The sequence below is a fragment of the Reyranella sp. genome, assembly GCF_050185545.1.
GTDB lineage: Bacteria > Pseudomonadota > Alphaproteobacteria > Reyranellales > Reyranellaceae > Reyranella.
In genome coordinates, this window is record NZ_JBFWZI010000008.1 from 1 (window position 1) to 89,414 (window position 89,414).

The 89,414-nt window shown below is 66.7% G+C and carries 81 protein-coding genes, 1 tRNA gene, 1 other RNA gene and 1 pseudogene; 31 read left to right on the forward strand and 53 right to left on the reverse strand.

Features of this window, described 5'->3' with window-relative positions:
- The 16 genes from AB7O82_RS03575 to AB7O82_RS03650 form a co-directional block, all read left to right on the forward strand.
- The coding region (locus AB7O82_RS03575; protein WP_428618657.1) for a hydantoinase B/oxoprolinase family protein at window positions 1–491 on the forward strand (491 nt) is incomplete at its 5' end.
- A gap of 226 nt (window positions 492–717) precedes the next feature.
- A complete protein-coding gene (locus AB7O82_RS03580; RefSeq protein ID WP_428618659.1) occupies window positions 718–1,737 on the forward strand; it encodes a TRAP transporter substrate-binding protein in 1,020 nt (339 codons plus the stop codon).
- 7 nt (window positions 1,738–1,744) lie between these two features.
- Entirely contained in the window at window positions 1,745–2,290 is a 546-nt protein-coding gene (locus AB7O82_RS03585; RefSeq protein ID WP_428552789.1) for a TRAP transporter small permease, read from the forward strand.
- A 10-nt stretch (window positions 2,291–2,300) separates the two neighbouring features.
- Window positions 2,301–3,605 (forward strand): TRAP transporter large permease, encoded by a 1,305-nt coding sequence (locus AB7O82_RS03590; protein WP_428552786.1) that lies wholly within the window; start codon window positions 2,301–2,303, stop codon window positions 3,603–3,605.
- Window positions 3,606–3,701: 96 nt separating this feature from the next.
- The gene (locus AB7O82_RS03595; RefSeq protein ID WP_428552783.1) at window positions 3,702–5,183 is read left to right on the forward strand and encodes a hypothetical protein; all 1,482 of its coding nucleotides are present in this window, start codon (window positions 3,702–3,704) and stop codon (window positions 5,181–5,183) included.
- 21 nt (window positions 5,184–5,204) lie between these two features.
- On the forward strand, window positions 5,205–5,963 hold the full coding sequence (locus AB7O82_RS03600; RefSeq protein WP_428552780.1) for an SDR family NAD(P)-dependent oxidoreductase: 759 nt from the start codon (window positions 5,205–5,207) through the stop codon (window positions 5,961–5,963).
- 113 nt (window positions 5,964–6,076) lie between these two features.
- The gene (locus tag AB7O82_RS03605) at window positions 6,077–6,328 is read left to right on the forward strand and encodes a hypothetical protein (RefSeq protein WP_428552778.1); all 252 of its coding nucleotides are present in this window, start codon (window positions 6,077–6,079) and stop codon (window positions 6,326–6,328) included.
- Window positions 6,329–6,412: 84 nt separating this feature from the next.
- Window positions 6,413–7,738 (forward strand): LLM class flavin-dependent oxidoreductase, encoded by a 1,326-nt coding sequence (locus tag AB7O82_RS03610; protein WP_428552775.1) that lies wholly within the window; start codon window positions 6,413–6,415, stop codon window positions 7,736–7,738.
- A gap of 139 nt (window positions 7,739–7,877) precedes the next feature.
- Window positions 7,878–7,972, forward strand: an RNA gene (ffs, locus tag AB7O82_RS03615) — signal recognition particle sRNA small type.
- 97 nt (window positions 7,973–8,069) lie between these two features.
- Entirely contained in the window at window positions 8,070–9,845 is a 1,776-nt protein-coding gene (locus AB7O82_RS03620; RefSeq protein ID WP_428552772.1) for a DNA polymerase III subunit gamma/tau, read from the forward strand.
- 11 nt (window positions 9,846–9,856) lie between these two features.
- A complete protein-coding gene (locus AB7O82_RS03625; RefSeq protein ID WP_428552792.1) occupies window positions 9,857–10,174 on the forward strand; it encodes a YbaB/EbfC family nucleoid-associated protein in 318 nt (105 codons plus the stop codon).
- A 275-nt stretch (window positions 10,175–10,449) separates the two neighbouring features.
- Window positions 10,450–11,043 carry a recombination mediator RecR gene (gene recR, locus AB7O82_RS03630; protein WP_428553395.1) on the forward strand — a complete coding sequence of 198 codons (594 nt, stop codon included), beginning with the start codon at window positions 10,450–10,452 and terminating at the stop codon, window positions 11,041–11,043.
- A gap of 25 nt (window positions 11,044–11,068) precedes the next feature.
- Window positions 11,069–11,671, forward strand: a complete 603-nt coding sequence (locus tag AB7O82_RS03635; RefSeq protein ID WP_428553398.1) for a DUF4126 domain-containing protein — start codon at window positions 11,069–11,071, stop codon at window positions 11,669–11,671.
- 97 nt (window positions 11,672–11,768) lie between these two features.
- The gene (locus AB7O82_RS03640; RefSeq protein ID WP_428553401.1) at window positions 11,769–12,503 is read left to right on the forward strand and encodes an arginyltransferase; all 735 of its coding nucleotides are present in this window, start codon (window positions 11,769–11,771) and stop codon (window positions 12,501–12,503) included.
- 171 nt (window positions 12,504–12,674) lie between these two features.
- Complete coding sequence (locus AB7O82_RS03645) at window positions 12,675–13,220, forward strand: TRAP transporter small permease subunit (RefSeq protein ID WP_428553404.1); 546 nt, start codon at window positions 12,675–12,677, stop codon at window positions 13,218–13,220.
- Window positions 13,217–14,821: a TRAP transporter large permease gene (locus AB7O82_RS03650; protein ID WP_428553407.1), complete on the forward strand. Its 1,605-nt coding sequence runs from the start codon at window positions 13,217–13,219 to the stop codon at window positions 14,819–14,821. Before AB7O82_RS03645 ends, AB7O82_RS03650 begins: the two co-directional genes overlap by 4 nt.
- A gap of 254 nt (window positions 14,822–15,075) precedes the next feature.
- On the opposite strand, the gene AB7O82_RS03655 is transcribed toward AB7O82_RS03650, so the two are convergent.
- From AB7O82_RS03655 to recO, 8 genes are all read right to left on the reverse strand, one after another.
- Entirely contained in the window at window positions 15,076–16,179 is a 1,104-nt protein-coding gene (locus tag AB7O82_RS03655) for a TRAP transporter substrate-binding protein (protein ID WP_428553411.1), read from the reverse strand.
- Window positions 16,180–16,372: 193 nt separating this feature from the next.
- A complete protein-coding gene (locus AB7O82_RS03660) occupies window positions 16,373–17,467 on the reverse strand; it encodes a TRAP transporter substrate-binding protein (RefSeq protein ID WP_428553414.1) in 1,095 nt (364 codons plus the stop codon).
- 139 nt (window positions 17,468–17,606) lie between these two features.
- Complete coding sequence (locus tag AB7O82_RS03665; RefSeq protein WP_428618661.1) at window positions 17,607–18,698, reverse strand: TRAP transporter substrate-binding protein; 1,092 nt, start codon at window positions 18,696–18,698, stop codon at window positions 17,607–17,609.
- Window positions 18,699–18,853: 155 nt separating this feature from the next.
- On the reverse strand, window positions 18,854–19,963 hold the full coding sequence (locus AB7O82_RS03670) for a TRAP transporter substrate-binding protein (protein ID WP_428544124.1): 1,110 nt from the start codon (window positions 19,961–19,963) through the stop codon (window positions 18,854–18,856).
- Window positions 19,964–20,256: 293 nt separating this feature from the next.
- Window positions 20,257–21,363 carry a TRAP transporter substrate-binding protein gene (locus AB7O82_RS03675; RefSeq protein ID WP_428544122.1) on the reverse strand — a complete coding sequence of 369 codons (1,107 nt, stop codon included), beginning with the start codon at window positions 21,361–21,363 and terminating at the stop codon, window positions 20,257–20,259.
- 111 nt (window positions 21,364–21,474) lie between these two features.
- Complete coding sequence (locus AB7O82_RS03680) at window positions 21,475–22,281, reverse strand: undecaprenyl-diphosphate phosphatase (protein ID WP_428544120.1); 807 nt, start codon at window positions 22,279–22,281, stop codon at window positions 21,475–21,477.
- Between the two features lie 3 nt (window positions 22,282–22,284).
- Window positions 22,285–24,525 (reverse strand): DNA topoisomerase IV subunit A, encoded by a 2,241-nt coding sequence (parC, locus tag AB7O82_RS03685; RefSeq protein WP_428544118.1) that lies wholly within the window; start codon window positions 24,523–24,525, stop codon window positions 22,285–22,287.
- Window positions 24,526–24,576: 51 nt separating this feature from the next.
- A complete protein-coding gene (gene recO, locus AB7O82_RS03690; protein ID WP_428544116.1) occupies window positions 24,577–25,293 on the reverse strand; it encodes a DNA repair protein RecO in 717 nt (238 codons plus the stop codon).
- A 44-nt stretch (window positions 25,294–25,337) separates the two neighbouring features.
- Between recO and AB7O82_RS03695 the strand changes: the two genes are divergently transcribed.
- Complete coding sequence (locus tag AB7O82_RS03695; protein WP_428544114.1) at window positions 25,338–26,888, forward strand: alkaline phosphatase D family protein; 1,551 nt, start codon at window positions 25,338–25,340, stop codon at window positions 26,886–26,888.
- Window positions 26,889–27,078: 190 nt separating this feature from the next.
- On the opposite strand, the gene era is transcribed toward AB7O82_RS03695, so the two are convergent.
- The 8 genes from era to folK all read right to left on the reverse strand — a co-directional run bounded on the left by era (window position 27,079) and on the right by folK (window position 34,329).
- A complete protein-coding gene (gene era / locus AB7O82_RS03700; RefSeq protein ID WP_428544112.1) occupies window positions 27,079–27,999 on the reverse strand; it encodes a GTPase Era in 921 nt (306 codons plus the stop codon).
- On the reverse strand, window positions 27,996–28,736 hold the full coding sequence (gene rnc, locus AB7O82_RS03705) for a ribonuclease III (RefSeq protein WP_428544110.1): 741 nt from the start codon (window positions 28,734–28,736) through the stop codon (window positions 27,996–27,998). The genes era and rnc overlap by 4 nt, the downstream gene beginning before the upstream one ends.
- Window positions 28,688–29,509: a signal peptidase I gene (gene lepB / locus AB7O82_RS03710; protein WP_428544108.1), complete on the reverse strand. Its 822-nt coding sequence runs from the start codon at window positions 29,507–29,509 to the stop codon at window positions 28,688–28,690. Before lepB ends, rnc begins: the two co-directional genes overlap by 49 nt.
- A gap of 216 nt (window positions 29,510–29,725) precedes the next feature.
- Window positions 29,726–30,127, reverse strand: coding sequence for a holo-ACP synthase (gene acpS / locus AB7O82_RS03715; RefSeq protein WP_428544106.1), 402 nt, complete (start codon window positions 30,125–30,127; stop codon window positions 29,726–29,728).
- Window positions 30,124–30,897, reverse strand: a complete 774-nt coding sequence (locus AB7O82_RS03720; RefSeq protein WP_428544104.1) for a pyridoxine 5'-phosphate synthase — start codon at window positions 30,895–30,897, stop codon at window positions 30,124–30,126. The genes acpS and AB7O82_RS03720 overlap by 4 nt, the downstream gene beginning before the upstream one ends.
- Window positions 30,898–30,929: 32 nt before the next feature.
- On the reverse strand, window positions 30,930–33,110 hold the full coding sequence (locus tag AB7O82_RS03725) for a RelA/SpoT family protein (RefSeq protein WP_428544102.1): 2,181 nt from the start codon (window positions 33,108–33,110) through the stop codon (window positions 30,930–30,932).
- A 103-nt stretch (window positions 33,111–33,213) separates the two neighbouring features.
- Window positions 33,214–33,576, reverse strand: a complete 363-nt coding sequence (gene rpoZ, locus AB7O82_RS03730; RefSeq protein ID WP_428544100.1) for a DNA-directed RNA polymerase subunit omega — start codon at window positions 33,574–33,576, stop codon at window positions 33,214–33,216.
- Window positions 33,577–33,816: 240 nt separating this feature from the next.
- Window positions 33,817–34,329: a 2-amino-4-hydroxy-6-hydroxymethyldihydropteridine diphosphokinase gene (folK, locus tag AB7O82_RS03735; protein WP_428618663.1), complete on the reverse strand. Its 513-nt coding sequence runs from the start codon at window positions 34,327–34,329 to the stop codon at window positions 33,817–33,819.
- 145 nt (window positions 34,330–34,474) lie between these two features.
- Between folK and AB7O82_RS03740 the strand changes: the two genes are divergently transcribed.
- Both AB7O82_RS03740 and AB7O82_RS03745 read left to right on the forward strand, forming a co-directional pair.
- Window positions 34,475–35,113 (forward strand): NYN domain-containing protein, encoded by a 639-nt coding sequence (locus tag AB7O82_RS03740; protein ID WP_428544096.1) that lies wholly within the window; start codon window positions 34,475–34,477, stop codon window positions 35,111–35,113.
- A 26-nt stretch (window positions 35,114–35,139) separates the two neighbouring features.
- Window positions 35,140–35,790, forward strand: a complete 651-nt coding sequence (locus tag AB7O82_RS03745) for a uracil-DNA glycosylase (RefSeq protein ID WP_428544094.1) — start codon at window positions 35,140–35,142, stop codon at window positions 35,788–35,790.
- A 243-nt stretch (window positions 35,791–36,033) separates the two neighbouring features.
- Here the strand turns inward: AB7O82_RS03745 and AB7O82_RS03750 are convergent, their stop codons facing one another.
- The 7 genes from AB7O82_RS03750 to AB7O82_RS03780 all read right to left on the reverse strand — a co-directional run bounded on the left by AB7O82_RS03750 (window position 36,034) and on the right by AB7O82_RS03780 (window position 41,986).
- Window positions 36,034–36,510, reverse strand: coding sequence for a glutathione peroxidase (locus AB7O82_RS03750; protein ID WP_428544092.1), 477 nt, complete (start codon window positions 36,508–36,510; stop codon window positions 36,034–36,036).
- 1 nt (window position 36,511) lies between these two features.
- Entirely contained in the window at window positions 36,512–37,183 is a 672-nt protein-coding gene (locus AB7O82_RS03755) for a sulfite oxidase-like oxidoreductase (protein WP_428544090.1), read from the reverse strand.
- Window positions 37,184–37,192: 9 nt separating this feature from the next.
- On the reverse strand, window positions 37,193–38,728 hold the full coding sequence (locus tag AB7O82_RS03760; RefSeq protein ID WP_428544088.1) for an acyl-CoA synthetase: 1,536 nt from the start codon (window positions 38,726–38,728) through the stop codon (window positions 37,193–37,195).
- A 115-nt stretch (window positions 38,729–38,843) separates the two neighbouring features.
- The gene (locus AB7O82_RS03765) at window positions 38,844–39,449 is read right to left on the reverse strand and encodes a TetR/AcrR family transcriptional regulator (protein ID WP_428544086.1); all 606 of its coding nucleotides are present in this window, start codon (window positions 39,447–39,449) and stop codon (window positions 38,844–38,846) included.
- A gap of 52 nt (window positions 39,450–39,501) precedes the next feature.
- Window positions 39,502–40,674 (reverse strand): isovaleryl-CoA dehydrogenase, encoded by a 1,173-nt coding sequence (locus AB7O82_RS03770; protein ID WP_428544084.1) that lies wholly within the window; start codon window positions 40,672–40,674, stop codon window positions 39,502–39,504.
- Between the two features lie 31 nt (window positions 40,675–40,705).
- A complete protein-coding gene (locus tag AB7O82_RS03775) occupies window positions 40,706–41,146 on the reverse strand; it encodes a hypothetical protein (RefSeq protein ID WP_428544082.1) in 441 nt (146 codons plus the stop codon).
- A gap of 54 nt (window positions 41,147–41,200) precedes the next feature.
- The gene (locus tag AB7O82_RS03780) at window positions 41,201–41,986 is read right to left on the reverse strand and encodes an enoyl-CoA hydratase/isomerase family protein (RefSeq protein WP_428544080.1); all 786 of its coding nucleotides are present in this window, start codon (window positions 41,984–41,986) and stop codon (window positions 41,201–41,203) included.
- A 74-nt stretch (window positions 41,987–42,060) separates the two neighbouring features.
- Here AB7O82_RS03780 and AB7O82_RS03785 point away from each other — a divergent pair, with 74 nt between their 5' ends.
- On the forward strand, window positions 42,061–42,936 hold the full coding sequence (locus AB7O82_RS03785) for a LysR family transcriptional regulator (RefSeq protein ID WP_428544078.1): 876 nt from the start codon (window positions 42,061–42,063) through the stop codon (window positions 42,934–42,936).
- A gap of 168 nt (window positions 42,937–43,104) precedes the next feature.
- Here AB7O82_RS03785 and mgtE read toward each other — a convergent pair whose 3' ends face one another.
- The 3 genes from mgtE to AB7O82_RS03800 form a co-directional block, all read right to left on the reverse strand.
- The gene (gene mgtE / locus AB7O82_RS03790; protein ID WP_428544076.1) at window positions 43,105–44,466 is read right to left on the reverse strand and encodes a magnesium transporter; all 1,362 of its coding nucleotides are present in this window, start codon (window positions 44,464–44,466) and stop codon (window positions 43,105–43,107) included.
- Window positions 44,463–46,745 (reverse strand): NADP-dependent malic enzyme, encoded by a 2,283-nt coding sequence (locus tag AB7O82_RS03795; protein ID WP_428544074.1) that lies wholly within the window; start codon window positions 46,743–46,745, stop codon window positions 44,463–44,465. The genes mgtE and AB7O82_RS03795 overlap by 4 nt, the downstream gene beginning before the upstream one ends.
- 94 nt (window positions 46,746–46,839) lie before the next feature.
- A tRNA-Leu gene (locus tag AB7O82_RS03800) sits at window positions 46,840–46,924 on the reverse strand.
- A 9-nt stretch (window positions 46,925–46,933) separates the two neighbouring features.
- Between AB7O82_RS03800 and lipB the strand changes: the two genes are divergently transcribed.
- Window positions 46,934–47,710 (forward strand): lipoyl(octanoyl) transferase LipB, encoded by a 777-nt coding sequence (gene lipB, locus AB7O82_RS03805; protein ID WP_428544072.1) that lies wholly within the window; start codon window positions 46,934–46,936, stop codon window positions 47,708–47,710.
- On the opposite strand, the gene AB7O82_RS03810 is transcribed toward lipB, so the two are convergent.
- On the reverse strand, window positions 47,688–47,951 hold the full coding sequence (locus AB7O82_RS03810; protein ID WP_428544070.1) for an acylphosphatase: 264 nt from the start codon (window positions 47,949–47,951) through the stop codon (window positions 47,688–47,690). The genes lipB and AB7O82_RS03810 overlap by 23 nt on opposite strands.
- Before the next feature lie 133 nt (window positions 47,952–48,084).
- Between AB7O82_RS03810 and AB7O82_RS03815 the strand changes: the two genes are divergently transcribed.
- On the forward strand, window positions 48,085–50,991 hold the full coding sequence (locus tag AB7O82_RS03815) for a DUF4114 domain-containing protein (RefSeq protein WP_428618665.1): 2,907 nt from the start codon (window positions 48,085–48,087) through the stop codon (window positions 50,989–50,991).
- A gap of 245 nt (window positions 50,992–51,236) precedes the next feature.
- On the opposite strand, the gene AB7O82_RS03820 is transcribed toward AB7O82_RS03815, so the two are convergent.
- From AB7O82_RS03820 to AB7O82_RS03845, 6 genes are all read right to left on the reverse strand, one after another.
- Window positions 51,237–53,207 carry an acetyl-CoA carboxylase biotin carboxylase subunit gene (locus AB7O82_RS03820; protein WP_428618667.1) on the reverse strand — a complete coding sequence of 657 codons (1,971 nt, stop codon included), beginning with the start codon at window positions 53,205–53,207 and terminating at the stop codon, window positions 51,237–51,239.
- A gap of 2 nt (window positions 53,208–53,209) precedes the next feature.
- A complete protein-coding gene (locus AB7O82_RS03825; RefSeq protein ID WP_428547152.1) occupies window positions 53,210–53,428 on the reverse strand; it encodes a 2TM domain-containing protein in 219 nt (72 codons plus the stop codon).
- A 186-nt stretch (window positions 53,429–53,614) separates the two neighbouring features.
- Complete coding sequence (locus AB7O82_RS03830) at window positions 53,615–55,147, reverse strand: acyl-CoA carboxylase subunit beta (RefSeq protein ID WP_428547149.1); 1,533 nt, start codon at window positions 55,145–55,147, stop codon at window positions 53,615–53,617.
- Between the two features lie 131 nt (window positions 55,148–55,278).
- A complete protein-coding gene (locus AB7O82_RS03835) occupies window positions 55,279–56,151 on the reverse strand; it encodes a phosphonopyruvate hydrolase (protein ID WP_428618669.1) in 873 nt (290 codons plus the stop codon).
- Between the two features lie 2 nt (window positions 56,152–56,153).
- Window positions 56,154–56,870, reverse strand: coding sequence for an ATP12 family chaperone protein (locus AB7O82_RS03840; protein ID WP_428547143.1), 717 nt, complete (start codon window positions 56,868–56,870; stop codon window positions 56,154–56,156).
- The gene (locus tag AB7O82_RS03845; protein ID WP_428547140.1) at window positions 56,867–57,610 is read right to left on the reverse strand and encodes a glutathione S-transferase family protein; all 744 of its coding nucleotides are present in this window, start codon (window positions 57,608–57,610) and stop codon (window positions 56,867–56,869) included. The genes AB7O82_RS03840 and AB7O82_RS03845 overlap by 4 nt, the downstream gene beginning before the upstream one ends.
- A gap of 224 nt (window positions 57,611–57,834) precedes the next feature.
- On the opposite strand from AB7O82_RS03845, the gene AB7O82_RS03850 reads away from it, so the two are divergent.
- Window positions 57,835–58,482, forward strand: coding sequence for a 2OG-Fe(II) oxygenase family protein (locus AB7O82_RS03850; protein WP_428547137.1), 648 nt, complete (start codon window positions 57,835–57,837; stop codon window positions 58,480–58,482).
- A 106-nt stretch (window positions 58,483–58,588) separates the two neighbouring features.
- Here AB7O82_RS03850 and AB7O82_RS03855 read toward each other — a convergent pair whose 3' ends face one another.
- The 6 genes from AB7O82_RS03855 to AB7O82_RS03880 form a co-directional block, all read right to left on the reverse strand.
- The gene (locus AB7O82_RS03855; RefSeq protein ID WP_428547134.1) at window positions 58,589–59,362 is read right to left on the reverse strand and encodes a 2-keto-4-pentenoate hydratase; all 774 of its coding nucleotides are present in this window, start codon (window positions 59,360–59,362) and stop codon (window positions 58,589–58,591) included.
- Window positions 59,359–59,856 (reverse strand): TRAP transporter large permease subunit, encoded by a 498-nt coding sequence (locus AB7O82_RS03860; RefSeq protein ID WP_428618680.1) that lies wholly within the window; start codon window positions 59,854–59,856, stop codon window positions 59,359–59,361. The genes AB7O82_RS03855 and AB7O82_RS03860 overlap by 4 nt, the downstream gene beginning before the upstream one ends.
- 31 nt (window positions 59,857–59,887) lie before the next feature.
- A complete protein-coding gene (locus AB7O82_RS03865; RefSeq protein WP_428547131.1) occupies window positions 59,888–60,958 on the reverse strand; it encodes a hypothetical protein in 1,071 nt (356 codons plus the stop codon).
- Window positions 60,959–61,028: 70 nt separating this feature from the next.
- Window positions 61,029–61,601: an STM3941 family protein gene (locus tag AB7O82_RS03870; protein WP_428547128.1), complete on the reverse strand. Its 573-nt coding sequence runs from the start codon at window positions 61,599–61,601 to the stop codon at window positions 61,029–61,031.
- The gene (locus AB7O82_RS03875) at window positions 61,598–63,619 is read right to left on the reverse strand and encodes an AsmA family protein (RefSeq protein ID WP_428547125.1); all 2,022 of its coding nucleotides are present in this window, start codon (window positions 63,617–63,619) and stop codon (window positions 61,598–61,600) included. The genes AB7O82_RS03870 and AB7O82_RS03875 overlap by 4 nt, the downstream gene beginning before the upstream one ends.
- 16 nt (window positions 63,620–63,635) lie before the next feature.
- Window positions 63,636–64,577 (reverse strand): RluA family pseudouridine synthase, encoded by a 942-nt coding sequence (locus AB7O82_RS03880; RefSeq protein ID WP_428547121.1) that lies wholly within the window; start codon window positions 64,575–64,577, stop codon window positions 63,636–63,638.
- Between the two features lie 353 nt (window positions 64,578–64,930).
- Between AB7O82_RS03880 and AB7O82_RS03885 the strand changes: the two genes are divergently transcribed.
- A complete protein-coding gene (locus AB7O82_RS03885) occupies window positions 64,931–65,866 on the forward strand; it encodes a dienelactone hydrolase family protein (RefSeq protein WP_428547118.1) in 936 nt (311 codons plus the stop codon).
- On the forward strand, window positions 65,863–67,356 hold the full coding sequence (locus AB7O82_RS03890; protein ID WP_428618672.1) for a L,D-transpeptidase family protein: 1,494 nt from the start codon (window positions 65,863–65,865) through the stop codon (window positions 67,354–67,356). Before AB7O82_RS03885 ends, AB7O82_RS03890 begins: the two co-directional genes overlap by 4 nt.
- Window positions 67,357–67,590: 234 nt before the next feature.
- Here the strand turns inward: AB7O82_RS03890 and AB7O82_RS03895 are convergent, their stop codons facing one another.
- The 4 genes from AB7O82_RS03895 to AB7O82_RS03910 form a co-directional block, all read right to left on the reverse strand.
- Window positions 67,591–68,880 carry a replication-associated recombination protein A gene (locus AB7O82_RS03895; RefSeq protein ID WP_428547112.1) on the reverse strand — a complete coding sequence of 430 codons (1,290 nt, stop codon included), beginning with the start codon at window positions 68,878–68,880 and terminating at the stop codon, window positions 67,591–67,593.
- Window positions 68,881–68,901: 21 nt separating this feature from the next.
- Window positions 68,902–70,272, reverse strand: a complete 1,371-nt coding sequence (locus tag AB7O82_RS03900; protein ID WP_428547109.1) for a trypsin-like peptidase domain-containing protein — start codon at window positions 70,270–70,272, stop codon at window positions 68,902–68,904.
- A 370-nt stretch (window positions 70,273–70,642) separates the two neighbouring features.
- Entirely contained in the window at window positions 70,643–72,940 is a 2,298-nt protein-coding gene (locus AB7O82_RS03905) for an adenosylcobalamin-dependent ribonucleoside-diphosphate reductase (RefSeq protein WP_428547106.1), read from the reverse strand.
- 8 nt (window positions 72,941–72,948) lie between these two features.
- On the reverse strand, window positions 72,949–73,725 hold the full coding sequence (locus tag AB7O82_RS03910; protein ID WP_428547103.1) for a lysophospholipid acyltransferase family protein: 777 nt from the start codon (window positions 73,723–73,725) through the stop codon (window positions 72,949–72,951).
- 71 nt (window positions 73,726–73,796) lie between these two features.
- On the opposite strand from AB7O82_RS03910, the pseudogene AB7O82_RS03915 reads away from it, so the two are divergent.
- From AB7O82_RS03915 to hpt, 3 genes and pseudogenes are all read left to right on the forward strand, one after another.
- A pseudogene (locus AB7O82_RS03915) lies at window positions 73,797–73,892 on the forward strand (MJ0042-type zinc finger domain-containing protein); the annotation flags it as partial.
- Between the two features lie 75 nt (window positions 73,893–73,967).
- Complete coding sequence (locus tag AB7O82_RS03920; RefSeq protein ID WP_428618682.1) at window positions 73,968–74,324, forward strand: hypothetical protein; 357 nt, start codon at window positions 73,968–73,970, stop codon at window positions 74,322–74,324.
- An 8-nt stretch (window positions 74,325–74,332) separates the two neighbouring features.
- Window positions 74,333–74,893 (forward strand): hypoxanthine phosphoribosyltransferase, encoded by a 561-nt coding sequence (gene hpt, locus AB7O82_RS03925; protein ID WP_428553551.1) that lies wholly within the window; start codon window positions 74,333–74,335, stop codon window positions 74,891–74,893.
- A gap of 194 nt (window positions 74,894–75,087) precedes the next feature.
- Here the strand turns inward: hpt and AB7O82_RS03930 are convergent, their stop codons facing one another.
- The 3 genes from AB7O82_RS03930 to argH are packed head-to-tail and all read right to left on the reverse strand — an operon-like array spanning window position 75,088 to window position 80,444.
- Complete coding sequence (locus AB7O82_RS03930; protein WP_428553554.1) at window positions 75,088–77,670, reverse strand: TIGR02302 family protein; 2,583 nt, start codon at window positions 77,668–77,670, stop codon at window positions 75,088–75,090.
- A gap of 60 nt (window positions 77,671–77,730) precedes the next feature.
- Window positions 77,731–79,002, reverse strand: coding sequence for a diaminopimelate decarboxylase (gene lysA / locus AB7O82_RS03935; RefSeq protein WP_428553557.1), 1,272 nt, complete (start codon window positions 79,000–79,002; stop codon window positions 77,731–77,733).
- Complete coding sequence (gene argH / locus AB7O82_RS03940; protein ID WP_428553560.1) at window positions 78,999–80,444, reverse strand: argininosuccinate lyase; 1,446 nt, start codon at window positions 80,442–80,444, stop codon at window positions 78,999–79,001. The genes lysA and argH overlap by 4 nt, the downstream gene beginning before the upstream one ends.
- Before the next feature lie 35 nt (window positions 80,445–80,479).
- Here argH and AB7O82_RS03945 point away from each other — a divergent pair, with 35 nt between their 5' ends.
- Window positions 80,480–81,073, forward strand: coding sequence for a TlpA family protein disulfide reductase (locus AB7O82_RS03945; protein ID WP_428553563.1), 594 nt, complete (start codon window positions 80,480–80,482; stop codon window positions 81,071–81,073).
- Window positions 81,074–81,844: 771 nt separating this feature from the next.
- On the opposite strand, the gene AB7O82_RS03950 is transcribed toward AB7O82_RS03945, so the two are convergent.
- Window positions 81,845–83,329 (reverse strand): M81 family metallopeptidase, encoded by a 1,485-nt coding sequence (locus AB7O82_RS03950; RefSeq protein WP_428618674.1) that lies wholly within the window; start codon window positions 83,327–83,329, stop codon window positions 81,845–81,847.
- Between the two features lie 64 nt (window positions 83,330–83,393).
- On the opposite strand from AB7O82_RS03950, the gene AB7O82_RS03955 reads away from it, so the two are divergent.
- Window positions 83,394–84,500 (forward strand): amidohydrolase family protein, encoded by a 1,107-nt coding sequence (locus tag AB7O82_RS03955; protein ID WP_428618676.1) that lies wholly within the window; start codon window positions 83,394–83,396, stop codon window positions 84,498–84,500.
- Window positions 84,501–84,827: 327 nt separating this feature from the next.
- Here AB7O82_RS03955 and AB7O82_RS03960 read toward each other — a convergent pair whose 3' ends face one another.
- Window positions 84,828–85,700, reverse strand: a complete 873-nt coding sequence (locus tag AB7O82_RS03960) for a DUF817 domain-containing protein (RefSeq protein ID WP_428552332.1) — start codon at window positions 85,698–85,700, stop codon at window positions 84,828–84,830.
- A gap of 9 nt (window positions 85,701–85,709) precedes the next feature.
- A complete protein-coding gene (locus AB7O82_RS03965; RefSeq protein WP_428552335.1) occupies window positions 85,710–86,186 on the reverse strand; it encodes a hypothetical protein in 477 nt (158 codons plus the stop codon).
- 162 nt (window positions 86,187–86,348) lie between these two features.
- On the opposite strand from AB7O82_RS03965, the gene AB7O82_RS03970 reads away from it, so the two are divergent.
- Entirely contained in the window at window positions 86,349–86,639 is a 291-nt protein-coding gene (locus AB7O82_RS03970; RefSeq protein WP_428552338.1) for a nucleotidyltransferase family protein, read from the forward strand.
- 211 nt (window positions 86,640–86,850) lie between these two features.
- Here the strand turns inward: AB7O82_RS03970 and AB7O82_RS03975 are convergent, their stop codons facing one another.
- From AB7O82_RS03975 to AB7O82_RS03990, 4 genes are all read right to left on the reverse strand, one after another.
- Window positions 86,851–87,069, reverse strand: a complete 219-nt coding sequence (locus AB7O82_RS03975; protein WP_428552341.1) for an antitoxin MazE family protein — start codon at window positions 87,067–87,069, stop codon at window positions 86,851–86,853.
- 46 nt (window positions 87,070–87,115) lie between these two features.
- Window positions 87,116–87,988 carry a 3-hydroxybutyryl-CoA dehydrogenase gene (locus AB7O82_RS03980; protein ID WP_428552344.1) on the reverse strand — a complete coding sequence of 291 codons (873 nt, stop codon included), beginning with the start codon at window positions 87,986–87,988 and terminating at the stop codon, window positions 87,116–87,118.
- A 16-nt stretch (window positions 87,989–88,004) separates the two neighbouring features.
- Entirely contained in the window at window positions 88,005–88,940 is a 936-nt protein-coding gene (locus AB7O82_RS03985) for an electron transfer flavoprotein subunit alpha/FixB family protein (protein WP_428552347.1), read from the reverse strand.
- Window position 88,941: 1 nt separating this feature from the next.
- On the reverse strand, window positions 88,942–89,414 hold a 473-nt coding region (locus AB7O82_RS03990), incomplete at its 5' end, for an electron transfer flavoprotein subunit beta/FixA family protein (RefSeq protein WP_428618678.1).

The window sequence follows — 89,414 nt, forward strand, 5'->3', positions numbered from 1 at the left end:
GCAACAACCCGATCGAGGACATCGAGACCCACCTGCCGCTGCGCGTCCTGCGCTACGAGCTGCGCGAGGACGTGGCCGGCGCCGGCAAATGGCGCGGCGGTCTGGGCTCGGTGCGCGAGTTCGCCTTTTTGAGCGACGGCGGCGCCTCCGTGGAGGGCGAGGGTCACCGCTACCGTCCGTGGGGCTTCCTGGGCGGCGCCGAGGGCATGCCCGCCAAGCTCGACCTGGTGGCCGACGGCAAGACGCGCGCCCTGCCCTCCAAGGTGCCGCACATGAACGTCGCTGCGGGCGGCCGCTTCGTCTGCTACGGCCCGGCCGGCGGCGGCTACGGCAACCCGCTGGAGCGCGATCCGGCCAAGGTCGCCGACGACGTGCTGGACGGCGTCATCTCGGTCAGGACGGCGAAGCGGGACTACGGCGTGGTCGTGTCGGCCAAGGGCGTCGTGAATGCCAAGGCGACGGCAAAGATGCGCGCCGAGCAAGTGAGGTAGGTGCCCAGGCACGCTCCAACTTGTTCCGTTGCTCAGTCCGTCGCCCGGCCACGCAGAATGCATTCGTAATCCCGGCCACCGTAGAACACGCGGAGGATGACATCGGAAGGGCTCCAGGATCGGAAGCACGCCGCCCGTTGCCCGTCCGCTGCATCCGCGATACCGTGACACCTCCGGACGACGAGCCGAACAAGGCGCGCACTGGTGTTCCAGGGAGGAACTCATCATGCATCGGAAATCTGCGTTGCTCGCGTTGGCCGCCGGAGTGTTGGTTGCATTCGGCGCCGGTTCCGCATTTGCCCAGAAGCAGACCCTGAAGATGGCGTACTGGGCCGGGCCGAGCCATCACATGGTGCAGACCCAGGAGGCCTGGGCGAAGACGGTTCTCGAGGCCTCTGGCGGCAACCTCGTGATCGAGATCGACAAGGCCCCGCTGGCCAAGCCCGACGGCCAGTACGATGTCGTCAAGAACGGCGTGCGCGACCTCGCCTGGCACGTCCCGGGCTACACCGCCGGCCGCTTCGACCTGTTCCAGGGGCCGGAGCTGCCGTTCCTGTGCCCGAACTCGACCGTGTGCAGCTCGGTGCTGTGGAAGTGGTATGCCAAGCACAACCTGGCAGCCAAGGAATTCACCGACGCCACACTGGTGACGGCCTTCACCACCGGGCCGTTCGGCGTCCATCTCGCCAAGCCGGCGCGGACGCTGGAGGAGATCCGGGCGCTCAAGATGCGCGTCGCTGGTGCCAGTGTGCCGGTCGCCAAGGCGCTCGGCTGGTCGGTCGCCACCCTCCCCGCAACCGAGGCCTACGAATCGCTGCAGCGCGGCGTGGTTGACGGCACCGTGTTTCCCTGGGAGGCGATCAACAGCTTCCGCCTCAACGAGCTCGCCAAGTTCCACCTGGAAATTCCCGGCGGCTTGCTCACGGCGACCTTCATGATCGTCGGCAACACGAAGGCGATCGACAAGCTCACGCCGGAAAACAAGGCGGCGCTCATGAAGGCGAGCGGCGCGACCGGCTCGGCCCTCTTCGGCAAGTATTGGGATGCCGCGGACGAGCGCGGCAGGGCCGACGCGAAGAAGCGCAACCACGCCATCGAGACCATCGTGCCGGCCGAGCTCGACAAGTGGCGGCCGCTCCTGCAGGTGACCACCGACGAGTGGATCAAGAAGGCCAAGGCGAAGGGCGAAGACGGCCAAAAGCTTCTCGACGACCTGAAGCAGATGATCAAGGCCGCCTCGAACTGAGGCGGTCGTGACCGATGTGCTGACCAGCCGCGTCGCGCGGCTCAACGGGCTGGTCACGGCCTGGCTCGCCCGTATCGCCGCGGTCGTGCTGGCGCTGATCGCGGTCGTCACCTTCCTGGACGTGATCGCGCGCAAGGTCTTCAACGCGGGCTTCACCTTCACGGTCGAGATAACCGAGATGGCAATGGCCCTGATCGTGTTCCTGGGGGTCGGCCTGGTCACCCATCAGCGCGGGCACATCATGGTCGACGTCGTCACGCTGCGGCTGTCGGAGCGCGCTTGCATCTGGCTCGGCCTCGTCACCAACATCCTGTCGCTTGGCTTCGTCTCGATCATGGTCTGGCGGCTGTGGCTGCAGGCGGCATTCATCGCGTCGAAGGGCGATTCCACACCGATCTGGAACTTCCCCCTGTGGCCGATCGCCTACGTGATCGCCGCCGGGGGCCTGTTCCTGGTCACCGGACTGATCCTGCAAGCAATCGACTCGGCCGACCGCGCGGCGCACCCCGGCAAGTCGGCTCCCGCGGCAGCCGAGCGTCCATTCCAGGATTAGCGCTTCCCGCATGCCGCCGTCGCTCATCGCCATCCTGATCCTCGCCCTGCTGTTCGTGCTGCTGGTTGGCGGCATGCCGCTCGGCTTCGCCATGGGCCTGAGCGGGTTCATCGGAACGCTGCTGCTCATAGACTTGAGCGCAGCGCTCGCCCTGCTCGGACAGACGGCCTACGAGACCGGGCTCGCCTACAACCTTTCCGTGATCCCCATGTTCGTGCTGATGGGCTACATCGCAAGCGAGGCGGGGCTCAGCGAGTCGCTCTATCGCGCCTGCCACGCTTGGCTCGGTCATCGCCGCGGCGGACTGGCGCTCGCGACGATCGGCGCCTGCGGCGCCTTCGCGGCGATCTGCGGCTCGAGCCTCGCGACGGCGGCGACCATGGCACAGATCGCGCTGCCGGAAATGCGCAAGTACAAGTACGCAGACAAGCTGGCCACCGGCGCGGTGGCGGCCGGCGGCACGATCGGCATCCTGATCCCGCCCAGCGTCGTCATGGTGATCTATGGCCTGTTGACCGAGACCAGCATCTCGGCGCTGTTCCTGGCCGGTTTCGTCCCGGGCATCCTGACGGTATTGGGCTTCATGGCGGCAATCGCCATCTCGACGCGCATCGATCCGACCCTCGGCCCGCCGGCGGAGCGCACACCGATGCCGGAGCGGTTCAAGGTTCTGGGAAGCGTCTGGGGCACGGCTGTCCTTTTCCTGGTCGTGATCGGCGGGCTTTATGTCGGCCTGTTCTCGCCGACCGAGGCCGCCAGCGTGGGCGCGTGCGGCGCCTTCGTGCTCGGCCTGATCAACCGCAAGACACCAGCCCAGCTCCTGCGGACATCGCTGATCGACACAGTCAAGACCACGGCGATGATCTTCACGGTGCTGATCGGCGCCATCCTGTTCAACAACCTCCTGATCCTGGCCTCGGTACCGACCCTGGTCAGCGACTGGATCTCCGGCCTGCCGCTTGGTCCGACGGCCGTGCTCCTGGTCATCATCGCGATGTATTTCGTGCTCGGCTGCCTGCTCGACTCGCTGGCAATGATCCTGCTGACCATCCCGATCGTGTTCCCGATCGTCAAGGCGCTGGGTTACGATCCCGTCTGGTTCGGAATCATCATCGTTATGGTGGTCGAGCTCGGCCTGATCACGCCGCCGATCGGCATGAACGTGTTCGTGATCAAGGGCATGGCCCAGGACGTACCCCTGGAAACGATCTTCCGCGGGGTCACACCGTTCATCGTCGCGCAGGTCATCCTGATCCTGGTCCTGATCGCCTTTCCGCAGATCGCGTTGTGGCTGCCGGAGTCGGTGTCCCGCTAGAATGGCCGCGCGCCACTGGTGCGCTTGACTCGGCCTCCCCGGCCCGTCACTAGGCACTGCCAGAATGCCAGCCCTGCCACACGAAGGATCCGGTCGATGAGCTTCACCTCCAAGGTGTTCGAAACCCGCGTCGTCAAGATGGCCGACCGCGAGGAGACCATCGTCGCCGGCGGCCGCCATTTGTTCCCCCTCCTGCCCAAAGCCTTCGACGGCATCAAGCAGATTGGCGTCATCGGCTGGTCCTCCCAGGGTCCGGCCCAGGCCCAGAACCTGCGCGAATCTCTCGAAGGGTCGGGGATCCGCGTCAAAGTCGGCCTGCGCGAGGGATCGTCCTCCATGAAGGAAGCCGCGGCCGTCGGATTCACCAAGGAAAACGGCACGCTGGGCGAAATGTACGACGTGATCCGCGAGAGCGACATGTCGCTGCTGCTGATCTCCGATGCCGCTTTCGCGGAGAACTACAAGAAGATCTTCGCCGCCTTCCGGCCGGCCACGACGCTCGGCCTCAGCCACGGCTTCCTGCTGTCGCATCTGCAGGCGCAGGGCGAGGACTTCCCCAAGAACATCAACGTCATCGCCGTCTGCCCCAAGGGCATGGGCCCGTCCGTCCGCCGCCTCTACGAGCAGGGCCGCGAGGTCAACGGCGCCGGCATCAATGCGAGCTTCGCGGTCCAGCAGGACGTCAATGGCAAGGCCACCGACTATGCGCTCGGCTGGTCGGTTGCGCTGGGCTCCCCCTACACGTTCGAGACCACGCTCGAATCGGAATACCGCTCCGACATCTTCGGCGAACGCGGCATCCTGCTCGGCGCCGTGCACGGCATCGCCGAAAGCCTCTATGCACGCTATGTCGGCAACGGCATGGCCAAGGACGATGCCTATCTCAATACCTCCGAGTCGATCACCGGCCCGATCAGCAAGACGATCTCGCGGTCCGGCCTGAAGGCCGTCTACGAGCAGCTCGACGACAAGGAGAAGGCGGCTTTCCGCAAGGCGTTCAACGCCGCCTACCATCCCTCGCGCGAGATCCTCGAGGAAATCTACGACGACGTCGCCTCGGGCAACGAGGTGCGCAGCGTCATCCAGGCGACACGGCGACACGGCACCTACCCCATGGGCAAGATCGACAGCACCGACATGTGGGTGGTCGGCGAGAAGGTGCGCGCCAACGCCCAGCGCAACTACGCGCCGATCAATCCCGAGACCGCAGGCGTCTACATGGCGTGCATGATGGCCCAGGTCGATCTCCTGAAGGACCGCGGCCATCCCTACTCGGAGATCGCCAACGAATCGATCATCGAGGCGGTCGATTCGCTCAATCCCTACATGGACTACAAGGGCGTGTCCTACATGGTCGACAACTGCTCCACCACGGCCCGACTGGGGGCCCGCAAATGGGCATCGCGCTTCGACTACATCCTGAAGCAGCAGGCCTTCCCGGCGATTGACCAGAGCTCGGCCAAGGACGAGACGCCGTTCGACAAGTTCATGAACAGCAATATCCACGAAGTCCTGAAGGTGTGCGCCGAGCTGCGCCCCTCGGTCGACATCGCCGTGGTGCCGACGCGCGGCGGCTGAGTACGGTCTACGCGGGACGCAATGGATTTCGAGCTGACCGGCCGGACGTGCCTAGTCACGGGTGCGAGCGCCGGCATCGGCGCCGGCGTCGTGCAGTTGCTGGCCCGGCAAGGCGTGAAGGTCGCCGCCACGGCACGGCGCATCGAGAACATCGAGCGTCTCGGAGCGTCTCTGGCTGGCGAAGGATATTCTCGCCCCGTGGCGATCGCCGGCGACATCACCGATGCAGCAGCGGTCGCGCAGATCGGCACCGCGGCGACGTCGGCGCTCGGTCAGGTCGACATCCTGGTCAATTGCGCCGGCGGCTCCCGGCCGACCACGGTGGATGCCGGCGAGAAGTTCTGGGAGGAGGCCTTCGCCTTGAACTTCGCTTCGGCGCGCCGACTGGCGACAGCCCTGCTGCCGGGCATGCGCACGCGCGGATGGGGACGCATCATCAACATCAGCGGCACCATGGAGCCGCGCGGCCTCAATGCGGCAGTCACCGCCAAAGCAGCCCTGCATCCATGGGCCAAGGGTCTCGCCTGCGAGGTCGCGGTCGAAGGCGTGACCGTCAACACCATTCAGCCTGGTCGCATCAATAGCGAGCAGATCCTGGAAAAGCTGCATCCGACGGAAGAATCGCGCCGCAGCTTCATCGAGCGGAACATCCCGATCGGCTATTTCGGCGAGCCGGCGGACATCGCCCACCTGGTGGCTTTCCTGGCCTCGCCGCTCGCCCGCTACATCACGGGTACCGTCATTCCAGTCGATGGCGGCATGCGCTACTCGGCGCATTGAGGCTTCTTGAGGCCCCGGCCCGCCAAGGGCAATTCAAGCACAAAAACCGACGCAAAGCCGTGCGTGCGGCAACTGCCCGGCTATAGTTGGATTTGGCCAAGCCGAGAACCACCATGTCCGACAAGCAGGTCTTAGTCGCCAGGATACATGCGCTTCCGGCCGAGCGTATTGCCGAGGTCGAGGATTTCGTCGACCTCGTCGCCACCAAGGCGCGCCGCTTGAGCGCGCTGGAGAGGCTGCTCGCTGTCGCACCGGCGCTGGAAGCGGCAGGTGCCCCGCGGTTGACGGAGGAGAAGATCGACGCGGAGGTGAAAGCGGTGCGTGCCGCACGTCGCGCCCCAGGCAGCGATGCGGATTGTTCTTGATACCAACGTCGTGGTCTCTGCACTGCTGTGGCACGGGACGGCCCATGCGCTGTTGCAGCGCATCGTCAGAGGCGAAGATGATCCATGAATCAGAGTTACGTTCCCCAACGACCGCACCAGATGCGCCTCGGCGTCTTCGTGCAGACTCCCGGCCACCATGTTGCCGGCTGGCGTCATCCGGATGCGGTCGCGAGCGGGCCGAATCTCGCCCTGATGAAGCACATCGCCGCGTCGGCCGAGCGCGGCAAGTTCGACATGTTCTTCCTGGGCGACGGCTTCGCCACCGGCTACGGCGAGCATCCGTCGACGATCGGCAAGTTCGAGCCGCTGACGCTCCTGTCGGCGCTGGCGATGGGCACCAGCCGGCTCGGCCTCGCGGCAACGGCCTCCACGACCTACGCCGAGCCCTATCACGTCGCCCGCGGCTTCGCCTCGCTCGATCACCTGTCCGCGGGCCGCGCGGCGTGGAACGTCGTGACGACTGCCTACGCCAAGTCGGCCGCGGTGTTCGGTCGCCAGCATCCACCGCACGCGGAACGCTATGCGATGGCCGAGGAGTTCGTCGAAGCCTGCCGCATCCTGTGGGACAGCTGGGACGACGATGCCTTCATCGCCGACAAGGCGAGCGGGCGATTCGTGCGGCCGGGTAGCCTCCACGTCCCGCACTTCAAGGGCAAGTACTTCGGCGTCGATGGCGGCCTCAACGTGCCGCGGCCACCGCAGGGCCATCCAGTGCTGATCCAGGCGGGCTCGTCCGGTCCCGGCCAGGCGCTCGCCGCGCGCATCGCCGACGTCGTGTTCACCGCACAAAACGATCTCGACGAGGCGCGCGCCTTCTACAATGGCCTCAAGTCCCAGGTTGCAGCCTGCGGCCGCCGGCCGGAGAGCGCCCTGGTCATGCCCGGCGTTTTCCCCGTGGTGGGACGAACCGACGCCGAGGCGCAGGCGATCTTCGCCGAGCTCAACCGCAACATCGAGATGACGACGGCCTTCACGGTGCTGTCGGAACGGTTGGGCACGGACATGTCGGTCCATCCCCTGGACGAGCCGGTGCCCGACCTGCCGGAGACCGAGCATCTCAAGAGCCGCGCCGCCTTGCTGCTGGAAATGGCCCGCCGCGACAAGCTCACGGTGCGGCAGCTCTTCTACCGGGTCGCGGCGGCGCGCGGCCATCTTCTGCTGGTCGCCGCGCCCGTCCGGATCGCCGACGTGTTGGAGACCTGGTTCCGTTCCGGCGCGGCCGACGGGTTCAATGTCATGCCGCCCTTCTTCCCCGGCCAGTTCGATGCCTTCGTCGACCTGGTGGTGCCGATCCTCCAGGAGCGCGGCCTGTTCCGGACCGACTACAGCGGAACGACGCTGCGCGACCATCTTGGCCTGGAACGGCCCGCCGACGGGCACGCCGCCTGATTCTGGCAGGACATCCAATTGCCTGAGTTCGTTGCGTTTTCTGCCACACGCGCTCCAAACGCGCCAAATGAGGCGGGTTCTGGAAAATGCCCACATCCGCCCTTGCACCAGCCGGCCAGACTCCTGATATAACCGCCTCGAGGGGTCGGTGCGGGCGGAGCAGTCGCCAACCCGGTCAGATCCGGAAGGAAGCAGCCGTAACGAATTCGCTTCGGGTCGCGCCGATCCCTCACCTGTCCTGCCTTGCGCGCCGCCGCGGCGGACGGGCGGCTCGCGCGCGACGACCGCCGGGCCCATCGGGCCGCGGCGCGTCAGCCGGTAGGACGCCGCCATGCCGGAAGCCAAAGATATGCTTCCCTACCGGGTACTGGCCCGCAAATACCGACCCGTCGATTTCACCACCTTGATCGGCCAGGAGGCGATGGTGCGCACGCTGCGCAATGCCATCGCGACCGGCCGCATCGCCCATGCCTTCATGCTCACCGGCGTCCGCGGCGTCGGCAAGACGACGACGGCGCGCATCATCGCCAGGGCGCTGAACTGTGTCGGCCCCGACGGGACGGGAGGGCCGACCGTCGACCCCTGCGGCGTCTGCGACAATTGCAAGGCGATCACCGAGGACCGCCATGTCGACGTCATCGAGATGGACGCCGCTTCGCGCACCGGCATCGACGACGTCCGCGAGCTGATCGAGGGCGTGCGCTATCGTCCGGTCTCGGCGCGCTACAAGGTCTACATCATCGACGAAGTCCACATGCTATCGGACAAGGCGTTCAACGCCCTGCTCAAGACGCTGGAAGAACCGCCGCCGCACGTCAAGTTCCTGTTCGCCACCACGGAGATTCGCAAGGTCCCGGTGACCGTGCTGAGCCGGTGCCAGCGCTTCGACCTCAAGCGCGTGCCGCAGGACACGCTGATCGAGCATTTCGGGCGGATCTCCGCCACCGAGAAGATCGAGATTTCACCCGAAGCTCTGGCGCTGCTGGCGCGTGCCGCCGATGGCTCGGTGCGCGACGGGCTGTCGATGCTGGACCAGGCGATCGCCCATGGCGGCGGCGTGGTCGACGCGGCCCAGGTGCGCGACATGCTGGGCCTGGCCGACCGCAGCCGGGTGCTCGACCTGTTCGAGAAGACGATGCGCGGCGATGCGCCGGCAGTGGTCGCGGCGCTGTCGGAGATGCACGAGTCGGGCGCCGATCCCGCGGTGATCATCGAGGATCTGCTCGAGCTCACCCATTGGGTGACCCGGCTCAAGGTGGCGCCGGACGCGGCCGCTTCGGTGGCCGACAGCGAACGCGCACACGGCCTTGCTCTCGCGGCCAAGCTCTCCATGGCGACGCTGACCCGGGCGTGGAGTCTCCTGCTCAAGGGATTGCGCGAAACACTCGATGCCCCCTCGCCGTTGCGTGCCGCCGAGATGGTGCTGATCCGCCTGTGCTATGCGGCCGACCTGCCCTCGCCTGCCGACGTCATCAAGGCGCTGCAGAACGGCGCCGCGGCAGCGCCGCCTGTGGCGCCGGCACCGGTGTCCCCGACCGCGACGCCGCCGCCCCGTGGCGGTGGAAATGGCGGTGGCGGCGCCCGCCTCGCCACCCAGCCGGTCACGACGGCGCTCGCCCAGCCGGCCGCCGACGCCGCCGCGCCCCCCAATCCGCGCAGCTTCACCGAGATCGTTGCCCTGTTCGAGGCCAAGCGTGAGGCGCGGCTGGTGCACCACCTGATGCATCACGTCCACGAGGTGCGGTGCGAGCCCGGCCTGATCGAATTCCGCCCCGAGCCCAAGGCGCCGGTCGACCTGGCCGCCCGGCTGAGCGACCTGCTCAGCCAGTGGACCGGCCGACGCTGGATCGCGTCGGTCTCGTCCGCCCCCGGCAAGCCCACCCTGGTCGAGCAGAAGGCGGTCCAGGGCGACCAGCTACGCAGCCGGGCCGAAGCCGACCCGCTGGTCCAGGCCATCCTCAAGACCTTTCCCGGCGCCAAGCTCGATACGGTCCGGCGCAAAGGCGAGCAGACGTCCCTTGTTGCGGGGCTGATGCCTGCGGCTGACGAGCCTCCCGCGATGGACGACTATCCGGCGGACGACGACATTCCCGAAAGCGAGTTCTGATGTTCGACAAACTGAAGGATCTGGGTGGCCTGATGCAGCAGGCCCAGGCGATGCAGCAGAAGATGCAGGACCTGCAGGCCCAGCTCGAACGCCTGGAAATCGTCGGCAGCTCGGGCGCCGGCCTGGTCAAGGTCACAGTCAACGGCAAGAACGAGACCCGCCGCGTCGAGATCGACGCCTCGCTGTTCGTGCCGGCCGACAAAGGCGTGGTCGAGGACCTCATCGTCGCCGCGGCCAACGATGCCCGGGCCAAGGTCGAGCAGACGGTGCAGGAGCAGATGCGCACCATCACCGGCGGCCTCCCCCTGCCCCCGGGCTTCAAGCTTTGATGCCGCTCCCATGAAGATGCGAAGGGAGCGCGCCACTCCGTGTAGGAGCGCGCTCTTCTCATTCTCCTCCCCAGCTTGCTGGGGAGGTGCCCCGTCATACGGGGCGGAGGGGTCATGAGTCATGGCGGGGAGCGCGCCACTCCGTGGCGCTCATATTCTTCTCATGCACGGCACGCCATGAGCGCCACGGACTGGCGCGCTCCCGGCCATGACCCCTCCGTCGCCGTCAGACGGCGACACCGCCCCAGCGAAGCTGGGGAGGAAAAGGAAGAACCATGAACGGCCCCGAGATCGAGCGACTGATCCAGCTGCTCGGCCGATTGCCCGGGCTCGGGCCGCGCTCGGCACGCCGCGTCGCCCTCCATCTCCTGAAGAAGCGGGAAAGCCTGATGCAGCCGCTCGCGGCGGCGCTTGCCGATGCGGCGCGCGCCATCCGCCCCTGCACGGCCTGCGGCAATCTCGACACGATCGACCCGTGCTCGATCTGCGCCGACCCGCGGCGCGATCAGGGCCTGATCTGCGTCGTCGAGGATGTCGGTGACCTGTGGGCCATGGAGCGGGCCAGGATCTTCTCCGGCCGCTACCATGTGCTGGGCGGCTCGCTGTCGGCGCTCGACGGCATCGGTCCTGACGAGCTCAATATCGGCGGCCTGGTCAAGCGCGTAACGGCCGGTGGCATCCGCGAAGTGATCGTGGCGACGAACGCCACCGTGGACGGCCAGACCACGGCCCATTACTTGGCCGAACGCCTGGCCGACACGGCCGTGCCACTGACGCGCCTGGCGCACGGCGTGCCGGTCGGCGGCGAGCTCGACTGGCTGGACGACGGCACGCTCGCCACCGCGCTCAAGGCGCGGCGAGCTCTGTGAGGCGGCGCCCAGTGAGGAGTCGGGCATGAGCGCCGAAACGCTGGCCGCCATCGCCGTCGCGCTCGGCGCCGGCTGGGCGAGCGGACTCAACACCTATGCCTCGGTGCTGGTCCTGGGCGGCGTCCAGCGGCTGGGTCTAGTCACCTTGCCGGCGGACCTGCACGTCCTCGCTTCGCCGTGGGTGCTAGGCGTGGCAGCGCTCCTGTTCGCCCTCAACTTCCTGGCCGACAAGATCCCCTACGTCGACAGCGTCAACGACCTGCTGCACACCTTCGTCCGCGTGCCGGCCGGCGCCCTGTTGGCCTATGGCGCGGCGGCGGGCCTCAGCCAGGAGGTCGCGGTGATCGCCGGCCTGCTCGGCGGTACGCTGGCCGCAGGCACGCACGTCGCCAAGACCGGCTCGCGCGCCCTGATCAACACCTCGCCCGAGCCGTTCAGCAACATCGCCGCCTCGCTGGTCGAGGATGTGAGTGTGTTCGGCGGCCTGGCGCTCGCACTCTCCCATCCGATCACTTTTTTGTGCCTGCTGGCGGTCTTCGTCGGGTTGCTCGTCTGGTTGCTGCCCAAGCTGCTGCGGCTGGCAGCGAAACCGGTAAGGCATCTGGCGCGCCGCCGACAAGGAACTTGACGCCGCTTGGGAACTTGACCGGGTCGCGATCCATCGACCTAGGTCGAAGCGAGGAATGCTTTTCTTCGTCCGTGGCCGCGCTACACTGTCGCTTCCTATGTTCATTCGTCAGAACATCCAGACCCTGCGATTTTTTCGCACGACGCCGGCGATGCGCTGCCCGTACCTGCCGCACCGGCTGGAGACCAAGCTCGTCACCGAGCTGAGCGGACCTGACGCCGTGTCGCAGCACGACACCTTGACCGACGCGGGTTTTCGACGTTCCCATCATTTCGTCTACAAGCCGCTGTGCGACGGCTGCCGCGCATGCGTGCCGGTCAGGATCCGCGTGCGCGACTTCGAGCCGAGCCGCGCCCAGCGACGAATCCTGCGGCGCAACGAACGCGTCCACGCCACGGAGGTCCAGCCGCTGGCGACCGGCGAGCAGTTCTCGCTTTTCTCACGCTATGTGCTGACCCGCCATCGCGACGGCGACATGGCCGACATGGATTTCGACGACTATCGCGCCATGGTCGAGGAAAGCCCGGTCGAGACTGCCATTATCGAATTCCGGGACAATTCCACTGAAGGCCGGCTTGTTGGCGCTTGCCTGGTCGACTGGCTGTCGAGCGGCGTTTCGGCCGTTTACAGTTTCTATGATCCCCAGGATCCGCGGCGCGGGTTGGGCACGCACATGATCCTGTGGCTGGCGGAAAATGCCGCCAAGCGCGGCCTGCCCTACGTCTACCTCGGCTACTGGATCGCCGATTCGAGCAAGATGGCCTACAAGAGCGCGTTTCGGCCGCTGGAGTTCTTCGGTCCGGAGGGGTGGATGGAACTGCCGGCCGTCTAGGCGCCTATGGTATGAGCAGTCGCAACGGGGTGGAGCGACTTGACGCAGGTTCACAGCGGTCGAAACCGTTGCGGGAGGTGGCGCCCATGGTTGCGCCGCGTTATGACGCGGTGTGGGCGGCCCCCGTCGGCGAGGTGGGGTAAACAACAAGAACTCGCGCAGGGGTGATGAATGCGATTATTGCTGGCTTTCAGCACACTCGTCGACACGGTCAACGAAAAGCTGGGACTTATCTGCGACTGGCTGGTCTTGCTGGCCTGCCTGGTCAGCGGCGGCAATGCGATGATCCGCTATGCCTACGACACCAGCTCGAACGCCTGGCTGGAAGTGCAGTGGTACATGTTCGCCGTCATGGTCATGTTCGGCGCGTCCTACACGCTGAAGCGCAACGAGCATGTTCGGGTCGACCTGTTCTACATGACCTTGAGCCGCCGCGGGCAGCTCTGGGTCGATATCCTTGGCACCCTGGTCTTCCTGCTCCCGACCTGTGCCATCCTGGCTTGGCTGAGTTGGCCGTTCTTCATGCAGGCCTTCGTCGTCAACGAGCATTCCTCGAATGCCGGAGGCCTGCTCCGCTGGCCGATCAAGCTGGTCCTGCCGGTCGGTTTCACGCTGGTCGCTCTGCAGGGCCTCTCCGAGCTCATCAAACGTGTGGCCTTCCTGAACGGGATCCCCGTCGAAAGCCTCGAAGCGCACTACGAGAGGCCGACGCAATGATCCCTCTGGAGTGGATGCCGCCCCTGATGTTCGCCGGGCTGGTGGTCTTCATGATCATCGGCTACCCGGTGGCATTCTCGCTGGCGGCCGTCGGTTTCTTCTTCGGCTTCCTGTCGATCGAGATGGGCTACTTCACGATGGCCTTCATGCAGGCCATCCCGGGCCGCGTGTTCGGCAGCATCCTGTCGAACGAGCTGCTGCTCGCCATCCCATTCTTCACGTTCATGGGCGCCATCCTCGAGAAATGCGGCCTAGCCGAGGACATGCTCGAATCGATGGGTCAGCTGTTCGGGCCGATCAAGGGCGGCCTGGGATATTCGACCATCATTGTCGGATTCATCCTGGGTGCGATCACCGGCACGGTGGCGGCCCAGGTCATTGCCATGGCGCTGATCACCCTGCCGGTGATGATGCGGTACAAGTACGACATGCGCTACGCCACCGGCGTGCTGGCGGCATCGGGCACGATCACCCAGCTGGTGCCGCCCTCCCTGGTGCTGGTCGTGCTGGCCGATCAGCTCGGCCGCTCGGTGGGCGACATGTACCTTGGTGCCTGGGGACCGTCGCTGCTGCAGATCGCGATGTTCGCCGCCTATACGTTCTATCTGACGCTGGTCAAGCCGAACGCCCTGCCGCCTGTGCCGCGCACCCTGTTCGGCCGGGCGCTGCTGGTCAAGTGTGCCTGGGGCATCATCCCGGCCGCGGTGCTGATCTTCCTCGTACTGGGCACGATCATGATGGGCCTGGCGACCCCCACCGAGGCAGGCGCCATGGGGACCATCGGTGCCATCGTGCTCGCGGTCGTGCGCAATGCGCCGCTGACCAAATTCGACCGTATCATGTTCGGCGCCGGCTGTGCGTCGGCCGTCATCGGTGCGTTGATCGGAATCGTCGCGTTCAAGTCGGTCCCGTTCAAGATCGCCTTCACGATCATGTTCGCCGGCGTCGTATGGCTGTGCTGGCGTGCCTGGCAGGTGACCGAATTGCGCGACCTCATCGTCCAGGCCTTCCAGGCGACGATGCGCATCACCGCCATGGTCGCCTTCATCCTGGTCGGCGCGACCTGCTTCTCGATCACCTTCCAGGGTGTCGACGGCAACCAGTGGGTCGAGCATCTGATGTCGAGCCTGCCGGGCGGCGTCTGGGGTTTCCTGATCGTCGTCAACCTGTTCGTCTTCTTCCTGGCCTTCTTCCTCGACTTCTTCGAGATCGCCTTCATCATCGTGCCGATGCTGTCGCCGGTGGCCCAGAAGCTCCTCTCACCCGTGGTCGGCGCCGACGCCGCCCTGATCTGGTTCGGCGTCATGCTCTGCGTGAACGTCCAGACCTCGTTCATGCATCCCCCGTTCGGATTCGCGCTGTTCTACTTGCGCAGCGTCGCCCCCAAGGAGGTGAAGAGTTCCGACATCTACTGGGGGTCGATTCCCTGGGTGCTGCTGCAGCTGATCATGGTCGCGATCGTGATCGCCGTGCCGCAATCCGTCACCTACTTCCTCGACAAGCCGTCTGGCATCGATCCGAGCAAGGTCAAGATCGAGATCCAGGCACCGCCGAGCGATGACGCCCCACCGCCGATCTTCGGCGCGCCACCGAAGAACTGATTGCGATTCTCCTCCCCAGCTCCGCTGGGGAGGTGCCGGCATCTTCGCCGACGGAGGGTCATGGGCCATGGCACCGCTGTTCTTTGTGGCTCATGGCCCCTCCACCCCGTATGAAGAGGCACCTCCCCGCCGAAGGTGGGGAGGTGAATGGACGGCTCGCCCATATGCGAATGCCGCCGATGCCGGACGGGGGGGGACAAAATGAAAAAGCCCCGCCGGGACCGGCGGGGCTTTCTGCTTCAGGCGACGCTTCTCTACCGGCCCTGGGCCGACATCGAGAAATTGAAGTTGTCGAAGGTGTTCTCGGCGACGCGGAACCACAGGTTCTCGTCGGCCCGGAACGCCTTCAGGCTGTCGTAGATCTTCTTGAACTTCGGATCCTTGGCCGAGAGCTCGTCGTAGTACTTGTAGGCCTCGTTGAAGCACGGCTCGAGCACGGAGCGCGGGAACGGGCGCAGCTCGGTGCCGGCCGCAACCAGGCGACGCAGCGCCGGGGGATTGCCGGCGTCATACTTCGGCACCATCCACGACGTCACGAGGCCGGCCGCCGTCTCGGCCATCGCCTTGTACGGCTTGGGCAGTTCGTCCCACGCCTTGTTGTTGATGTAGAGCGAGCCGACCGACGCGCCTTCCCACCAGCCGGGATAGTAGTAGTACTTGGCGACCTTGTTGAAGCCGAGCTTCTCGTCGTCGTACGGGCCGACCCATTCGCAGGCGTCGATCGTGCCCTTCTCGAGCGCCGGATAGATGTCGCCGCCGGCGATCTGCTGCGGCACGACACCGAGACGGGTCAGGATCAGGCCAGCGAAGCCGCCGACGCGGAACTTCAGGCCCTTCATGTCGTCCATCGACTTGATCTCCTTGCGGAACCAGCCACCCATCTGGCAGCCGGTGCCCCCGAAGGTCAGCGAGCGGAAATTGTATTCCTTGTAGAACTCGTTGATCAGGTCGTGGCCGCCGCCGAAATTCAGCCAGGCGTAGTATTGGCGCTGGTTCATCGAGAACGGCAGGCCGGTCTCGAACACGAAATTCGGATGCTTGCCGAAATAGTAATAGGCTGCAGTCTGGCCAGCCTCGACGGTACCGTTCTGCACCGCGTCGGCCACCTGCAGACCGGGCACGATTTCACCCGCCGCGAACACCCTGACCTGGAACTTGTTGTCGGACATCTCGCCGACCATCTTGGCGAACAACTCTGCGCCGCCGTACAGCGTGTCGAGCGACTTGGGAAAGCTCGAGGTCAGGCGCCATTTGACTTCCGGCATGCTCTGGGCGATGGCCGGCGCGGCGACCGTCGTCGCGGCGGCAACGCCCGCGGCACCAACGCCCGCGGTACGGATAAACTTTCTACGCTGCATATCTACTAATCCTCCCTACGGGATACCCCATGCTCCCGTTTGCGGTGCAACACTGGCATGCACAGTAGGGTTTGAAAAGGCGCCTTGATGACAAAAACGAGACCGTTAGCCGCAAGGGTCTCGTTCCGCCGAAGATGCAACAATTTCATCGGCCGGCGAGTGCAAATACTCGCCGGGCCAGATGCCTTGGGGGTCAGACCTTGCCGGCTCCATACATGCGGGCCATGAAGCCGTCGAAACCGCCTTCGGCGATACGCGACCACAGGACCTGCTCGGAGCGATAGGGCTTCCACATGTCCCAGACCTTCTTGAACTTGGGGTTCTTGGCCTGGATCTCGTTGCACAGCTCGTTGGCCGCGTTGAAGCAGGCCTCGAGGACCGGAGTCGGGAACGGCTGCAGCTTGACGCCGGCCGCCACGAGGCGGCGCAGCGCCGCCGGATTGCCATTGTCGTACTTGGCCAGCATCCACAGGGTCACTTCGTCGGCCGCGACTTCGATTGCCTTTTGATACATCGACGGCAGCGTGTCCCACGCCTTTTGGTTGATATACGCCGTTCCCATGCCGGTGCCTTCCCACCAGCCCGGGTAGTAGTAGTACGGCGCCACCTTGGCGAAGCCGAGCTTCTCGTCGTCGTACGGGCCGACCCATTCGGCAGCGTCGATCGTGCCTTTTTCCAGGGCGGGATAGATATCGCCGCCCGCGATCTGCTGCGCCACCACGCCAAGCTTGGCGAGAATCTGCCCGGCAAAGCCGCCGACACGGAACTTCAGTCCTTTCAGGTCGTCGACCGTCTTGATCTCCTTGCGGTACCAGCCGCCCATCTGCGCACCGGTACCGCCCATCATGTGACCGACGACGCCATAGTCCTTGTAGAACTCGTTCATGATCTGACGGCCGCCGCCATGCATCCACCACGCGACATGCTGGCGGCTGTTCAGGCCGAACGGCATTGCCGTGTCGAAGGTGAAGGTGATGTCCTTGCCGATATAGTAATAGGCCGCCGTCTGGCCGATCTCGACTGTGCCGTTCTGAACAGCGTCGAAAACCTGAAGACCAGGCACGATCTCGCCCGCGGCGAACGGCGTGATCTTGAACTTGCCGTCGGTGACTTCGGCCACCCGGTTGCAGAAAAGCTCGGCACCTCCCCACAGGGTGTCGAGCGACTTCGGGAAGCTCGAAGTCAGGCGCCATTTCAGCTCCGGCATGCCTTGTGCCAATGCCGGTGCAGCGGCCGTGGTCGCTGCAGCGCCCACGCCAGCGGTCTTCAGGAATCTGCGACGTTGCATCTGGTCCCTCCCTGGGATGTTTCTTGTATGCCGAGACATTGATTCCACTCAGCTGCCATGTGATGGCCGTCTTGGCCAAGGGAACACTGAACAAGAATGCCCCGCCGGAGCGGGGCTTCAGTCGATATCTGCGGATTGGCTATTTTACCGTCTGGGCGGCCGTGAAAGCGAAGCTCTCATAGGTCAGCTCGGCGACCCGAAACCACAGGAACTGCTCTTCGCGGAAGGCCTTCCAGTGGTCGTAGATCTTCCTGAACTTGGCGTTCTTGCCCGAAAACTCGTCGTAGAGTTCATGGGTCGCCTTCCACGCCGCCGCCAGGACTTCGCGCGGATAGGGCCGCAACTGCGCTCCCGCCGCTACGAGACGGCGCAACGCCTGGGGATTCTGGGTGTCGTAGCGGGCCAGCATCTCGCCATTGACGTCGGCCGCCACCGACTCCACCGCAACCTTGTACGCTGGCGGCAGCGCATCCCAATGCTGCTTGCCGATCATCAGCGTGATCTGCGTGCCCGCTTCCCAGAAGCCCGGATAGTAGTAGTACGGCGCCACCTTGTAGAAGCCGAGCTTCTCGTCATCGTAGGGCCCGACCCATTCCGCTCCATCGATCGCACCGCGTTCGAGGGCGGGGAAGATGTCACCGCCGGCGATCTGTTGAGGCACGGCGCCGAGCTTGGCCCACACCTGGCCTCCGATGCCCGGGATGCGCATCTTGAGGCCCTTCATGTCGTCGAGCGTCTTGATCTCCTTGCGGAACCAGCCGCCCATCTGGACGCCGGTATTGCCGGCGGGAAACGGCACGGCGTTGTAGTCGGCCATGAACTCCCGCATGAGCTGCAATCCGCCACCCTGCATCATCCAGGCATTCTGCTGGCGCGCTGTCAGGCCGAACGGCACACCGGCATCGAATCCCATGGTGAGGTCCTTGCCGACAAAGTAGTAGCTCGCGGTGTGGCACATCTCGACGGTGTTGTTCTGCACCGCGTCGAGCGCCTGCAAGGCGGGCACGATCTCGCCCGGGGCGAACACGCGCACCTGGAGCTTGTTGTCGGTCAGCACGGCGATCTTCTTGGCGAACGACTCGGCCGCGCCGTACAGAGTATCGAGTGACTTGGGGAAGCTCGACGTCAATCGCCATTTGAGTTCAGGGGCCGACTGGGCGATGGCCGGCGCCGCAACAACGCTGGCTGCACCGCCGACAGCGGCCGATGCCACGAATTTCCGGCGTCTCATGATTTTACCTCCCACCGTTTCTTGGGTTTGTTTCCTCCCTGAGTCACATTCCATTCGGCTGGACAGCCGAATGGAATGTGCCCAACAACCAAGCTGAACGCTCACAGTCCCGCAGCCCGATGGAACCGCGCGCGGTTCCATCGGATTGGGGGCCGTTACCCGAGCTTGTTGGCGGCCGACTGGCGCGCCATGAAGCTGTCGAAGGTGAATTCGGCAACGCGGAACCACAGGATCTCCTCGTTGCGGAACGGCTTCCACCCCTCGTAGACCCTCTTGAACTTCGCGTTTTTCGCCGCGATTTCGGCGTAGAGTTCGTTGGCCGCATTGAAGGCGGCTTCCATCACCGACTGCGGGAAGGGCGTCAGCTTGGTGCCAGCCGCCATCAGCTCACGCAGAGCCCTGGGGTTTTCCGCGTCGTACTTCGAGAGCATCAGCGCCTGGGCCCTCGCACACGCCGCTTCGATCACCGACCGATAGTATTTCGGCAGCTCGTTCCACTTCGTCATGTTGACGTAGCACGACGTCTGCGGCCCACCTTCCCACCAGCCGGGGTAGTAGTAGTATGGGGCGATCTTGTTGAAGCCGAGCTTCTGGTCGTCGTAGGGACCGACCCATTCGGCGGCATCGATCGTGCCCTTCTCGAGCGCCGGATAGATGTCGCCGCCGGCAATCTGTTGCGGCACCGACCCGAGCTTGGCGCAGATCAGGCCGGCAATGCCGGCGATGCGGAATTTCAGGCCTTTCATGTCTTCAGGGGTCTTGATCTCCTTGCGGAACCAGCCACCCATCTGGGCGCCGGTGTTGCCGGCCGGGATCGAGATGGTGTTGTACTCCTTGTAGACCTCGGCCAGCGCCTCGCGGCCCCCGCCCCAGTTCATCCAGGCCTCCTGTTGCCTGGCGTTCATGCCGAACGGCATTGTCGTATCGAACGCCAGCGTCGGATCCTTGCCCATGTAATAGGTGCCGGCGGAGTGGCCCATCTCGACGGTACCGTTCTGCACCGCGTCGAGCACTTGCAACCCGGGCACGATCTCGCCGGAGGCGAAGATTCGGACCTGGAATTTGTTGTCCGTCATCTCGCTGATGAACTTGGTGATGTTCTCACCCGCGCCATACAGCGTGTCGAGGGACTTGGGAAAGCTCGAAGCCAATCGCCACTTGAGCTCGGGCATCGATTGAGCGATTGCGGGGGCGGCAAGCGTACCAGACGCGACAACGGCGCCCCCACCGACAGCGGCGGAGCGCAGGAACCGACGACGTTGCATGTGTGTCCCTCCCAGGACGTTTTTTGCTTCGCAGAAGTGGTTGTTCCACCTCGCGGACTCAATCTGCCATGCGGAAGGACGCTTGGCAAAGGGAACGCTCAACTCCTCATGGCCGGGAGCGCGCCACTCCGTGGCGCTCATGCTCTTCATGCGGACCGCGGGCGACACCTGCCCGCTCATAACCCACGAGCGGGGACGCTCGCGCTGCCGATGAGCGCCCTGGAGTGGCGCGCTCCCGGGCAAAAAAAGCCCCGCCGAAGCGGGGCTTTTCAACCGGGTGTCCCAGGTTGATGTCAGAGCTTGTTGGCTGCCGACTGGCGAGCCATGAAGTTGTCGAACGTGTTCTCGACAACGCGGAACCACAGCACCTCTTCGTTGCGGAACGGCTTCCACGAATCGTAGACCTTCTTGAACTTCGGGTTCTTGGCGACCGTCTCGGCGTAGAGTTCGTTGGCGGCGTTGAAGCAGGCCTCCATCACCGACTGCGGGAACGGCAGGAACTTGGTGCCGGCGGCGACCAGCTCACGCAGCGCCTTGGGATTCTGCACGTCGTACTTGCCGACCGACCTGACGTTGGTTTCGGCCGCGGCGCTGGCGACCGCTTCCTTGTAGATGGCCGGAAGCGCATTCCAGGCCTTGAGGCCGACGAACAGCGACAGCGCGGCGCTGCCCTCCCACCAGCCGGGATAGTAGTAGTACTGTGCGACCTTGTTGAAGCCGAGCTTCTGGTCGTCGTACGGGCCGACCCATTCGGCGGCGTCGATCGTGCCCTTCTCCAGCGCCGGGTAGATTTCGCCGCCGGCGAGCTGCTGCGGCACGACGCCGAGCTTGGCCATCACCTGGCCGGCGAAACCGCCGATGCGCATCTTCACGCCCTTCATGTCCTCCGGCGACTTGATCTCCTTGCGCCACCAGCCGCCCATCTGGGCACCGGTGTTGCTCATCAGGAAGGAGGTCATGTTGTAGTCCTTGTAGAACTCGCGCATCAGCTCGAGCCCGCCACCGTGGTAGACCCAGGCATTGTGCTGGCGGGTGTTGAGCCCGAACGGCACCGCGGTGTCGAAGGCGAAGGTCGGGTCCTTGCCGACATAGTAGTACGACGCGGTGTGGCCGCACTCGACGGTCTCGTTCTGCACGGCGTCGACGACCTGCAGACCGGGCACGATCTCTCCGGCGGCAAATACGCGGATCTGGAACTTGTTGTCGGTCAGCGCGGCGACTCGCTTGGCGAAGTCCTCGCCGGCGCCGAAGATGGTGTCGAGCGACTTCGGAAAGCTCGACGCCAGGCGCCACTTGATCTCAGGCATCGACTGGGCGATGGCGGGCGCGGCAACCGTTCCGGCGGCAGCTACCGCTGCACCGCCCACACCGGCGGTACGCAGGAACTTGCGACGTTGCATTGTGAGAATCCTCCTGGTCGAAACTTGCACGGTACACGCATGCGGCCCGGCAAACCGCGTCGGCGGCGGCCGGCTTATGGCACAGTGGTCCAGGCCTGCCGCAGCGATGTTTCAGCGCAGGGCGAGAAGGATGAGCGCAAGCGTGCCGAGGGCAATCCGGTACCAGGCGAACACCCCGAAGCCGTGCCGGCTGATGAAGCGGACGAACGGGCCGACCACCAGCGTAGCCGACGCGAAGGCAGCGATGAATCCCAGGGCGATCACGCCACCGCCGTGCCAGTCGAGCGACGTCCAGTTCTTGTAGAGGTCGTAGACCGTTGCGCCGATCATGGTCGGGATGGCGAGGAAGAACGAGAACTCGGCCGCCGTTGCCCGATCGACGCGGAACACGCGGGCACCCATTATGGTAGCGCCGGCGCGTGACACGCCGGGAACCATCGCAAGGCTTTGGCAGAGACCGACATAGAGCGCCGTCTTGAGGTCGACCTCGTCGAGCGACTTGATGCGCGGTCGCTGCGCCAGCCGCTCGATAACCAGGATGGCAATGCCGCCCACGATCAGCGCCACTGCCACGACCCACGGGCTGAACAGCACCGACTTGATGTACTTGTGCGCCACAACGCCGATCAACGCCGCGGGCAGGAAAGCGACGACCACCGCCGCCGTGAAGCGCAGCGCGAGCGGCTCGCGCTGCAGCAGGCCGGTCGCCGTCGTCCAGAGCTTGGCACGGTAAAGAAAGCAGATGGCGAGGATGGCGCCGAGCTGGATGACGATCTCGAACACCTTGCCGGGCGGTCCCCGGAAGTTCAGCACCTCTTCGGCGAGGATGATGTGCCCGGTCGAGGAGACCGGCAGAAACTCAGTGAGGCCCTCGACGACGCCGATCAGCACCGTCTTCCAGATCAGCGTCAGGTCCATCGGTCAGTCCTTGAAGCGTCGGGCGCGCGGCCAGCCTTTTTCGGGCATGCGGCCCGCCTGGGCGCGCTCGCCGCGCCAGAACCTGAGCTCGGCGGCGGGGATGACGCGGTTCGCCCATGGCAGCCCTTCGCCAAGCTGAAAGGCCTGGACATCGGACAGGCGGTCGGCCTTGGAGCGCTGCAGCAGCACGCCGCGGCCACGTGCCATCTCCGGGACCTGTTCCAGCGGGAAGATCAGGAGCTTGCGCCCCTCGCTCAGCGCCGCCACCGAATCGGCCTTGTCCGGCACGATCGACAGGGCCTGGGCCTTCTCCTTGTCGGCCAGGTTCAGCACCTGCTTGCCGTTCTTGGTCTGCGCCACGACCTCGTCCTCGGGCACGACGAAGCCACGGCCGGCATCGGAGGCGACCAGGAACTTCCGGCCACCCTTCAGGACCTGGAGCAGGATGATATCCTGCTCGTTGCCGAGCTCGATCATCAGCCGGATCGGCTCGCCATGGCCCCGCGCGCTCGGCAGCTTGTCGCAGCTCAGCGTATAGAAGCGGCCGTTGGTGCCGAACACCAGGATCTTGTCGGTAGACTGGGCATGCACGGCAAATCGCGGCCCGTCCCCTTCCTTGTACTTGAGATCGGCTGCCGCCTGCTCGTCGAGATGGCCCTTGGCGGCGCGGATCCAGCCCTTCTCGGAGCAGACCACGGTGATCGGCTCGCGCTCGACGAAATCCTCGACCGCATGCTCGACCTCCGCCGGCGCGTCGGCGAGATCGGTCCGGCGGCGGCCGAGCTCCGTCTTGCCGCCGAACCGGCGCTTGGTCTCCTGGACCTCGGCGGCGATCGACTGCCACTGCTTGTCCTCGTCCCTGAGCAGCGCCCGCAGCTCTTTGCGTTCGGCGGTGAGCTTCTTGTGCTCGCCCTTGATCTCGAACTCCTCGAGTCGGCGCAGGGCGCGCAGCCGCATGTTGAGGATCGCCTCGGCCTGCAGGTCGGAGAGCCTGAACGCCGCGATCATGTGCGGCTTGGGCTCGTCCTGCTCGCGCAGGATCTTGATCAGCCTGTCGAGGTTTAGATAGGCGATCAGGTAGCCGTCGAGGATCTCGAGGCGGCGGTCGATCTCGGCCAGGCGGTGCGTCGAGCGGCGCACCAGCACCTCGCGGCGGTGATCGAGGAAGGCCTGCAACGCCTCGCGCAGGTTCATGACCCGCGGGGTGTTGTCCTTGTCGAGGACGTTGAGATTGAGCGGGAAGCGGATCTCGAGGTCGGTCAGCTTGAACAGCTGCTCCATCAGGAGCTCGGCCGGCACGTTGCCGGTGCGTGGCTCGAGCACGATGCGCACGTCGTCGGCCGATTCGTCGTGCACGTCTTCGAGGATCGTCAGCTTCTTGGCATTGATGATCTCGGCGATGCGCTCGATCAGCTTGCCCTTCTGGACCTGATAGGGGATCTCCGTGACGATGATGCGGTACTGGCCGCGCGGCAGCTGTTCGACGGACCAGCGAGCCCGCAGCCGGAACGCGCCGCGGCCGGTGCGATAGGCCTCGACGATCGATTCGCGCGGCTCGACCAGCACGCCGCCGGTCGGAAAATCGGGCCCCTTGACCAGGTCGACCAGCGTCTCGACCCGGGCATTTGGCGTGCGGATCAGATGCAGCAGTGCGTCGCACAATTCGCCGGTATTGTGCGGCGGGATCGACGTCGCCATGCCGACGGCGATGCCGGCGGCGCCGTTGGCCAGCAGGTTGGGGAAACCGCCGGGCAGGACGACCGGCTCCTCTGTCGAGCCGTCGTAGTTGGGCCGGAAGTCGACGGCGTTCTCGTCGATGCCGGCCAGCAGCGCCTCGGCGACCTCGGTGAGGCGCGCCTCGGTGTAGCGCATGGCGGCTGGGTTATCGCCGTCGATGTTGCCGAAGTTGCCCTGCCCTTCGATCAGTGGATAGCGCGCCGCAAACTCCTGGGCCAGGCGCACCAGGGCGTCGTAGATCGACTGGTCGCCGTGCGGATGGTACTGGCCGATCACGTCGCCGACCACGCGTGCGCTCTTCTTGAAGGCGCTGTTGGGGTCGAGCCGCAGCTGGCGCATGGCGTAAAGCAGCCGGCGATGAACCGGCTTCAGGCCGTCGCGCACATCGGGCAGCGAGCGCGCCATGATCGTCGACAGCGCGTACGACAGGTAACGCTCGCTGAGCGCCTGGCCGAACTGCACCGGCTTGACCACCGCCAGCGGGACGACGTTGTTGCGTTTTGCCATGAGCCGGTTCGAGGGGATGGACCGCGGTTCGAGCCGCAATCCTTGTTGTTTCTAACGCTGCAGCGTTTCCATAAATCTCGCCCGCGCGGCAGGCAAGGGCTTGTTGTGTGGCCAAAAGACATGCCGCTCGAGAAAGAATGCCGTGAGATCAAGGCCCTGGCGCAGGTCCTGCACGTCCGATGCAAGGCCGCCGGTGGACAGAAAGGCCGGCAGGGCCACCAGTCTTTCCTTGTACGGTCCGGCTGCCGCGCGCGAAACCGCCCGGCCGGTCTTGGGCGAAACGTAAGCGAGATCGGCCGTCGCACCAGTCAAGGCGCAGGCTGCGAGGTCCAACCCGAAACCCAGCTCCTGCAGGAGCCCGAGCTCGAGCCTGACGTAGATCGTGGGCCATCCCGGGTGTCCCAGGGCCGTCAGGAACGCTAGGAATCCATCGAACATGGCGGGATGCGGTTCGCGCTCAGGCAGGGCGGCGTCAATCAGCGCGCATGCCGCGGCAAGGCCGGCCAGCTCGCTTGCATCCTCGAGGGCGCGTGCCGCGTGAGGCTCGCGCAGCTCGGCGGTGTAGTTTCCGAGCTGCTCCGCCAGCCGCGCGCGCCAGCCGAGCGCCACCAGATTGCCGGGCTGCCAGACCGGGCGGGCGCGCCGCGACATGCCGCCCGGCACGAAACCGGCGTGCCGGCCATGGTCGCGAGTCAGCAGCGATGCAATCAGCCCGCTCTCGCCGTGCGCTCGCGCCGACAGCACGATGCCCTCGTCGCGCCATTCCATGCCGACGGTATGCCGCGTTTAACAATTCGGCGCTAGGCTGGCCCATGATCAAGCTGAACCGACGCCGCCTGTTGGCTGCCGGCACGGTGGCCGCCGCCCTGCCGACCCGCATTTTCGCCCAGACGTCAGAGGCCGCACGACCGCGCCTGCTGCAGGGCGTGCAGTCGGGCGACGTCATGCCCGACGGCGGCGTCGTGTGGAGCCGTGCCGACCGGCCGGCGCGCATGCTCGTGGAGTATGCGACGACCGAGAAATTCACCGATCCCAAGCGGATCGTCGGTCCCATGGCACTGGAAGCGACCGATTTCACGTCGCGCGTTCGCATCCGCGGGGTGGCGCCCGGCCAGACGGTCTTCTATCGCGTGTCCTACCTCGATCTCGGCGACTACAAGACCGTGAGTGAACCGGTCGGCGGGCACTTCCGCGTTCCGCCATCGGCCGGCAACGACGTGAGCTTCGTCTGGTCGGCCGACACGGTCGGCCAGGGCTGGGGCATCAATCCCGACGTCGGCGGCATGACGATCTACGAGGCCATGCGGCGGCTTGCGCCGGACTTCTTCATTCACAGCGGCGATGCGATCTACGCCGACAACCCGCTGCAGGCGGAAAAAAAGCTGCCCGACGGCAAGGCCTGGAAGAACGTGGTCACCGAGGCGAAATCCAAGGTCGCCGAGACCCTCGAGGATTTCCGCGGCAATCACCGCTACAACCTGCTCGACGACAACCTGCGCCGCTTCAACGCCGAGGTGCCCATGCTGGCGCAATGGGACGATCACGACGTGATCGACAACTGGTACTGGGAGCGCCGCCTCGACAACGACACGCGCTATCGCCAGAAGAGCGTCGCCGTGCTGGCGGCCTACGGTCAGCGGGCGTTCCGCGAGTACATGCCCCTGGCGGGCGACCTCGACGGACCGATGCAGCTCTATCGCAGGTTCTCCTTCGGCCCGCGCCTCGACGTCTTCCGCATCGACATGCGCAGCTTCCGCGGTCCCAACGGCGCCAACCGTCAGGCAATGGCCGGACCTGATACGGCCTTCCTCGGCAATCGACAGATCGAATGGTTGAAGGGCGCCCTGAAGGAGTCGAAGGCGACGTGGAAGATGATCGCCGCCGACATGCCGATCGGCGTGGTGGTCTACGACGACTGGCGCAGCAAGTCGGGCTCCGAGGCGGTCGCCAACGGTGACGACGGCCCACCGCTCGGCCGCGAGCTGGAGATCGCCGACCTGCTCGCCTTCATCAAGCGCGAGGATATCCGCAACGTGCACTGGATTACCGGCGACGTGCACTACGCGGCAACCCATCGCTACGATCCCAGTCGCGCGGCATTCACCGATTTCACGCCGTTCTACGAATTCGTCTCGGGCCCGCTGTGCGCCGGCGGCTTCGGCCCCAACACGCTGGACCGCACGTTCGGGCCCGAGGTGGTCTTCCAGAAGGTCCCGCCGCCCGGGCGCTTCGATCTCGCGCCGTCGGAAGGCTCCTGCCATTTCGGCCATGTCAGGATCGACGGCGCCACCGGCGGCCTGACCGTCACTCACCGCGACGCCGCCGGCGGCGTCCTCCACGCACTGAGCCTGGCGCCGGCGTGAGCAGCTATTCGTCCCCCGTAACCGGGTCGTAACCGGGGGAGAGGTGGCGCGAAGGGCCGGAGGGGAAGAGCAGCACGCGAGATCCTTCCGATTCTGACATCGGAATCGGAATCTCCCGGACTGAGGCCTTCCCCCTCCGCCGCCGTATGACGGCGGTACCTCCCCCGATGACGGGGGAGGGGTTAGTTCCCTACGTCTCGTAATCCAGCCCGATCGCGCGGTAGTGGGCAGGGTCGTCGGCCCAGCGTTCGCTGACCTTGACGTGCAGGAAGAGATGCACGGGGCGCTCCAGCAGCTGCCCAAGCTCGTGGCGGGCGCGGGCGCCGATCTGCTTGATGCGGGCGCCGCCCTTGCCGAGGACGATGGCGCGCTGGCCTTCGCGGGCCACGTGGATCGTCTGCTCGATGCGCGTGCTGCCGTCGGGCCGGTCCTCCCACTTGTCGGTCTCGACGGCCGCCTCGTAGGGCAGCTCCTGGTGGAGCTGAAGGAACACCTGCTCGCGCGTCACCTCGGCCGCCAGCAGTCGCATCGGCAGGTCCGCCGCCTGATCCTCGGGATAGAGGAAGGGTCCTTCGGGCAGCGCCGTGGCCAGGGCCGTCAGGATGTCGGCGATGCCGTCCTGACGCAGGGCGCTCACCATGAAGGTGCGATCGAAAGCCAGGCGCTCGTTCAGCCGGGCCGCCAGCGCAAGCAGCTTTTCGCGCGCCACGAGATCGATCTTGTTCAGGATCAGGAATCGCGGGACGCGCTGATCCTTCAACCGCTCGATGATCGCCTCGGTCTCCGCACCGATGCCGCGCTCAGCATCGACCACCAGAGCGACGATGTCGGCATCGTCGGCGCCTTGCCAGGCCGCGGCGACCATGGCCCGCTCGAGGCGTCGCTTGGCGATGCGAAAAATCCCTGGCGTGTCGACGAGGACGACCTGGGCGCGGCCTCCTTCGGCGAGGTCGACCATGGCGATGCCGATCACCCGCATGCGCGTGGTCTGCACCTTGGGCGAGACGATGCTCACCTTGGAGCCGACCATGGCATTGACCAGCGTCGATTTGCCGGCATTGGGCGCGCCGACGATGGCGGCGAAGCCGGCGCGGGTCCTGGGCTCGCTCACGACTGGCCGAGCCCCTCGATGAGCAGGCGCGCCGCCTCGCTTTCCGCCTCGCGCTTGGTTCGGCCCCTGCCCTGAACTGGCTCGGCGGTGCCGACGCGGACCTCGACCACGAACATCGGCTCGTGCTCGACGCCTTCGCGGCCGACCTGGCGATAAACCGGCAGGGCGAGGCCGCGCGCCTGCGCCCATTCCTGCAGCTGCATCTTCGGTGGCCTCGGCGCCGGGTTGTGGCTGCCCAGCCGATCGCCCCACAGGCGCTCGACGGTTGCCGCCGCTGCCGCATAGCCGGCGTCGACGAAGACTGCCCCGAGCAGCGCCTCCATCATATCGGCGAGGAGCGCCGGCGAGGCCGGCGGCGCGCCGCGGTAGGCGATCAGGTGATTGTTCAGACCGCTCGCCTGCGCGATCTCGCCCAGGGTGCGCGTGCTCACCAGAGCGGCATGGCGCTGCGCCAGCTGGCCTTCCGCCTCGCCGGGAAATCGGCGCAACAGCAGGTCGGCCATGGCGAGCGACAGCACGCGGTCGCCGAGGAACTCCAGCCGCTCATTGCCATAGGGGAAGGCCGCCTTGAGGTCGCGCCTCCGGTCGAGCGCCCCGCGATGGGTCAACGCCTCGACAGCGAGTTCACGCCGCGCAAAAGCGTACCCGAGTCCGCCTGCCAGCGCTTCGAAATCGACGTCGGTCTGGCTCAGTGGATCGCCATGAAGAAACGATTGAATCGAATGGCTTCGGGCCATTTCCACGGCTCCAGCCAGCCCGCCGCAGATGGATCGTGCGAGAAGAAGATGAACTCGGCGCGGCCGACCAAGTTTTCCGATGGAACATACCAGCCGAGTTGATCGCGGTCGCGCGCCGATCCCGAGAAATCGCGCAGCATCAGGCGTGTTCGGCTGTCGAGCGAATCGTCGCGATTGTCGCCCATGACGAAGTAGTTGTTCGCCGGAACGAGGAACTCCGGCGTGTTGTCGGCGGGTCCGGCGTCGCTGTACTCGAGCACCGTGTAGCTGCGCCCGTTGGGCAAGGTTTCGCGATAGAGGGTGCCCCTGGGATAGAGGCCGTTAGCCTTGGAATACTCGCCGATGCGCGTGCGCTGGACCGCCGTGCCATTGATGTGCAGCACGCCGTTGGTCACCTGGATCCGATCACCCGGCATGCCGACGATGCGCTTGATGTAATCGGTACGGTTGACGCCCTGCCCCTGGTCGCCTGGATATTTGAACACCGCGACATCGCCACGCTCCGGCGGCTGGCCGAAGATGCGGCCGGAGAACAGCCCCATCGAGAACGGGAACGAATGCTTGCTGTATCCGTACGAGTATTTCGAGACGAACAGGTAATCACCGACCAGCAAGGTCGGGATCATCGATCCGCTGGGGATATTGAACGGCTCGATGGCGAAGGTGCGCACAACCAGGGCGATGAGCACCGCATAGACGACGGTGCGGACGGTCTCGCCCCAGCCGCCGGCCTTCTCCTGTCCCCGCTTTCGACGTTCAGCCACGTCCGTCATCGCTGTCCCAGTTTAAACGAGCCGCGCCTATAGCAGGGTAGGAACCCGCTGTCTCTTGCCCCTGGTGTCTCAGGAGGGGTTGGACACAATTCTCACGTGCCTCCCCCGTAATCGGGGGAAGTGGCCCGCCCGCGCGGCCGAAGCCGCTACGGCGCGGCGAAGGCCCGCATGACGGGGCACCTTCCCCGGTGACGGGGGAGGGATTGCAGATGCCGGTCATGTCCCCGACACCGCGGAAATAATCACGAAAGCCTGGGCCATTGGGTATTCGTCGGTCAAGCTCAGATCGATTTGCGGCGACATTCCGGCTGGCGTCAGCTCCTGCAGGCGCGCCAAAGCGCCACCTGTCAGGGCCATTGTCGGCTTGCCGCCGCGCATGTTCACGACCCCCATGTCGCGCCAGAAGACGCCACGCCGCAGGCCCGTGCCCAGCGCCTTCGCGCAGGCCTCCTTGGCGGCGAACCGCTTGGCGTAGCTGGCGGCCCGCGTCGCCCGCCCCTCCGACCTCTTCTGTTCAGTCTCTGTGAAAATCCGCTGCACGAATCGATCGCCGAACCGATCCAGCGACTTCTCGATACGCCTGATATCCGTGAGATCGCTGCCGATGCCCAGGATCACTTGGCCACCCCACCGCCGGCTCGCGCTGCGTCCATGACCCGCCGCATCTCGCGGATCGCCGGCTCAAACCCGACGAAGATCGCCTCTCCGACCAGGAAATGGCCGATATTGAGCTCGCGCACCTCGGGAATTGCCGCCACCGGCCCGACGTCGGCATAGCTGAGGCCATGCCCGGCGTGGCATTCGAGGCCGAGCCTCGTGCATAAGGCAGCCGCCTTCTGCAGACGGCCAAGCTCGGCGCGCTGGGCCTCGCCTTCGAGCTCGCAGTACCGGCCGGTGTGTAGCTCGACGACCGGCGCGCCGAGGGCGACGGCGGCCTCGAGCTGGCGCGGATCGGCCTCGATGAACAGCGAGACCCGGATGCCAGCGTCGCGCAGGCGGCTCACCATCGGCCGCAGATGGTTGTGCTGCCCGGCCGCATCGAGCCCCCCTTCCGTGGTCCGCTCCTCGCGCTTCTCCGGCACGATGCAGGCGGCATGCGGACAGTGACGAAGTGCGATCGCGACCATCTCCGCCGTCGCCGCCATCTCGAAATTGAGTGGGATCGTGAGCTCGCGCATCAGGCCTTCGATGTCGGCGTCGACGATGTGGCGGCGATCCTCCCGAAGATGAGCCGTGATGCCGTCGGCGCCCGCGGCGGCGGCAAGGCGGGCGGCGCGCAGGGGATCGGGCAGGCGCCCGCCTCGCGCATTACGCACCGTCGCCACGTGGTCGATGTTGACGCCCAGACGAAGATGGCTGGACGCGCGGGAGGGTTTGGAAACGGACATGGGCTACTTTCGGTGTGACAGGGCGCGAGCGCTCAATTGCGCGCCCGCTCGACGGCGTTGATGGCGGGCGAGGCGCGCAACGCCGCGGCAATATCGGCCAGGTGCTTGACGTCGGTCACCTCGACATCGATCACCATATCGAAGAAATCCATCGACCGATTGGTGATTCGGAGATTCGAGATGTTGCCGTGGTTGCGCGCGATCACCGTCGACAGGCTCGACAGGCTGCCCGGCTGGTTGGCCACGGTGACCTTGAGGCGACCGGTATAGGTTCCCGTCGCTCCTTCCTTGACCGAATCCCAACCGACGTCAATCCAGCGCTCGGATGCCTCGGAGAAGCTCTCCAGCGTCGCGCAATCGATGGTATGAATCGTCACGCCCTTGCCCGTGGTGATGATGCCGACGATGCGATCGCCCGGCAGGGGGTGGCAGCAGCGGGCGAAGTGAACCGCCATGCCCGGGATCAGGCCGCGGATGGCGATCTCGCCGCTGCTCGTCTTGCCGCGCCCGACATCGACCGGCTTGCCGGCCTTGGTGCGGGCCCGCGAGATCGGTACCACGTCGGCGCCGCCCGTCTTCCGGCCCTGCTTGAGGCCCGGATAGACCGCCATCAGCACTTCGCGGGCACCGATCAACCCTTCGCCGACCGCGGCCACGAGGTCGTCGGTGGTGGCGTGCTTGAAGTTGGCGCGAACCCCTTCGAGGCCCTTGTCGGTCGGCTCGTAGCCCTCCTCGTGGAAGGCCTTGTCGAGCAGCGAGCGGCCGAGCTGGATGTACTGCTCGCGCTGGCGCAGGCGGATGAAGCGGCGGATGGCCGCCTTGGCCTTGCCGGTGACGACGAAGCGTTCCCAGGTCGGCGACGGCGTCTGCGCCTTGGAGGTGATGATCTCGACCTGGTCGCCGTTGGCGAGCTGGGTGCGCAGCGGCAGCATGCGGCCATTGATCTTGGAGCCGACGCAGGTGTCGCCGACCTGGCTGTGCACGGCGTACGCGAAGTCGATCGGCGTGGCGCCACGCGGCAGGGCGATCAGCTTGCCCTTCGGCGTGAAGCAGAATACCTGGTCCTGGAACATCTCGAGCTTGGTGTGCTCGAGGAACTCCTCGGCATTGGGCGCCTTGTCGAGGATCTCCATCAGGCTACGCAGCCAGGCGTATTGCGGGGCGTCGGTCGACGGCCCGCCCTGCTTGTAGATCCAATGCGCCGCCACGCCTCGCTCGGCCTGGTCCTGCATCTCGGCGGTGCGGATCTGGATCTCGATGCGCTGGCCGAACGGCCCGATGACGCCGGTGTGCAGGGACCGGTAGCCGTTCGGCTTGGGCACGGAGATGTAGTCCTTGAAGCGCTGCGGCAGCACCTGGTAGCTGCCGTGCAGCAAGCCGAGCGCCTGGTAGCACTTGGCGACGTCGTCGACGATGATGCGAAAGGCCATGATGTCGGCGAGCTGCTCGAACGACACGTTCTTGGTCTGCATCTTGCGCCAGATCGAATAGGGCGTCTTCTCGCGGCCCGACACCTGGGCCGGCAGCCCGCCCTCGGACAGGGTCCTCGCAAGCTCGGCCTCGATCTGGGGCACCAACTGCTCGCCACGCTCGCGCAGATAACCCTGCCGGGCCAGCACCGAGGCGCGGCCGTCGGGATTGAGCTCGGCGAAGGCCAGCTCCTCCAGATCGCGCTTGACCTTCTCCATGCCGATGCGCGAGGCGAGCGGCGCATAGAGATCCATGGTCTCGCGCGCGATCCGCTTGCGCCGGGCCGGATCCTTGATGTGGTGCAGGGTCCGCATGTTGTGCAGACGGTCGGCGAGCTTCACCAGCAGCACGCGGATGTCGGACGACATCGCCAGCACCAGCTTGCGCAGGTTCTCGGCTTCCTTGGTGCTTTCGGATTGGACCTCCAGGCGCGACAGCTTGGTCACGCCATCGACCAGCCGGGCGACATTCTCGCCGAACAGGCGGGCGATCTCCTCGCGCGTGGCGTCGGTGTCCTCGAGCGTGTCGTGCAGCAGGCCGGTGACGATCGAGTCGGTGTCGAGCTTCATCTCGGCCAGGATGCCGGCGACCTCGACGGGATGGGAGAAATACGGGTCGCCCGAGGCGCGCAGCTGGGTACCGTGCTTCTTCAGGCCATAGACATAGGCGCGGTTCAGCGTGTCCTCGTCCGCCTCCGGATGGTAGGACTGCACGCGCTCGACGAGTTCGAACTGACGAATCATGACGATCGCCCATTATATGGGGACGATCGCGCCTTCTCCACGATGATTGCGCAACGGGATTTTCAAGAGCAGCCGACGGAAGCGCCGGCCGCGACGCACCACGCTACTCGGTGACGTCGTCTTCCTCGGCCATCGGCAAGGCCTTGGGCTGCGCCGCCTCGGCGCCGCCCTGGGCCAACGCCGCGGCGAGCTCCTGCTCGAGCTCGGCCATCTCGTTGACCTCTTCCGGCTTGTCGATGTCGGCATGCTTCTGCATGCCCGAGATCAACGAGTCCTTCAGCGTGCCCTGATCGAGCTTGGTCTCGGCGATCTCGCGCAACGCCACGACCGGATTCTTGTCGCGGTCGCGGTCGAGCGTGATCTGCGCGCCGGCCGAGATGTCGCGCGCGCGCTGGGCGGCGAACATCACGAGCTCGAAGCGGTTGGGCACCTGCAGAATGCAGTCTTCGACGGTTACGCGCGCCATGGCGACCTCAGATTGTCCGGGAGCCGGGGTTTATACGCGTCCTGACCCAAAAGGCAAGATGCACTGCTTTTCCTCCTCGTCATCGGGAGAGGTGACCCGAAGCGCCGGGGGGAAGGCCTCAGTCGAGACCTCCGAGTCTGACGTCGGAATTGGAGGCATCTTGCCTGCAGCCCTCCCTCCTCCGCCCCATATTACGGGGCACCTCCCCCGATGACGGGACCGATGACGGGGGAGGAGGACTTACATCCGTTCAATCACCTGATCGGCCGGTAGTCTGGCAATGAGTTCCCCGATCGACGCCCCGCTCACCGGGTGCCGCCACCGGGGTTCCAGGTCGGCGAGCGGCAGCAAAACGAAGGCGCGGCCCTCCATCCGGGGATGCGGGAGGGTTGCCCGGCCCGGCCCTCCGGCCGCCGTTTGGCCGCGAAAATCGAGCAGATCCAGGTCGATGATGCGGGCGGCGTTGGCCGTCGAGCGGGCCCGGCCAAACCCCGCCTCGACCTCATGGAGGCAGGCCAGAAGTCGGTCGGCCGACAGGTCCGTCTCGACCTCGGCGACCGCATTGACATACCAGGGCTGATCCGACGGCGGGACCGGCGCCGTCCGATACCATGGCGAGACGCGCATCGTGCGAATGCCAAACCGGCCCAGGTCGGCCAGGGCCGCCTCGAGGACGCGCCGCGGTGCACCGAGCCGCGGATGGTCGAGATTGCCGCCGAGCGCGATCAAGATCGGGTATGATAGTTGCTGCATTTTCTCCGTGACCCACAATCCCTTGTGGTTCAATGAATAGCGCCGTAGACTTGACATGGATCGGCAAAGCCGCGAGGTACGACACTCCAATCGCTAATAATTCTGCTTTCTACGTGCAAGTATAAATTCTCAAGGGATATTGACGATGAAAGGCAATTTTTACGAGAACGAGCGGGTCGGTCTGTTCATCGACGGCGCCAATCTCTACTCGGCCGCACGGTCCCTTGGATTCGACATCGATTATCGCCGCCTGCTGAAGGTCTTTCGCGAGAAGGGGCGGCTGGTCCGCGCCTATTACTACACGGCGCTGATCGAGGACCAGGAGTACTCGCCGATCCGGCCGCTGATCGATTGGCTCGACTACAACGGCTACACCATGGTCACCAAGCCGACCAAGGAATTCACCGACGCCATGGGCCGCCGCAAGATCAAGGGCAACATGGACATCGAGCTGGCCATCGATGTCCTCGAGATGGCCGAGCATCTCGACCACGTGATCCTGTTCTCGGGCGACGGCGATTTCCGCCGGCTGGTGGAGGCGGTGCAGCGCAAGGGCCTGCGGGTCTCGGTGGTCAGCACGATCAAGTCCTCGCCGCCCATGGTGGCCGACGAGTTGCGTCGTCAGGCCGACGATTTCATCGAGTTGAGCGAGCTCGCACCGCTGATTGCCCGCATGCCGTCCGAGCGCCCGGCACGTCCGGCGGGCGCGGCGGCCTACGCGTCGCGGGATCAGTTCGGCGAGGCCGAGGACGGCGCGCCCGAGGCGCAGGCGCGCTCCGCCTGACGGCAGCCGGCCAAGAGGCCGCCCCTATGGCCGCGACGCGTTTCGACGAGCCGGCGCACGACTGCCCGCTGTGTCCCAGGCTGGTGTCGTTCAGGCGCGAGCTGCAGTCGCAGTACCCCGACTGGAGCAACGCACCCGTCCGATCGTTCGGAACCCTCGATGCCCGCGTGCTGATCGTCGGACTTGCGCCCGGCATGCGCGGCGCCAACCGAACGGGCCGGCCGTTCACGGGCGACTACGCCGGTGACCTGCTATACTCGACACTGCTCCAATTCGGCTTCGCGCAGGGCACCTATCGCGCCGATCCGAACGACGGTCTTCACCTGGTCGATTGCCGGATCGCCAACGCCGTGCGCTGCCTGCCGCCGGAAAACAAGCCCATCCCCGCCGAGTTCACCAACTGCCGGCCCTTCCTGCAGGCCGAGCTGGCGGTGATGCCGAGGCTCGAGGTCATCATCGCCCTAGGCAAGGGCGCGCACGACCAAGTGCTGCGCGCCCTCACCGTCAGGCCGGCCGGCAGCTATCCCTTCGTCCACGGCCGGCTGCACGGCCTGCCGACCGGCCTCACGCTCGCCGACAGCTATCACTGCTCGCGCTACAACACGAATACCGGCCGGCTCACGACGGAGATGTTCCATGCCGTGTTCGGCGCCGTGCGCGGCGCGCTGAAGGGCTGACCTTCCTCCTCCCCGGCGTCTTCGCTGAGGAGGTGTCGCCGTATTCGGCGACGGAGGAGTCATGGATCATACGGACCGCGGGCGTCCCGCCCGCTCTTGCTTATGAATCATGAGCGGGCGGGACGCCCGCGGTCCGGAAGACTCATGACCCCTCCGCCCCGTATGACGGGGCACCTCCCCAGCGAAGGCGCCGGGGAGAAGGATGAATCGGCACCACCCAGCGAAGACGCTGGGGAGGACGAGTCACAGCGCCTGCTTGATCGCGTCGGTGATCTCGCCCGAGCCCGGCCGCACGCGGCTCGGCCAAGCGCCCTGCAGGGTGCCGTCCTTGCCGATCAGGTACTTGTGGAAGTTCCAGCGCGGCGCGGCATCCTCGCCGGCCTCCTGCGCGATCCAGCGGAACAGCGCATGAGCATCGGGGCCGATCACCTTCTGCTTGGAGGTGAGCGGGAAGGTGACACCGTACATGGTCTCGCAGAACTTGGCGATCTCGGGCTCTGTCCTGGGCTCCTGGGCGCCGAAATCGTTCGACGGCACGCCCAGCACCACGAGCCCCTTGGGCCCGTAGGTTTCGTGCAGGTTCTGCAGGTCCGTGTACTGCGGCGTGAACCCGCAATACGACGCGACGTTCACCAGCAGCACCGGCTTGCCGGAGAAGCTCTTCATGTCGAGCAGCTTGTTGTCGATGGTGGTGAAGGTGAAATCGTGTGCCGACGCCATGTCAGGTCTCCTCGTCGTAGCGTTGCTCGCGCCACGGATCGCCGTAATTGTGATAGCCGCGCACTTCCCAGAAGCCCGGCTTGTCGAACACCGAGAATTCGATGCGCTTGATCCACTTGGCGCTCTTCCAGAAGTAAAGTCTGGGGATCACCACGCGCAGCGGCCCGCCGTGCTCGCGGCTGATCGGCTCGCCGTTCCAGCTCCAGGCCAGCAGCACGTCGTCGGCCGAGAAGTCCGCCAGCGGCACGTTGGTCGTGTAGGTGTCGTAGGCGTGGAAGATCACGTGCTGTGCCTCGGGCCTGGGTTTGACGACCGCCAGCAGATCGCGCGCCGCCACCCCTTCCCATTCGTTGTCGTAGCGCGACCACGCGGTGACGCAGTGGATGTCCGTCACCAACCTGGTCTTCGGCAGGTCGGCGAGCGCGGCCCACTTGAACGTCGTCGGCTGTTCGACCGCGCCGTCGACGAACAGGCGCCAGGCGTGCCGCGGAATCTCGGGCTGGATGCCGAGGTCGAGCACAGGCCAGGTCTCGACGCGGCGCTGGCCCGGCGGCAGGCGCTGGTCCGGCGCCACGATCTTGCCGGTGAGCAGCCGACCCTCCTCGGCCCACTTCGCCTTGCTCCCGATCAACTTCTCCTTGAGCTTGCCGAACAGGGTGACGTCGTCGGACATGGCTCTCCTTCAGATGCTGCGCCCCGCCCTCTCCCAATAGGGGGCGCGGAGCTTGCGCTTGAATATCTTGCCCGAATCCTCGCGCGGCAGGGCAGTGCTGAATTCGACCAGCTTCGGCACCTTGTAGCGCGCCACATGCTCGGCCAGCCACGCGCGGACGCGGCCGGCATCGAGTGCTTCGCCGGCCACGGGCTCGACATAGGCGCAGATCTGCTCGCCGAACTCCTCGTCGGGGATGCCGAAGACGGCGCAGTCGCGCACGCCCGGCATCTGGATCAGCACCGATTCGATCTCGGCCGGATAGATATTGACGCCGCCCGAGATGATCATGTCGCGCTTGCGATCGCACAGATAGACGTAGCCGTCGGCATCCTGGTAGCCGACGTCGCCCACCGTCACCAGCTCGCCGAGCGCCACCTCGCGCCGCTTGGCGGCATCGTTGTTGTAGGTGAACTCCGAGACGTGCGGCCCGCGCACGTAAATCTCGCCGACCTCGCCCGGCTTCACGTCGTTGCCGCGCTCGTCGACGATGCGCAGCAACGCGCCCTCGACGACGCGGCCGACCGTGCCCGGCTTGCGCAGGGCATCCGCCGAATCGTGCCAGACGACGACTCCGGTCTCGGTGGCACCGTAGTATTCCGTGATCACGGGTCCCCACCATTCGATCATCTGTCGCTTGACCGCAGGCGCACAGGGTGCGGCACCATGGGTGATCCAGCGCAGCGAGGAGACGTCGTAGCGTCGCTTGACGGCGTCGGGCAGGCGCAGCAGGCGCACGAACATCGTCGGCACGATGTGCATGTGCGTGACGCGGTGGCGGTCGATCAGGCGCAGCATGTCCTCGGCGTCGAAGCGCGGCTGCAGCACGATCGACAGCCCGAGGCGGGCGCTGAACATGCCGTAGCCCGCCGGCGCCGAGTGGTACATCGGCCCGTTCATCATCACGACGATCGACGGGTCGGCAACGAGGCCCCAGTAGCGGCCGATCTCCTTCGTCGCGGCGTCCTGCAGCTCGGGCGAGGCCGGCTGACGGCGAACGCCCTTGGGCCGCCCGGTCGTGCCCGAGGTGTAGATCATGCTGCCGCGCGAGGCCTTGGGTGGCCCGGCGTTCGGCGCGCTGCGCGCGATGAAGGCGTCCCAGGTCTCGACACCGTCGCGCGCGCGCCGCTTGTCATCCGGAACCGAATAGGCGGCGGCGATCTCCTCGGGCATCGGCACGACCAGCACCTTGACGCCGGCCGGCACGCCCGGCGCGATCTGCGCCAGCAGGTCACTGTGCGCGACCAGCACCTTCGCGGCGCTGTCCTTCAGGATGTACCCCGCCTCCTCCGACGTGAAATGCCAGTTGATCGGCACGGCGTAGGCGCCGAGCTGGCCCGCCGCCATGTTAACCTCGAACGTCGCGAAGTCGTTGCGCAGCATCAGCGCCACGCTGTCGTCCTCGCGCAGGCCCAGCGCCGCGAACCCGCCGGCCGCCCGCGCGGCATTGGCCTGGACCTCGGCCCAACTGCGAAACCGTTCGCCGGCGGTCACTCCAGCTGTCATTGGCGTCTGCTCCCGTTGCGCGCTTGCAGAGGTCATTGTCTTCTGGGCCGCGAGCGTCGCGCTCGCTCATGCTCATGAGCGAGCGAGACGCTCGCGGTCCGGAACATGAGAACATTCACTTCTTCACCTTAGCCGCCCCGCGCATCATGGTCATGCCGAGGAACTCGGCGAGGGCGCGCTGGTCGGGGCCGTGCTGCAGCATGCCGGCTTTCTGCAGCATCACGACGCCGTGCGAGGCGGCCCACAGCGACCAGCCGAAGAGCTCGGGATCGACGTCGATCAGGCCGGCACCAGCCAGCTCCTCGGACTGTCTCGTGATCAGTCGATGCGCGCGATCGCTCTCGCGCGCCAGGTCGGCGTTGCTGCCGTCGATCGGCTGGTCGATCTCGAACATGATGCGATAGGCGTGGGGGTGCTCGGCGGCGAACCGCATGTAGGCGCCGCCGACCCGGCGCATGCGATCGATCGGGCTGGTCGCGCTCGCCCCTGCCGCCTCGAGGGTCTCGGCGAACCTGGCAAACGCCTGGGCGCGCACGGTCGACAGGATATCGGCCTTGTCCCTGAAATAGCGGTACGGCGTCTTGGGGCTGCAGCCCAGCGCCTCCGCGAGCTGGCGCATGGTGACGCCGTCATAGCCGTAACGGGCGAAACGTTCGGTCGCGACCCGGCACAGCTCGGCGCGGAAATCGGCGATGTCCTTGTCAGTGAGGTAACGCGGCATGATCGGCTTTTCGTACACACCGTGTACGAAAAGCCGATCGCGCGGTCAACCGTCAGGCGCTCTCGGAGAAGAGCTCGCGACCGATCAGCATGCGGCGGATCTCGCTGGTGCCGGCGCCGATCTCGTAGAGCTTGGCGTCGCGCAGCAGCCGGCCGGTCGGGTAGTCGTTGATGTAGCCGTTGCCGCCCAGCAGCTGGATGGCGTCGAGCGCCACCTGGGTTGCCTTCTCGGCGGCGTAGAGGATGGCGCCGGCCGAATCCTTGCGCGTGGTCTGGCCGCGATCGCAGGCCTTGGCCACCGAATAGACGTAAGCCTTGCAGGCGTTCATGGTCGTGTACATGTCGGCGAGCTTGCCCTGCACGAGCTGAAACTCGCCGATCGGCTGGCCGAACTGGCGCCGTTCGTGGACATAGGGGATCACGATGTCCATGGCCGACTGCATGATGCCGAGCGGCCCCGCCGCCAGGACGGCGCGCTCGTAGTCGAGGCCGCTCATCAGCACGTTGACGCCGCGGCCGACCGCCCCCAGCACGTTCTCGGCCGGGATCTCGCAATCCTCGAACACCAGCTCGCCGGTCGACGAGCCCCGCATGCCCATCTTGTCGAGCTTCTGCGCCACCTTGAACCCCTTGGCGTCGGTCTCGACGATGAAGGCAGTGATGCCGCGCGGACCGGCATTGGGATCGGTCTTGGCATAGACCACGATCACCTGGGCGTCGGGGCTGTTGGTGATCCACATCTTGGTGCCGTTCAGCACATAGCGGTCGCCCTTCCTGTCGGCCCTGAGCTTCATCGACACGACATCCGAGCCCGCGCCCGACTCGCTCATGGCGAGGCTGCCGACATGCTCGCCGGAAATCAGCTTGGGCAGGAAGCGCTTCTTCTGGTCGTCGCTGCCGTTGCGACGGATCTGATTCACACACAGATTGGAATGGGCGCCGTAGGACAGGCCCACCGCCGCCGAGGCGCGGCTCAGCTCCTCCATTGCAACGACGTGCTCGAGATAGCCGAGCCCCGCTCCGCCGTACTCTTCCTCGACGGTGATGCCGTGCAGGCCGAGATCGCCCATGCGCGGCCACAGCTCGCGCGGAAACCGGTCGGTCCTGTCGAGTTCGGCGGCGATCGGCGCCACCTCGGCCGAGGCGAAGCGTTCGACCTGGTCGCGCAGGGCATCGGCCGTCTCCCCCAGACCGAAGTCGAAGGGCTGCATCGCGTTGCGGATCATTGGCCTGTCAGTCAGTTGGACGTGTTGGAATTCACTTGGGATTGACCTTGACGTTGAGGCGGATGAGCTTCCACTCGCCGTCGGACGGAATGAAGTCGAGCTCGAAGGCGACGCGGGCCGGCCCCGGGTCGAAGTGACCCTCGACCAGCAGCTTGCCGTCGTCGTCGACCTTGGGCGCCGGATCGTAGACCGGCTTCAGCGCCGCAATGATGTCGAAGTCGATGCGCTTGTCCCGGAACACCTTGAAGGTCTCCGCCAGCTTCTCCGGCGGGTACTTGACGCGGAACGGCTGGGACAGCTTGGCGTGCAGGACGGTGTAGTTGTTGGTGACGTTGGCGTCGTTGAACGTCAGCAGCGACGACTTGACCAGGGCTTCCAGGGGACGCTCCCCTGGCACCTTGTTCTGGGCCTGCGCCGCCGCCGCAAGCAGGACAAGAACGAGCGAGCAGACCAGTCGAAAGATCACGAGCATGAAGGCACCTCCCCGCGGCAAAGATAACCGCGGGCGGCGCCGAAGCGAAGCCGATCATGCCTGCAGCACGCTGCGTCGGACGGAAGCAGCAGCCCGCAAGACCGCTTGCGAGGCCCGCCGGGTCTCCTCGCCGAGCCAGGCGGCCAGCCGCGGCTCGCCCTGCCCGGCCCGCGCAGCAGCGATGCGCTCGAGCGGCTGCGCGCGCAGCTGGTGCTTTGTGACGGCGAAGGCGTGCGGCGGCAGGGCCGCGTGCCGGCGCGCCTGCTCGATTGCCCGTGCCGGCAGATCGCCGGCCGGCACGAGCTCATCGAATACGTCGTGGGTCCTGGCTCCTTCCGCATCGAGCGTTTCGCCGAGCAGGACCAGGCGACGCGCCAACGCCGGCGCAAGCTCGCTGCGTGCGACCTCCAGCGGAGCGACCGGATAGGTGACGCCGACCTTGACCTCGGCCAGGCTCACCTGCATGCCGACATCGGCGGCGACTCGCCAGTCCGCGCACAGCGCCAGGATCAGCCCACCAGCTATGGCATGGCCGTTGACTGCGGCCACGAGCGGCTTCGGCCAGGCGTAGAGCGTCCCGAAACTGTCATTGAGCGCCTCGACCAGCCGGCGCTGGCCGAGGCGATCGAGATGCGGCACCGACTTGAGATCGAGCCCGGCCGAGAAGGCCGGCCCCTCCGCCGCCACGACCGCGGCGCGCACGGCCTGGTCAGCCGCCAAGCCTTCGAACAGCGCGGCGAGTTCCTCGAGCAGGCCCGCGTCCATGGCGTTCATCGGCGGGTTAGCCAGCGTGACGACGGCGACGCCGTCCGGCGTGATGGAATGCGTGATCTTGGACATGGCACGACGGTAGCCGGAATGGTGGAATAGGCAAAATCGATTGTTTCTTTCAGTGACATTGCCATTCTCTATGAATGAACCTGATTTTCGTCCGCTACTTTCTGGCGCTCGCCGACACCGGCAACTTCACGGCGGCGGCCGAACGCTGCCACGTGACACAGCCTACCCTGTCGGCCGGCATCGCCCGCCTCGAGGCCGAGCTCGGCACACGCCTGTTCGACCGCGGTCGGCGCAGCGGCCTGTCTACCGCAGGACAGCGCTTCCTGCCGCATGCCCGCGCGATTACCGAAGAGTGGCGGCTTGCCCGGGCGGAACAGCGCTCTGACCAGCGTGGCCGACTGGTTCGCGTCGGCCTCGCCTCCACGTTGCCCGTGATGGCGGTGATGGGCTGGCTTCAGGTCGTCCAGCGCCAGCTCCCGGTCGACCTCGAAATTTCCGAGGGGGCCGCCGACGCCGTGGCCGAGCGTTGCCGGCGCGGGCGCTGCGATATCGCGCTGCATGCGACGCGCGATCCGAGCCCACTCGACAATGCCGCAGTCCTGTGGCGCGAGCCATACGTACTGGCGGCCGCGACCGGGCACATCGTTGCCACGCGCGATCGCTGGTCGGTCAAGGATCTGGCCGACACGCCCTTCGTGCTTCGCGCCGCGTGCGAGGCCCACGACGAGGCGCAGCGCCTGTTCACCTGCGAGGGCGTAAGGCCGCGCGCGGTCTTGCGTTCGGCCGACGAGGAGCGCTGCGCGGCGGCGGTGCTGGCGTGCCTCGGCGTCAGCCTGATGCCACGGTCCCTGCTGCGCCCCGGCATGGCCGCTGCGGAAATCCGCGAGGTCGCGCTCGATCGCCGGGTGGTCTTGGCAGCGCGACCGGAGGCGGACGCCGAGCTGGTCGCGCTCCTGCGCGACGCCGCGCAGTCGGCGACCCGCGACCTGCGCCTCGACTTCGCGCGGTGATGATCCTCCTCCCCAGCTTCGCTGGGAGGAGTCCTACGTCGACGGAGGCGTCATGGTCATGCGGACCGCGAGCGTCTCGCCCGCTCGTGATCTCAGGATGATGAGCGGGCGAGACGCCCGCGGTCCGCATGAGTCGATGACGCCTTGTGTCCGGGAAAAAGAGAAGCCCTACAGCAGGAACGCCGTCGCCAATCCCAGGAAGGCCAGGAAGCCGATCACGTCGGTGACCGTGGTAAGGAACACGGTCGACGACACGGCAGGGTCGATGCCGAACTTCTGCAGGCCGAGCGGGATCAGGGTACCGGCGAGGGCAGCGGCGAGAAGATTGCAGATCATTGCGGCGCCGATCACGGCGCCGAGCCGCCAGTCGCCGTACCAGGCGACCACGGCGACGCCCATCAGGAAGGCGAACACCAGGCCGTTGAGGCCGCCGACCGCGGCTTCCTTGGCGACGAAGCGAAAGGCATTGGCCGCCGTAAGCTCGCCCATCGCCAGGGCGCGCACCGCCACCGTCACGGTCTGCGTGCCGGCGTTGCCGCCCATCGACGCTACGATCGGCATGAGCACGGCAAGCGCCACGATCTTCTCGATCGAGTGCTCGAACTGGCCGATGACCAGGGACGCCAGCACTGCCGTGGCCAGATTGACGGTCAGCCACATCGCGCGCAGGCGGGCTGTCCGCACCGGGTTTGCGTGCATGTCGTCGATGCCGACGCCGCCCATCTTCAGGAGGTCGGCCTCGGCTTCCTCGTCGATGACGTCGACCACGTCGTCGACCATGATCACGCCTTCGAGCCGGCCCTGCGCATCGACCACGGGGCACGACACCAGGTTCATGTCACGGAACAGGTGAGCGACCTCGGCCTGCTCGGTCAGCGCCGGCAACGAGGGGATGTCGGGATCGACGATGTCGCGGATCGGCACCGGTCGCTTGGTGCGCAGCATGCGGCCAAGCGGCACCGAGCCCTGCAGCCGTCCGGTCGCATCGACCACGAAGATGTCATAGACGTCGTCCGGCAGGTCGGTCGCCTCGCGGCAATGGTCGATCACCTGGCCGACCGTCCAGCCGTCCGGCACCTTGACCAGCGACCGCTGCATCATGCGGCCCGCGGTGCCTTCCGGATAGGCGAGCGCCTTTTCGATGTCGGCGCGCTCGTCGGGCGGCAGCTCTGCCAGGACCTCCAGGAGCTCATCCTGAGGCAGGTCCTCGAGAATCAGCGCGGCATCGTCGGCTTCCAGCTCGTGGGCCGCCGCGGCGATATCCTTGCTGTCGAGCTGCTCGAGCACGCCATCGAGAACCTCCTCGTCGAGCTCGATCAGGGCCCTGGGATCGAGGTCGCGCTTGAGGATGCCGACCAGCTTGTCGCGCTGGAGCTCCGTCACCTGCTCGAGGACGAAGGCCTGGCCGCTGGCGCTGAGCCCGGCCAGCAGGCTCCTGACTTCTTCGGTACGATCTTCGGCGAGCGCGGTCTCGACGCGCCGGATCAGCTCCGGCGGGACTTCGTCGAGGGTTTCCGCCTCCCCGTTCATCCCCGCGCCTCGGCCAGGCGCTGCGCCTCGACGACCGCGAGCGCCGTCATGTTGAGGATGCCGCGGGCGGTCACCGACGGCGTCAGGACGTGGGCCGGCAGCGCCGTGCCGAGAAGCATGGGACCGATATGGAGACCGTCGGCCGCGTTCTTCAAGAGGTTGAAGCCGATATTGGCGGCATCGAGCGACGGGCAGACCACGAGGTTGGCGGCGTCCTTGAGGCGTGAGCGTGGGAACACGCTGTGGCGGATATCCGGATCGAGCGCGGCATCGCCGTGCATCTCGCCGTCGACCTCGAGCGTCGGCGCCCGTTCGTGCAGCATCCTGACCGCCTGCGCCATCTTGCGTGCCGAGGGATGATCGGAGCTGCCGAAGCTCGAATGCGACAGCAGCGCCACCTTGGGTTGGATGCCGAAGCGCAGCACCTCGTCGGCCGCCAGCAGGGTGATATTGACCAGGGTCTCGGGATCGGGATCGTCGTTGACGTAGGTGTCGGCGATGAACAGCGACTTGGTCGGCATGACCAGGAGGCTGAGCGCCGCCATGTTCTTGACGCCCTCGCGGGTGCCGATGACGTCGCGCACGTGATTGAAGTGGGTGCGGAAGCGGCCGTAGGCGCCGGCGATCATCGCATCGGCATCGCCCAGCCGGACCGCCAGTGCCGCGATCAGGGTCGGGCTGGAGCGCACCAGGTTGCGCGCCGTCGGCTCGGTGACGCCGCGCCGTTCCATGAGCTGGTGGTAGGCGCTCCAATAGCGGTCGTAGCGCGGATCGCTCGACGGATCGATCAGCTCGGCATCGACGCCGGGCCGGAAACCGAGGCCGAGCCGCTCGGCGCGGCGCCGGACGATCTCGGGCCGGCCGATCAGGATCGGCCGGGCGACACCCTCGTCGAGGATGATCTGCACCGCGCGCAGCACGCGATCGTCCTCGCCGGCGCTGAAGATCACCCGCTTGGGCGTGCTGCGTGCCTGCTCGAACACCGGGCGCATGATCAGGCCCGACTTGAACACGAACTGGCTGAGTTGCTGGCGGTAGGCCTCGAAGTCGGCGATCGGCCTCGTCGCCACGCCGGAATCCATGGCCGCCTTCGCGACCGCGGGGGCAAGCTCGACGATCAGGCGCGGATCGAACGGCTTGGGGATGATCTGGCTGGGGCCGAAGCCGCCCGCCTGCTCGCCGAAGGCGCGCGCCACCACTTCCGAGGGCTCCTTGCGGGCCAGGGTCGCCAGGGCGCGGACGCAGGCGATCTTCATCTCGTCGTTGATCGTCCTGGCCCCGGCATCGAGCGCACCACGGAAGATGTAGGGGAAGCAAAGGACGTTGTTGACCTGGTTGGGATAGTCGCTGCGGCCGGTCGCCATGATGGCGTCGTCGCGCACCGCGGCGACGTCTTCCGGCGTGATCTCGGGATTGGGATTGGCGAGAGCAAAGATCAACGGCTTGGCCGCCATCTCGGCCACCATCGGTTTCTTCAGAACGCCTGCTGCCGACAGGCCGAGGAAGATGTCGGCGCCGCCGATCACCTCGGCGAGCGTGCGCGCTTTCGTGTCGCGGGCATAGCGTTCCTTCCACGGGTCCATCAGCTCGTTGCGGCCCTTCCACACCACGCCGGCGATGTCGGTGACCCACATGTTTTCGCGCGGCAGGCCGAGCTTCTCGAGCACGCCCAGGCACGACAGCGCCGCCGCGCCGGCGCCCGACACCACGAGCTTCACCTTGTCGATATCCTTGCCGACCAGTGACAGCCCGTTCAGCACCGCGGCGCCGACGATGATCGCCGTGCCGTGCTGGTCGTCGTGGAATACCGGGATCGACATGCGCTCGCGCAGCTTCTGCTCGACGTAGAAGCATTCGGGCGCCTTGATGTCCTCGAGATTGATGCCGCCAAAGGTCGGCTCGAGCGCCGCCACGACCTCGACCAGCTTCTCCTGGTCGTCCTGCGCCAGCTCGAGATCGAATACGTCGATGCCGGCGAACTTCTTGAACAGGACGCCCTTGCCCTCCATCACCGGCTTGGCGGCCAGCGGTCCGATGGCGCCGAGACCCAGCACGGCCGTGCCGTTGGTCACCACGGCCACCAGGTTGGCCCGCCCGGTCAGTTCGGCGGCCGTGGCCGGATCGCGAACGATCTCGTTGCAGGCCGCCGCGACGCCAGGCGAATAGGCGAGCGAAAGGTCGCGCTGAGTGGCCATCGGCTTGGTCGGAACGACCTCGGTTTTTCCGGGTCGCGGCAGACGGTGGTAGCGCAGCGCGCTTTCGGTCAGTTCGTCCGCCACGCCGGCCTCCGCTCCTGCCTCATCGACCCCATCAACAAAAAGGGCCGCCCGAAGGCGGCGATTGGGTCACCCTTTTCGATCGAACCGGCGAGTTTGGTGCGGCCAAGAAGACTCGAACTTCCACGCCTCGCGGCACTAGCACCTCAAGCTAGCGCGTCTACCAATTCCGCCATGGCCGCGCCGGATCGATGCGGCGGGGGATACCAAATAGCCCCCCCAGTGGCAAGGCGACTGCGCGCCCTATTGCGCTGGGCGCGGCCAGCCCCGATTTTGCCATCATGGATCGACCGGAATGGCGCCTGTCAGTCGGGCCCGTACCCTACCCCGAAGCCCTCGCCGTCATGGAGAGCCGGGTCGCCGACATCCGCGCCGGCCGCGCCGGCGAGCTGATCTGGCTGCTGGAGCACCCGCCCCTCTACACGGCAGGGACCAGCGCCAAGGCGCAGGACCTGCTGGAGCCGACGCGCTTTCCGGTCCATGTCACGGGGCGTGGTGGGCAATACACCTATCACGGTCCCGGCCAGCGCGTGGTCTACGTGATGCTGGACCTCAGGGCGCGCCGGCAGGATGTGCGGCGCTTCGTCTTCGACCTGGAGGAGTGGACCATCCGTGCCCTCGCCCGCTTTGCCGTGACGGCGGAGCGGCGGGCCGGCCGGGTCGGCGTCTGGGTCGGCCGGCCCGACAAGCCGCGCCCCGCCGACGGCCAGCCACGCGAGGACAAGATCGCCGCCATCGGCGTGCGCATTCGCCACTGGGTGTCGTTCCACGGCCTGTCGATCAATGTCGAGCCCGACCTGTCTCACTATGCCGGCATCGTGCCGTGCGGCATCAGCGGGCACGGCGTGACCTCACTGGTCGATCTCGGCCTGCCGGTGACACTGGCCGATCTCGATTCGGCGCTGGCGGCGACGTTCGATGAGGTGTTCGGCAGCGAATCCGCCGTCAAACCGTCGGCAGCCGCCTGAAGCCTTCGGGCACATCCGCCCCATCGGCCGGCAGCACCTCGACCGTCTCGACCCGCGCGAGCGATGGACCGCGCCGGCACGCCGCGACCATCCTGTCGACCATCGCCGCGTCGCCGGCGAACACCGCTTCCACCGTCCCGTCGCAGCGATTGCGCACCCAGCCGCTGAGCCCGAGTTGCCGCGCCACTGCCTGCGTCCAGTCGCGATAGCCGACACCCTGGACCCGGCCGGTGATTCTCACACGAACGATCTTCAGCGAGCGCTCCACGACTGCAAGACCGAGCGCCCGTTTTATCCGTTCGCGGCAATCTTGTCGCTTTCGGACTGCAGGAGCTTGCCTACGGAGCGACGGGAAAGACGGCTAAGCTCGCGGAATGTCCCGCGTAACCATCCCCCACTCCACCTATCTCGACCTCACCAGCTACGGCATGACGACCGCGACCACGGTCGAGACGGCCTACGATCTCGGGCCTGCCGTGCCGAGCCAGACCACGCTCAACGTCGCGCTGATCCTGCCGCGTGCCAACGATCCAACGGCGCTGCTCAACGGCGACTGGGCCTCACGCCAGGCTGCCCTGGCGCAACTCGACAAGAGCGGCACGCTGTGGAGCACCTACGGCGCCAGCCAAGTGACCTTCGAGGCCACCACGGCCGCTCTGGAGCTTCTCGGTATTCCCATTCTCGGCGACGCATCCGGCGCCGGTGGCTATATCACTTCGGCCGACTCCCGCACGATCTGGGTTCAGCTCACGCCGGAGAACTTCACTGCGCTGTTCGATCGCACGCTCTACGGCGCCGGACCATACCTGCAATACTGGAACGGCGATCTCACCCTGCCGGACACGATCGATGTCGCGGGCATCTGGTTCGACGCTCCCCCGATTTGGGGCACCTATCCTGCCACCTCTGACATGTCGGGTGGCGCCGTCGCCGATCTCGAGGATGGCTACCTGAGCATCGGCAACGGCCTCGCCTCGACTACCCCGACATTCGACTACACCGGCAATGCCGGCCAGTGGTTCTACAACTTCCCGCTCGCCGGCAAGGACGACGTGCCGACGGCGACGATCGGTCTCGTGGAGCCGCTGATCGGCGACGCACTCCCCGACGATCCGGGCTATACGTTCCAGCAAGGGCTTGACAGCTTTCGACAGAATACGGGCTTCGGTCCCGGCAAGTACTACAACGTCGCCCACAACGGGCAGAGCTACGAAGACGGCAATAATGCAGAGCGCTCGCTCGACATCGGCGTCGTCGCCTCGGCGGCGCCGGGCAGCACGATCGGCCTCTATGCCGGCTCGGGCAACAAGAACAACGCCACCGGCAACGCCTACACGGCCTACCAGGCGGCCTTCCACGACGAGGTGCACAACCCCGCCGTCGTGTCCTCGTCGTTCGGCATATTCCAGCAGACCCATCCGGACTCGATCTTCCGCACCGCCGTCGACGAGCTGTTCGTCGATGCCGCGCTGCACAACATCACGACCTTCGTTGCCAACAACGATTGGGGGTCTAGCTACAACTTCCCCAACGGCCTCGCCAACCAGAACATGACGCTGAGTTCGCCTTACGCGGTGCTGGTTGGAGGCACGTCGCTCACCACGCTCGCCGCGGCGTCGGGCGACCCCACGATCTACGATCCGAGCGATCCGTCGCAGTCGTTGCTGGGCAAGGCGCTGGCGCACGATCCGGCAACGCTGTGGCTGCTGGTAGAGGGCGGCCTCGCCACCATGCCGACCAAGGTGACGGGGACGCAGGGTGAAGAGACGACCTTTCTCGAGGCGGTGTGGAACGTCTACGCTTTGCGCGACAACAAGACGGTCCTCAACCCCGGTCTCGGCCTGACGGCGGGCGGCGCCAGCGACGGCGGCGTCGACACCACCCGGCCGACGCCGGCCTATCAGGCCGCCTTCGGCCTGACGCCGACCAGCGTCAATCCCGATGGCGGAACCGGGCGCGGCGCTCCCGACGTGTCAGCGAATGCCGGCGGCAACACGTGGTTCTACGGGCCGCCGCCCACCATGGCGCCAGGCTCGCAAGCCGACATCTGGGACTACTGGGGAACCAGCGCCTCGACGCCACTGTGGGCTTCCCTGGCGGCGCAGATCGACGCCGTGTTCAGCGATCAGGGCCTGCCCAATCTCGGCTACGCCAACGACCTGCTTTACCAGGCGGCAGCCCTTGCGCCCGCTTCGTTCAACGACATCGTGTTCGGCAACAACACGTCGTCGTACCTGGACGGCGGCCCCATCGACAGCGACGGCACGCAGATCACGCTGACCGGCTTCGGCTACAATGCCGGCCCGGACTATGATCTGGCGACTGGGTTGGGCTCGCCCAACGGTCTGATCCTGACCCGTACCCTGTCGGCGATCGCGCACGCACAGACCTCGTTCGCCGACAACCCGCCGGTGCTGAACGGCGATGGCACGATGGGTGCGACGCAGAGCCTGCTGGTCCAGACCACCTCCGCGGTCGAGACTACCGTAACCGTGATCGACGGCAGTCACGAGCAGCAGGCAACCAGCAAGGCGACGGCACCGTTTGCGTGGACCGCCAGGCTGGCCCAGCAGTCGCTGCAGGAGGACTTCGACCCGGCGCTGGTGCGCCTGTTCGACGGCCACCATCAGGGTGCCTTGATCCAGGTGCAAGGCGTCGAGGATACGCCGTTCGAAGTAAAGATCGATGGCGCGTCAACGACACTGCCGCAGGTCACGTTGACCAACGATTTCGGCTTCGTCGACTTCGCCGAAACAACCGGCAAGGGCACCGTTCACGTGGCGCGCGAAGTGGCGACCGCGGAGACGGCGGGCGGCCACGACGACCAGTTCGCCGTAGTGCGGATCCGCCAGAACGGTATCGACGAGGTTTCGATCACGCTTTTCCGTGTCGATGATCTCAACGGTACGATCGGCGGAATCAAGCCAGGCGAAGCGCTCTACGCCACGGCGGCTGAGACACGTGCCTATCAGACGACGGAGGGCGGCAGCACGATTTTCGGCAACGGTTACGGCATATACACCCAGGCGATGTTGACCAACGTCGATGCCGGCGACCTGATCGCCATCAAACTCACCGACCACACGACCGGCCACGACTATTGGAGCTTCGCCCAGGCCAACGAGGTCGGCAGCGACGGCACCCATGTCGGCCACGCCTGGAACTATGGCCTCAACACCTGGGGCTTCGAGGACCAGCTGGGTGGTGGCGATCGCGACTTCAATGACGTCGTCGTCGGCCTCGACTTCACCAGCACGTCGGGCAGCGGCTGGCTGCTGTAATCATTCTCCTCCTCACGAAGGGGGTGTCCGCGTAATCGCGTACGGAGGGGACATGAGTCTTCCGGACCGCGGGCGTCCCGCCCGCTCATGATCATGATCATGATCATGAGCGGGGGGGACGCCCGCGGTCCGGAAGAGCTTGACCCTTCCGCCTGCCTGCGCGAAGCCGAAGCGGCTTCGCTTCGGCGAAGGCAGGTCCGCGAAGACGCGGACACCTCCCCAGCCAGGCTGGGGAGGAGAAGAGGTCAGGCGAACTCAATGATCTTCTGGTCGACGCGCAGGCTGTCGCCGGGCTTGGCGTGCAAGATCTTCACCGTGCCGTCGCGAGCCGCGCGCAGGACGTTCTCCATCTTCATGGCCTCGATGACTGCCAGCACCTCGCCCGCCTTGATGTCCTGGCCCTCGCTGACCGCGATCGAGGACAAAAGGCCGGGCATGGGCGAGAGTAGGAACTTCGAGGTGTCGGGGGCAGCCTTGACCGGCATCAGGGCATAGAGCTCAGCCTGGCGCGGCGTCAGCACCAGCGCTTCAACCTGGCCGCCCTCGCTGATCAAACGCCAACCCGAGCCCACGGCATCGACCTGCACCGCGACCGCCTGATCGTCGATTCGGCCGTGGAACAGCGGCTCGCCAGGCGACCAGAAGGTTTCGATCGCGAGGCTACGCTCGCCCACGGTAACCAGGTATCCCGACTGGGCTGGCGTCACCTCCAGCGCTACCGGCTCGCGGCTCATCATCACGACGCGCCTGTCGTGCAGCACACCGAGACGCTCCGACTTGATACGGTCGACCACCGCGGCGACGGCTGCCAGCATCGCCGGATCCCGCGGCGGCAGATGCGCCGCCGTGAAGCCACCCTTGAACTCCTCGGCGATGAAGTTGGTGGTGAGCCTGCCCTCGCGGAAGCGCGGATGGGCCATCAGCGCCGCCAGGAACGGCACGTTGTGCGACACACCGCGCACGTAGAACTCGTCGAGCGCCCGGCGCATGCGCTCGATCGCGTCGAGCCGCGTCTGGCCGTACGTGCACAGCTTGGCGATCATCGGATCGTAGAACATCGAGATCTCGCCGCCCTCGTACACGCCGGTATCGACGCGCACGTCCGGTCCCGCCGGCGGCTCACGGTACTTGATCAGGCGACCCGTCGACGGCAGGAAGTTGCGGAACGGATCCTCGGCATAGAGTCGCGCCTCGACTGCCCAGCCCTCGAGCTTCACGTCCTTCTGCGCGAGCGGCAGCTTCTCGCCGGCGGCGACGCGAATCATCAGCTCGACAAGATCGAGGCCGGTGATCAGCTCGGTCACCGGATGCTCGACCTGCAGTCGCGTGTTCATCTCGAGGAAGTAGAACTTGCGGTTCCTGTCGACGATGAACTCGACCGTACCGGCACTCTTGTATTGCACCGCCTTGGCGAGCGCGACCGCCTGCTCGCCCATCGCCTTGCGCGTCGCCGCGTCGAGGAACGGGCTCGGCGCCTCCTCGATCACCTTCTGATGGCGGCGCTGGATCGAGCACTCGCGCTCCCACAGATAGAGGCAGTTGCCGTGTGCGTCGCCGATCAGCTGGATCTCGATATGGCGCGGCTCCTCGACGTACTTCTCGATGAACACGCGATCGTCGGCGAACGACGCCTTGGCCTCGTTGGTCGCCGAGCCGAAGCCCACGCGTGTCTCCTCGTCGTTGTAGGCGATACGCATGCCCTTGCCGCCGCCGCCGGCCGAGGCCTTGATCATCACCGGATAGCCGACCTCACGCGCGATCTTCACGGCCTCCTCGGCGTTGGCGATGGCGTCGAGATAGCCCGGCACGGTGCTGACGCCGGCCGCCAGCGCGAGCTTCTTCGACTCGATCTTGTCGCCCATGGCGTGGATGGCGTGGGCCTCCGGCCCGATGAACACGATGCCGGCCTTGGCCAGCGCCTCCTGAAACTCCTGCTTCTCGGACAGGAAGCCGTAACCGGGATGGACCGCCTGCGCGCCGGTCTGCCTGCAGGCCTCGACGATGCGGTCGATCAGCAGGTAGGACTGGGCTGAAGGCGGCGGACCGATCAGCACCGCCTCGTCGGCGGCGCGCACGTGCAGGGCGTCGGCATCGGCCTCCGAATAGACCGCCACCGTCTTGATGCCGAGCCGCTTGCAGGTGCGGATGACACGGCAGGCGATCTCGCCACGATTGGCGATCAGGATCTTGTCGAAGGGCGGCTTCTTGGCAGCCATGCTTATGGTTCCTTCTTGGTACGGTCGAACAGGCCCTTGGACCAGGCGGTGTGCGCGGCAATCAGGGGCAACCACGCGGTCAGAGCCCACAGCCACCACGGATAGCGACTGCTGAACAAGGCGTTGACGGCGATCAGGACGAGCAGCGTGAACAGCGCCACGATCAGGTGCAGCCGCAGCGGCCGCGCGCGCCGCAGGCGCTCTTCGGGAGAGAGGGTCATGAGGGCGCGCTCATGGCTGGGAGCGCGCCACTCCAGTGGCGCTCATGCGCTTCATGCGGACCGCGGGCGTCCCGTTCGCCCGGCGCATTCATATGCGCCGCTCATGACTCATGAGCGGGCGGGACGCCCGCGGTCCGCATGAGCGCCACTGGAGTGGCGCGCCCCCGGCGATGAAAGTCGCGAGACTCACAGCGGAATATTGCCGTGCTTGCGCCAGGGATTCTCCAGCTTCTTGTTCTCGAGCATTTTGAGCGCCCGGCAGAGTCGACGGCGCGTGCCGTGCGGCATGATCACGTCGTCGATGAAGCCACGATTGGCGGCGACGAACGGATTGGCGAATTTCTGCCGATATTCCTCGGTGCGCTTGGCGATCGCGTTGGCGTCGCCGATGTCGGAGCGGAAAATGATCTCGACCGCGCCCTTGGCGCCCATCACCGCGATCTCGGCTCCCGGCCAAGCGTAATTGACGTCGCCGCGCAGGTGCTTGGAAGCCATGACGTCGTAGGCGCCGCCATAGGCCTTGCGCGTGATGACCGTCACCTTGGGCACGGTGGCTTCGGCGTAGGCATAGAGCAGCTTGGCGCCGTGCTTGATGATGGCGCCGTACTCCTGCGCCGTGCCCGGCAGGAAGCCGGGCACGTCGACGAAGGTCACGATTGGAATGCTGAACGCGTCGCAGAAGCGCACGAAGCGGGCGCCCTTGCGCGCGCTGTCGATATCGAGACAACCCGCCAGCACCATCGGCTGGTTGGCGACGAAGCCCACCGTCTGGCCGGCCATGCGACCGAAGCCGACCACGATGTTGCCGGCCCATTCGGGCGACAGCTCGAAGAAATCGCCCTCGTCGACGACCTTCAGGATCAGCTCCTTGATGTCGTACGGCTTGTTGGGATTGTCCGGCACCAGCGTGTCGAGCGAGGGGTCATTACGGTCGGCCGGATCGAGGGTCGGACGGACCGGCGCCTTCTCGCGATTGCTCGACGGCAGGAAATCGACGAAGCGACGGAGCTGCAGCAGCGCCTCGACGTCGTTCTCGAAGGCGAGGTCGGCGATGCCCGATTTCTGGGTGTGCGTGAGGGCACCGCCCAGCTCCTCCTGGGTCACGCTCTCGTGCGTCACCGTTTTCACCACGTCGGGACCCGTCACGAACATGTACGAGCTGTCCTTCACCATGAAGATGAAGTCGGTCATGGCTGGCGAGTAGACCGCGCCGCCGGCGCACGGCCCCATGACCATGGAGATCTGCGGGATCACACCCGAGGCCATGACGTTGCGCTGGAACACGTCGGCGTAGCCAGCCAGCGAATCGACGCCCTCCTGGATGCGTGCGCCGCCCGAATCGTTCAGCCCGAGGACCGGCGCGCCGACCTTCATGGCCATGTCCATGACCTTGCAGATTTTTGCAGCATGCATGGCCGACAGCGCGCCGCCGAAGACGGTGAAATCCTGGCTGAAGACGTAGACCAGCCGGCCGTTGATCGTGCCGTGGCCGGTGACCACGCCATCGCCGGGGATTTTCTGGTTCTCCATGCCGAAATCGATCGAACGGTGCTCGACGAACATGTCGAATTCCTCGAACGAGCCGGGATCGAACAGGGCGTCGATGCGCTCGCGGGCCGTCAGCTTGCCCTTGGCATGCTGCGCCTCGACGCGACGCTTGCCTCCCCCCTGGCGCGCGGCAAGGCGCCTGCGCTCCAGCTCCTCCAACAAATGCTGCATTGCACTCTCCGGCTTCGTGACCGTTTTGGGACATTGGCAGGGCGACGTCCAGTCACGATGCTCATGCGGACCGCGGGCGTCCCGCCCGCTCGTCTCGTGTGCGGGCGGGACGCCCGCGGGCCGCCCGAGCATCACCGCAGGAAGCGCTTCTCGTCGGCCTGGACCCGGCCCAGCCCGGGAAGGTCGAAAACGTCTTCGACCGTGGCGATGCTGGCCTCCACGCCGTGGATACCGCCGTCGCGGCGGATGCGGGCAAAGGTCTCGCGCATCGCCCCGACGCTCGCCCGAATGGCATGGTTGCCCCAGATCAGGAGCCCGACCTTGCCGAGCGCCCGCACGCGCGCCACCGTCATCTGCGGATAGGCCGTCGGCACAAGCGCGAGCGGCGCCTTGCCGTTCCAGGCCCGGGCGAAGGCCTCGATCTCGTCCGGCGTCTTCTGCTTGGAATGGACTAGGATCATGTCGGCGCCGGCCGCCTCGTAGGCCCTTGCCCGTTTCAGCGCCTCGTCCTGGCCGAGCCCCGCGATCAACGCTTCGGTACGGGCGACGATCACGAAAGAAGGATCGCGGCGCGCGGCGCGCGCTGCTTCGATCTTGCCCTGGAATTCCTCGATGCGGACCATGTCTTGGCGGCCGCCGGCGATCAGGCTGGTCACCTTGGGGAAGCTCTTGTCCTCCATGACGATGGCAGCGGCGCCGGCGCGCTCGTACTGTTCGATCGCGTAGAGCACGTTGATCGCGTTGCCGAAGCCGGTATCGATGTCGGCAACCACCGGCAGGCCGCTGCGGTCGACCATGGCGCGGGTCATGTCGAGATGCTGCGTCATCGACACGACGCTGACGTCGGGCACGCCATACATCGCCGAGAGCTCGAAGCCTGAGGCCCAGATGGCGTCGAAGCCGGCTTCGGCGGCCAGCATGGCTGACAGCGGGCTATGCGCCGCCATCGCCTCGACCAGCCCGGACCGGGCCAGCGTTTCACGCAATTTGCTGCCAGCCGACATGCTCATCCTCTCAGCCGTTGATTTTCAAGACAGACAAGGAAACGGGAGCCGGCGGCAAGGTCGCGGCGGATGCCGGCATGGCGCTCGGCGGCAATCGGATCCTCGCCCCAACGCTCGATCTGGTAGAGCTCGTCGAGCTGGGCCGCGTCGAACGCTTGTTGCGCCGTCAATCGCCCTTCGGCGACGGCAAGTGCAATCAACAGCGAGCCCGCGATGTGCGTCAGGTTGTAGAGCGCCGACAGTGCCAGATCGGAATGCGCTGCCACGGCGGCGCGCAAACGGGCGACCGAGTCGGTGGGCTGCGCCACGAAGCTCGCGCCCTCGACGACGACCAAGGGCGCACCGTAGCGACTCGCCGACCAGTCGAGCAGCGGTTGCCATAGCGCACGCTGTCGCTCGACCAGAGCCGGCGGATCGGTGGCGCGATAGCAGAGCAGGTCGGACTCGGCATACTTTGCGGTGTCCGCGATCACCTGCTCGCGCTGGGGGGTCACGCGGTCGATTCCGGTAGCGGCCAGTCGGGTGAGCGGCAGATGCGATATGCCGATTTCGGCTCCCTCCGGCACGGCGCCCCATTCACCGGCAATCGCCTCGGCAAGAGCACGCGTGGGCACGACCAGAACCGCCTTGGCCGGAGTCCGCATCGGCTTGCCGTCGAGCAGCACGCGATGACCGCCGTCGGTCCGCTCGACCGCCGTCTCCTTGTAGAACCGCTTCATCCCTGCCCTGCCTGGGTGGTGAACGGCTCGATCCGCGCCACGGCGAATGCCGGCCGGGCCTGGATCGATGTCCACCAGGCCGCCACCCTGGGATGTCGCGCACTGGCCATCTCGTCGGGTGCGATTTCCTCGTCGAGGCGCTTGACGAAAGGCACGGCGCCGATGTCTGCAAGCGAATATCGATCGCCGGCGAGCCACGGCGTTTGCTGCAGGGTCTCCTCCATGCGATCGAGCAGCCCGCTCACCAGCCGGCCGCGCGCCTCGACGCGTTCGTCGTCGGTATAGGGCCGCCGCGCCGTCCTGAGCCAGGCCTCGCGCCGCTCGCGGCTCGGCACCCTTGCGAGCTTCTCGGCCAGCTCGGCGTCAGACCATTGCTGCGCGACCTTTGCCATCGAGTGTGCCCAGTTGAAGACGATCAGGTTGCCGATCAATCCGTCGACGTGACGGATCCAGTTGCGCATCACGGCACGCCCGTAGGGATCGGCCGGCCGCAGCGGTGGTTCCGGATAGGTCTCGTCGAGCCATTCGCAGATCGTGCCGCTTTCATAGAGCGACCGTCCGTCATCCAGGATGAGCAGGGGAATGACGCCGTTGGGATTGAGCTTCAGGTAGGCCGGCGAATGATGTTCCATCCTGGTGAGGTCGATGATCCGGCTCTCGAACGCCAGCCCCTTTTCGGCGAGGCAGAGCCGCACGCGCCGTGAAGCACTCGATCGCCAGCCATGATAAAGCGTCAGCATTGCAGCCCTCGTGGGTTTCGCGGTTTCCGCCACCTGTCGCCAAGCGGTTTCGACCACCGCCCTCTCTTCACATGGTTGTGATCATCCGCTGCGAAGAATCAAGACGACATTACATTCGAAACCCGGTCTGGCTGCGAAAAGCGGTCTGTGTGAATTCGGACACATAGCACCCCTGACGTATCGGACATAATGCCTGGCGGCTCTGCTGATTATTCTGGGTGCACATGAGTACCGCGCACGAGATCGTTCCGCTGTTCGCCACTCCGCTGGTTACGGTCGAGGTCCCGGAAGCGGCAGCACTCAACACCGATCTCCGCCGGGTGATCGAGCAGCGTGAGCAGACCCAGCCCAGCACCCGGCATTCCAACCAGGGCGGCTGGCAGTCGAGCTGGGACATGGACCGCTGGGGTGGCGTGCCGGCGATCAAGCTGCTGGCGATAGGGCGCAATCTCGCCAACCACGTGACGACCGACCGCAAGGGCACTCCCGGCAATGGCCCCCACCCGGGCTACGCCGTGACCTGGACCGCCAACATGTGGGCAAACGTCAATCGCAACGGCCACGGCAACGAATTCCACTCCCACCCCGGAGCCTTCTGGTCGGGCGTCTACTATGTCGACGACGGTGGCATCGCCAGCGACGAGTCGCTGGGCGGTGAGCTCGAGTTCATGGATCCGCGTGGCCCCTTGCCGGCCATGTTCGCGCCGCATCTCGCCGTCGCCATGCCGGGCGGCCTCGGGGCGGGCGCCACCGAGCGCGTACGGCCCAAGGCTGGTCGCCTGGTGATGTTTCCGTCATGGCTGATGCACCAAGTGCGCCCCTATCACGGCACCGCCACGCGCATCTCGATCGCCTTCAACCTTACGGTGTAGGATCGGACCACGACCAGTGCGGGAGCGCGGTAGTCGCTCCCATTCTTGCCGAAGGTGAGGATCTGATGGTTGCCAAGTCCGACATCTCTTGGGAGGCATAATGCCTTCAGCGGCCGAAGCGGATCGTGACCTGGCCGAGCAGGTCTCCGAAATCGGCGACGACCGAGCTCCCAGGCGTGACGAAGTGCAGACCTGTGCAGGTGCCCGCAGCAATCAGCTCACCGGCACGCAGCCTCGAGCCGCGGCGCGACAGTTCATTGGCGAGCCAGGTCAGCGCCAGCAGCGGATGGCCGAGCACCAGGGCACCCGTCCCCGCTCCTTTGCGATCACCGTCGATCGACAACGTGACCGCGTGGCTGGCGAGGTCGAGCCGGCGCCAGTCCTGCAACGGCCGGCCGGCGACGAGACCGCCGTTGAAGGCGTTGTCCGCCGTGATCTCCTCGATGCGCCGTGTGCGCCAGTCATCCAGCCGCGTGTCGCAGATCTCGATTACGGGCACGACGGCATCTACTGCTGCGCTCACCTCGTCGCGATCATATGGTGCAGCTCGAGGTGGCAGATCGGCACCGAGCCGGAAGCCGAACTCGGCCTCGACGCCCGCGACAAAGAACTGCGCTGGATCCAGCGCCGGCTGCAGCCAAAGCAGGGTGCGGAACAGGCTGCCGGCGATCGGACCGGGCGAATTGACCAGGCGCTGCGACTGCTCGGACGAGCAGCCCACCTTGTGGCCAACGACGATGTCGTCCCACTTGGCACAGAAGGCCTCCTGCACCGCGTAAGCGTCGTCGAAGGTCTTGACCTCCGGGAGCCCCGGCGTCGGTTGGCGGTTGCGTCGCGCCGCCACCAGCCGGTCGGCAGCCCGTTCCACGGCACTCTTCATCGCATCGCCCCTGTCAGCACCGTCGCCACCGAAGGCACGAAGACGACCAGCATCAGCACCCCGAACACGATCAGCGTGTAGGGCGTCGCGGCCGCCCATACCTGGCGCATCGTGATCTCCGGCGGCGCCACGCCCTTCATGACGAGCAGCAGCAGACCGAAGGGTGGCGTCAGCAACCCGATCTGCAGCGAAATCAACAGGATCACGCCCAGCCACACAAGATCGAGATTCAGCGCATTGGCAAGCGGCATGAAGAACGGGAAGGTGAGAAGCATCATGCTGATCTGGTCCATGAACGAGCCCAGCACCAGCAGCACCGCGATCATGGTGAACACGGCGATGAGCGGCGTCATCTCGAACTTGGCGATCTCCGCCAGCGCACCATCCGTGGTGCCGGAAAAGGCGAGTATTTGCGAGAAGGTCGTCGAGGCGGCGATGATGAAGAATATCATCGTCGTCACCACCGCCGTGCTCTTGAGGCTGTCGAACAGGATCTACCAACCTCGCTGCGCAATGTGAAAGCGCCTACTTGGCCATCGGCACGATAGCGTAGTGCTGCATGATCGAGCCGCGCCCGCGGCTCCATGACGGGATGAAGCAGGAATGGCCGCCGGCATCGCCGCCGCCCATGGTGATCAGGATGTCGTCGGGCCGCAGGCCACGATGGATGAAGCCGGCCTGGGCGAGCCCGTGCGCGTGGTCACCATGCTGGGCGTCGTACTCGCGCTCGCGATACTTGCCGACTCCCATCATGCCTTCGACCGACCGCTTGGCCTGCGAGAACAGGAATTTCTGGGCGTCCTCGCGTGTCCACCCGGCGGCGGCGACGATGTGCATGTGCTCGGGCGCCAGCACGACGACGCTCTGGCCGAGCGTGATGCAGCCATAGTTGGCCATCGCGTCGGCCACCGAGCCCAAGATCTGCTCGGGCGTGTTGCCGCCATGGTTCTCGACGTTGCAGAAGCCCCCGCCGGCATAGGCGGTGACGCTCGACAGACCCTTGGCGTAGCCCTGGGCCTCGCAGAGCAGCGGCCACGGATTGCCGCGCGCCCGCTCGGCGATGCAGAAGCTGTACTTGCCGGGATTGCCCTGGGTCGACTTGTCGGAGATGCCGGGAAGCATCTGGAAGACGTTGCGCAGGATCAATCGCACGGCGCGGCCGATCGTGGCGTTGGCGCGATTGCCCGGGCCAAACAGGTTGACGTCCGAGTTCATGCCGATCTCGTCGGCGTAGGGTCCGCTCACGATCAGCAGCGGCGCCGATCCACCGGTGCTCGCGGTCGAGCCGTGGAAGTTGAAGTCGGCCCGGTCCATCGCCTGGAAGGCTGCCACCAGGACAGGAAAGTGCTCCGGCAGGCAGCCCGCCATGACGGCATTGACCGCCGCGCCATGCAAGGAGAGTTCCAGCCCGGTCGCCGGATGGGTGGTGATCACCGTGTTCCACGGCCGGCTGTCGGCCGCGGCCATCGCCTTCACCCGATCGACCTGCGGCGGTACCACCGGCAGCCCGTCGGTCCAGCCCTGCTCGTAGCAGTAGTCGATGGCGCCAAGCAGATCGTCCGGCGCCTCGTGAATGCGGGGTGAAGCCCCAGCCATCGAACATGCTCCCAATCAGTTCGCCGACACTATGGGCGCCGAACTGTCGAGGGAAAGCATAAAAGTCCTTTCAGGAGACCGGCACCCCAGCCCTTATGCGGCGTGCGAGGTCCTCGAAATCGGCGCGCAGGAGGGGCTCTGAAATGGCGACAGGGCCGCCAAACATGCCGACGGTGCCGCGGCGCAGGAAGCGTTGCAGCCAGTTGCCACGGTCGCGAAACTGCTCTGGATCGCGCACGCCGATAACCAGGAGCCTGGGCTGCTGCGGCCGAAAGATCAGCGAGCGGTTGTAGGTCGGCAGCTTGAAGCTCTGGACCTGCACCCATGTGATCTGCGACCAGGGCACGCGACCAACGCTGGAGTAGCTCGTATTGTCGACGATGCCCTCCTGGTCGATGACCAGGCCGGGACTGCGGCTGAACAGCCGCGCGGCGGCGAAGAGTGTGCCGGCCCCGAAGGCGACGCCGCCGACAAGACCGGCGGCTCCCAACTCCCACGCAAGAAGACTACCCGGGCCGGCCAAGCCGGCCAGTGTCATAACCAGGCAGACAAGGAAAAGAACCAGCGCCAGGACCAGAACCAGCGCGAGCTTGGCCTTGCGCAGGGGATACTCCAGCGTCGTCGGCGGGTACACCGATGTCACGGACGCGTTTGCTTGCGCTGCGGTGCCGGCGTCTGCGACGGCGGCCGTCCGGCCCGCTGCCGATCCGGCGTCGGCACCGGCATCTGCGCCCTGAGGCCCGGCCGCAGCCCATCGACACGCGGCGCCAAGACGGCACAGGGGTTGGCGCCGGCCTGCCGCGCCGCCAGGTTCAGCTGCGACACCAGGCTCGGCACGGTGCCGGCTGGAATGATCAGCCTGGAAACGTTGGGATCGAGCACGCCTGTCGTCGGCCTGCCGCTGCCGCCTTTCAGGCGCAGCGGCGTGGCCAGGGTCGCGTACTGGGCGTCGCGCGCCTCGGGCACGAGCAGGAACTCCCAGCCCTCCGACCGCAGCTGCACGTAGCCGCCGCCGACCATCGTGGCGCGCGGCGTGTCGACCACGAGGCGCCGCAGCCAGGCTACGCCCGACTGGACCTCGATTCGTCCGGCAATGCAGTTGAAGGCGACCCGGGAATCGCTGCCGCCGAGCAGCCGCTGCGTGTCGGAGGGCCACTCCGCCAGGGGATCGCGCGGCCCGCCACCCTTGGCAACGGCAATGTCGATCGCACCGTTAGCCGTGTTGAGGGCGTCGCGCGTGGTGCGGCCGCCGCCCCGCAGACGGAGGTCGATGTCGGCGACCGCATCCTGCAATCCCAGGTTCATGCCGAGCAGCGTTGACAGGTCTGCCAGCGGTACCCGACTGAGATTGGCCGTCAGGGTTGCCTGGCCAATCCGTCCGGTCGGATCATAGGCGAGGTCGAAGCTGGCCGACCCTGCCCCGACCGTGGCCGCGGCCCTGAGCGCGAAGCGTGTCTCGCCCGACGTGAGCGACAGCGAGGCGTTCTGAACCTTGCTGCCGAGCCCCGTGATCTCGCCGAACCGCGCCGAGACCGTCAGCGCCGAGCGACCGAGCCAGGTCGCCCTGAACGGCACGGTCGGCACCAGGCGCGGCTGGGCGGGTGTCGGTCCGCTCGCAGGCGTCGGCGGCGCAGGGGTCGCGCGCAAGTCGTTGACGTCGAGGCGGCTCACATCGGCGTTGACCGCGATGGTCGCCACGCCCTTGCGGTCGACGCGGAAGAGGGCGTCACCGGTCACCTCGCTCGAGGCGACCTTCAGGTTCGCCACCTCGACCTTGAAGGAACTGCGCTGCGTGGCTGCCTTGGCGCTGAGCACGTACGGACCGCCCGCCGGAAACGGCAGACGGATGTAGGGGCCGAAAACGGAAACATCCGGTCCATCCGAATTGATCTGCAGGTTGGTGCCCTTGACTCCTATCCCGCCCTTGATCGTGATCTTGCCGTCGCCAAGACTGCCCTGCACGTCGATGTTGCCAGGCAGGCTCCGCATCCAGCCATCGAACGTGCCGGCCGTGCCGGTGAGCTCGAGCGCAGCACCTTGCGGCGCGACGAGTCGGGCGTCGATCTGCAGCGGCTGGTTGGCGGCCGGCGAGCGCAGCGACGCCCGCGGGACTTCGAGCACGACCGACGGCCGCCCCGGCCCCTCGCCGACCGTCAGTACCGACTCTCGGAGCTCGACAGTCGGGATCCAGGGGAATACCGGCGCGGCACGCAGGCGCAGCGAGCGGTGCTCGCCGGCATGCGGACCGGAACCGTCGGGCGGCGGCAGCATCTCGAGGTTGATGTCGCCGATGTCGTTCTGCTCGACCAGGATTTCCGCGCCCTCGAGAAGAAGGCGGCCGATCTTGAGCTCACCCAGGAACAGCGAGAACGGATCGAAGTAGAGAGTCAGTTTGCGCACCCGCACCATCTCGGGCCGCGTGCCCCACGGTGCGTTCGTGAGCGTCACACCCTCCGCCACCATGGCGGGCTCCGTACCGATCAGCACCGACAGCGGCACCTTGGCCGCAAGCTCGCGGCCGGTGGCCTTGCGAACCTGGTCGGCGAGACGCGCCTGGTATTGCGACAGATCGCGGGTGGCAATCCAGGTGACTCCGCCGGCCGCCGCCAGCGGTATCACCGCCACGAGGATCCAGGTCAGTCGCCTCCAGCTTATGCGCATGCGACTCGATTCTCGCTCAATCGCCGCCCGTCGAGAAGCCAAATGCCTCGACGGTACGGCGAAAGTGGGGGGGTGGCTCGGCAACGACGGTCAACTCGCCGTTGCCGGAAGGATGCGGCAAGGAGAGACGGCGGGCATGCAGGTGCAGGCGGCCCGCGTCTGCAACCGCAGCCATCAGCGCTTCCTCGCCGCCATACTTGCCGTCGCCCAGGATCGGGCAGCCGATCGCCGCGCAATGCACGCGCAGCTGATGGGTCCGCCCGGTGCGCGGCCACAAGGCGAGCAGCGCGGCGCGTTTGCCTGCCCGGTCGATGATGCGGAAATGCGTCAGCGCCTTCTGGCCCGCCTCGTGATCGACCTGCATCAGCTCGCGATCGCGCGCGCCCGGTCGCTTGGCGAGCGGCAGATCGATCGCGCCGTCGGCGCGCGGCGGCACGCCGACGACGATCGCCCAGTAGAGCTTCTCGGTCTCCCGATCGCGGAACGATTCCCCCAGGCGCCTCGCTGCCTGCCCGGTGCGGGCGATCAGCAGCAAGCCGGACGTGTCCTTGTCGAGGCGATGGACCAGGCGCGGCCGTTCGTCGAAGCCGAAGCGCAGCGCATCGAGCATGCCGTCGACATGGCGCTCGGTTCCGGTCCCGCCCTGCACCGCCAGGCCGGGCGGCTTGTTCAGGACGATGACGTGATCGTCGCGATGAATTACCAGGCGCCGGATTTCCGCCGCGTCGCGGTCGGACACACCGGCGATCTCGGTTGCCTTGGGTGGCGGGGCCGAGAGGACACCGGGCGGCACGCGAATTGTCTGGCCGGGCGCGATCCGGTCGCGCGCTTCGGCGCGCTTGCCGTCGACGCGGACCTGCCCGGTGCGCAACAGCTTCTGCAGGGCGCCGTGGCCCAGATCAGGATAGTGGCGCTGGAACCAGCGATCGAGGCGGAGTCCGGCTTCATCCGCGGCCACGGCGCGTCCGCGCAGTGCCGCCCCCGCAGCGCCCGCATCTTTCGCAGAGACTTGCTGTGCCTTCACCACTGAGCGCTACCGCAGCGCCTTCCAAAAAATCTATTCATGCCGCCGATCTCGACGTGAGCCTCGACACCCACGCGTTGTTTAAATCTAGCAGAAAATCAAGGTGGATAGTTACACGACGATGGATTCAGCTTGGCTGAGACGCGCCGATGCAGCTCGTCGGCGACAATGACTCTTCCGGACCGCGGTCGTCTCGCCCGCACTTCTCATGAGCGGGCGAGCCGCCCGCGGTCCGGAAGACGCGGCTGGAATGAAACGTCCCCGGCGACTTATCATTTCCCGCGCCCATGTCCCCAGAAATCCTGTCGTTCGACACCCTGACGTTCGATCATCCGGCGGCGTGCCGTCCGGCGCGGCTGACGGCGAGCCTGTTCCTTCCCGAACCGTGCGAGCAGCCGGCGCCGTGCATGGTGATCCTGACGAGCAGCGCCGGCGTCCAGCGCCACCGCGAGCACTTTTACGCCCAGGTCCTGAACGAAGCCGGGACGGCGGCGCTGATCGTCGACAGCTTCGCGGGCCGCGGCGTGCGCCGGACGGTGGCCGACCAGTCGCTGGTCTCGGCCGCCCAGATGGAGGGCGATGCCTTCGCCGCGCTGGCCCTGTTGCGGGCGGACCGGCGCATCGATCCCGCGCGCATTGGACTGATGGGCGTTTCGAAAGGCGGCGTAGCGACGCTCAACGCCGCCATTGCCGTCCGCCAGCGCTGGCGCAACGGTTTCCCCCACCTGTTCGATCTTCACGTCGCGATCTGCCCGGGCGCCACCGCACAGCATCGTGACGCCACGACCCACGGCCAGCCGATGTTCTTCATGCTGGCGGGACGCGACGACTACACGCCGGCGCCGCTCGCCATCGAGTACGCCGAACGCATGCGGTCCGCCGGCAACGCCCGCATCAAGGTCAAGGTCTATGGCAGCGCCCATCACGGCTGGGAATCGATCGGTCCGGTGTTCGACATCAAGGATGCCGAGAACTGGTCGTGCTGCCGCAACGTCATCGAGGACGATGGCCGCCACTTCATCCCCGCCCTCGGCGAGGCGCTGAGCGAGCCCGACTACCAGGCGTGGGCGCGCCTGCACTGCGTGACCAAGGGCGCCCGTGCCGGTGGCGGCACACCCGAGCTGAAGCGGCGCGCGACCGCGGACTTGCTCACCTTCCTGCACGGCAGCGGCTTCGCACCTCGGTGGACGACCCCGCGGCATGGGGATATATTGGTTGTGTGACTCGATATCGCTTTCTGTTGGGTTTCCTGGCGTTCCTGATCGGCGCCGTCGGGTCAACTTCCAGCTTTGCCGGAGAGCCGCTATGGGTCGGATCCGACCCTGCCAGGGAGCGCGCCGAGGCGTTGCTCGCCGCGCTGCGGAGCGCCTCCGCCCATGGGCTGGAGCCTGGCTGGTACGGCGTCGCCGAGGTCGAGAAGGCCCTGTCGCCGGGCGCCGATCCGGCCATCGCAGAGGAGCTGATCACGACGGCATTCGTTGCCTATGCCAGCGATGTTTCAACCGGTCGGGTCCGTGCCAATCGCGTCGACGGCAATATCGACATCCAGCAACGCCAGGTCGACCGCATGCTCCTCCTGAAGGAGGCCGCTGATGCGACCGACTTTCCCGCCTACCTCGCCAGCCTGCCGCCCAAGGGCGATTACCCGGCACTGCAGAAGGCCCTGGCGACGTGGCGCGACAAGCGCGACAAGACCGCCTTCACGCCGCTGCCCGGCGGCCGCCTGCTGAGGCCCGGCATGACCGACCCGCGCGTGCCGCTCCTGCGCACGCGCCTGGCCGAACTCGACCTTGTCGTACCGGAGGCCGGCCCGGCGGTCGATCTGTACGACGACAAGCTGGTCGCCGTCGTCAAGGCGTACCAGGAGACCAAGGGCCTGACGGTCGACGGCATCATCGGCGCCAAGACCACGCAGTCGCTCAACACCTCGATCGACGAGCGCATCGGGCAGATTGTCGCCAACCTCGAGCGCCGGCGCTGGCTGCCTGAGGATCTCGGCAGCCGCTACGTGCTGGTCAATGCCGGCGACTATTCCATGGTGTTCGTCGACGGTGGAAGGAGGGTATTCGAGAGCCTGGTGATCGTCGGCACGCCCAAGGATCCGACGCCGGAGATCCAGTCGGTGATGCGCGGCTTCCAGACCAATCCCTACTGGACCGTGCCGCAATCGATCTCGGGCGAGGAATACCTGCCGATGCTGCGCCGCGACCCCTACGCATTGCAGTCGGCCGGGTTCAAGCTTTTCGAGAATTGGCAGGACAATACCGAGCTCGACCCGGCGTCGGTCGACTGGAATTCCATCCATCCCAAGGCCTTCCCCTACCGCATCCGGCAGGACCCGGGCGCCGGCAATGCACTGGGATACATCTTCTTCCCGTTCAACAATCGATACGGGATCTACATGCACGATACGGCGAACCGCTGGCTGTTCACCGAGGGCAGCCGCAATTTCAGCCACGGCTGCATCCGCCTGCAGAACCCGCTCGACTTCGTCGAGAAGGTGTTCGATGGCCGAAGCGGCTTCAGCAAGGAGCGTGTCCGCCAGGTCATAGCGAGTGCCCAGCAGGCGCACTACACGTTCCCCGAGCCGGTCGCGCTGTACGTGACCTACCGCACCGTCACGGCCGGCGCCGACGGCACGCCGCTGTTCCGCGACGACGTCTACGGCCGCGACCGCCGCGTCGTGCGCGAGATGGCCAAGCCGCGCAGCTGAGCACCACCGCGAAACGAGCCGCACGCGGGAAGCCGAGTTGAGTCGATCGTCCCGCGTCCCGGCCGGGCTGTTCGACAGCAGGCCCTACGGATTCTCGCAGGTCACCGTCGTGACGACGCCGCGTGGGGACGCTGTGCACGTGTCCGGCCAGGTCGCCTGGGATTCTGACCAGAAGATCGTCGGCGCCGGCGATATCGGCCGCCAGCTCGAGAAAAGCCTCGAGAACCTCGCGTGCTACCGTTTCTTCGCCCTCAGCTTCTTCCAGTATTCCAGGCGTTTCAGGATCTCGCGCTCGAAGCCGCGCTCGACGGGCCGGTAGAATTCCTCGCGCGCCATGCGGTCGGGGAAATAGTTCTGGCCGGAGAAGCCGTCCTGGGTGTCGTGGTCGTACTCGTAGCCCTTGCCGTAGCCGATCTCCTTCATGAGCCGGGTCGGCGCATTCAGGATGTGCATGGGCGGCATCAGCGAGCCGTGCTCCCTGGCGGCGCGCTTGGCGGCGCCGAAGGCCGTGTAGCCCGCGTTCGATTTCGGCGCCGTGCCGAGATAGATCACGGCCTGGGCGATCGCGAGCTCGCCCTCGGGCGAGCCCAGGCGGTCGTAAGTGTCCCAGGCGGCGAGGGTCTGGGTGAGCGCCTGCGGGTCGGCCATGCCGACATCCTCGACGGCGAAGCGGACCAGGCGGCGCGCGATGTATTTCGGGTCCTCGCCGCCGTCGAGCATGCGCGCGAACCAGTAGAGCGCGGCATCGACATCCGACCCGCGCAGCGACTTGTGCAGCGCGCTGATCAGGTTGTAGTGCCCCTCCTGCGCCTTGTCGTAGAGGGGCGCGCGCTTCTGCAGCAGCGTCGCCAGCCGGGCCGGCGGCACCGGCCCCTTGTCCTTGAGCTGGGCCAGCTGCTCGGCGAGGCCGATCAGGTAGCGGCCGTCGCCGTCGGCCATGGCGAACAGGGCCTGGCGGCCCTCCTCGTCGATCGGCAGCGTGCGGCCGAGCGCCTGCTCGACCCGCCCCAGCAGGGCGCCCAGCGCCGCATCGTCGAGGCGGCGCAGCACCAGCACCTGGCAGCGCGACAGCAGGGCGCCGTTGAGCTCGAAGGAAGGGTTCTCCGTCGTCGCCCCGACCAGCGTGACGGTGCCGTCCTCGACATAGGGCAGGAAGCCGTCCTGCTGGGCGCGGTTGAAACGGTGGATCTCGTCGACGAACAGCAGGGTGCCCTTGCCGTCGCGACGGCGCTGGCGCGCCGCCTCGAAGATGCGGCGCAGGTCGGCGACGCCGGAGAACACCGCCGACAGCGGCTCGAAATGTAGGTCGGTGTCCTCCGCCAGCAGGCGGGCGATCGTCGTCTTGCCGCAGCCCGGCGGGCCCCACAGGATCAGCGAGCCGAGCTTGCGGTTGGCCAGCATGCGGCCGATCGGGCCTTCCGGCCCGAGCAGATGGTCCTGTCCCAGTATCTCGCTGAGAGTCCTTGGGCGCAGCCGTTCGGCGAGCGGCGTCGGAGCGAGCGAGGCGAACAGCTCGGCCGGCATTGCGCGCGCCCCGCTTTCGGCTCAGCGGAACTGGACGGTCGACACCATGCCTTCGCGGCCGATGGTGACGCTGGCCACGCCGCCGGTGACGCGCTTCTTGAGCTCGGCGACGTTCTTCACCTCCTGGCCGTTGATGCCCAGGATCATGTCCCCCGGCCGGATGAAGCGTCCGGCGTAGGAACCGGGCGTGATCTCGGTGACGATCACGCCCGGCCGCCATTCGACCAGCCCCAGCTCGTCGGCGACGGCCGGCGACATGTTGGACACCGAGGCGCCGCTCAAGGGCTGGCGCCCCTCGAGCAGCGACTTGTCGCGCGGCGGATCCTCGGGTGGCGGCGCGAGCTTCATGTCGAACACGAGCTCCTTGCCGGCCCGAATGACGCGGATGGGCACCACGGTGTCGACCTGCAAGGTGGCAAGGCGGAAGCGCATGCTTGCCTCGTCGTCGATCGGCTGATCCTTCAGCCCGACGATGACGTCGTTGCGCTTGAGGCCGGCGCGCGCGCCGGGGCCGCCCGGAAAGACCTCCTTGACCACCAGACCGACGGGCCGCGGCAGGTTGAGGCCGGAAGCCAGATCGGGCGTCACGCGCTGCATGTTGATGCCGAGCCACGGGCGCACGATGCGCCCGCCGCTTTCGCCGATCGCGACCACGCGGGAGACGATGTTCGACGGCGTGGCGAAACCGATGCCCACCGATCCGCCAGTCTGCGAGTAGATCGCCGTGTTGACACCGATCAGCCGCCCGTCGAGGCTCACCAGCGCACCACCCGAATTGCCCGGATTGATGGCGGCGTCGGTCTGGATGAAGAAGCTCGAATCGTTGACGCCGCCGGCACTGCGCGCCAGCGCCGAGATGATGCCGCTGGTCACCGTTTGCGTCAGGCCAAACGGGTTGCCGATGGCGAGCACGATGTCGCCGACTTCGACCGAATCCGAATCGCGCATCTCGAGGAAGGGGAATTTGTCGCCGTTGCCCTCGATGCGCAGCAGGGCGAGGTCGAAGCGCTCCTCCTGGCTTACCAGCTTGGCCTCGAACTCGCGCCGGTCGGCCAGCACGACGCGAATCTCGTCGGCGCCCTTGACGACGTGGGCGTTGGTCACGATGAGGCCGTCGGGACGCACCAGGACGCCCGAGCCCAAGGCGTTCTGCACCCGCTCCCCGGCATTGGGCACGCCGGGAAAGGGGAACGGCAGCCGCCGCTGCACGCGCGCCGATGTCGTCGTGTAGATGTTCACGACGGCCGGCGAGACACGCTTCACCAGGGGGGCATAGGAGAAGCTGAGCTCGCTGCGGTCCGCAGGCAGGCGCTGTGCCGGTACCGGCATCGGCGCAAGCGCCGCCAGGCCGCCGACCATCGCCATCGCCATCAGGATTGCCCGCAGGGCCATGCCACGCCTCCTCTGCTGTGTCGATTTGCGACCACTCCCCGGCCAAATCAAGACCCTTTCGCCATTGTGGCCGGCGCCCTGGTTCGCATGTCCCTCCCCCGCAATCGACCCGCAATCGGGGGAGTAGGCCCGAAGGGCCGGAGGGGGATAGCCTCACGCGAGGTTCATAAAGTTCCGACATCGGAAACTTCATGGATCTCGTCTGAGGCCTTCCCCCTCCGCCCATATGACGGGGCACCTCCCCCGATTACGGGCGAGAAAAAGAGATGTGTCGGCTCCGTAGCAGCCAAGCGGGGGGGAAGCATGACAACAGTGCCACCGTCGGCGGAGATCACTCCGCCTCAAGTGCACGCACCTCGCCCCGACCCGATCAGCCGCAGCGCGAGTAGCCGCAGTTCAGGCAGACGTCGCAGCCTTCCTGGTGGGTGAGCGCGGCGGCGCCGCAGTTGGGGCACTGGCCCATCACCGCCGCCGCGCCGCCGCCCGCAGGATCGCGCTGACCGGCCGCAAGGCGCACTTTCGCCTCGACGACGTCGGCGAGACGCGGGCCGTCGCCGGCGAGGAAGCCGATCTCGACCAGGTGGCGCTCGATCACGCCGCCGATCGCCGCCAGCAGCGACGGCACGTAGCGGCCCTCCATCCACTGGCCGCCGCGCGGATCGAACACCGCCTTCAGCTCCTCGACCACGAACGAGACGTCGCCGCCGCGGCGGAACACCGCCGAGATCATGCGCGTCAGCGCCACCGTCCAGGCGTAGTGCTCCATGTTCTTGGAGTTGATGAAGATCTCGAACGGCCGCCGCCGGCCGTCCTGCACGATGTCGTTGATGGTGATGTAGATCGCGTGATCGCTGCCCGGCCATTTGATCTTGTAGGTCCGCCCCGGCAGGTCGCCCGGCCGGTCGAGCGGCTGGGCGATGTAGACGACACCGCCCTCGCGCGCCGACGGCACGAGGGCCGGCGCACTCCTGGCGTCCGCAGGCTTCACCTCGAGCACCGCCCCGGTCACGTCGTTGGGCCGGTAGGTGGTGCAGCCCTTGCAGCCCAGCGCATAGGCCTGCTCGTAGACGTCCTTGAAGGCCTCGAAGGAGATGTCGCGCGGCAGGTTGATGGTCTTGGAGATCGAGCTGTCGACGAACTCCTGCGCAGCGGCCTGCATCGCGAGATGCGCGGCGGGCTCGAGCGTCTGGGCATCGACGAAGGCGTCGGACGGCGGCGCCTCGCCGCCTTTGAGCGTCCGCCAGACGCGCAAGGCGTGGTCCTCGACGTTCTCCTCGCGCCTGGAGCCGTCGGGCTGCAGCACGTGGCGGACATGGCTGAAGGCGAAGACCGGCTCGATGCCGGAGGATATGTTGTCGGCGAGCAACGAGATCGTGCCGGTCGGTGCGATCGAGTTCAGCAGCGCATTGCGGATGCCGTAGCGGCCGATCGCGGCGCGTACCTCCTCGGGCAGGCCGCGGATCGTCTCGCCGGCCAGGAAGCGGGCGCGATCGTAGAGCGGGAAGCTTCCCTTCTCGGCGGCGATGTCGGCCGAGGCGAGATAGGACAGGCGCTGCACCGCCCCCAGCCAGTCGCGCGTCAGCCGGACTGCTTCGGGCGAGCCATAGCGCACACCGCAGAAGATCAGGGCATCGGCGAGACCGGTGACGCCGAGGCCGATGCGGCGCTTGGCCTTGGCCTCGCGCTCCTGCTGCGGCAGCGGAAAGCGCGACACGTCGATCACGTTGTCGAGCATGCGCACGGCGAGCGGCACCAGCCGCTCCAGCGCATCGAGGTCGAGATGGGCGCCCGGCGTAAAAGGCTCGGCAACCAGCGCGGCGAGATTGATCGATCCCAGCAGGCAGGCGCCATAGGGAGGCAGGGGCTGCTCGCCACAAGGATTCGTAGCGTGGATGGTCTCGCAATAGTGCAGGTTGTTGCGACGGTTGATGCGGTCGATGAAGATCACGCCCGGTTCGGCGTACTCGTAGGTGGCGCGCATGATGCGCTCCCACAGGCTGCGCGCCTTGATGGTGCGGAACACCCGGCCGCCGAACACGAGATCCCAGTCGCCGTCCTCCTTCACCGCCTTCATGAAGGCATCGGTGACCAGCACCGAGACGTTGAACATGCGCAGTCGCGTCGGATCGCGCTTGGCGTCGACGAACGCCTCGATGTCGGGATGATCGCAGCGCAGGGTCGCCATCATGGCGCCGCGGCGCGAGCCCGCGCTCATGATGGTGCGGCACATCGCGTCCCAGACGTCCATGAAGGAGAGCGGGCCGGAGGCGTCGGCGCCAACGCCCTTCACCGGCGCGCCGTGCGGGCGCAGGGTCGAGAAATCGTGCCCGATACCACCGCCCTGCTGCATGGTCAGCGCGGCTTCGCGCAGGTTCTCGAAGATGCCCGACATGTCGTCGGCGATCGCGCCCATGACGAAGCAGTTGAACAGGGTGACGCTGCGCCCGGTGCCGGCGCCGGCGATCACCCGGCCGGCAGGCAGGAACTTGAAGCCGGAGAGCGCCGCATGAAACCGTTCGGCCCACAGCTCGGGGTCGCGCTCGACCGCTGCCAGGGCCCTGGCGACCCGTCGCCAGGTCCCCTCCAGGTCGCCATCATCGGCGCCTGCGGGGTCGCGGAAGCGGTATTTCATGTCCCAGATGCGCTGGGAGACAGGAGCCCATTCCATATTGAATCCTAGGCGTCGGCCAGATCGATATCAACAGCCTTGTTCCTTGTTCGTTCCGATTTCGCAGCCTCGATGACCAGCCGCCCGGTGGCGCCCTCGATGCGCTCGCGAAGGGTCGACATGAAGGTCTCGCGGTCGAGGCCCGGCGGGATTGCCGGCAGCACCTCGACGGTGATCCGGCCTGGCCGCTTGACGAACCGGCGACGGCCCCAGAACAGGCCGGAATTTAGGGCCACCGGGACCACCGGAACGCCGAGCTGGCGATAGAGGGCGGCGGCGCCAACCTGGTACGGGCGCTCGGCTCCGACGGCGACCCGGGTGCCCTCGGGAAAGATCAGGATCGACCGGCCTTCGGCGATCACCGCCTTGGCGTGGCGCACCAGGCCGCGCAGCGCGCGGGCGCCGTCACCGCGTTCGACGGCGATGTTGCCGGCCCGCGCCATCGCCCAGCCGACGATCGGGATGTAGACCAGTTCGCGCTTCATTACCGTCGCGGCATGCGGGAACAGCAGCGTGTAGGCGAGCGTCTCCCACGACGATTGATGCTTGGAGGCGACGATCACGGGGCCGGCCGGCAGGTTCTCCAGCCCGCACAGCCGATGGTCGAGGCCGATGGTGAGCCGCAGCCACCACAGGCAGAACCTTATCCACAGCTGGGCCCAGGCCACGACCGCGCGACGCGGCAGCAGCAGCATCGGCATGCCGGCGACAGCGATGACGGCCGTGCCGATATACCAACCCACGTTGAAGGCCAGGGAGCGCAGCCAGAGAAGAAAACCGGTCATGCTTGTAACGCAAGATTTGGAAGCTTAATGTCCGGCCACAAGCACATCTAGCGCGGAATTCCCCGCTCATCATGCACGTCACCTGTTCCAATTGCGGGGCGCGTTACATCGTCGATCCGTTGGCAATCGGTCCCACGGGACGCACGGTTCAATGTGCGCGATGCAATAATCGCTGGTTCGAGCGGGCCAGTCCGGCTTCCGCGGCGATCCTGCGCGAGCGCGTCGAGCAGGCCCAAGCGCGGATGCAGGACGCGGTGGAGCGCGCCCAGGGTCAGGACGAGCCCGAGCCCACCTATCGCTCCGGCCTGCCGGCGATCGCCCGGCCGCAGGTGCGCCGGCCACGCTGGCCCTACTGGATCGCCGCCGTCGTCCTGCTGGCGGTGGCGCTGGGCGCCGTGCTGGTGTTTCGCGGCGACCTTGGCACCAAGTCGCCGCTGCCATGGCGCGCCACCGGCCTTTCGCTCGACCCGCCGCCGGCGCCCGCGCGCTGGGCGACGGCAGAAACCGGACGGGCCATGCCACGAGCCACGCCACGGGCCGGCACGGCCGGGGAAGGTAGAGGGTCGGCACGGGTCGACATCGGGCCGGCCATCGAGTAGCAGGGCACATGACCACGTCCGCGACGGCCGGCCGGCCCACCGTCTCGATCCGTTTCTCAGCGTCGGAGATTGCCGCGCGCATCGACGTCATGGCGGCCGAGCTCGCCGCCAGGCTGCCGGCCGACACGCTGGTGGTGTCGGTGCTGAAGGGCAGCTTCGTGTTCGCCGCCGACCTGATCCGCGCGCTGAGCCGCGCCGGCGCCGACTGGTCGATGGATTTCCTCACCCTGTCGAGCTACGGCACCGGCACCCAGACGACCGGCAGCGTCAAGGTCGTGCGCGACATCGTCGACGACGTGCGCGACCGCGAGGTGCTGCTGGTCGACGACATCCTCGAGTCCGGCTTCACGCTCTCCTTCGCTAAGAACCTGCTGCTCGAGCGCGGCGCCAATCACGTGTCGGTGTGCACCCTGCTCGACAAGCCAGGCAAGCGCCGGACGGGGCTCAAGGCCGACTTCGTCGGCTTCGAGGCAGGCGACGAGTTCCTGGTCGGCTACGGCCTCGACTGGGCCCACCGCTTCCGCGGCCTGCCCTACATCGGCGTGGTCGAGCAGACGAAGACGGGATAGGTTTCCCCCTCCCCAGCTTCGCCGGGGAGGTGTCGCCGTCATACGTCGACGGGGTCATCGCTCATGTGGACCGCGGGCGTCTCGCCCCCTCTTCACATGAGCGGGCGAGACGCCCGCGGGCCGGAAGAAACAATACCCCACCCTCGGCGCGAGGCGCCGACACCCCCCGGCAGAGCCGGGGAGGAATCGTGAGATCAGTACGTCTTCAGCAACCGGTCGATGTAGTCGAGCTCGTCCTTGGGGCGCTGCTCGCCGGCGCGGCGGCGCAGCTCGTCGAGGATCTCGCGGCTGCGCTGGCGTTCGAGCTCGAGCGGCACCTTGTCGACGCCGGTGTCGACCGCGTCGCCGTAGTTGCCGTCGGAGCGGCCGAGCGGGTCGCGGTCCTCGCTGCGCCGCTCGCGCTCCTCGATCTCGGCGAGGTCCTGGCCGTTGCCCGGGCCGCGCTGGCGCATCGCCTCGGCCATGTCGCCCATGCCCTGCTGCAGGTTGTCGAGGGCGCGGCGCTGGGCGCGCGAGGCGTCGCGCGGGTCGCCGCGGCGCAGCGCGTCCTCGGCCTCGCGCATGTTGCGCTCGGCACGACCCAGCGAGTCGGGCATCGGCATGCCGTTCTCGTCGAGCCGCTTCATGAAGTCGCCGAGCTGGCGGCGCAGGCCTTCCTGCTGTCCGCGCTGCCCTTCGCCCCACTGGCCGTCGCCCGGCTGGTTGCCCTGGCCGCGCTGACCCTGCTGGCCTTGCTGACCCTGTTGGCCTTGCTGGCCCTGCTGGCCGCGCTGTCCCTGCTGGCCCTGGCGGCCCTGCTGCTGACGGCCCTCGCGCTCCGATTCGCCCAGCAGCTGGTTCTGCCGGCGCGACAGGCGGTCGAGCTGGTTCATCATCTCGCGGCCCTGCTGGTTGCCCTGGCCCTGCTGGCCGCGCTGGCCCTGCTGACGCTGCTGGTTGGGGCCGGCCATCATCGGCGTGGCGTTCTCCATCATCTTGCGCAACTCTTCGAGCAGCCGCTTGGCCTCCTCGCGCTGGCCGTTCTTCGCCATCTCGCGAATCTTGTCGAGCATGCGCTGCAGGTCGTCGCCGGTGATGGTGTTGTTGGGATCCATCTTCTCCGCCTGCTCCTGCATGCGGCGGCGCTCTTCCGGATCCTTCATCTTCTCGGCGAGCTCCTTCTGCCATTTCGCCATGGCGTCGTAGAGCTGCTGGATCAGTCGCTCGATCTCCTCGTCGCCCGCGTTGCGCTGCACGGCGTCGCGCAGCTCCTGGCGGGCCTGCTCAAGCGCCCGCTCGGCGTCGGACATCGCCCCGCCCTCGAGGCGCATGGCGAGATCCCACAGGAGCTTCTGGGTCTCGGTGATCACGGGCTTGTCGCCGTCCTGGGCGAGCTTCGTCGCGCCGAGCTTGAGCCCGAGCTGCACCACCGGATCGTTGCGATAGCTCTCCGGCTTGCCGTGGATCATGCGCATGCCGTCGACGACGTCGGGGCGATAGCCCTTGGGATCGCGCGTCAGCGCCTTGCGCAGCACGATCAGCGCGCGCGCCGTCGGATCGTTGAACACCCGCTCGGGCAGCAGGAAGGTCTCGACCGAGCTGCGGCCCTTCTGGCCGAGCGCGTCGGTCGCGAACAGCATGACCGTGACCTTCAGCCCGGCCCACGGATGGCTGGTCAGGTCGCGCACGAAGCTGTCGCCGACTTTCTTGGAGTTGCCGGCCACCGGCAGGTCGAGCCGGATGACCTCTGGTTCCTCGTCGGCGGCGAGCGCCTCGTCGCCCAGCGCGCTGCCGTGCAGGCGGATCTGCAGCTGCACGCCGGTGACGCCGAAATCGTCGCCGGCGATGTACTCGACCTTGGTTGACCACTTGTCGACGCCGATCGGCTTGGCAAACTCGATGGTCGGCGCCAGGTCGGGAATGACATGCAGCTTCCAGCGCGCCTGCTCGTCGCCGCGCGCCTGCAGGACGATCTGGCTGCCCTCGGTGATGACCTGCTCGATCTGGTACTTGCCCTTGCCGACCGTGTTGAACTCGGCCGGCGCACCGCCGCCTTCGATCACCAGCTGGGGCGGCTTGCGGCCGCGCACGTCGTCGACGAAGCCGGCGAGCTTGCTGCCCACGGGTACGCGCAGCAGCTTGTCGCGATCGGCCATGTCGAGATAGATCGGCGGCTTGCCGGTATAGGCCGGCGGCGCGATCCACAGATTGGCGACCACCGGCGGCGGCGGCGGAAAGGCCGGCGTGACGGCGGCAGCCATGCGATCGACGCGCCAGCCGCCGGCACTGGCGAAGGCGACGATCAGCACCAGGAGCGGCACGAAGCGCAGCGCCCACTTGTCGAGGATGGCGAGACCGGGATGGGCCGGCTTGTTGTTGAGCGCCGCCAGCCGCTCGGCCTCGCGACGGCGATGAGCCTCCCACAGGGCGGTCGCCATCGAATCGCCGGCGCCGGTCGCCAAGCGATCCTGCACCGCGACCAGGGGACGATGGGGCACGCCGCTGTCGCGCTCGAGGCGGCGCACCGCCTCCTCGCGGCCGGGCCAGGTGAAGCCGCGCAGCTCCCACCACGCCAGGGTCCCGAAGGCGATCGCCAGCACGGCCAGCAGGCCCGTATGGACCCACGGGTCGAGGCCGGCGAACAGGTCGAAATGGGCGGCCGCCACGAACAGGGCGACATAGCCGAGCAGCGGCACGAGCCGGGGCCACAGGCTCTCCCAAGCCAGGGCCATGCGGGCCACGCCGATCTTGCGGGCCACGCCGGGCGCTGCGATCTGGGTGGTCTGGCTGGCGTCCATCGCCGTCCTCTCTGTTTCTGACGGTCTATCTCTGACACGGGGCGCCCGGGGGCGTGGGCGCTAAGGCTTCGTCGGCTCCATCCAGGGCGGAAACCGCTCGGCGGAGAGCATCTCCTCGATCGAAGGCCTCGGCCGGATCACCGCAAACCGCGTGCCATCGACCATGACCTCCGGCGCCTGCGGGCGGGTGTTGTAGGCCGAGGCCATCACCGCGCCATAGGCACCGGCCGAGCGTATCATGACGAGGTCTCCCGCAGCCAGTGGGGGCAGATCACGGTTCTGCGCGAGGTAGTCGCCCGATTCGCAGATCGGCCCGACAATGTCACAACGGATCGTGGCGGCATCGCGGCGCTCCTTGACCGGCACGATGTCGTGCCACGCCTCGTACAACGTCGGCCGGATGAGATCGTTCATGGCCGCATCGACGATGACAAAGGTCTTCGCCGCGCCGGGCTTCACCAGGATGACCTCGCTCACCAGCACGCCCGCCTCGCCGACCAGGCGGCGGCCCGGCTCGAAAGTCAGCTCGCAGCCCAGCCCCTCGGTTTCGCGGGCCACCATTGCAAGAAAGTCGGGGATCGAGGGCGGCTTCTCGTCGGCATAGACGATGCCCAGGCCGCCGCCGATGTCGAAGCGGTCGATGGCATGGCCGTCGGTCCTGAGCTGGCCGATCAGCTCGCGCACCCTCACGATGGCGCTGCGGTAGGGCTCGAGCGAAGTGAGCTGCGAGCCGATGTGCATGGCGACGCCGACCACCCGCAGATTGGGCAGCCGGCCGGCCAGGGCGTAGGCCTCGCGGGCAAGGTCGATGTCGATGCCGAACTTGTTCTCCTTGCGGCCGGTTGTGATCTTTGCGTGAGTCCCGGCATCGACGTCGGGATTGACCCGGATGGTGATGTCGGCGGCCACGCCGAGCTGGCCCGCCACCGCGTTCAGCGTCTCGAGCTCGGCCGAGCTTTCGACATTGATCTGGCCGACGCCGGCCTGCAGCGCCGCCATCAGCTCCGACGCCTTCTTGCCGACGCCGGAATAGATGATGCGTCCGGCCGGGATGCCGGCCGCCAGCGCGCGATGCATCTCGCCCACCGAGACGATGTCGGCCCCTGCCCCCAGCTCGCCGAACAGGCGGACGACGGCCAGGTTGGAGTTGGCCTTCATGGCGTAGCAGACGCGGGCGTCCATGCCCCTGATGCCGTCGGCGAACTCGCGCCACGCCGCGCGCAGCGCGCCGGCCGAATAGCAGTAGAACGGCGTGCCGACCTGGGCCGCGATGGTGGCCAGCGCCACGCCCTCGGCGTGCATGGCGCCGTCCCTGTAGGTGAAGAAGCTCATCGATTGCGTCCCAGGAAGCGACGGCGGGCGTCCTGCACGGCGCGCGCAACATTGACAGGCGCCGTGCCGCCCAGGCTCTTGCGGGCATTGACCGAGGCTTCGACCGTCAGCACGCCGAACACCCCGCGATCGATCTTGGGCTCGACCGCCTGCATCTCGGCGAGCGTCAGCTTGTCGAGATCGACGCCCTTGGCCGCGGCGATGCCGACCAGCCGGCCCGTCACGTGGTGGGCCTGGCGGAACGGCAGGCCGACCTTGCGCACCAGCCAGTCGGCGAGATCTGTGGCCACCGAGTAGTCGGCCGCGGCGACGGCGCGCATGCGCTCGGGATTGGCCTTGAGGTCGCGCACCATGCCGGTCGTGGCGGCGACGCCGAGCTCGAGCGAATCGGCGGCGTCGAACAGCGGCTCTTTGTCCTCCTGCATGTCCTTGCCGTAAGTCAGCGGCAGGCCCTTCAGCACGGTGCACAGCGCCACGAAGGCGCCGACGATGCGGCCGACCTTGGCGCGCGTCAGCTCGGCGGCATCGGGATTGCGCTTCTGCGGCATGATCGAGCTGCCGGTGGTGAAGGCGTCCGACAGCGTGATGAATCGGAATGGCGCGCTGCACCAGATCACGATCTCCTCGGACAGCCGCGACAGGTGCACGGCGATCAGCGACGCCGCACCAATGAACTCGACCACGTAGTCGCGGTCCGACACGGCATCGAGCGAGTTGGCCATCGGCCGGTCGAAGCCCAGCGCCCTCGCGGTCTGGCGTGGGTCGATCGGATGCGGCGAGCCGGCCAGCGCCGCCGCCCCGAGCGGTGATTCGTTCAGCCGGGCGCGGCAGTCGCGGAGGCGGCTGCGGTCGCGCCCGACCATTTCGACATAGGCCAGCAGGTGATGGCCGAAGGTGATCGGCTGCGCCGTCTGCAGGTGGGTGAAGCCCGGCATGATGGTCGCGGCGTATTCCTCGGCGCGATCGATCAGGGCGGCCTGCAGGTCGGCCAGCATGGCTTCCAGCCGGTCGATGGTGTCGCGCACCCACAATCGCACATCGAGCGCGATCTGGTCGTTGCGCGAGCGCGCGGTATGCAGGCGCCCGCCGGCCGGCCCGATCAGCTCGGTCAGCCGCGCCTCGACGTTGAAATGGATGTCCTCGAGCCTGGTCGAGAACTTGAACCGGCCGGCCTCGATCTCCTCGCGCACCTGGGCGAGGCCGCGCTTGATGGCGCGTCCATCCTTGGCGGTCAGGATGCCGCGCTTGACCAGCATGTCGCAGTGCGCGAGCGAACCCGCGATGTCCTGTTGATAAAGCCGGCGGTCGAAGCCGATGGAGGCGTTGATCCGCTCCATGATTTCCGCCGGACCGCGCGCATAGCGGCCGCCCCACATGGTGTTGGAGCGGGTTGTCGCCTTGGAGGGCGTCGCCCCTCGCGCAGTCGTGTTCTTTCGTGCCATGAATATCAGCCAATGACTCTGTAGGAACGCGGTTTATGGCACATCCCGACCGACATTTCCTCACTGGCCGGCGCCGCCTGCTGGCGGTTGCCGCCGCCTCGGCCGTGCAATCGATCGCACAGCCGGCGCGGGCGCGCGCCGAGGTGTCGGCAAAGTTGGCCAGGGGCGCCATGGCGCGCTTCAAGATCACGAACCCGGCCAGGCTCGTGCCCAACCTCGAGTTCCTCGACGCCGACGACCAGCCGATGCGACTCAGCGACCTCAACGGCAAGGTGCGCCTGATCAACCTGTGGGCGACCTGGTGTGCGCCCTGCGTCAAGGAGATGCCGAGCCTCGACCGCCTGCAGGCGATGCTGCCCAGGAACCGGTTCGTCGTCCTGCCGATCTCGCTCGACGGTCCGTCCAAGCCCAAGGTCGCCCCCTTCTACAGGGATCAGAGCCTCGACCATCTCGGCATCTATTACGACAAGGGCAGGAAGGCGATGTCGACGCTCGGCGTCACCCTCCTGCCGACCTCGATCCTGGTCGATCCGGCCGGCCGCGAGCTCGGGCGGATCGAGGGCGACGCCGACTGGGACACGCCCGAGGGCATCGCGCTGATGAAGGCAGCGCTCGGCAACCAAGGCTGAAAATCAACAGGGACCGCGCGGTACCAGATCAGGCAATTTCGCGTCATCGGATCAGGGAACCTGGAGCAGCGGATCAGGGAGCTCGGCGCTTCGGGCGGACGCCGGAGCACGCCACGGTTGGCGGAGAGCGTCGCTCGCCAGCCCACGGAATAGAACGACCCCGGATTCTTGCGTTCGGTGCGTTCGGTGCGTTCGGAACCTTTCGAATCAAGGAGTTGGCCGAACGCAAGCGACCGTTCGGCAACGCCCTTTGCGTTCGGGACCGCCGTTTTGCGTTCGGGGTCATCCGACGCCTGCTCTGTCACGCCGTCGCCTCCCTCCTTCCTCGATCGGCCGCGGAGATTCGGCATCGAATTTTGCGTCATCTGCGTCACAGCGTCATTTGCCTTTGTCTTCAATGATTTGACCGTGACGCAACGGAAAGCCGTTGCGTCACCAGGGAGTCGGCTTGCGTCGGCAATGCTGGACACTGTCGCGCGATTCGATTCGCAGAGAAGCTTGCCGTCCCTGCTATCGCGACACCGCGTGGGCCGGCAGACAACGCAGCCGGGTTGGCTCGTCTCTGCTGCCACCATCCGTGCCCAAGGGCGGCTCGAGCGCAGCCAGCCGATCATCGGTAGTGATTGGAATTGGGGCTGGACCGGGTCGGGGCGCTCCGTTCTCCTGGCGATGCCCGGCAGCATTGCCATGCGCTACCCTTCGCGCAAGCGGGCCCAGCCCCAATCCAGTCCAAACCGACCGCTGCCAGTCATCGCGCCGGCATCTGAATCGTCACGGAAACAGCGGACTGCCGTACGGATAGAACTTCTTCAGGTCGACGTTGCGATACGGCAGCCCCTCGAGCCTCACCGTGCCCAGGAAGGGCTGCTCCGGCTCGACCAGCAGGATGGTCTTGGCGAAGCCGCTGTCGTCGAAGCCGCGGCGGAAGTGCACGCGTGACTTGATGGCGAATGCCTTGAACTGGCTGACGTCGAGGCCGAGCGCGCCGAGCGGCTCGGGCTCCATCACCTGGACGAGGTAGCGGCTCAGCACCAGCACGTTGTTGCGGCCGAACTGCACGACGACCCAGAGCTGGCCATGGCCTTCGACGGCATTCAGGACCGTGCCCTGAATGCGCACCGGCGTGCCGGCCGACTCGTCGGCCAAGCCACCGACCTCCATGTCGAATGGTTCGCCCGCCTTCACGCCGCGCGCCTTCAGGGCGTCGCTCGTCCGCGCATCGGCGATGGTGGCGATCAGCGTGTCGGACAGGTCCTGGGCGATGATCTCCTTCAGGAGCCAAGTCGCCGATCCCGAGCGGTCGCTGTGATCGGCCAGCACGATGGGCGTGGCGCCTCGCGCCATCGCCTCCTTGGCGAGTCGGACGCCCTCCGGAATGAGATGAACCCTGGTCGACCCGAGCAGCGCCTCGCGCCGGCGCCACGCGGCCGCCGCCATGTCGTCGGCCGCCTTGCGCGCCAGGTCGGGCTTGCCGTTGGTCATCACCTGGAAGGTCATGCCGACATCGGGCACGTCGGCGAAGGGAAAGCCGAAGAAGAAATTGACGTAGAGATCAGGCTCGCGCGCCTCCCAGACGAGCGCCCGCTGCACCAGGTCCATCCACGGCGAGGCGCCGGTCCATTGCAGGACGGTCGCCGAGAGGATCGGCACGCGTCGCGTCACGGTGGCCGGCGCGTAGTCGCCGCGGATCGCCCGCACCAGCATGCGCGCCGCCCGTTCACCCTGCAGGTGGCTGTCGTAGTGAGGAAAGTACTTCACCGTGAAGGCCATGTCGGCGTGGCGCAGGAATTCCTCGTCCTCGTTGCCGTGCGGATCGAAGGTGCCGACGATGAAGGCACCCTGCCCCACGACCGCGCGCACCCGCCGGGCCAGATCCGCCTCGGGCCGCGCCACGCCGCGCACCGCCATGGCGCCGTGCAGCGCCAGGTAGATTCCGTCGAACGGTCCCTGGGCCCACAACCCGTCGATCATGCGGCTGACGAACGTCTCGTAGGCCTCCTCCGTCACCCAGCCCGACCCGGTTCCGGTCTTCGGCCATAGCGGCGACTCGATGCCGACCAGATCGACGCCGTCGTGCTCGCGCGCCACCTTGACGAAGCCGCCCATGTAAGAGCGCGGATCGTGCGCCAGCAGCGCCTCGCCGCTCGCCGGCGAGCGCTCGTAGATGAAATCCTGAAGCGTCGTGTCGTTCGGCAGGAAGGTCACCGTCTCGTGGGCGAAATACAGGACGGCAATGCGGATCGGCCGATGAGCCATGTGAATTTTCCTTGCGCGGACAGGACGGGAAGCCAACTCTCGCGCGACATCCCGGAGGAAACAAATGACAAAGCGGGTGATCGACGCGGACGGCCACATCTGCGAGCCGCCGGTACTGTGGAACGACTACGTCGAGAAGCGCCACCGCGCCGACACGATCCGCATCGAGCGCGATCCCGACGGTTGCGACTGGCTGTCGATCAACGGGACGATCCGCCGCAACCTCAGGCCGGCCGCAGCTTGCGTGCCCTGGGGCATGGACGATCCCGACCAAGTGCCAACCTGGGACGACATCCTGCCCGGCTCGTATGACGGCGGCGCGCGCGTTGGCGTGCTCGACGAGGAAGGCATCGAGCGCGCCCTGCTCTTCCCCTCGCTCTACCTGCTGGCCGGCGACATCGAGGATCCCGCGGTCGCCGCGGCGGCCTGCCATGGCTACAATGAATGGATCGCCGACATGTGCCGCGATGGTCGGGGCCGGCTGAGCGCGGTCGGGATCGTGCCGCTGCAGAGCGCGGAGGCGGCGCATCGCGAGGTCGCCCACATCGCCAGGCTCGACCTCAAGGGCGTCTGCTTCCGCCCGGAACGGTACAAGGGGCTGGCGCTCTACGACCAATCGCTAAGACCGTTCTGGGACGCAGTGGCCGGCGAGGGGTTGTTCGCCGCGGTGCACGGCAGCTTCGGCGCCCTGATGCCGAGCTTCGCTACCGGCCGCTACGACAACCTCTTCTTCAGCCACATGATCTGCCATCCGTTCGAGCAGATGGCGGCCTGCCTCGACATCGTCGCCGGCGGCGTGCTCGAGCGCCATCCCGGCCTGCGCGTCGCCTTCCTCGAATCGGGATTGGGCTGGCTGGAGTACTGGCTCGACCGGCTCGACGGCCATTTCGACTCGATGGGCCAGCACGTGCCGTGGCTGAAGCACAAGCCGAGTGAGCTGTTCCGCGAGCAGTGCTTCATCTCGATCGAATCGGACGAGGCCAATCGCCTGCCCCGGCTTGCCGAGATGGGCCTCGAGCAGTGCATCCTCTGGGGCGCCGACTATCCCCACTACGATTGCACCTATCCCGGCGCGGTGCATGACCTCGAGGAGCACCTGGCTCCGCTGCCGGCGGGACTGGCCGACGGCGTGCGTTGGCGCACGGCAGAGCGGTTTCTGGGGTTGGCGTGACACTCATGGCTGGGACCGCGCCACAAGAGGCGAAGTAAACTCCGCCGTAAGTGGCACTCTTCTGATCGATCGCGCAACCGCATGAGCGCCACTGGAGTGGCGCGCTCATAGGCGCTAACTTAACTTACAAGGGACCTCACCCTGAGGAGCGGCCTGGAGGCCGCGTCTCGAAGGGTCGGCAACAAATCCGATGTTGCAACACCGCTATTCCAGCGATCTGGTCTGTCGCGCATCCTTCGAGACGGTCGCTACGCGACCTCCTCAGGATGAGGACTTTGCTGGACCGCCCAAAGTTAGCACCTATGAGTGGCGCGCTCCCAGCAATGATCACTCCGGCACGTGGATCATGCGCTTGATGTGCTTGAGGTTGGCCACGATGGTGAAGGTCATGATCACCAGCAGCGACCACGAGCTCCATTTGGCGACGTGGACCAATGTCCAGGCGCCGAGCTGGTTGGGATAGCGCCAGATACCGAAGAACGTCGCTGCGTTCTCGGCCAGCCAGATGAAGAAGCCGATCAGCACGAAGGCCAGCAGCAGGGGCATGCTGCGGTCGCGGTCGAACGGCCGGAAGACGACGGTGGCGCGCGCGTAGAGGCCGAGCACGCAGGCGGCGATGTACCAGCGATAGTCGCCGATGAAATGGTGGGTGAAGAAGTTGGCGTAGATTGCGACCGCGACCAGCCAGGCCATCCAGTACGGCGGATGGTGGCGGATGCGCAGATCGAACAGGCGCCATGCCTGGATGATGTAGCTGCCGACCGCGGCATACATGAAGCCCGAGAACAGCGGAACGCCGAACAGCTTGGTGTAGGCGAAGTCGGGATAGCTCCACGACTGGATGCCGCTCGAGGTCTTGAAGACCTCGAGCAGGAACCCCAGCGCATGGAACAGGCAGATCGCCTTTACCTCGTCCCAGGTCTCGAGCCTGGCCCACACCATCCACGCCTGGACCACCAGGGCGAAGACCAACAGCACGTCATAGCGCGGCACGCCCCACAGGCCGGTGCGCGGCACGGTGAAGACGGCAAGGAAGAACAGGCCGGCGAACAGGCAGGCGCGCGCTTCCTTGATGCCGAAATAGAGGAACTCGACGGCGAACCGGCGGAAACCCGCCAGGCGCTCGTCGGCGCGCGGCTCGAGAAGCTGGCGGTCGAGCCATTGCACCGGGCCGACCGCGACCAGGGCGAGAGCGCGCATGCTGGCGGCTCAGCCGCCACCGACCTCGCAATGCTTGCCCATTTCCTTGCAGATGTGCAGCACCGCCTGGACCACCAAGGAGGCCGTCGGCCCCTCGCCCTGTCCGGCGTGGCCGGCGATCAGGAGCTGCGAGACATCGTCGCTGAACGGGACCACGTTCAGCGTCGCCAGGCGATCGCCCTCGGCGACCTGCAGGCGACGCTGGCCAGGATCCTCCGACACCACGCGTACGGCCGGGTTCCCGCGCGCCGTCTGGACGGCCGTTGCGAAGACACGGTCGGCTGGCGCTTCGAGAATCACCGTCGCGAAATCGTAGCCCGTGCGACCGCCCTGCTGGTTGGCCTCCGCCATGTGATGAATGCGGCCGATCGCGCGGCGCGCGAGCATCACCCATTGCGCCTGCGCCGGTCCGACAGGAAGGACCGAGAGCACCGTGCCGACCAGCACCGTCAGCACGACCGAAAGACGCAACGTACCAGAGTTCATTGGATCACCCCCGTGTCGGCGAGACATCATGGCGTCGATTGCGGCCGAATCGCGGATGCACTCAGGTCGACGACGACTGTGGTTCCTATCATCGCATCAGCAAGGCGCAGCCAGACGGCGAATCCCGCGGCCAGGTGGCCTGGATGGACCAGGGGTACGGCCATGAAGCGCGATCAGATCATCGCCACCTTGAAAGCAGCCGAACCGGAGCTGCGCAAGCGCGGCATCCGGCATGCGGCGCTGTTCGGTTCGATCGCGCGCGGCGAAGAGCGGCCCGACATCGACATTCTGGTCGAGTTCGAGCCAGGTGAAGAGGGCTCCGTCTACGACTATGTGCGACTCAAGGAATATGTGGCGGGACTGTTCGAGGGGCCGGTCGATGTGATTGATCGGAACGCGCTCAAGCCTCACTTGCGCGCACCCGCCGCGCGCGACACCGTGTATGCCTTCTGAGAGGGAAAGCGGTACGCTCCGCGAGATCCTTCGCAACATCGAGCTCGCCGAGCAGGTCGCGGGAGGTCACACGTTCGAAACCTTGCAATCTGATGAGAAGACGCTCTATCCGCTCGTGCGGAGCCTGGAAATCATCTCCGAAGCTTCCCGCAGGCTCTCTGGAGCCGAAGAAGCCCCGGCACGGCGACAACCACGAACTGCCCCCGACGGATCAACGCTCTGGCCAATCACGCACGCTGTCGATGAACTTCATGAGTTCATCGCCCGCCGCGACCGCCCGAGCCTGACGTCGGCACTTGGCGGCAAATCCTGGCGCACGCGTAGCAGGAACCCAAATCTGCAACGGTCGCAGCGCAGCTAACCGCATGCGCTGGCGATAGTCAGCCATGCGCTCGGGGACGGACGAGGGCTTGGGACGTGTGCGAGGCATCGATTTGCAACATGCAACCGCAAAGGCGCCGCCCCCGCCAGCGGCACTACCGCGTCGGGACCGGACGCTCGCTCGAGTAGTCGTAGAAGCCGCGCTTGACCTTGCGGCCGATCCAGCCGGCCTCGACGTACTTCACCAGCAGCGGGCACGGGCGGTACTTGGAATCGGCCAGGCCCTCGTGCAGGACCTGCATGACCGACAGGCAGGTGTCGAGGCCGATGAAGTCGGCAAGCTCGAGCGGGCCCATCGGATGGTTGGCGCCGAGCTTCATGCCGGTGTCGATCGCCTCGACATTGCCGACGCCTTCATAGAGCGCGTAGACCGCCTCGTTGATCATCGGCAGCAGGATGCGGTTGACGATGAAGGCGGGAAAATCCTCGGCATTGACCGGCTTCTTGTCGAGCTTCACCACCACGTCGCGCACGGTGCGGAAGGTCTCCTCCTCCGTCGCGATGCCGCGGATCAGCTCGACCAGCCCCATCAGCGGCACCGGGTTCATGAAGTGCATGCCCATGAACTTGCCGGGCCGGTCGGTCACCGAGGCGAGCCGGGTGACCGAGATCGACGAGGTGTTGGTGGCCAGCAGCACGTTGGGCGGCAGGCCGTCGCACAGCTTCTTGAAGATGTCGCGCTTGACCGCCTCGTTCTCGGTCGCCGCCTCGACGACCAGATCGCAATCGGCGAACTGCTTGTAGTCGAGGCCGGGCGAGATGCGCCGCAGCGCCGCGTCCTTGTCGTCGGGACGGATCATGCCGCGGCCGATCTGGCGGTCCATGTTGCGGCCGATCGACTCCAGGCCCTTGTCGAGATGCGCCTGGTCGACATCGGCCAGGCGGATGTCGAAGCCCTTGAGCGCGCAGACATGGGCGATGCCGCTGCCCATCTGGCCGGCACCGATGACGCCGATGCGCTTGATCATGACGCGATACTCCGCGCTACTTCTTTTCGACCGCGGCGATCAACTCGGGAACGATCTGGAAAAGATCGCCGACGATGCCGTAGTCGGCGACCTGGAAGATCGGCGCCTCCTCGTCCTTGTTGATCGCGACGATGGTCTTGCTGTCCTTCATGCCGGCGAGGTGCTGGATGGCGCCGGAGATGCCGATGGCAATGTAAAGATCGGGCGCCACGACCTTGCCGGTCTGGCCGACCTGGTAGTCGTTCGGCACGTAGCCCGCGTCGACCGCGGCGCGGCTGGCGCCGAGGCCCGCACCGAGCTTGTCGGCCAGCGATTCCAGCATCTTGAAGTTCTCGCCGCTCTGCAGGCCGCGGCCGCCGGAAACCACGATCTTGGCGCTGGTAAGCTCGGGCCGCTCGCTCTTGGAGAGCTCGGCGCCGACATAGGACGCGAGGCCGCCGGCTCCGGTGCCGGCGATCTTCTCGACCGGCGCCGATCCGCCGCCCGCCGCCGCCTTGAAGTTGGTCGGACGGATGGTGACGATCTTGATCTTGTCGGCGGTCTGCACCGTCGCCATGGCGTTGCCGGCGTAGATCGGCCGCACGAACGTGTCGGGCGATACGACCTTGATGGCCTCCGAGACCTGGGCGACGTCGAGCAGCGCGGCGACGCGCGGGGCGATGTTCTTGCCCACCGAGTCGGCCGCCATCACGACGTGGCTGTAGCCGGGCGCCAGCTTGACCACCAGCGGCGCCACGTCCTCGGCGACCCAGTTGGCGTAGGCCGCATCCTCGGCCTCGAGAACCTTTGCGACGCCCTGGATGGCGGCAGCCGACTTGGCCGCTTCGCCGGCGTTGCTGCCGGCCACCAGCACGTGAACCTCGGAATCCATCTGCGCGGCAGCCGCCACGGCGTTCGCGACATTGCTGCGAACGTTCTTGCCATCATGCGCGGCAACGACGAGCACGGCCATGTCAGATCACTCCCGCTTCGTTCTTGAGCTTGTCGACCAGCTCGGCGACCGTCTTCACCTTGATGCCGGACTTGCGCTTGGGCGGCTCCTCGACCTTGAGCGTCTTGAGGCGCGGCGCGACGTCGACGCCGAGCTTGTCGGGCGCCAGGGTCTCGATCGGCTTCTTCTTCGCCTTCATGATGTTGGGCAGCGAGGCGTAGCGCGGCTCGTTGAGGCGCAGGTCGGTGGTGATCACGGCCGGCAGCTTGATCTTGATGTTCTCGAGGCCGCCGTCGACCTCACGCTTCACCTCGGCGCTGCCGTCCGCCAGGTTCAGCTTGTTGGCGAAGGTGCCCTGCGACCAGCCGAGCAGGGCAGCCAGCATCTGGCCGGTCTGGTTGGAATCGTCGTCGATCGCCTGCTTGCCGACGATCACCAGGCCGGGCTGCTCCTTGTCGACCACCGCCTTCATCAGCTTGGCGACCGCGAGCGGCT

Coding starts and splice junctions, on each gene's coding strand:
- AB7O82_RS03580 (WP_428618659.1), top strand. CDS start 718: ATGCATCGGAAATCTGCGTTGCTCGCGTTGGCCGCCGGAGTGTTGGTT.
- AB7O82_RS03590 (WP_428552786.1), top strand. CDS start 2,301: ATGCCGCCGTCGCTCATCGCCATCCTGATCCTCGCCCTGCTGTTCGTG.
- AB7O82_RS03595 (WP_428552783.1), top strand. CDS start 3,702: ATGAGCTTCACCTCCAAGGTGTTCGAAACCCGCGTCGTCAAGATGGCC.
- AB7O82_RS03600 (WP_428552780.1), top strand. CDS start 5,205: ATGGATTTCGAGCTGACCGGCCGGACGTGCCTAGTCACGGGTGCGAGC.
- AB7O82_RS03605 (WP_428552778.1), top strand. CDS start 6,077: ATGTCCGACAAGCAGGTCTTAGTCGCCAGGATACATGCGCTTCCGGCC.
- AB7O82_RS03610 (WP_428552775.1), top strand. CDS start 6,413: ATGAATCAGAGTTACGTTCCCCAACGACCGCACCAGATGCGCCTCGGC.
- AB7O82_RS03620 (WP_428552772.1), top strand. CDS start 8,070: ATGCCGGAAGCCAAAGATATGCTTCCCTACCGGGTACTGGCCCGCAAA.
- recR (WP_428553395.1), top strand. CDS start 10,450: ATGAACGGCCCCGAGATCGAGCGACTGATCCAGCTGCTCGGCCGATTG.
- AB7O82_RS03635 (WP_428553398.1), top strand. CDS start 11,069: ATGAGCGCCGAAACGCTGGCCGCCATCGCCGTCGCGCTCGGCGCCGGC.
- AB7O82_RS03640 (WP_428553401.1), top strand. CDS start 11,769: ATGTTCATTCGTCAGAACATCCAGACCCTGCGATTTTTTCGCACGACG.
- AB7O82_RS03645 (WP_428553404.1), top strand. CDS start 12,675: ATGCGATTATTGCTGGCTTTCAGCACACTCGTCGACACGGTCAACGAA.
- AB7O82_RS03650 (WP_428553407.1), top strand. CDS start 13,217: ATGATCCCTCTGGAGTGGATGCCGCCCCTGATGTTCGCCGGGCTGGTG.
- AB7O82_RS03655 (WP_428553411.1), bottom strand. CDS start 16,179: ATGCAGCGTAGAAAGTTTATCCGTACCGCGGGCGTTGGTGCCGCGGGC.
- AB7O82_RS03660 (WP_428553414.1), bottom strand. CDS start 17,467: ATGCAACGTCGCAGATTCCTGAAGACCGCTGGCGTGGGCGCTGCAGCG.
- AB7O82_RS03665 (WP_428618661.1), bottom strand. CDS start 18,698: ATGAGACGCCGGAAATTCGTGGCATCGGCCGCTGTCGGCGGTGCAGCC.
- AB7O82_RS03670 (WP_428544124.1), bottom strand. CDS start 19,963: ATGCAACGTCGTCGGTTCCTGCGCTCCGCCGCTGTCGGTGGGGGCGCC.
- AB7O82_RS03675 (WP_428544122.1), bottom strand. CDS start 21,363: ATGCAACGTCGCAAGTTCCTGCGTACCGCCGGTGTGGGCGGTGCAGCG.
- AB7O82_RS03680 (WP_428544120.1), bottom strand. CDS start 22,281: ATGGACCTGACGCTGATCTGGAAGACGGTGCTGATCGGCGTCGTCGAG.
- parC (WP_428544118.1), bottom strand. CDS start 24,525: ATGGCAAAACGCAACAACGTCGTCCCGCTGGCGGTGGTCAAGCCGGTG.
- recO (WP_428544116.1), bottom strand. CDS start 25,293: ATGGAATGGCGCGACGAGGGCATCGTGCTGTCGGCGCGAGCGCACGGC.
- AB7O82_RS03695 (WP_428544114.1), top strand. CDS start 25,338: ATGATCAAGCTGAACCGACGCCGCCTGTTGGCTGCCGGCACGGTGGCC.
- rnc (WP_428544110.1), bottom strand. CDS start 28,736: ATGGCCCGAAGCCATTCGATTCAATCGTTTCTTCATGGCGATCCACTG.
- lepB (WP_428544108.1), bottom strand. CDS start 29,509: ATGACGGACGTGGCTGAACGTCGAAAGCGGGGACAGGAGAAGGCCGGC.
- AB7O82_RS03720 (WP_428544104.1), bottom strand. CDS start 30,897: ATGTCCGTTTCCAAACCCTCCCGCGCGTCCAGCCATCTTCGTCTGGGC.
- AB7O82_RS03725 (WP_428544102.1), bottom strand. CDS start 33,110: ATGATTCGTCAGTTCGAACTCGTCGAGCGCGTGCAGTCCTACCATCCG.
- rpoZ (WP_428544100.1), bottom strand. CDS start 33,576: ATGGCGCGCGTAACCGTCGAAGACTGCATTCTGCAGGTGCCCAACCGC.
- folK (WP_428618663.1), bottom strand. CDS start 34,329: ATGCAGCAACTATCATACCCGATCTTGATCGCGCTCGGCGGCAATCTC.
- AB7O82_RS03740 (WP_428544096.1), top strand. CDS start 34,475: ATGAAAGGCAATTTTTACGAGAACGAGCGGGTCGGTCTGTTCATCGAC.
- AB7O82_RS03745 (WP_428544094.1), top strand. CDS start 35,140: ATGGCCGCGACGCGTTTCGACGAGCCGGCGCACGACTGCCCGCTGTGT.
- AB7O82_RS03750 (WP_428544092.1), bottom strand. CDS start 36,510: ATGGCGTCGGCACACGATTTCACCTTCACCACCATCGACAACAAGCTG.
- AB7O82_RS03755 (WP_428544090.1), bottom strand. CDS start 37,183: ATGTCCGACGACGTCACCCTGTTCGGCAAGCTCAAGGAGAAGTTGATC.
- AB7O82_RS03760 (WP_428544088.1), bottom strand. CDS start 38,728: ATGACAGCTGGAGTGACCGCCGGCGAACGGTTTCGCAGTTGGGCCGAG.
- AB7O82_RS03765 (WP_428544086.1), bottom strand. CDS start 39,449: ATGCCGCGTTACCTCACTGACAAGGACATCGCCGATTTCCGCGCCGAG.
- AB7O82_RS03770 (WP_428544084.1), bottom strand. CDS start 40,674: ATGATCCGCAACGCGATGCAGCCCTTCGACTTCGGTCTGGGGGAGACG.
- AB7O82_RS03775 (WP_428544082.1), bottom strand. CDS start 41,146: ATGCTCGTGATCTTTCGACTGGTCTGCTCGCTCGTTCTTGTCCTGCTT.
- AB7O82_RS03780 (WP_428544080.1), bottom strand. CDS start 41,986: ATGTCCAAGATCACGCATTCCATCACGCCGGACGGCGTCGCCGTCGTC.
- AB7O82_RS03785 (WP_428544078.1), top strand. CDS start 42,061: ATGAACCTGATTTTCGTCCGCTACTTTCTGGCGCTCGCCGACACCGGC.
- mgtE (WP_428544076.1), bottom strand. CDS start 44,466: ATGAACGGGGAGGCGGAAACCCTCGACGAAGTCCCGCCGGAGCTGATC.
- lipB (WP_428544072.1), top strand. CDS start 46,934: ATGCGGCGGGGGATACCAAATAGCCCCCCCAGTGGCAAGGCGACTGCG.
- AB7O82_RS03815 (WP_428618665.1), top strand. CDS start 48,085: ATGTCCCGCGTAACCATCCCCCACTCCACCTATCTCGACCTCACCAGC.
- AB7O82_RS03820 (WP_428618667.1), bottom strand. CDS start 53,207: ATGGCTGCCAAGAAGCCGCCCTTCGACAAGATCCTGATCGCCAATCGT.
- AB7O82_RS03825 (WP_428547152.1), bottom strand. CDS start 53,428: ATGACCCTCTCTCCCGAAGAGCGCCTGCGGCGCGCGCGGCCGCTGCGG.
- AB7O82_RS03830 (WP_428547149.1), bottom strand. CDS start 55,147: ATGCAGCATTTGTTGGAGGAGCTGGAGCGCAGGCGCCTTGCCGCGCGC.
- AB7O82_RS03835 (WP_428618669.1), bottom strand. CDS start 56,151: ATGTCGGCTGGCAGCAAATTGCGTGAAACGCTGGCCCGGTCCGGGCTG.
- AB7O82_RS03840 (WP_428547143.1), bottom strand. CDS start 56,870: ATGAAGCGGTTCTACAAGGAGACGGCGGTCGAGCGGACCGACGGCGGT.
- AB7O82_RS03845 (WP_428547140.1), bottom strand. CDS start 57,610: ATGCTGACGCTTTATCATGGCTGGCGATCGAGTGCTTCACGGCGCGTG.
- AB7O82_RS03850 (WP_428547137.1), top strand. CDS start 57,835: ATGAGTACCGCGCACGAGATCGTTCCGCTGTTCGCCACTCCGCTGGTT.
- AB7O82_RS03855 (WP_428547134.1), bottom strand. CDS start 59,362: ATGAAGAGTGCCGTGGAACGGGCTGCCGACCGGCTGGTGGCGGCGCGA.
- AB7O82_RS03865 (WP_428547131.1), bottom strand. CDS start 60,958: ATGGCTGGGGCTTCACCCCGCATTCACGAGGCGCCGGACGATCTGCTT.
- AB7O82_RS03875 (WP_428547125.1), bottom strand. CDS start 63,619: ATGCGCATAAGCTGGAGGCGACTGACCTGGATCCTCGTGGCGGTGATA.
- AB7O82_RS03885 (WP_428547118.1), top strand. CDS start 64,931: ATGTCCCCAGAAATCCTGTCGTTCGACACCCTGACGTTCGATCATCCG.
- AB7O82_RS03895 (WP_428547112.1), bottom strand. CDS start 68,880: ATGCCGGCCGAGCTGTTCGCCTCGCTCGCTCCGACGCCGCTCGCCGAA.
- AB7O82_RS03900 (WP_428547109.1), bottom strand. CDS start 70,272: ATGGCCCTGCGGGCAATCCTGATGGCGATGGCGATGGTCGGCGGCCTG.
- AB7O82_RS03905 (WP_428547106.1), bottom strand. CDS start 72,940: ATGGAATGGGCTCCTGTCTCCCAGCGCATCTGGGACATGAAATACCGC.
- AB7O82_RS03910 (WP_428547103.1), bottom strand. CDS start 73,725: ATGACCGGTTTTCTTCTCTGGCTGCGCTCCCTGGCCTTCAACGTGGGT.
- AB7O82_RS03920 (WP_428618682.1), top strand. CDS start 73,968: ATGCAGGACGCGGTGGAGCGCGCCCAGGGTCAGGACGAGCCCGAGCCC.
- hpt (WP_428553551.1), top strand. CDS start 74,333: ATGACCACGTCCGCGACGGCCGGCCGGCCCACCGTCTCGATCCGTTTC.
- AB7O82_RS03930 (WP_428553554.1), bottom strand. CDS start 77,670: ATGGACGCCAGCCAGACCACCCAGATCGCAGCGCCCGGCGTGGCCCGC.
- lysA (WP_428553557.1), bottom strand. CDS start 79,002: ATGAGCTTCTTCACCTACAGGGACGGCGCCATGCACGCCGAGGGCGTG.
- argH (WP_428553560.1), bottom strand. CDS start 80,444: ATGGCACGAAAGAACACGACTGCGCGAGGGGCGACGCCCTCCAAGGCG.
- AB7O82_RS03945 (WP_428553563.1), top strand. CDS start 80,480: ATGGCACATCCCGACCGACATTTCCTCACTGGCCGGCGCCGCCTGCTG.
- AB7O82_RS03950 (WP_428618674.1), bottom strand. CDS start 83,329: ATGGCTCATCGGCCGATCCGCATTGCCGTCCTGTATTTCGCCCACGAG.
- AB7O82_RS03955 (WP_428618676.1), top strand. CDS start 83,394: ATGACAAAGCGGGTGATCGACGCGGACGGCCACATCTGCGAGCCGCCG.
- AB7O82_RS03960 (WP_428552332.1), bottom strand. CDS start 85,700: ATGCGCGCTCTCGCCCTGGTCGCGGTCGGCCCGGTGCAATGGCTCGAC.
- AB7O82_RS03965 (WP_428552335.1), bottom strand. CDS start 86,186: ATGAACTCTGGTACGTTGCGTCTTTCGGTCGTGCTGACGGTGCTGGTC.
- AB7O82_RS03970 (WP_428552338.1), top strand. CDS start 86,349: ATGAAGCGCGATCAGATCATCGCCACCTTGAAAGCAGCCGAACCGGAG.
- AB7O82_RS03975 (WP_428552341.1), bottom strand. CDS start 87,069: ATGCCTCGCACACGTCCCAAGCCCTCGTCCGTCCCCGAGCGCATGGCT.
- AB7O82_RS03980 (WP_428552344.1), bottom strand. CDS start 87,988: ATGATCAAGCGCATCGGCGTCATCGGTGCCGGCCAGATGGGCAGCGGC.
- AB7O82_RS03985 (WP_428552347.1), bottom strand. CDS start 88,940: ATGGCCGTGCTCGTCGTTGCCGCGCATGATGGCAAGAACGTTCGCAGC.